At 45.1% G+C, this 115343-nt stretch carries 92 protein-coding genes and 2 other annotated features (1 of these 94 running past the window's edge); of the genes, 38 read left to right on the forward strand and 54 right to left on the reverse strand.

Features of this window, described 5'->3' with window-relative positions:
* Positions 1 to 322 precede the first annotated feature (322 nt).
* The 3 genes from clpB to rluD all read right to left on the reverse strand — a co-directional run bounded on the left by clpB (position 323) and on the right by rluD (position 4756).
* Positions 323 to 2896 carry an ATP-dependent chaperone ClpB gene (clpB, locus tag OH460_RS09265; RefSeq protein WP_269996902.1) on the reverse strand — a complete coding sequence of 858 codons (2574 nt, stop codon included), beginning with the start codon at positions 2894 to 2896 and terminating at the stop codon, positions 323 to 325.
* Between the two features lie 142 nt (positions 2897 to 3038).
* Positions 3039 to 3779 (reverse strand): peptidoglycan editing factor PgeF, encoded by a 741-nt coding sequence (gene pgeF, locus OH460_RS09270; protein ID WP_269996905.1) that lies wholly within the window; start codon positions 3777 to 3779, stop codon positions 3039 to 3041.
* A gap of 2 nt (positions 3780 to 3781) precedes the next feature.
* On the reverse strand, positions 3782 to 4756 hold the full coding sequence (gene rluD / locus OH460_RS09275) for a 23S rRNA pseudouridine(1911/1915/1917) synthase RluD (protein ID WP_004739484.1): 975 nt from the start codon (positions 4754 to 4756) through the stop codon (positions 3782 to 3784).
* Positions 4757 to 4893: 137 nt separating this feature from the next.
* Here rluD and OH460_RS09280 point away from each other — a divergent pair, with 137 nt between their 5' ends.
* The 6 genes from OH460_RS09280 to yjjX all read left to right on the forward strand — a co-directional run bounded on the left by OH460_RS09280 (position 4894) and on the right by yjjX (position 12532).
* Positions 4894 to 5622 carry an outer membrane protein assembly factor BamD gene (locus tag OH460_RS09280; protein ID WP_269996911.1) on the forward strand — a complete coding sequence of 243 codons (729 nt, stop codon included), beginning with the start codon at positions 4894 to 4896 and terminating at the stop codon, positions 5620 to 5622.
* A gap of 137 nt (positions 5623 to 5759) precedes the next feature.
* Positions 5760 to 7184, forward strand: a complete 1425-nt coding sequence (locus tag OH460_RS09285; RefSeq protein WP_333482705.1) for a lytic transglycosylase F — start codon at positions 5760 to 5762, stop codon at positions 7182 to 7184.
* Positions 7185 to 7592: 408 nt separating this feature from the next.
* Positions 7593 to 7928 (forward strand): ribosome hibernation-promoting factor, HPF/YfiA family, encoded by a 336-nt coding sequence (gene hpf, locus OH460_RS09290; RefSeq protein WP_004735034.1) that lies wholly within the window; start codon positions 7593 to 7595, stop codon positions 7926 to 7928.
* Positions 7929 to 8038: 110 nt separating this feature from the next.
* Positions 8039 to 8160, forward strand: a sequence feature (Phe leader region).
* Positions 8161 to 8172: 12 nt separating this feature from the next.
* Positions 8173 to 9348 (forward strand): prephenate dehydratase, encoded by a 1176-nt coding sequence (gene pheA, locus OH460_RS09295; RefSeq protein WP_050053130.1) that lies wholly within the window; start codon positions 8173 to 8175, stop codon positions 9346 to 9348.
* A 285-nt stretch (positions 9349 to 9633) separates the two neighbouring features.
* Positions 9634 to 11970, forward strand: a complete 2337-nt coding sequence (locus tag OH460_RS09300) for a putative bifunctional diguanylate cyclase/phosphodiesterase (RefSeq protein WP_269996917.1) — start codon at positions 9634 to 9636, stop codon at positions 11968 to 11970.
* A gap of 40 nt (positions 11971 to 12010) precedes the next feature.
* Positions 12011 to 12532, forward strand: coding sequence for an inosine/xanthosine triphosphatase (yjjX, locus tag OH460_RS09305; RefSeq protein WP_269996918.1), 522 nt, complete (start codon positions 12011 to 12013; stop codon positions 12530 to 12532).
* Between the two features lie 126 nt (positions 12533 to 12658).
* On the opposite strand, the gene trpR is transcribed toward yjjX, so the two are convergent.
* Positions 12659 to 12952, reverse strand: a complete 294-nt coding sequence (gene trpR / locus OH460_RS09310) for a trp operon repressor (protein ID WP_004739494.1) — start codon at positions 12950 to 12952, stop codon at positions 12659 to 12661.
* 170 nt (positions 12953 to 13122) lie between these two features.
* On the reverse strand, positions 13123 to 15072 hold the full coding sequence (gene sltY / locus OH460_RS09315; protein WP_269996919.1) for a murein transglycosylase: 1950 nt from the start codon (positions 15070 to 15072) through the stop codon (positions 13123 to 13125).
* A 263-nt stretch (positions 15073 to 15335) separates the two neighbouring features.
* Between sltY and ettA the strand changes: the two genes are divergently transcribed.
* The 3 genes from ettA to OH460_RS09330 all read left to right on the forward strand — a co-directional run bounded on the left by ettA (position 15336) and on the right by OH460_RS09330 (position 18543).
* Entirely contained in the window at positions 15336 to 17003 is a 1668-nt protein-coding gene (ettA, locus tag OH460_RS09320; RefSeq protein WP_008221630.1) for an energy-dependent translational throttle protein EttA, read from the forward strand.
* A 90-nt stretch (positions 17004 to 17093) separates the two neighbouring features.
* Positions 17094 to 17462, forward strand: coding sequence for a PilZ domain-containing protein (locus tag OH460_RS09325; RefSeq protein ID WP_137408521.1), 369 nt, complete (start codon positions 17094 to 17096; stop codon positions 17460 to 17462).
* Between the two features lie 49 nt (positions 17463 to 17511).
* A complete protein-coding gene (locus OH460_RS09330) occupies positions 17512 to 18543 on the forward strand; it encodes a M23 family metallopeptidase (protein WP_065584727.1) in 1032 nt (343 codons plus the stop codon).
* A 130-nt stretch (positions 18544 to 18673) separates the two neighbouring features.
* On the opposite strand, the gene tyrA is transcribed toward OH460_RS09330, so the two are convergent.
* The 4 genes from tyrA to OH460_RS09350 all read right to left on the reverse strand — a co-directional run bounded on the left by tyrA (position 18674) and on the right by OH460_RS09350 (position 23072).
* Positions 18674 to 19801 (reverse strand): bifunctional chorismate mutase/prephenate dehydrogenase, encoded by a 1128-nt coding sequence (tyrA, locus tag OH460_RS09335; RefSeq protein WP_102425996.1) that lies wholly within the window; start codon positions 19799 to 19801, stop codon positions 18674 to 18676.
* A 101-nt stretch (positions 19802 to 19902) separates the two neighbouring features.
* Positions 19903 to 20976 (reverse strand): 3-deoxy-7-phosphoheptulonate synthase, encoded by a 1074-nt coding sequence (locus tag OH460_RS09340; protein ID WP_061033329.1) that lies wholly within the window; start codon positions 20974 to 20976, stop codon positions 19903 to 19905.
* A gap of 246 nt (positions 20977 to 21222) precedes the next feature.
* Positions 21223 to 22212 (reverse strand): beta-N-acetylhexosaminidase, encoded by a 990-nt coding sequence (nagZ, locus tag OH460_RS09345; protein ID WP_269996920.1) that lies wholly within the window; start codon positions 22210 to 22212, stop codon positions 21223 to 21225.
* Positions 22213 to 22223: 11 nt separating this feature from the next.
* Entirely contained in the window at positions 22224 to 23072 is an 849-nt protein-coding gene (locus tag OH460_RS09350; protein ID WP_269996921.1) for a MurR/RpiR family transcriptional regulator, read from the reverse strand.
* A 239-nt stretch (positions 23073 to 23311) separates the two neighbouring features.
* Here OH460_RS09350 and OH460_RS09355 point away from each other — a divergent pair, with 239 nt between their 5' ends.
* Genes OH460_RS09355 through murQ form a run of 4 tightly spaced genes read left to right on the forward strand, consistent with a single transcriptional unit; the run spans position 23312 to position 27863 of the window.
* The gene (locus tag OH460_RS09355; RefSeq protein WP_269996922.1) at positions 23312 to 24910 is read left to right on the forward strand and encodes a sodium:solute symporter; all 1599 of its coding nucleotides are present in this window, start codon (positions 23312 to 23314) and stop codon (positions 24908 to 24910) included.
* Complete coding sequence (locus OH460_RS09360) at positions 24907 to 25776, forward strand: BadF/BadG/BcrA/BcrD ATPase family protein (RefSeq protein WP_269996923.1); 870 nt, start codon at positions 24907 to 24909, stop codon at positions 25774 to 25776. The genes OH460_RS09355 and OH460_RS09360 overlap by 4 nt, the downstream gene beginning before the upstream one ends.
* Before the next feature lie 10 nt (positions 25777 to 25786).
* Complete coding sequence (locus tag OH460_RS09365) at positions 25787 to 26899, forward strand: anhydro-N-acetylmuramic acid kinase (RefSeq protein ID WP_269996924.1); 1113 nt, start codon at positions 25787 to 25789, stop codon at positions 26897 to 26899.
* A 31-nt stretch (positions 26900 to 26930) separates the two neighbouring features.
* Positions 26931 to 27863, forward strand: coding sequence for an N-acetylmuramic acid 6-phosphate etherase (gene murQ / locus OH460_RS09370; RefSeq protein ID WP_269996925.1), 933 nt, complete (start codon positions 26931 to 26933; stop codon positions 27861 to 27863).
* Between the two features lie 114 nt (positions 27864 to 27977).
* Here the strand turns inward: murQ and OH460_RS09375 are convergent, their stop codons facing one another.
* Positions 27978 to 28328, reverse strand: a complete 351-nt coding sequence (locus tag OH460_RS09375) for a DUF2799 domain-containing protein (protein ID WP_269996926.1) — start codon at positions 28326 to 28328, stop codon at positions 27978 to 27980.
* Between the two features lie 333 nt (positions 28329 to 28661).
* On the opposite strand from OH460_RS09375, the gene OH460_RS09380 reads away from it, so the two are divergent.
* From OH460_RS09380 to btsR, 3 genes are all read left to right on the forward strand, one after another.
* Positions 28662 to 30149: a carbon starvation CstA family protein gene (locus tag OH460_RS09380; RefSeq protein ID WP_061033335.1), complete on the forward strand. Its 1488-nt coding sequence runs from the start codon at positions 28662 to 28664 to the stop codon at positions 30147 to 30149.
* Between the two features lie 263 nt (positions 30150 to 30412).
* Positions 30413 to 32083 (forward strand): sensor histidine kinase, encoded by a 1671-nt coding sequence (locus OH460_RS09385; protein WP_105058967.1) that lies wholly within the window; start codon positions 30413 to 30415, stop codon positions 32081 to 32083.
* Positions 32084 to 32185: 102 nt separating this feature from the next.
* Positions 32186 to 32917 (forward strand): two-component system response regulator BtsR, encoded by a 732-nt coding sequence (btsR, locus tag OH460_RS09390; protein ID WP_269996927.1) that lies wholly within the window; start codon positions 32186 to 32188, stop codon positions 32915 to 32917.
* A 104-nt stretch (positions 32918 to 33021) separates the two neighbouring features.
* Here the strand turns inward: btsR and ispH are convergent, their stop codons facing one another.
* The 6 genes from ispH to murJ form a co-directional block, all read right to left on the reverse strand.
* Complete coding sequence (gene ispH, locus OH460_RS09395; RefSeq protein ID WP_081090359.1) at positions 33022 to 33978, reverse strand: 4-hydroxy-3-methylbut-2-enyl diphosphate reductase; 957 nt, start codon at positions 33976 to 33978, stop codon at positions 33022 to 33024.
* 138 nt (positions 33979 to 34116) lie between these two features.
* Positions 34117 to 34548: an FKBP-type peptidyl-prolyl cis-trans isomerase gene (gene fkpB, locus OH460_RS09400; protein WP_269996928.1), complete on the reverse strand. Its 432-nt coding sequence runs from the start codon at positions 34546 to 34548 to the stop codon at positions 34117 to 34119.
* Positions 34549 to 34707: 159 nt separating this feature from the next.
* Positions 34708 to 35208, reverse strand: coding sequence for a signal peptidase II (lspA, locus tag OH460_RS09405; protein WP_269996929.1), 501 nt, complete (start codon positions 35206 to 35208; stop codon positions 34708 to 34710).
* A gap of 160 nt (positions 35209 to 35368) precedes the next feature.
* Positions 35369 to 38209, reverse strand: coding sequence for an isoleucine--tRNA ligase (gene ileS, locus OH460_RS09410; protein ID WP_008221594.1), 2841 nt, complete (start codon positions 38207 to 38209; stop codon positions 35369 to 35371).
* A 63-nt stretch (positions 38210 to 38272) separates the two neighbouring features.
* Complete coding sequence (ribF, locus tag OH460_RS09415; RefSeq protein WP_128161938.1) at positions 38273 to 39208, reverse strand: bifunctional riboflavin kinase/FAD synthetase; 936 nt, start codon at positions 39206 to 39208, stop codon at positions 38273 to 38275.
* 70 nt (positions 39209 to 39278) lie between these two features.
* The gene (gene murJ, locus OH460_RS09420; protein ID WP_333482706.1) at positions 39279 to 40841 is read right to left on the reverse strand and encodes a murein biosynthesis integral membrane protein MurJ; all 1563 of its coding nucleotides are present in this window, start codon (positions 40839 to 40841) and stop codon (positions 39279 to 39281) included.
* A 251-nt stretch (positions 40842 to 41092) separates the two neighbouring features.
* Between murJ and rpsT the strand changes: the two genes are divergently transcribed.
* Positions 41093 to 41353: a 30S ribosomal protein S20 gene (gene rpsT / locus OH460_RS09425; RefSeq protein ID WP_004739529.1), complete on the forward strand. Its 261-nt coding sequence runs from the start codon at positions 41093 to 41095 to the stop codon at positions 41351 to 41353.
* A gap of 307 nt (positions 41354 to 41660) precedes the next feature.
* Here rpsT and OH460_RS09430 read toward each other — a convergent pair whose 3' ends face one another.
* Both OH460_RS09430 and nhaR read right to left on the reverse strand, forming a co-directional pair.
* Positions 41661 to 41954, reverse strand: coding sequence for an ArsR/SmtB family transcription factor (locus tag OH460_RS09430; RefSeq protein ID WP_004739532.1), 294 nt, complete (start codon positions 41952 to 41954; stop codon positions 41661 to 41663).
* A 100-nt stretch (positions 41955 to 42054) separates the two neighbouring features.
* Positions 42055 to 42945 (reverse strand): transcriptional activator NhaR, encoded by an 891-nt coding sequence (gene nhaR / locus OH460_RS09435; protein WP_004739533.1) that lies wholly within the window; start codon positions 42943 to 42945, stop codon positions 42055 to 42057.
* Positions 42946 to 43335: 390 nt separating this feature from the next.
* Between nhaR and OH460_RS09440 the strand changes: the two genes are divergently transcribed.
* Positions 43336 to 44481 carry a Na/Pi symporter gene (locus tag OH460_RS09440; protein ID WP_061033341.1) on the forward strand — a complete coding sequence of 382 codons (1146 nt, stop codon included), beginning with the start codon at positions 43336 to 43338 and terminating at the stop codon, positions 44479 to 44481.
* A gap of 413 nt (positions 44482 to 44894) precedes the next feature.
* On the opposite strand, the gene OH460_RS09445 is transcribed toward OH460_RS09440, so the two are convergent.
* The 7 genes from OH460_RS09445 to rppH all read right to left on the reverse strand — a co-directional run bounded on the left by OH460_RS09445 (position 44895) and on the right by rppH (position 52413).
* Positions 44895 to 45371: a hypothetical protein gene (locus OH460_RS09445; RefSeq protein ID WP_269996931.1), complete on the reverse strand. Its 477-nt coding sequence runs from the start codon at positions 45369 to 45371 to the stop codon at positions 44895 to 44897.
* 215 nt (positions 45372 to 45586) lie between these two features.
* Positions 45587 to 46981: a winged helix-turn-helix domain-containing protein gene (locus tag OH460_RS09450; RefSeq protein ID WP_269996932.1), complete on the reverse strand. Its 1395-nt coding sequence runs from the start codon at positions 46979 to 46981 to the stop codon at positions 45587 to 45589.
* A 123-nt stretch (positions 46982 to 47104) separates the two neighbouring features.
* On the reverse strand, positions 47105 to 47956 hold the full coding sequence (locus OH460_RS09455; protein ID WP_102425317.1) for a thymidylate synthase: 852 nt from the start codon (positions 47954 to 47956) through the stop codon (positions 47105 to 47107).
* A gap of 9 nt (positions 47957 to 47965) precedes the next feature.
* The gene (gene lgt, locus OH460_RS09460) at positions 47966 to 48787 is read right to left on the reverse strand and encodes a prolipoprotein diacylglyceryl transferase (RefSeq protein ID WP_008221585.1); all 822 of its coding nucleotides are present in this window, start codon (positions 48785 to 48787) and stop codon (positions 47966 to 47968) included.
* A 55-nt stretch (positions 48788 to 48842) separates the two neighbouring features.
* A complete protein-coding gene (locus tag OH460_RS09465) occupies positions 48843 to 49634 on the reverse strand; it encodes a sulfite exporter TauE/SafE family protein (RefSeq protein ID WP_269996933.1) in 792 nt (263 codons plus the stop codon).
* An 8-nt stretch (positions 49635 to 49642) separates the two neighbouring features.
* Positions 49643 to 51892, reverse strand: coding sequence for a phosphoenolpyruvate--protein phosphotransferase (gene ptsP / locus OH460_RS09470; protein ID WP_269996934.1), 2250 nt, complete (start codon positions 51890 to 51892; stop codon positions 49643 to 49645).
* Positions 51893 to 51894: 2 nt separating this feature from the next.
* Positions 51895 to 52413 carry an RNA pyrophosphohydrolase gene (rppH, locus tag OH460_RS09475; protein ID WP_004739545.1) on the reverse strand — a complete coding sequence of 173 codons (519 nt, stop codon included), beginning with the start codon at positions 52411 to 52413 and terminating at the stop codon, positions 51895 to 51897.
* 616 nt (positions 52414 to 53029) lie between these two features.
* Between rppH and mutH the strand changes: the two genes are divergently transcribed.
* The gene (gene mutH, locus OH460_RS09480) at positions 53030 to 53695 is read left to right on the forward strand and encodes a DNA mismatch repair endonuclease MutH (RefSeq protein ID WP_105059059.1); all 666 of its coding nucleotides are present in this window, start codon (positions 53030 to 53032) and stop codon (positions 53693 to 53695) included.
* A 48-nt stretch (positions 53696 to 53743) separates the two neighbouring features.
* On the opposite strand, the gene OH460_RS09485 is transcribed toward mutH, so the two are convergent.
* The 8 genes from OH460_RS09485 to xerD form a co-directional block, all read right to left on the reverse strand.
* The gene (locus OH460_RS09485) at positions 53744 to 54055 is read right to left on the reverse strand and encodes a DUF6482 family protein (protein WP_061033347.1); all 312 of its coding nucleotides are present in this window, start codon (positions 54053 to 54055) and stop codon (positions 53744 to 53746) included.
* A 204-nt stretch (positions 54056 to 54259) separates the two neighbouring features.
* Positions 54260 to 54511 (reverse strand): hypothetical protein, encoded by a 252-nt coding sequence (locus OH460_RS09490; RefSeq protein WP_008224444.1) that lies wholly within the window; start codon positions 54509 to 54511, stop codon positions 54260 to 54262.
* 586 nt (positions 54512 to 55097) lie between these two features.
* Positions 55098 to 56432 (reverse strand): cyclic-di-GMP-binding transcriptional regulator VpsR, encoded by a 1335-nt coding sequence (gene vpsR, locus OH460_RS09495; RefSeq protein WP_269996935.1) that lies wholly within the window; start codon positions 56430 to 56432, stop codon positions 55098 to 55100.
* A 270-nt stretch (positions 56433 to 56702) separates the two neighbouring features.
* The gene (lysS, locus tag OH460_RS09500; RefSeq protein WP_061033349.1) at positions 56703 to 58220 is read right to left on the reverse strand and encodes a lysine--tRNA ligase; all 1518 of its coding nucleotides are present in this window, start codon (positions 58218 to 58220) and stop codon (positions 56703 to 56705) included.
* 64 nt (positions 58221 to 58284) lie between these two features.
* Positions 58285 to 59383, reverse strand: a protein-coding gene (gene prfB, locus OH460_RS09505; RefSeq protein ID WP_100205982.1) for a peptide chain release factor 2 whose coding sequence is annotated in 2 segments (ribosomal slippage) — positions 58285 to 59307 and positions 59309 to 59383 — 1098 coding nt in all. Because the reading frame shifts where the segments join, the coding sequence is not laid out codon by codon here.
* 236 nt (positions 59384 to 59619) lie between these two features.
* The gene (gene recJ, locus OH460_RS09510) at positions 59620 to 61356 is read right to left on the reverse strand and encodes a single-stranded-DNA-specific exonuclease RecJ (RefSeq protein ID WP_061033350.1); all 1737 of its coding nucleotides are present in this window, start codon (positions 61354 to 61356) and stop codon (positions 59620 to 59622) included.
* Positions 61357 to 61475: 119 nt separating this feature from the next.
* On the reverse strand, positions 61476 to 62255 hold the full coding sequence (locus OH460_RS09515; RefSeq protein ID WP_269996936.1) for a thioredoxin fold domain-containing protein: 780 nt from the start codon (positions 62253 to 62255) through the stop codon (positions 61476 to 61478).
* A 26-nt stretch (positions 62256 to 62281) separates the two neighbouring features.
* Positions 62282 to 63196, reverse strand: coding sequence for a site-specific tyrosine recombinase XerD (gene xerD, locus OH460_RS09520; RefSeq protein ID WP_128161962.1), 915 nt, complete (start codon positions 63194 to 63196; stop codon positions 62282 to 62284).
* Positions 63197 to 63346: 150 nt separating this feature from the next.
* Here xerD and fldB point away from each other — a divergent pair, with 150 nt between their 5' ends.
* Positions 63347 to 63868 carry a flavodoxin FldB gene (fldB, locus tag OH460_RS09525; protein WP_004739559.1) on the forward strand — a complete coding sequence of 174 codons (522 nt, stop codon included), beginning with the start codon at positions 63347 to 63349 and terminating at the stop codon, positions 63866 to 63868.
* 123 nt (positions 63869 to 63991) lie between these two features.
* Here fldB and brnQ read toward each other — a convergent pair whose 3' ends face one another.
* Positions 63992 to 65305: a branched-chain amino acid transport system II carrier protein gene (gene brnQ, locus OH460_RS09530; RefSeq protein WP_105058976.1), complete on the reverse strand. Its 1314-nt coding sequence runs from the start codon at positions 65303 to 65305 to the stop codon at positions 63992 to 63994.
* 314 nt (positions 65306 to 65619) lie between these two features.
* On the opposite strand from brnQ, the gene OH460_RS09535 reads away from it, so the two are divergent.
* The gene (locus OH460_RS09535) at positions 65620 to 66348 is read left to right on the forward strand and encodes a tRNA1(Val) (adenine(37)-N6)-methyltransferase (protein ID WP_269996937.1); all 729 of its coding nucleotides are present in this window, start codon (positions 65620 to 65622) and stop codon (positions 66346 to 66348) included.
* Positions 66349 to 66455: 107 nt separating this feature from the next.
* Complete coding sequence (gene srmB, locus OH460_RS09540; protein ID WP_061033355.1) at positions 66456 to 67721, forward strand: ATP-dependent RNA helicase SrmB; 1266 nt, start codon at positions 66456 to 66458, stop codon at positions 67719 to 67721.
* A gap of 113 nt (positions 67722 to 67834) precedes the next feature.
* Here the strand turns inward: srmB and yaaA are convergent, their stop codons facing one another.
* Both yaaA and OH460_RS09550 read right to left on the reverse strand, forming a co-directional pair.
* Positions 67835 to 68611 carry a peroxide stress protein YaaA gene (gene yaaA / locus OH460_RS09545; protein WP_105058978.1) on the reverse strand — a complete coding sequence of 259 codons (777 nt, stop codon included), beginning with the start codon at positions 68609 to 68611 and terminating at the stop codon, positions 67835 to 67837.
* A gap of 222 nt (positions 68612 to 68833) precedes the next feature.
* Positions 68834 to 70261: an alanine/glycine:cation symporter family protein gene (locus OH460_RS09550; protein WP_061033405.1), complete on the reverse strand. Its 1428-nt coding sequence runs from the start codon at positions 70259 to 70261 to the stop codon at positions 68834 to 68836.
* A 712-nt stretch (positions 70262 to 70973) separates the two neighbouring features.
* Between OH460_RS09550 and OH460_RS09555 the strand changes: the two genes are divergently transcribed.
* On the forward strand, positions 70974 to 71162 hold the full coding sequence (locus OH460_RS09555) for a DUF3545 family protein (protein ID WP_004739567.1): 189 nt from the start codon (positions 70974 to 70976) through the stop codon (positions 71160 to 71162).
* 145 nt (positions 71163 to 71307) lie between these two features.
* On the opposite strand, the gene OH460_RS09560 is transcribed toward OH460_RS09555, so the two are convergent.
* From OH460_RS09560 to nfo, 3 genes are all read right to left on the reverse strand, one after another.
* Positions 71308 to 71859, reverse strand: a complete 552-nt coding sequence (locus OH460_RS09560; protein ID WP_032498816.1) for a hemerythrin domain-containing protein — start codon at positions 71857 to 71859, stop codon at positions 71308 to 71310.
* A gap of 86 nt (positions 71860 to 71945) precedes the next feature.
* Entirely contained in the window at positions 71946 to 72626 is a 681-nt protein-coding gene (gene ung / locus OH460_RS09565) for a uracil-DNA glycosylase (protein ID WP_269996938.1), read from the reverse strand.
* 659 nt (positions 72627 to 73285) lie between these two features.
* Positions 73286 to 74194: a deoxyribonuclease IV gene (nfo, locus tag OH460_RS09570; RefSeq protein WP_269996939.1), complete on the reverse strand. Its 909-nt coding sequence runs from the start codon at positions 74192 to 74194 to the stop codon at positions 73286 to 73288.
* Positions 74195 to 74520: 326 nt separating this feature from the next.
* Between nfo and grcA the strand changes: the two genes are divergently transcribed.
* A complete protein-coding gene (grcA, locus tag OH460_RS09575) occupies positions 74521 to 74898 on the forward strand; it encodes an autonomous glycyl radical cofactor GrcA (RefSeq protein ID WP_004739575.1) in 378 nt (125 codons plus the stop codon).
* A gap of 95 nt (positions 74899 to 74993) precedes the next feature.
* Here the strand turns inward: grcA and OH460_RS09580 are convergent, their stop codons facing one another.
* The 4 genes from OH460_RS09580 to thrA form a co-directional block, all read right to left on the reverse strand.
* A complete protein-coding gene (locus OH460_RS09580; protein WP_269996940.1) occupies positions 74994 to 75653 on the reverse strand; it encodes an NADPH-dependent FMN reductase in 660 nt (219 codons plus the stop codon).
* Between the two features lie 169 nt (positions 75654 to 75822).
* Positions 75823 to 77109, reverse strand: coding sequence for a threonine synthase (gene thrC, locus OH460_RS09585; protein ID WP_061033358.1), 1287 nt, complete (start codon positions 77107 to 77109; stop codon positions 75823 to 75825).
* Positions 77106 to 78062, reverse strand: a complete 957-nt coding sequence (gene thrB / locus OH460_RS09590) for a homoserine kinase (RefSeq protein ID WP_008224344.1) — start codon at positions 78060 to 78062, stop codon at positions 77106 to 77108. The genes thrC and thrB overlap by 4 nt, the downstream gene beginning before the upstream one ends.
* Positions 78063 to 78079: 17 nt before the next feature.
* Entirely contained in the window at positions 78080 to 80539 is a 2460-nt protein-coding gene (gene thrA / locus OH460_RS09595) for a bifunctional aspartate kinase/homoserine dehydrogenase I (RefSeq protein WP_008224342.1), read from the reverse strand.
* A gap of 29 nt (positions 80540 to 80568) precedes the next feature.
* Positions 80569 to 80687 (reverse strand) — a sequence feature (Thr leader region).
* Between the two features lie 319 nt (positions 80688 to 81006).
* Between thrA and OH460_RS09600 the strand changes: the two genes are divergently transcribed.
* On the forward strand, positions 81007 to 81465 hold the full coding sequence (locus OH460_RS09600; protein ID WP_032498815.1) for a ribonuclease regulator: 459 nt from the start codon (positions 81007 to 81009) through the stop codon (positions 81463 to 81465).
* Positions 81466 to 81528: 63 nt separating this feature from the next.
* On the opposite strand, the gene OH460_RS09605 is transcribed toward OH460_RS09600, so the two are convergent.
* Entirely contained in the window at positions 81529 to 82014 is a 486-nt protein-coding gene (locus OH460_RS09605) for a putative 4-hydroxy-4-methyl-2-oxoglutarate aldolase (RefSeq protein ID WP_061033359.1), read from the reverse strand.
* A 53-nt stretch (positions 82015 to 82067) separates the two neighbouring features.
* On the opposite strand from OH460_RS09605, the gene OH460_RS27440 reads away from it, so the two are divergent.
* Entirely contained in the window at positions 82068 to 82220 is a 153-nt protein-coding gene (locus OH460_RS27440) for a ribonuclease activity regulator protein RraA (protein WP_081090356.1), read from the forward strand.
* A gap of 372 nt (positions 82221 to 82592) precedes the next feature.
* The gene (gene arcA / locus OH460_RS09610; protein WP_004741534.1) at positions 82593 to 83309 is read left to right on the forward strand and encodes a two-component system response regulator ArcA; all 717 of its coding nucleotides are present in this window, start codon (positions 82593 to 82595) and stop codon (positions 83307 to 83309) included.
* Positions 83310 to 83433: 124 nt separating this feature from the next.
* On the opposite strand, the gene OH460_RS09615 is transcribed toward arcA, so the two are convergent.
* From OH460_RS09615 to OH460_RS09630, 4 genes are all read right to left on the reverse strand, one after another.
* Positions 83434 to 83877 (reverse strand): hypothetical protein, encoded by a 444-nt coding sequence (locus OH460_RS09615; RefSeq protein ID WP_008222882.1) that lies wholly within the window; start codon positions 83875 to 83877, stop codon positions 83434 to 83436.
* A 7-nt stretch (positions 83878 to 83884) separates the two neighbouring features.
* A complete protein-coding gene (gene arcB / locus OH460_RS09620; protein ID WP_239930589.1) occupies positions 83885 to 86236 on the reverse strand; it encodes an aerobic respiration two-component sensor histidine kinase ArcB in 2352 nt (783 codons plus the stop codon).
* Between the two features lie 150 nt (positions 86237 to 86386).
* Positions 86387 to 88138 (reverse strand): sensor domain-containing diguanylate cyclase, encoded by a 1752-nt coding sequence (locus OH460_RS09625; RefSeq protein WP_269996941.1) that lies wholly within the window; start codon positions 88136 to 88138, stop codon positions 86387 to 86389.
* A 91-nt stretch (positions 88139 to 88229) separates the two neighbouring features.
* On the reverse strand, positions 88230 to 89183 hold the full coding sequence (locus tag OH460_RS09630; protein ID WP_008222878.1) for a TIGR01212 family radical SAM protein: 954 nt from the start codon (positions 89181 to 89183) through the stop codon (positions 88230 to 88232).
* A 530-nt stretch (positions 89184 to 89713) separates the two neighbouring features.
* Between OH460_RS09630 and gltB (OH460_RS09635) the strand changes: the two genes are divergently transcribed.
* The 11 genes from gltB (OH460_RS09635) (at position 89714) to OH460_RS09685 (ending at position 107671) form a co-directional block, all read left to right on the forward strand.
* Positions 89714 to 94261, forward strand: coding sequence for a glutamate synthase large subunit (gene gltB / locus OH460_RS09635; protein WP_269996942.1), 4548 nt, complete (start codon positions 89714 to 89716; stop codon positions 94259 to 94261).
* Positions 94261 to 95730, forward strand: coding sequence for a glutamate synthase subunit beta (locus OH460_RS09640; RefSeq protein WP_061033364.1), 1470 nt, complete (start codon positions 94261 to 94263; stop codon positions 95728 to 95730). The genes gltB (OH460_RS09635) and OH460_RS09640 overlap by 1 nt, the downstream gene beginning before the upstream one ends.
* A 426-nt stretch (positions 95731 to 96156) precedes the next feature.
* Positions 96157 to 100620: a glutamate synthase large subunit gene (gene gltB / locus OH460_RS09645; RefSeq protein ID WP_269996943.1), complete on the forward strand. Its 4464-nt coding sequence runs from the start codon at positions 96157 to 96159 to the stop codon at positions 100618 to 100620.
* Positions 100621 to 100636: 16 nt separating this feature from the next.
* Positions 100637 to 102049 carry an FAD-dependent oxidoreductase gene (locus tag OH460_RS09650; RefSeq protein WP_269996944.1) on the forward strand — a complete coding sequence of 471 codons (1413 nt, stop codon included), beginning with the start codon at positions 100637 to 100639 and terminating at the stop codon, positions 102047 to 102049.
* Between the two features lie 168 nt (positions 102050 to 102217).
* Positions 102218 to 102646: a DUF1499 domain-containing protein gene (locus OH460_RS09655; RefSeq protein ID WP_269996945.1), complete on the forward strand. Its 429-nt coding sequence runs from the start codon at positions 102218 to 102220 to the stop codon at positions 102644 to 102646.
* 127 nt (positions 102647 to 102773) lie between these two features.
* On the forward strand, positions 102774 to 103469 hold the full coding sequence (gene mtnN, locus OH460_RS09660; RefSeq protein WP_004741524.1) for a 5'-methylthioadenosine/S-adenosylhomocysteine nucleosidase: 696 nt from the start codon (positions 102774 to 102776) through the stop codon (positions 103467 to 103469).
* 10 nt (positions 103470 to 103479) lie between these two features.
* Entirely contained in the window at positions 103480 to 104433 is a 954-nt protein-coding gene (locus tag OH460_RS09665; RefSeq protein WP_269996946.1) for a cobalamin biosynthesis family protein, read from the forward strand.
* Between the two features lies 1 nt (position 104434).
* Complete coding sequence (btuF, locus tag OH460_RS09670) at positions 104435 to 105289, forward strand: vitamin B12 ABC transporter substrate-binding protein BtuF (RefSeq protein WP_269996947.1); 855 nt, start codon at positions 104435 to 104437, stop codon at positions 105287 to 105289.
* Between the two features lie 74 nt (positions 105290 to 105363).
* Positions 105364 to 105981: a TRIC cation channel family protein gene (locus OH460_RS09675; protein WP_061033370.1), complete on the forward strand. Its 618-nt coding sequence runs from the start codon at positions 105364 to 105366 to the stop codon at positions 105979 to 105981.
* A gap of 200 nt (positions 105982 to 106181) precedes the next feature.
* Positions 106182 to 106763, forward strand: coding sequence for a flavodoxin family protein (locus OH460_RS09680; RefSeq protein WP_269996948.1), 582 nt, complete (start codon positions 106182 to 106184; stop codon positions 106761 to 106763).
* 62 nt (positions 106764 to 106825) lie between these two features.
* Positions 106826 to 107671: a LysR family transcriptional regulator gene (locus OH460_RS09685; RefSeq protein WP_269996949.1), complete on the forward strand. Its 846-nt coding sequence runs from the start codon at positions 106826 to 106828 to the stop codon at positions 107669 to 107671.
* Here the strand turns inward: OH460_RS09685 and OH460_RS09690 are convergent.
* The 6 genes from OH460_RS09690 to secA form a co-directional block, all read right to left on the reverse strand.
* On the reverse strand, positions 107622 to 108401 hold the full coding sequence (locus OH460_RS09690) for a TSUP family transporter (protein ID WP_269996950.1): 780 nt from the start codon (positions 108399 to 108401) through the stop codon (positions 107622 to 107624). The genes OH460_RS09685 and OH460_RS09690 overlap by 50 nt on opposite strands.
* 204 nt (positions 108402 to 108605) lie before the next feature.
* Positions 108606 to 111836: a carbamoyl-phosphate synthase large subunit gene (gene carB, locus OH460_RS09695; protein WP_128162012.1), complete on the reverse strand. Its 3231-nt coding sequence runs from the start codon at positions 111834 to 111836 to the stop codon at positions 108606 to 108608.
* A 16-nt stretch (positions 111837 to 111852) separates the two neighbouring features.
* Positions 111853 to 112992 carry a glutamine-hydrolyzing carbamoyl-phosphate synthase small subunit gene (carA, locus tag OH460_RS09700; protein WP_004740731.1) on the reverse strand — a complete coding sequence of 380 codons (1140 nt, stop codon included), beginning with the start codon at positions 112990 to 112992 and terminating at the stop codon, positions 111853 to 111855.
* Between the two features lie 502 nt (positions 112993 to 113494).
* Entirely contained in the window at positions 113495 to 114319 is an 825-nt protein-coding gene (gene dapB, locus OH460_RS09705; RefSeq protein ID WP_081090357.1) for a 4-hydroxy-tetrahydrodipicolinate reductase, read from the reverse strand.
* Between the two features lie 92 nt (positions 114320 to 114411).
* Positions 114412 to 114810 (reverse strand): 8-oxo-dGTP diphosphatase MutT, encoded by a 399-nt coding sequence (gene mutT / locus OH460_RS09710; RefSeq protein ID WP_008222857.1) that lies wholly within the window; start codon positions 114808 to 114810, stop codon positions 114412 to 114414.
* A 335-nt stretch (positions 114811 to 115145) separates the two neighbouring features.
* A protein-coding gene (secA, locus tag OH460_RS09715; RefSeq protein WP_239940428.1) for a preprotein translocase subunit SecA crosses the window boundary here: on the reverse strand, positions 115146 to 115343 show its 3' portion. Its footprint extends 2529 nt past the window's final position; only the last 198 of its 2727 coding nucleotides appear in the window; its start codon lies off the right edge, out of view; its stop codon occupies positions 115146 to 115148.

Raw genomic sequence — 115343 nt, forward strand, 5'->3', positions numbered from 1 at the left:
AACTTCTTAAGCGTTCCTTTTAACAAGGAGCCTCTCGAAGTGGACGGCTATTCTAGCGAATTGGGATTCAGTGTCAAACACTTTTTCCTGCTAATTTTTTGAAGCATCTTAAATGCTTATTTGCCGTTTCGCTGCTTAGTTCAAACCGCTTGGTTATCCCTGACAACGGAGGCGCATTATAGAGATAATAATCTTGCGCACAAGGCCAAAAACAAAAAAAAGCCGCCACTAGCGACTGTTCGAATAGTATTTATACAAAGCGTTCGAAATAGGTACGATTTAGACTAAATTTAGTGAATCGTACCTATTGTTTCTGCCCCAATTACTGGTGAGCTATAATTCTGTCGTTATTAACTAATAGCTGTACTTTTTTATCTGGGTTGATTTTTCCAGCAAGTATCGCTTTCGCCAATGGGTTCTCTACACTCTGTTGAATCGCTCTTTTCAACGGTCGAGCCCCATATACAGGGTCGAAGCCAACTTGAGAAATTAGCTTCAGCGCTTTTTCTGATACCTCAAGTTCATAACCATTATCTTCCATACGCTTTTTCAGATGCTCAAGCTGAATAGAAGCAATAGATTGAATGTGCTCTTGTCCTAATGGGTGGAACACAACGCTTTCATCCACTCGGTTCAAAAACTCAGGACGGAAATGTTTACCTACCACTTCCATCACCTCATTCTTTATTCCTTGGTAATCGAGCGTATTGAAGTTTTCTTGAATTCTCGAAGAGCCAAGGTTAGATGTCATGATCACGACCGTATTTCTGAAGTCGACTGTGCGGCCTTGTCCGTCGGTAAGGCGCCCGTCATCAAGAACCTGAAGTAAAATATTGAAAACATCTGGGTGTGCTTTCTCGATTTCATCTAACAAGATTACTGAATATGGTTTGCGACGCACTGCTTCAGTTAAATACCCCCCCTCTTCGTAACCGACATAGCCCGGAGGCGCGCCAACTAAACGAGCAACAGAGTGTTTCTCCATAAACTCAGACATGTCGATACGTACCATTGCATCGTCACTATCAAACATGAAGTTAGCAAGCGTTTTACAAAGCTCCGTTTTACCTACCCCTGTAGGACCAAGGAATAGAAAAGAACCAATTGGCTTATTCGGATCAGATAAACCAGCACGGCTACGACGAATCGCATTCGAAACCACTTCGACTGCTTCGCCTTGGCCGATAACGCGCTTATGCAGAACACCCTCCATCTTTAGAAGCTTCTCTTTTTCCGCTTCTAACATTTTGAAAACCGGAATCCCCGTTTGCTTAGATAGGACATCGGCAATTTCTGCGTCAGTAACCTTATTGCGCAGTAAGGTCATCTCTTGCATTTCAGCTTGAGTCGCAAGGTCTAGTTGTTTCTCCAACTCTGGGATACGACCATATTGCAGTTCAGACATACGGTTTAAATCGCCTGCACGACGTGCAAAGTCCATATCCATACGAGCTTGTTCTAGCTCTGATTTGATATGTTGCGTGCCAGACAGTGCTGCTTTCTCAGCGTTCCACACTTCTTCTAGTTCAGCAAAGTCACGCTCTTTATCTGAGAGCTCGGCTTGTAAGGTGCGAAGACGCTTTTCACTGGCTTCATCGTTTTCGTTAGTTAGCGCTTGCTGTTCGATCTTAAGCTGAATGATCTTACGCTCTAGTTTATCCAGAGATTCAGGTTTTGAATCAATCTGCATACGGATACTCGATGCGGCTTCATCGATAAGATCAATTGCTTTATCTGGCAGTTGACGGTCAGAAACGTATCGATGAGATAGTGTTGCTGCAGCCACGATCGCTGGGTCGGTAATTTCTACATGATGGTGAAGTTCATAACGCTCTTTCAAACCACGAAGAATCGCCACCGTGTCTTCAACCGTTGGTTCATCGACAAGCACTTTTTGGAAGCGGCGCTCTAACGCTGGATCTTTCTCTATGTACTGACGGTATTCATCAAGAGTCGTTGCGCCAACACAGTGGAGTTCACCACGAGCCAACGCTGGTTTTAGCATGTTACCCGCATCCATAGAGCCTTCACCTTTACCAGCGCCGACCATAGTATGAATTTCATCGATGAAGAGAATGATATTACCCTCTTCTTTAGACAATTCATTGAGGACTGACTTCAAACGCTCTTCAAACTCACCACGATATTTAGCGCCAGCTACCAAAGCACCCATGTCTAATGAAAGTACGCGTCGGCCTCTTAAACCTTCTGGCACTTCATTGTTAATAATGCGCTGAGCCAAACCTTCAACGATAGCTGTCTTACCAACACCAGGTTCACCGATAATGACTGGGTTGTTCTTAGTACGACGCTGAAGTACTTGGATAGTACGGCGGATTTCGTCATCTCGACCGATAACAGGGTCGAGCTTACCTTGCTCCGCTCTTTCAGTCAGATCGATGGTGAACTTCTCTAATGCTTGACGTCGGTCTTCGGCATTTGGGTCATCAACTTTTTGACCGCCACGAACCTGCTCGATAGCTTGAGATAATTTTTGCTCAGTTAGACCTAGCTCTTTAAGCAGGTTACCTAAAGGACCTTTATCTTCAATTGCGGCAAGTAGGAAGACTTCCGAAGAAATGTATGTGTCTTGGCGCTTTTGTGCGACCTTGTCACATAGGTTAAATAAAGTACCCATTGCATTCGACAGTTGAACATCACCACCGATACCACTTACTTTCGGTACACGGTCTAATATTTCGCTTAGCTTTGAACGCAGCTGAACCACATCAATATTCAACATGGTAAGCAATGGACGAATCGCACTACCATCTTGATTTAATAGCGACACCATTAGGTGTACAGGCTCTATATATTGGTGATCACGACCTAATGCGAGCGACTGAGCATCAGATATCGCAATTTGAAATTTACTAGTGAATCGATCGAGACGCATGCCAACCTTCCTACTCTTAGATATGTTTATCTTATGGTTAGAAGATGGATACGGTAACGCGGATTTTCAAGGGATAGGAATGAAGAATAGAGTTTATATAAAAATATAATTGTGCTGGATAAAAGCGGACACTTACTAAACGTTACTCTAGCCAAATAAAGGTAGCCTGACGGCCAGTAACGCCATCTCGACGATAAGAATAGAAAGCATCAGAATCGGCAAAAGTACAAAGGTTCGAATCCGTCACTTGCGAAACACCCACTTTAGTAAGTCGCTGTGTTGCAAGTTGAGACATATTCGCTAACCATTTGCCCGGTTCAGTTTTCGCTTTGAATGCAAGCTTGGCTTGAGGGTCAAAACCAACGAAAGCTTCCAACACATCATCACCAACCTCAAAGGCTTGTTTGCCAATCGCAGGGCCTAGCCAAGCAATGATCTGGTTGTCAGAGCTGAGATTGGTAAACTTTGCTACTGCATTTTCAAGAATACCACCAGCAAGACCACGCCATCCGGCATGAACCGCAGCAACTTGAGTACCTTTGGTATCGGTGAGGATCACTGGTAAACAATCCGCCGTCATCGCTGAGCAAACCACCCCACTAGCAGTAGTGAAAGCTCCATCCGCGTCGAGAACATTGGATGTTGGCTCAAGAACCGTTGCCACATCAGTTGAATGTGTCTGGTTTAGCCATACCGGTGCAGTTGGCATGATAGCGTGTTGCGTAAGCCATATGCGGTTACGTTCAACCAATGAAGCATCATCCCCAACATGCATACCGAGGTTTAGCCCTTGATATGCATCAGCAGAAAAACCACCAACACGTGTCGAAGCAAAAGCCTTCACATTACTTGGTGCGTTCCAGTTAGGGATGATCATCGACATAATTAAATGTCTTCTTCTAGGTTATCGCGAGCATCAACGCGCAGAGCTTCAGCCATCACAACCATGTCATTTGGCACAGGTGCGTGGAATTCAACTTCTTCGCCCGTGATTGGGTGAACAAATTTAAGCATAACCGCGTGTAGTGCTTGACGATCAAAAGCACGAATCATCTTCGTTAGTTCTTCTGATGCACCTTTTGGAATACGTGCACGACCACCGTATGCAATATCACCTAGCAGTGGATGCTGAAGGTAAGACATATGTACACGGATTTGGTGAGTACGACCCGTTTCTAAACGTAGGCGAATACGTGTATGTTCACGGAAGTGCTCTGCAACACGGTAGTGAGTTACCGCTGGTTTGCCCGTTTCATTCACAGCCATCAAAGTACGCTTGGTTGCGTGGCGGCTAATGCCTTTTTCTACCATGCCACCAGCGGTCATTTTACCAATAGCAATCGCTTCGTATTCACGAGTAATACGACGCTTAGCCAATGCACGTACAAGACGAGTCTGTGCTGGTACTGTTTTAGCAACAACCATAAGACCTGTCGTGTCTTTATCGAGACGGTGAACAATACCTGCACGAGGTACTTCAGCGATTTGTGGGTAGTGGTGCAGTAACGCGTTTAGCACGGTTCCATCCGGCGTACCTGCTCCTGGGTGAACAACAAAATCACGTGGCTTGTTAATAACCAATAGATGTTCATCTTCAAAGACAATGTCTAGAGGAATGTCTTGTGCTTCCCAGCGCTCTTCATCTTCAAGTTCAGCTTGTAAGATGATCTCTTCTCCGCCCATAACCTTAACGCGTGGCTTGGTAATAACTTCGCCATCCACTTGGACTTTGCCGTCAAGAAGCCACTCTTTAATACGAGAGCGAGAAAAATCGGTAAATAGTTCAGCGACAGCTTGGTCTAAACGTTGACCTAACTGGCTGCTTTTTACTGTGTCTGTTAATGTGATCTGCTGAGCCATATCGAACTTTTTTAAAAACCGTGAGACTAATACCCATTAGTATGGATAAAATAGAATAATTGCATCATTGTATCTGTTACTGGTTAGAAAGTAACGGAAGCTTACGAAATATTTAATTCAAGGAATCGACGCCTGACATGAAACACCTTACTTTAGCGGGTCTATTAGCCGTATCACTCTTGGCTGGTTGTTCAAGTACCGAAGAGATAGTGCCAGATGTACCGCCATCGGTTCTCTACTCTGAGGCGCAAGAATCGCTGCAAAGTGGTAGCTGGCTTTCTGCCATTGAAAAGCTAGAAGCCCTAGACTCTCGTTACCCTTTCGGCGCCTATTCTGAACAAGTACAGCTAGACCTGATTTACGCTTACTACAAAAATGATGACCTAGCGCTTGGTCTAGCGACCATCTCACGTTTCTTGCGTTTAAACCCAACTCACGAAAAACAAGATTGGGTTCTTTACATGCGCGGCCTAACGCACATGGCACAAGACAGAAACTTTATGCACGATATTTTTAATATCGATCGTAGCGACCGAGATCCTGAGCCAGTAAAACTCGCTTTTTCTGATTTCAAACGACTACTAGAGCGCTTCCCTGCAAGCCCTTACGCAGAAGATGCACAAAAACGCATGTTCGCACTTAAAAACCGTTTGGCAGATTACGACCTAGCAACGGCAGATTTCTATCTGCGTCGTGAAGCTTGGATCGCTGCAATCAATAGAACGCAAGAACTGCAAAAGACTTACCCTGATACTATCGCTGCGCGTAAGTCTCTAAAAATTCAGCTAGAGGCCTACAAACAGCTTGGCCTTGAGGATGCGGTTCAAAGAACAGAAGCCTTGATTGAGCTAAATCCACTACCTTAACCAACCATTCGTTCATGACTTGAAAAGCGCGCTAATTCATTAGCGCGCTTTTTTTAAACCCATTCCACGAACTTGATGAATCGCACAATACACGGTATCTTCAATAAATAACTTTTAACAAAACATCAACATGGAGTGTGGATGTGAGTAGGTTGTTATTATTTATTGGGGTCGTGCTATTTAGCCAATTTTCCCACGCGTTAGAACTCTCGCCATTAAGCAATAAGCCTTACATGGGCGATTTAGATGTGCTCAAAACCAAAGGAACGGTGAGGGTGCTCGTGTCTGCTGACCTTGGCTTCTACTACATAGAAGACGGCAAGCCAAAAGGCATCGTTGCTGAGATGCTTTACCATTTTGAAAAAAGCCTTCGTAAGAAACACCCTTACCTGAACGTTCAAATTATTCCTGTGCAGCGAGATGACCTGCTCCCTTCTTTACAGTCAGGCTATGGCGATGTTGCTGTTGCAAACCTGACCGTAACCGATAAGCGATTAAAGGTGATCGACTTTTCAGACCCTATGATTAAAGACGGTAAAGAGCTCATTATCACAGGCAAGAACTTAGAGCCGATCACCGAGATCAAGCAACTCAGCGGTAAGGAAGTATGGATTCGAGCAAGCTCCAGTTACTTCGAAAGCGTGCAAAGGGTCAATAAAGAACTCAATGAGCTGGGTCTACCGCCAATGCATGTCCACTTCATCGAAGAGTCGCTGCAAGACTACGAACTGATCGAGCTCGTCAACCAAGGTTATATACAAGGTACGATTCTAGACAGCCACAAAGCGAAACTGTGGATCGATGTGATGGAAAACATTCAAGTCCATCACGACTTACCTTTGCGCGAAAATGGTCAAATAGCGTGGGCGTTAAGAAAAGACAGCCCTCAACTAAAGAAAGAGATAAATAAATACGTCAAGACCGCTCGAACAGGCACCCTACTTGGAAACGTTATCTATAAGAAATACATCGATAACACTCGTTGGTTAGGTCGCGCACTCAACCCGAACAAAGTTGACCGTGTTGCTAAACTGGCGGATGTTTTTGAAAAGTATTCGAGTAAGTATGAATTCGATCCTTTGATGATGTCAGCACAAGGCTTCCAAGAGTCGGGCCTTGATCAAAGCAGAGTCTCCCACCGAGGTGCTATTGGAGTAATGCAGGTTCTACCTAGCACTGCGAGAGACAAAAACGTCAACATCAAGAATATCCACATCGTCGATAACAACATCCATGCTGGCGTAAAGTACATGCGCTTCATTAAAGATAGATATTTTGATGACCCAGCCATTACTCCAGATAACCAGCTTTACTTTACTCTAGCCTCCTATAACGCAGGCCCGGCTAAGATCAGAAAGATGAGAAACCTTGCGAAGAAAAAAGGCTACAACCCAAACGTTTGGTTCAAGAACGTAGAGATAATTACACGTAAATACGTCAGTAAAGAACCCGTCACCTATGTCGCCAACATCAACCGCTATTTCGTTATCTATAAACAGTTAGAAGCCATCAATACAATTCGAGAGAACGGCACAGCTAGATTACTGCAAACCAACGATTAATTGGTCATAACCTGAAAAACGACGGGGAAGACTAAAAACACAAAAGCCGCATAAGCAAAGTTATGCGGCTTTTGTTTATCGAATTCTGAAGAAGCTAACCTGATGCTTCATATCGTGTGCTCTATGTCACAAAGTACAATTGGATAAATATCCATCAAGCACTTTCTATAAGCTGTAAGACGCCCCTAAAAACTGATTTAATTTTTAGCGAAGCCTTGCCTCCAACTTATCGTTTTTCATAAGGATAACAAGCATTTTTCGCCAAAAAGATATCAAGACTTGCGTAAGATCACATTTGATTTTAATGCTCATTCCACCCAGTCAAAAGAAGATCTAGATCACATTATCAATTCCCAAAAGTCGTAATCTGAAGTTAACCCATGAGGGATACAACAGAGGAAAACTTCTATGAAAATGAACATCACTGGTAAAAACATCGACATTACCTCTGCAATCCGTGATCACATAGAAAGCAAATTTAAAAAGCTGGATAAATGGCAAGTAGACATCATTGGTTGCCAAGCGAGCTTTAGTGAAGAACCAAACAAGAAGAAGAAATTTGAAGCGGTACTAACCGTACCAAAAGGGCAACTTGTAGCTTCATCAATCCATGACGACCTCTACGTTGCTATCAACGAAGTAGAACAAAAACTAGAGCGTCAACTCAACAAGCTACGCCATAAACCAGAAGCGCGCCGCGCTGAAAAGCCTGAAATCGAAGAGCTAGAAGCTGAAGTAGAATAAGGAAAGATAACAGATTAAAAAATAGCGCCTCAGGGCGCTATTTTTTTGCTTGACGCTCGTAGCTCGCTTGCTTATTGTGTTTAAACATTCATAAAACAATCACTTTTTATGCAAACTCAATCTTTGTTTATTTTTGACTTCTTTTTTCTTCCGTAAATCGGAGGCTAAGTCGTTTTAGAAAAACAAGTCAAAAACGAACAAGAAGCCTCCCACACTAGGGAGGCTTTTTTATAAGGACACATTTATGACTGACCGCTCAATTTCACTGGATGATATCCGCCTTCGTCTCAATGATTTAGATGACGAACTACTGAAGCTACTTTCAGAACGTCGCAAGCTAAGCATCGAAGTTGCTAAAAGCAAGGTAGAAACATCAAAGCCAGTTCGTGACGCAGTAAGAGAACAACAACTGTTGGTTAAACTGATCAACAACGGTAAAGACAAATACGAATTAGATGCTCAGTACATTACCAAGTTGTTCCACACCATCATTGAAGATTCAGTCCTACTGCAACAGTCATACCTACAAAACCTTGCGAATCCGCAAAGCCGTAAACCATTGGCTCGCGTTGCATTCTTAGGCTCTAAAGGGTCCTACTCCCATCTTGCGAGCCGTGAGTATTTCAGCCGTAAGAATATGGAATTGATTGAGTTAAACTGCAATCACTTCAAAGAAGTAGCATCGACGGTAGAATCGGGACATGCGGATTACGGTGTATTACCAATTGAAAACACCAGTTCAGGTTCGATTAACGAAGTGTACGACCTACTTCAGCACACCACGCTTTATATCGTTGGTGAGCTATCTCAACCGATTGAACACTGCCTAGTCGCGAAAAGTGATATCCGTTTAGAAGACATCAAAACACTTTACTCGCATCCACAACCACACCAGCAGTGCAGTGAGTTCTTGAGCCGCCTGAAAGATGTAACTCTTGAATCATGTGCTAGCACAGCTGACGCCATGAAGAAGGTCAAAGATCTGGATGGTGATGATGTTGCTGCGATTGGTAATGCATCGAGCGGCAAGCTTTACGGACTTCAGCCTATCCAAGGCAACATTGCGAACCAAACAGAAAACCACACACGTTTCATCGTAGTTGCTCGTAAACCTGTTGAAGTCTCGACTCAGATCCCTGCGAAGACGACACTGATTATGTCAACTTCACAAGAGGCAGGTTCATTGGTAGAGACGCTACTGATTCTGCAGCGCTTAGGTATAAACATGACTAAGCTAGAGTCTCGTCCTATTATGGGTAACCCTTGGGAAGAGATGTTCTATGTGGACTTAGAAGCACACCTAGATTCGGATAATATGCAGCAAGCGATCACAGAGTTGACGGCCATTACTCGCCACTTAAAAGTCCTTGGTTGCTACCCAAGTGAAAACATCAAAGCGACTCAAGTTAAGTTGTCATAAGCTAGAATAAGCAACCGCTTTTTACTAACAGAAGTATTTGGTCTACAGTAGGCCAAATACTTAAGTCCCTCATCTTTACAATACTCTTAGAGCCCCTAAGCCCTCCCTATCTACTACTGCTTTATACCTTCCTAATAGAAAACTCATTAGTAGCCTTTTTATCAATAAAGACAAAACCTTACCGCCTTCACAGGAAAGCACCGTACAACGTGTAATTAATAGCGAGCTCACCGCAAGTGACATAAACTTACGCGCTCAAATTTATAAACCATGTTGTGAATAGCCATGAAGCTAAGTACGAAAATATTACTTCTGATTGCCCCCGTAATACTGATCAGTACTGCGGCTTCCAGCTATATCATTTACTCGACTCAAAAAAACAGTTTCATCAAACGCGAAGATAATGCTCTGCAATTGAGTATGGAAAAGCTCGCCGGACACTTTCGTCAATCGCGATCTTTTTTGAACAGCTATTCTTATGCGCTGACTAAAAGTGACATGATTAAACGCTTCTTCTTGGCCGAAGAGAACCCTAGCCAAGAGCTCGCACTCATCGATGATCTACACGAGACGATAAAGTTATTACAAGATGGCGACGATAGCTTTACTGGCCTTGCTCTTCTCGACGGCGATGGTACCGTGAGCTACTACGCCGAAAATAGCAGTGACCCCTTTGCAGAGATGGACCCGAAGGTCTTAGAGTTTGTTGATCGTCAGTATCAAGAAAAACACGTAACCTCACGTACTGACTACATCCAAAACTCGCAGGGCGAAGGGATGCTTGTTCACTATGAAGTACTTGATAAAAAGAGCGTTTCGGCCCCGATAAGCGAACAGATCAATGATGTATTTTTTCTAGTCGTTTCGGTCTCTCTAGATAAGTTTAATTCACTGCGAAAACAGATAGAGTTTGACTACCAAACCAGTCTTTTCTTTACCGATGAACAGATAACTCTTGGGCATGGTTTGACTCAGTCTGTGAAGCTGGGACCTGAACTTTACGCTACCCTCGACCCGGCTCAATTTTTGTTGGACAACAAGCTAAAATCAATCTGGAATGAGCTCAGCTTGTCATTTGCTCTGTCTGCCTTTGTCAGTGTGGGCTTATTGCTCATACTTTTATCCCGCTGTGTGATTAATCCAATCACGCGCTTGGATAAGCAGCTGCAACAGGTCGAAAAAAAACAAAGGAAGAACATTGAGCGCTTAGGTACCAATGATGAATTAGGCCGCTTGTCACAACGTTTTTATGACATGTACCAAGAGCTCGATAATACCTACCAACAGACCAAAGTGTTGGCAGAAAATGACCAGCTAACGCAAATCCCCAATCGACTTCAATTTCAGTCGTTTGTGCAACAATCTCTGCCAGCCCCTGACTCGAAAAACAATACCTGGGTACTCTATCTCGATTTAGACAACTTTAAGTTTGTGAACGACAAATACGGACACCAGATTGGGGATTCAATACTGGTTTCTTTTGCAGAGCGCATCACTGCTTTATGTGACTTTTTTCAACAGAGCGACAGCGCTCACTGCATGCCTGCACGCTTGTCGGGCGATGAATTCGTTGTCTACATCAATGCCCCCACGAACGCCGATAATATTGCGCATCAGTTTTCAGAAAAATTACTGACCCCGCTACAAAAAGGCTTTATCACCGAATCAGGAAGCTTTCCGATTACCGTGAGCATTGGGATCGCGACCTACCCAAGTGATGGGCATACCATAGAGAAACTACTCTCAAACGCTGATACTGCGATGTATCAGGCAAAACATGCTGGCAAGAATCAGTTCGCGGATTACTCGTTAGATTTGGATAAAACTATTCAGCGTCAAGCCAATATTGAGCGTGCCCTAAGAGATAAAAACTTCGATGAAGAGTTTAAACTCGTTTATATGCCTTACATGGATGCCGCAGGGAACCACGTGATTGGGGTTGAGGTTCTATTGCGTTGGGAGTCCGAACAACTTGGTACGGTTGCACCCAATGAATTTATTCCTATTGCCGAGCAAACAGGGCTATTTGAGCTTGTCGACCGCTGGGTTATCAAGAATGCCTTCGCTTCTTTCCATCAGCTTCAGGGTCAATTTGATCACTCGATTCAGCTGTCCATCAACCTATCTTCCGCAGGGATAGAGACTACGCACCTAGCGGATTTCATTGAACAACACGCAAAGATTAATGGCATTCCACCAAGCTTAATTGATTTTGAGATCACCGAGACCTTCTATTCAAATTCACACGGTTTTCCGCTACTCAACGAACTCGCTCGAATGGGCTACCGATTAGCTATCGATGATTTTGGTTCGGGCTACACATCCATCACTCAATTGGTTGAGTACCCAACGCAAAAAATTAAATTAGACAAAGGTTTTTTAGAAGCCTTGATCGAAACAAATAATCAGAACATAGTTAAACCCGTGATCGGACTGTGTCACGCGCAAGGTAAAACCGTGACTGCTGAAGGTATTGAAACCAAAGAGATGCACCAATGGCTACAAGACGCGCATTGCGACATGCTGCAAGGCTTCTACTTTGGCAAGCCAATGCCTCTCAATGAACTAAGCGACTGGTATCACGAACACCAACAGCGATTTAAGCACCAGCAGAACGATTAACACGCACCAACTGAATCAACCGACTAGAAGAATCGAACACATGAAATCTGTCATCATCGCCTCACTAAATCCCGCTAAGATCAATGCTGTCAAAAGTGCTTTTGTCTCTGCGTTTCCCAACACCGAGTTTGAGTTCACGGGGGTAAGTGTGCCAAGTGGTGTTGCCGATCAGCCGATGAGTAATGATGAAACCTATCAAGGTGCGGGGAACCGTGTACACAATGCGACACAACAGCAACCTAATGCGGATTTCTATGTTGGGTTAGAAGCGGGAATCGAAGGCGGGGTTACCTTTGCTTGGATGGTGATTGAATCAAATGGCCAACGTGGAGAATCTCGCTCGGCAAGCCTGATGTTGCCACCAGCCATTCTTGAGAAGCTAGAACACGCTAACGAACTCGGGGATGTGATGGATGAAGTATTTGGTACTGACAATATCAAACAAAAAGGTGGAGCGATTGGTTTACTGACACATAACCAGCTTTCACGTAGCTCGGTCTATCACCAAGCGTTAATCTTAGCGCTGATCCCATTTGTGAACCCTGAACATTTCCCAGCTTAACCAATGAATACTTCTCAAGCTCTCTAGCAGCTCGATTGCAAGCTCTAGAAACTAAAAAACGCTAACTATCCGTTAGCGTTTTTTCAATTCGCACTCTAGCTATTCATTGATAGCTTAAGCCAATGATTACTTAAGCAGCAGATCGGCAATAACCGCTTTCTCTTGTTCTGATTTTGCCTTGAGCTCATTCGAGCCTCTGGTGATGGTCGCCACGCCGACTCCCAGCATTTGGCTTACTTGTCTTTGAGACATTTCACCTTTCATTAGCTCACAAAAAATATTAATTCGAGCAACCAAAGCATCTCGCTCATCGGGCGTCATCATCATGGTCAACAACAGTTCATGCTGATCTTTCTCAACCGCTGTCTTAACTAAATCCATGAGTTGTTGCCAGTTATCATATTCAGGTTGTGATGCCATATCTCTACACTTACTTTTAAATTCAGACTTTAAAGAGTCGCTTATCGATTGAAAGCGTTTACCACTTTATACCGAAATACTGGATGTGATCCAATGTAAAAAGGCAGTAAGCGGAAATGGTTCGCACTCACTGCCTTCGATTGTCACTCAGTTGCAGGCCTTATCGGCCGCTAGTATTTAGTTTTCACCTCATGGGGAGCCAAAAACTCACCCTGCTCACCCAAGATGTCTCGATAGTAAGTCTCAAACATTAAAATGTTCTGAACGTAACCGCGTGTCTCTTTGAATGGAATCATCTCAATGAAAGCGAAGGCATCAAGCTTTTCATCACTACGAGAACGCCACTGTTTCACACGGCTTGGGCCTGCATTGTAAGCAGCAAAAGCAAAGATACGGTTGTTGTCATATTGAGAGAGCAAGCCATCTAAGTAGTGGCTACCAATTTCGATATTCTTGCCGACATCGTAAAGATCATCGCTACCCTTGTACTTAATCTTGTGCTTGTTCGCTGTGTATTGCGCTGTCTTTGGCATAATTTGCATAACACCACGTGCACCAACAGGAGAACGAGCTTCAGAATCCATCGCACTCTCTTGTCTTGCTAGAGACATCAATGTGATTGGGTCAATATCATGCTTCTCTGCGTAGAAGTTAAACCACCACTTATGAGCGACCGGGAAACGCAACGCAATGTTATCCCACATTTTCGCTGAAATACTGGCAATGACAGTGAAGTGATTCCAACGCTGTGTCGCAGCGTAAGCAGCAAGCATCTCTTTTTGCTCTTTATCTGCATTGGTCAGTAGCCAGCGCCATTCACTTTTGGCTGCGGCAATTTTATCGCGAGTGATAAGTTCATCGATACGAGTCAGTGAAGTACTAAAAGGCTTCACTGTTTCTGGGTTGTATTTCAACGTAGAAGTTGGATATTGAATCGGTTTACCTAACTGCTTTGCCGCCGCAACACTGTAGAAATTACGCTGACCTAAAATATCAGACAAACGTTGGTTGCCCTTTTCAGTATCACCTGTTGCTATCTCGGCCCTGCCTAACCAATATTGCCAGCGCAATGACGCTTGGTGCTTGTCGTCTAAGAGGGCAATCCACTCTTTCAATCCAGCCCAATCGGCATGCTGAATAGCCAAACGGGCACGACGTTCCAATAAGACTTGTTTCGACGAATTCGCCAACATCTCGTCTCGCCACTCCATCAACTCTTCAGAATCGGTATTGATTAAACGGAAAGTCAGGTAATCAGCGAGCTCTTGAGATTTCTCTTCAGAAAACTTCTGGGCCTTGATGACATCATCAAATATTTCCTGGGCACTGCTAGCCGATTTTCTTGCGAGCTTCTTAAAAGCAAACTCCGTTTGAGCTTGATAAAACTCATTGGCTGGATACTTCTTCGCGAATGTGAGCACGTTTTCAGGCTTGTTGTATAACGCCTTCATCTGCTTAGCTTGAGCAATTGATTCATCATGATCCAATTGCTTGATCAGATAGCTCATCAGCTTACCGTTACGCCCATCAAACGCTAACAACATACGCTCTAAAATCAGCTCATCAGTTCTTAAGCCAGCTTGATCCCAACTCTTAAATAGCGGGTCGCAAGCGTCATCAACACCATCGCCGCTCAACCAAAGCTGCTTCGCCCCTTTAAAAGCCAGCTCTTGATTACCTTGCTCATAGTTCGCTCGGTAATAAATGCATTGGTACTTTTCGCCCACTGGCTCTTTAGTTTGAAACTCAAGGATGGTTTGCCACTGTTTTCTAGAAGCCAGCATATCTAAATATGGTGCTCGCATACGATTAGAAAATGGCAGCGCTTTATTCTCTTCAATAAACGCATCCACTTCAGCCGGAGTACGATCACCAAGACCGATAAGAAAAGCACGATAATCGGTGTAAGGCGTGAGAGGGTATGTTTGAATTTTGCTGCGCAGTGTTGAATAAGCTTTTAGATCACGGTTGTCTAAAACCTCTTGCGCTCTATCATAAACATCACGCTGCATTTCTAGCTCTGAGGCATTGCTAGCCATAGCCATTGGGGCTAGTGAAAATGAAGACAAAATTGCCGATGCAGCCACAGCAACCTTCGTATTACCAATTCGGAAAAACATTCGCTCTTTCCTTAGTGCGTGTATGAATACGTGAAATCTATTTACGCCCGACATCACATAAAATGTAAAGGAATTGAGTGTAAATATTATTAATATTTAACACTTCATCTAAGAAGCATATTAAATATAGTTTTAATAACCAATGTGACAATAGTAAGTAAGGATTCGTTCAAGAATGGCTTTTCTTTCCTAGGAGTAACATCTTTAGGGATATTGGTATAAAATAGCTAACAATTTTGAACAATAATTAGGATCGATCGGCAATGGCTGAATACGTATATACCATGTCTCGGGTGAGCAAAACTGTTCCACCTAAGCGTCAAATTCTTAAAGACATTTCTCTTAGCTTTTTTCCTGGCGCTAAAATCGGTGTTTTAGGTCTAAATGGTTCAGGTAAATCTACCCTACTACGTATCATGGCTGGTATTGATACTGATATCGATGGCGAAGCTCGTGCACAACAAGGCCTTAACGTAGGTTACCTACCTCAAGAGCCGGTACTAGACGAATCAAAAACGGTTCGTGAAATCGTAGAAGAAGCGGTTTCTGATGTTGCTGACGCACTGAAACGTATCGACGCAGTTTACGCCGCTTATGCTGAACCAGATGCAGATTTCGATGCACTAGCAAAAGAGCAAGGCGAACTAGAAGCGCTTATCCAAGCAAAAGACGGTCACAACCTAGAAGCTGCTCTAGAGCGCGCTGCAGACGCACTTCGTCTTCCTGAGTGGGACGCTAAAATTGAACACCTTTCTGGTGGTGAGCGTCGTCGTGTTGCTATCTGTCGTCTACTTCTAGAGAAGCCAGACATGCTGCTTCTTGATGAACCAACCAACCACCTGGATGCAGAATCAGTTGCATGGCTTGAGCACTTCCTAGTGGACTACAACGGTACTGTTGTGGCGATTACCCACGACCGTTACTTCCTAGATAACGCTGCTGGTTGGATTCTAGAGCTTGACCGTGGTGAAGGTATCCCATGGCAAGGTAACTACACGTCTTGGCTAGAACAAAAAGATGAGCGTCTAAAGCAAGAGAAAGCTGGCGAAAGCGCACGTCAAAAGACCATCGAGAAAGAACTTGAGTGGGTTCGTCAAAACCCTAAAGGTCGTCAAGCTAAGTCTAAAGCGCGTATGGCTCGTTTTGAAGAACTGACGACTGGCCAATACCAGAAGCGTAACGAAACCAACGAACTGTTCATCCCGCCAGGTGAGCGCCTAGGTGACAAAGTTCTTGAAGTTAAGAACCTAACAAAGTCATACGGTGACCGCGTTCTTATCGATGACCTATCGTTCAGCATGCCTAAAGGTGCAATCGTGGGTATCGTAGGTGCCAACGGTGCGGGTAAATCAACACTATTCAAGATGCTAAGCGGCGCAGAGCAACCAGACTCAGGTACGGTTGAACTAGGCGAAACCGTTAAGCTTGCTTCTGTTGATCAGTTCCGTGACAGCATGGACGACACTAAGACAGTATTCCAAGAGATCTCTGAAGGCGCAGATATCATTAAGATCAACAACTTCGAAATCCCAGCACGTGCATACTGCTCTCGTTTCAACTTCAAAGGCAACGACCAACAGAAGATCATCGGTGAGCTTTCTGGTGGTGAACGTAACCGTGTTCACTTAGCTAAGCTACTTAAAGCGGGCGGTAACGTACTGCTACTCGATGAGCCGACCAACGACCTAGACGTTGAAACGCTACGTGCTCTTGAGGAAGCGCTACTTGAGTTCCCTGGCTGTGCAATGGTTATCTCGCACGACCGTTGGTTCCTAGACCGTATTGCGACCCATATCTTAGACTACCGTGATGAAGGTCAAGTTAACTTCTACGAAGGTAACTATACTGAGTACACTGAGTGGCTGAAGAAGACCCTGGGCGCTCAAGCGGCAGAACCACACCGCATTAAGTACAAACGTATTGCTAAGTAAATAAGCTTGTATTTTGAACAAAGGCCGCGATAATAGCGGCCTTTGATATATCTGGCTTACGCATTCCGCACCGATATAGAGAGAATACTTATGATTGAAAGACGTCAATTTTCACGAGTTATTTATCAAGTTCCGACTGAAATCTCACAAGGACAAGTAAATGTATCAGGCTCAGTGCAAGACTTATCTCTTCATGGTTTACTCATTCAGTGCGAAGAGTTACAGCAACTTAACCAGGAGAACCCTGTTCACGTTAGCTTTAAGCTGACCAACAGCGATATCAACATTCAGTTAGAAGCAACGATAGTCTCTACCATCAATACCTCAATGCGTTTACGCATAGAGCATTTAGATATTGATAGTATCAGCCACCTTAAGCGCCTTGTTGAGCTTAACGTTGGTGACGATGACCTGCTTTATAGAGAGATTGAACACCTTACCGACTTAGGCAAGGAATAATATCTCCATTACCCTTTTTCTATTAGAAGCATTTAGTTAATACAGAACCATGTCTAAAAAAGTGTCCATTACTATTCCCTCTAGTCAGGGGGAACAGACGTTTTACTTCGGTCGAAAAGCCGTACTCTTATGCATGACAACCCTGCTCTCAGTACCGATGCTGATTGGTGGTGCAACCTACATGCACCTTGAGAGTAAAAACAAGCTAGCTGCACAAGCCGGTGATGCACAACAGTTAATTGAAACTCTGATTGTTGAAAAAGAACAGACCGAGTTCTTATACGCGGAACAAGTTGAAACCAACCATAACCTATCTCAAGCCTTAACTGAGAAAGAAGGTACGATTCAATTACTGGGTAAGCGTGTATTCGATGTGGAGTCCGTTCTTGGCCTGGCTGATGAAGAGTTACACACCGATGAGGTTTCACTAGAAGACCGCATTGATGCTGCAGCCGTCGATTCCGCGGTAAGAGCTACCATGTTCCGCTTAATTCCTAATGATAGTCCGATGGCTTATCAACGCATCTCGTCTTCATACGGTCGCCGTACTAACCCAATTACAGGCAAACGCCACAACCATACTGGTATCGACCTTACTTGTAAGCGTGGTGAAGATATTTTAGCACCAGCAGATGGTGTGATTGAAACCGTACGCCCAAGCAAGAAAGGCTTTGGTAACTTTATCACCATGCGCCATTCGTTTGGCTTCATGAGCTCTTACGCGCATCTGCAAAAATTCAAAGTTCGCAGCGGTCAGTTTGTCAGTAAAGGTGATGTGATTGCGAGCTGTGGTAACTCAGGTAACTCAACTGGGCCACACCTGCATTATGAAGTACGCTTCCTTGGTCGCTCATTGAACCCTCAATACTTGATGGATTGGACACCAGAAAACTTCAATTACGTGTTTGAGAAAGAGAAAAAGGTGAAATGGGGCCCACTCGTTCAGCTGATTGATAACGTGGTTCGCTTGCAGATCAACCTGACTAACGTGCCTTATATCAGTTCAACTATCGACACAGTATCCAGCGATGATAACCGAGTATCGAACGAGAATAACAAAGAGCCTATCGTGACTAACTAGGTTTGTTCGTTTGGCCCATGATGATCCAAATGCATTTTGCCTACTATAGGCCAGATGCAATATCGGCATTCAACACAAACAAAAAGAGCGACCAAATGGTCGCTCTTTTTTTATTTTTCAAACCACAGTATTAACCGCGATGAATCGAGTCATGTGCTTGTTTTAACAGGCTTTGACTCTCTTGCAAGAATTGCTGTGAGTAGTCACCAAACCAATCACTCACCTGGTTAAAACTCTCAACGAACTTGGCTTTGTCTTTTCCGTCTAAGATCTCGAGTGCTTCACCAAAACAACGGTGGAAGCGTCGAATCATCTCAATATTCTCATCCGAAGATAGGATGATGTCACCGTACAAGTTCGGGTCTTGAGCAAATAGACGACCAACCATCGCAATCTCTAGACGGTAGATTGGAGAGCTAAGCTTCAGAAGTTGGTCGATGTTCGGGTTCTCTTTGCTTAGGTGTAGACCGTAAGCAAAAGAGGTAAAGTGGCGAAGCGCTTGAATCAGAGTCATGCCGTGGTCGTGCTCAGCAGCATCCATCTGACATAGGCTCGCACCCCAGATACTAAATTGCTCCAGTAGCCATTGGTAGCTTTCAGAACCGCGCCCATCACTGTAAACAATCACCTGCTTAGCTAGGCTTGGTACATCAGGGCCAAACATAGGGTGAAGACCAACAACAGGGCCTTGGTGCATGTTCATCATTGCTTGCAGCGGCTTTGATTTAATCGATGTTAAATCACAAAGAATACAATCGCTTGGCAGGTTACCAAGTTTCGCAATCACACCTTCCGTTAAGTGAATTGGAACGGTAACAACCACAAGACCAGCGTTATCTAGGATTTCATCGGCTTTATCCCAATCTTGACTACCAAGGACTTTCACTTCGTAGCCAGAAAGCTTAAACATACGGCCAAATAAGCCACCCAGCTGACCATTACCACCAACGATAACCACTGAACGTAATTCTGGGTTAAGACACTTAAAACCAGAGTCTTTTTCGCTGGCATAAGATTCACGCATAGTTCGACGCAAAATATCTTCGATGAGCTGTGGTGGAACCCCTATTTTTTCTGCTTCTTGACGACGAGACGCCAACATTGCCGCTTCACGCTCCGGCACATAAATAGGTAATCCATGTTCACTTTTCACTTCACCAACTTTCTCAACAAGAGCAAGTCGCTGAGCCAGTAAATCCAGCATCTGTTTATCGACAGCATCAATTTGGTCGCGTAATTCGTTCAGTTCAACGGCCATTTTATTCCTTACTAATCTATAAGCCCGTACCAACGCCGATTTCGTTAGCAACAGATCTTAAAATGCCCCATTAGATGAGGCACTTAACTTTTAAACTCTGACTAACCTTTCAAACGGTTCTCTAAGAACGGGACTAGTTCCGTATGTGCATGTTTCAATAGTGCCTCAGTTGTGTCCCAATTGATACACGCGTCGGTAATTGAAACACCGTATTTCATCTCATTGAGAGGTATATCAGAAGATTGATTTCCTTCGTTGATATGGCTTTCAATCATAAGGCCGATGATCGACTTGTTACCTTCACGGATTTGGTGAATCGCATCTTCGGCAACCAGAGGCTGGCGACGGAAATCTTTGCGAGAGTTAGCATGGCTACAGTCAATCATCAGTGCTGCTTCTAAACCTGATTTACCAAGCTCTTGCTCACATTCGTGTACGGATACTGAATCGTAGTTTGTTTGCTTACCGCCACGTAAAATAACATGACCGTTTGGGTTACCTTGAGTAGTTAATAGTGCAACTTGACCTTCACGGCTGATACCCATGAAACGGTGACTAGAAGAAGCTGCCTGCATCGCATTGATTGCTGTGCCTAGGTTGCCATCTGTACCGTTTTTGAAACCAATAGGCATTGAAAGACCACTTGCCATTTCACGGTGCGTTTGTGATTCCGTTGTACGTGCGCCGATCGCCGCCCAGCTGAATGTATCAGCTAGGTATTGCGGGCTGATTGGGTCTAGTGCTTCTGTTGCCAGTGGAATTTCCATCTCAGCAAGTTCAACCAGTAATTCACGACCTACATGCAAACCATGCTCAATATCGAAAGTACCATCTAGATGAGGGTCGTTGATTAAACCTTTCCAGCCCACCGTAGTACGAGGCTTTTCAAAGTAAACACGCATAACAATATACAGTTGATCGCTAAGTTGCTCAGATAAAGCTTTTAGGCGTTTCGCGTACTCTTTTGCCGCTTCAACATCATGGATAGAACACGGGCCACATACAACCAGCATGCGGTGATCTTTCTTATGGATGATGTTTGCGATAGTTTGACGAGACTCTTGAATGAAACGACGAGCATTATCACTCAAAGGCAGTTTTGCTTTTAACTCCTCAGGAGTAATCAGTACCTGTTCGTCGATAATATTGACATTGCTTAATTCACTTTTCTGCATAACTCAACCTGTATATTTATTTTTACACCCAACATTTCCATTTGGGTTAACAATCTTTAAAAACACAATAACAGCTACAAAAACGATTGCAAGCGTAAACAATAAAAAACATTTGGTGTAAATTAAAATTTACACGCGGTTTTTAAATCGTTTTAATAAGAATACTGGCTTAAACCACAATCACTACATACAAAAAAGGCGATATTTCTCATATCGCCTTCTTTAAATTTGTAGAGTGTTTATTTATCACTCATCGTTTAGCATTCGCTTAATCTGCTCTGAAGCCTCTTTCCATCGGGTATCAGAGTGAAGAGTCGGCAAATCAAAGCTGTGTTTTTTAAGCAATGAGTTGGCTAAAGGCACCTCTTGAATCGCTAAGTTATCAAGAGCCTCAATTTGTGCATCTCGTTTATTACACATCAACACCATGTCACAGCCCGCACTCAAGGCTGCTTTTGCTCTGTCGGCTGGTCCGCCCATGATCGCAGCACCTTCCATCGTTAAATCATCAGAGAAGATCAGGCCTTTAAAGCCCAGTTTTTGTCTCAATACTTTCTGTAACCAATATTTAGAGCCACTTGCTGGTTGGTCATCATAATGAGAGAAAACCACGTGTGCAGGCATCATCGCATCTAATATTCCCGCTTCAATTTGCGCCTTAAAGATCGCCATATCGGTTTCAAAGATATCGTCTCGAGGGTCGTAAGGGGTTTCAAGGTGCGAATCGGCTATCACACCACCATGACCAGGGAAGTGCTTTCCAGTTGTCGCCATACCAACCGACTTCATGCCTTTGATGAATGCACTACTGTGACGAACGATGGTATCGATATCTTCACCAAATGCTCGGTTACCAATCGCCTTACATTGATGACCTTTATCTAATACTGGTGCAAAACTTAGATCGATATCGTGAGCAATCAGCTCCGCCGCCATCAACCAACCAGCTTGTTCTGCTAATTGTTCACCATTCTTTTGAGTCGCGAACTCTTGAGCAGCAGGGATAATAGAAAAACCATCGCGAAAACGCTGTACTCGTCCTCCTTCTTGGTCAACACCAATTAAAATAGGACGCTTAGTCGCTTTGCGAATCTCTTTATTTAAAGCCGATAGTTGCTTGCTATCGTGGTAGTTTCTAGCAAATAAAATGAGACCACCAACAGTTGGGTGCTCTAAAATTTCTTTGTCTTCCGCAGTCAGTTCGTAGCCTGCAACATCAACCCACAACGGTCCCATAATATGTCCTTCTATTGCTTAAATTCCGCTACCGCAGATTTACTTTGTTCGATTAATTGGTCGGCTTGCTCTTCTTGCTGAGTTAACGCAATGAACAACAAGTCAGTAATATAAAGTTGGCTATCACGCGCTGTGATAGAGGAACTACGAATATGGTTCTCGTCAGCCGCCGAAATGAGTTTGATATCAGCATACTTGTCCAGAGCCGAAGGAGATAACTGGCTAATCACAATGACCTTGGCCTTTTTCGATCTCGCTAACTGAGCCACTTTTACGACTTCTCTGGTTTTTCCTGAATAGGAAATCGCTACCAACACATCATTTTCAGTAAGCGATGCCGCGTTGGCAATCTGAATATGAGCATCTGGCTCAGCATGAACCGCATGACCGATTTTCATCAGCTTATAAGCGAAATCTTTCGCAACTAGAGATGATGCTCCGACACCTGAAATTTGGATTCTATTAGCAAGGTGCAGTAAGTCAGCGGCATTACTCAGCTGTTCGCCCTCATTTAATAACACGGTACGTTCAAGCGATTGTGTTTTGCTTGCAAGAAGTTTTTCCATCACGGTATCTGGCGAATCTTTTCTAGTGATGGTGCCGTGTATCCCTCGCAGGGAAACGGGCTGATAACTCATATCACTCTGATAGAGTTTCACCTTCATTTCAGAAAAGCCTTTATAACCGATCTTCTGACTAAACTTGACGATCGTTGACTGGCTCACACCTACCGCTTTCGCTAATTCAGGGGAAGAGAGCTGCTTGACCTGCTGCGGGTGATCCAATACATATCGTGCCACCAGCGAATCCGATGGAGAGAGCTTTGGTAATAACGCTTTTACTTTAGCAATGCCTTTCACTCTAATCCTCTCCTCTTTCAACTGTCATCATCATAACGAGTTTTGCCTTTCCATTGGAATAATTATTCCTTTCCACCTTCTCATTTGGAATAGCTCACACCACCTTATGGGAGCATCATCAAAGAAAACCTCTGGTCACTATTCCACCAAGGAATAGGTTTTGAAACTCATTATTCAAACTGTCATTCTGAAAAAATAATAATAAACACCTTCTTATCTATTCATGCTATGGAGCTGCTATGAATTCACTATTTACTTCGCTGGATTGGGCGGTATTTGCGATTTACTTCGTTGTTATCGCCTTCACCGGTTGGCATTTCAGCCGAACAAAAATCACGAGTACCAAGGACTACTTTTTAGGTGGTAATTCGATGCCAATGTGGGTGGTCGCTATTTCAGTGCTGGCGACATCACAATCAGCAGCAACGTTTTTAGGTGGACCAGAATCGAGCTACCGTGGAGACCTCACTTACCTAGCCACCAATATTGGCGGTATTCTGGGTGCCATTTTTGTCGCACTTGTTCTGATCCCTCGCTTCTATCAAAACAAAGTGTCTACAGTATATGAGTTGCTGAAAGTGCGTTTTGGCGAGAAGACCAAGCAGCGTGCCGGTGTAATGTATTTGGTGGGTCGTGTGTTTGCTTCTGGTGCTCGTCTGTATATGGCGGCTATCGCAGTATCCATGATTCTGTTTACCAATATTGACCCTAGCAGCGTTGTCACTTCCGTGGTGATTCTGGTCACCGTTGGCCTCGCTTACACCTACATGGGCGGTATCCGCTCGGTTATCTGGAGTGATCTTATCCAACTCGTGGTGTACGTCGGTGCAGCCATTGCGGTCATTATCTACTTATTAGGCCAGATCCCGGCAGATTTCAGCCAAATCGCACAAGTGCTTGCAAACCCTGGCGAAGGTCAATCTTCTAAGCTGACCTTACTCGATTTCACACTGGATTTAACACCTGCTGGTACTTTCAGCTTCTGGGCATGTATTACTGGTTTTGTACTACTGAACATTGGTGCGTTTGGTCTTGATCAAGACATGACCCAGCGAGTTCTAACCTGTAAAGATGCCAAGCAAGGTTCTAAGGCGATGATCAACTCAATCATCTTCTCTATCCCTGTTGTGTTGGTCTTCATGTCGATTGGTCTGCTTCTGTATGTTTTCTATCAACGACCGGACCTGATGGGTGTCGAAGGAAAAGATGTCGTGCAGAGCTTTAATGGTGAGAACGTGACGATTTTCATGTACTACGTGCTCAATGAAATGCCAGCTGGCCTTCGAGGCTTAGTGACCGTTGGCGTGGTTGCGGCAGCGCTTTCAACACTAAACTCAGGTTTGAATTCAATGTCTTCTGTTGCGATTCAAGATATCTACAAACCATGGTTAGAAGCTCGTAAAGGCGAACAAGATGATTTCCATTATGTAAAAGCGGGTCGCTTTGGTATGGCCGCAGCTGCGCTAGCCTTAGGTAGCATGGGTATCTTGTGTTACTACTGGCAGCAATACACCGACATGCCATTATTGTCGTTCGCTTTGAGTGTAATGGTGTTTGCTTACACTGGGTTATTGGGTGTTTACTTCACAGCGATTTTCACCGAACGTGGCAATGAAACATCAGTAGCTTTAGCGCTTGTCGCCGGCTTCTTAACTACGTTACTGATGCAAGCTTATGTTTGGGATAGCGTAATGGGGATGATTAATACGGATTGGGTGGGTGTTCGATTGGCCTTCCCGTATCAACTGTGTGTAGGTACCTTTGTGTCATTGCTCGTCTGTCTATCAGGCAAGAAGCAGCCTCAAGAAGCAAACAAACTACAAACAGTTAGCCAATGATTACTCATACTCTAGCCGTCGATGGTGGCGGCACAAAAACCGCAATGAGACTCAAGCGAATTTCGCCAACACCGAGCGTAATTAAAGAGCGTACTTTGGCCGCAACGTCATTGACCTTATACGGTGAAACAGCCATCACTCAACTCACTCATTACATTGAAGAAATGCTGAGTGTGAATCAGATAAGTCCGAAACAGTGTTATATTGTGGTCGGTGTTGCTGGCGCAGGTAATGCTCAACTAAAAGCAAAATTACAACTTGCACTGTCTCATTTCCCAAACCTGTATGTGACGAGCGATGCTGAAGCCTCGGTCGTTGGTGCAAATAGAGGGGAAGGCGTAAACTGTATTGCCATTGGCACTGGTTCGGTTGCGATTCAATTAGACAACCAATACGTGACCCATCAATTTGGCGGTTGGGGTTTCCCCATTGGCGATCAGGGTGGTGGCGCTTGGCTTGGTTTTAAAGCGGTTCAGCAAACACTTGTCGAGTTTGACGCTCAACGTTGCTCGTTAACGAGTCAACTAGTCATGAAGAAAACAGGCAATGTCCGCAGTGCGATTCTAAAATGGACTCGCTCAGCCAACGCAACCGATTATGCTCAACTTGCAAAAGAGCTTGTCGAGTTAGAACCATGTTGTCCGACGGCAAAAAACATCGTTGAGCAAGGTATTCAAGAAATTGAGCTGCTTGCACGAACATGCTCAGACAACAACTCACTACCGATCATGTTCTTAGGCAGCTTAGGCTCTTTCTATCGTGACAAACTGCCACAAGCGCTACAAGATCGCAGCTTAGAGGTTCAAGGTAATGCTTTAGATGGCGCAGAAATCATCGCACATCAAAAGCTTCGCCCGCTTAATTAAGGAAATGACCATGAAGTCAGAGTTATACATTGGCGTGATGTCAGGCACCAGCATGGACGGTGTTGATACGGCACTGGTGTCGATAGAAGACAACCGGATCACACTGCTTGCTCATGATGAGTTTCCAATGCCAAAGGAACTCAAAACACGCCTGCTTAATGTATGTATCGGTCAGCAAACTGACTTGATTGCCATTGGTGAGCTCGACCACCAGCTTGGCCACCTATTTGCTGATGCCGTTCTACAGCTTCTCGCCAAGTCAGAGACTCCAGCATCAACTGTCACCGCAATTGGCAATCATGGTCAAACGGTATTCCACCAACCAACAGGCGACTCTCCCTTTACCATGCAGTTAGGCGATGCCAACATTATTGCTGCTAAAACCGAGATTCAAACCGTCGCAGATTTCAGACGTAAAGACATGGCGCTTGGTGGACAAGGTGCACCACTGGTCCCCGCTTTTCACCATACTATTTTTCAACCGCAAGAAAGCTCAGTTGTTGTGCTGAACATTGGTGGCATATCGAATATTTCAGTACTGCGCCCGAATCAACCAACACTTGGTTATGATACTGGCCCAGGCAATATGTTAATGGACGCTTGGGTAGATAAACACACGGGTGAAAAATTTGACCGCGACGCTCAGTTCGCACTTCAAGGTCAAGTTAATCAAGCCTTATTAAAACAACTGCTGGAAGCGTCTTATTTATCTCAAACACCGCCGAAAAGTACCGGTAGAGAGCTATTCAATCTGCCTTGGTTAGAGCAACAATTAACAGAATTTAATGACATCTCAGCACAAGATGTCCAACGCACACTTTGCGAATACACGGCTTTGACGATAGCCAATGAAGTCGAGGCTTACCGCTTAGGTAACGAACCAGCATTATATGTATGTGGTGGTGGGGTTAGAAACCCACTATTGATGAAGAGGCTGTCTGAGCTTCTACCAAGCTGGGAGGTTGCCTCAACCACCAGCAAAGGTGTAGACGCTGACTATATGGAAGCGATGGCTTTTGCTTGGCTTGCTCAACGTCATGTTCATCAACTACCGAGCAATTTACCAGAAGTGACTGGTGCAAGTAGATCTGCCTCTCTAGGCGTTCTATATAGTGCTAACTAAACCATTTTAGAATCATCATTTAAGGATCATTATGAGTAACGACGCTCTCATATCAGCGCTCTCGCACCTCGTTTCGGAGGGGAGAAACCCTGACACTATGGATATTGATCTACTCACTTCTCTTGAAGTGGTCGAAAAGATTAACCAACAAGACAAACAAGTCCCACTGGCGATCGAAGCTGAACTACCGCAAATAGCTAAGGCCGTTGATAAAATCGCTCAGGCCTTTCAAAACGGAGGGCGACTGATTTACATGGGTGCTGGCACTAGTGGTCGATTGGGCGTATTAGATGCCTCAGAGTGCCCGCCCACATTTGGCGTTTCAGACAAAATGGTTATCGGCCTTATCGCCGGCGGACCAGAAGCCATTTTGAAAGCCAAAGAAGGGGCTGAAGATTCGCTGACGTTAGGTATTGATGATCTGAAAGCGATTCAATTTTCAGAAAAGGATGTTGTGGTTGGCATTGCGGCAAGCGGGCGTACGCCTTACGTGATTGGCGCACTCAACTACGCCAATCAAATCGGTGCGGTGACGGTTGCTCTGTCTTGTAATCCAGATTCGCCAATTGCTGATATTGCTCAGATCGCGATAAGCCCAGTGGTTGGCCCAGAGGCACTAACGGGGTCAACAAGGCTGAAATCCGGTACAGCGCAAAAACTGGTTCTTAATATGCTGACCACAGCGAGCATGATTCGTATTGGTAAGAGCTACCAGAACCTGATGGTCGACGTAAAAGCGACTAACGAAAAGCTAGTAGCCCGCGCCGCTCGTATCGTTATTCAAGCAACCGAATGTGATAAAGCGTTGGCAGTGTCGACACTTAAAACTACCGATTATGACGTAAAACTTGCGATTTTAATGATTCTGACCGGGCTTGATTTGCAGGCGGCGAAGGCTCAGCTTGACCAGCAGAACGGCTTTTTAAGAAAAGCGGTCGAGAATAATCAGTCAATGTCGGATTAATCTTCAATACTGACGAAAGCGTGATACAAAAAACCAGTACACATAAGGTACTGGTTTTTTTTCAATTTAAGCTTAATGATTCCGCTTAAGAGGTGTGATTAATCACGAGCGAAGTTAGTGGTCGTTTGAAAACTCATCCCAGCCACGTTGCCACTCCATACGGAAACGCTGGGCATCTTCGGTACCAGAACAAACACCTTCATACACCTGACCAGATAGGCCAATCTGGTATGCGTGGTTAGGGTTACAATATTCAGCCACACCAATTTGGTAACCTTCGTTGTAACTTGCTTGGTCAACCGCGCCCAATTCTGCCATCTCTGAATACGAACGTTGAGTGTTGCCTTTAATACCATCGCGGTAGCCAATCTCTTGCCAGTTGCCTTCTGCCGCTAAATCTTGAACATTGGCGCTGCATCCTGCAAGGCTAAATGCTACGGCGAATAGTGCTATTATCTTTTTCATTTCAATCCTTTATATTTCCCTAGCCACTTCTAAATGAAGCTTTGCCTCTGTTGGTGATTCTCCGCTGAACGGGAGCTGATGTCCACTCATCTCTGTTATCTGCCGTTGATCTTTATTACGCGCCGTTTAATGCTCACTATCGACCACTTAACAGAAGCACGATACTTCTCAACACTTCTACCCCACCACTCAACAAAGGTCACAAACCACTAAACCGGTTATAACACCACTTAATTAGCTATTCGACCACTCACTCCAGTAGCGGAAGTTTCTTTCCATACACTCCTCTAATATACACCCTGACTTAATTAATACATTCAGGGATAACAAATTATGATGTGGTTTCTTACCTGTGTCGCAGCACTCATTGGTGGCTACTTTATTTACGGTACCTTTATCGAGAAGATTTTTGGTATCAATGAAAAGCGTCAAACACCTGCTCACACTAAGCAAGACGGCGTGGACTACGTTCCAATGTCGACTCCAAAGGTTTACCTAGTTCAACTGCTAAACATTGCAGGTGTAGGTCCAATCTTCGGCCCTATAATGGGTGCCCTATACGGCCCAGCAGCAATGCTATGGATCGTACTAGGTTGTATCTTCGCAGGTGCAGTACACGACTACTTCTCAGGTATGTTATCTATCCGTAATGGCGGTGCTTCGGTTCCTACCATCACTGGACGTTACCTAGGCAATGGCGCAAAACACTTTATGAATATCTTTGCCATTGTTCTACTGCTTCTAGTTGGTGTGGTATTCGTTTCCGCTCCAGCAGGCATGATCACTAACCTAGTGAACGACCAAACTGATTTCGCGATGTCTGCAACAACTATGGTTGTTGTTATCTTTGCTTACTACATCATCGCAACGATTGTCCCTGTCGATAAAATCATTGGTCGCTTCTACCCACTGTTCGGTGCTCTGCTTATCTTCATGTCAGTTGGCCTTATCACTGCGATTGGCTTCTCTGATGAACACCAAATCATGGGTGGTTTTGAAATCAGCGACATGTTCACCAACATGAACCCGAACGACCTACCACTATGGCCTGCTCTATTCATCACTATCGCTTGTGGTGCAATCTCTGGCTTCCACGCAACTCAGTCACCTCTGATGGCGCGTTGTATGGAAAACGAGAAGAACGGTCGCTTCGTATTCTACGGTGCAATGATTGGTGAAGGCATCATCGCTCTTATCTGGTGTGCACTTGCACTATCGTTCTTTGGTTCAGTTGAGTCTCTATCGGAAGCGGTAGCAAACGGCGGTCCAGGTAACGTTGTATACAGCGCTTCATTTGGCCTACTAGGTGTATTCGGCGGTATCCTTGCTTTCCTAGGCGTGGTTATCCTACCAATCACATCTGGTGACACTGCATTCCGCTCAAGCCGTCTTATCCTGGCTGAATACTTCAACATGGAACAGAAGACACTGCGTAACCGCCTACTGATGGCTCTACCACTGTTCGTTATCGGTGGTATCCTGACTCAAGTAGACTTCGGTATCATCTGGCGCTACTTCGGTTTCGCTAACCAATCAACAGCAGTAATGATGTTGTGGACAGCTTCAGCTTACCTACTACGTCACAACAAACTGCACTGGGTAACGACGGTTCCAGCTATCTTCATGACGTCTGTGTGTATCACATTCATCCTGAACAACAGCCAACTTGGTTTCGGCCTACCAATGCAAATCTCAACTATCGTTGGTGTGATTAGTGCGCTGGGTGTTGCGGCTTACGTAATCAAGATTTCTAAAGGCAAAGGCGAAACCGACCTTGCTGATGAAGAAAAAGAAGCAAAAGGTGAAACTAAAACAGCCTAGTTCTTTAAACTCTTTGTAAAAGACCAGTCTTCATAGAAAGACAAGAACAGCCAAACACAACTTCGCTTGTTCCGGTAATCACTCAGTGATTCATGGATATTAAGACTAAAGCCCATCCCCTGTGATGGGCTTTATTGTCTGTACTGGTTAAGCAAGAAAGTGAGAAGCGCTAATCGCTCGAGAAAAACCTTACAAACAAAAGCAAAACTACCCTTACCACACAATGAGCTTTACACTTAACAAGCGTCTCAATAGGTGAAAATATGGAACTCATTCTCTCTCTGCTTCAACAAACCTGTGTCTACTTAGTGATCGCTTACATGCTAAGTAAAACCCCACTGATTCTTCCTTTGTTGAGCATCTCTTCACGCTTAAGCCATAAGATCAGCTGTTACGTTCTATTCTCTCTGTTCTGTATTATGGGCACCTACTTCGGCCTACAGATAAATGACGCCATCGCCAACACACGTGCAATGGGCGCGGTGATGGGTGGCCTGTTTGGTGGCCCTGTGGTTGGCTTTGCAGTGGGTTTTACTGGCGGGATTCATCGTTACTCATTAGGTGGCTTCACCGACTTGGCATGTGCGATTTCAACCACTGCTGAGGGCCTGATTGGTGGTTTACTGCATGTGTACTTAGTCAGAAAGAACAAAGCCAGCCAGCTATTTAATCCGATGGTGGTGTTCTCTGTGACGCTATTTGCAGAGATCATTCAGATGTTGATTCTGCTTGCAGTCGCCAAACCATTTGAACAGTCTTACGCGCTGGTTTCCGACATTGCAGCGCCGATGATCATTGCCAACTCTGTGGGTGCAGCACTGTTCATGAGTATCATCCAAGACCGTAAAACCATCTTTGAGAAATACTCAGCAACCTTCTCGCGCCGCGCACTGACCATTGCTGAACGTTCGGTGGGTATTCTTCACGGTGGTTTCACGTCTGATAACGCGCAGAAGATCGTGCGCATCATCTACGAAGAGACCAACGTAGGTGCTGTAGCAATCACTGACCGAGAAAAAATTCTCGCTTTCGTTGGCATCGGCGATGAGCACCATATCCCTAACACCCCTATTTCATCGCAAAGCACACTGACTTCGATGGAACAGAACGACATCATCTACCTCGATGGTAAAGAGAACCCATACCAATGCTCTCTCTCACAGGATTGTAAGCTGGGGTCAGCGTTGATTATCCCACTGCGTGCCGGTAACGAAGTCGTCGGCACCATTAAACTGTATGAGCCCAAACTGAAGCTGTTTTCAACCATCAACATGTCGATGGCTGAAGGTATTGCTCAGCTGTTATCGAGTCAAATCCTGTTCAGCAACTATCAGCAACAGCAAACCCTGCTCACTCAAGCTGAAATCAAACTGCTGCACGCACAGGTCAACCCGCACTTCTTGTTTAATGCACTCAATACCATCAGTGCCGTAACACGTCGTGATCCAGATAAAGCGCGTGAGCTCATTCAGCATCTGTCTCACTTCTTCAGAAGCAACCTCAAACAGAATATTAATACCGTTAAGCTTAAAGACGAGCTCGCGCACGTTAATGCGTACCTGACGATCGAAAAGGCGCGCTTTACTGACCGCTTAGAAATTGAATGGGATATAGACCCACAATTGTTTGAATCACAATTGCCAAGCTTTACCCTGCAACCTCTGGTTGAAAATGCCATTAAACATGGGATTTCAAATATGCTGGAAGGCGGCAAAGTGAAGATCTATAGCGAAGCTTTCCAAGGTGGATTTAGACTGATCGTCGAAGACAATGCTGGTACCTACCAGAAACCATCTCAAGATCATGTAGGATTAGGGATGGAAATTGTTGATAAACGACTCACTAATTTCTTTGGACAAGACTCAGCACTAAAAATAGAATCTCAACCACAGCAATTTACTCGAATGAGCTTTATCATACCTATACTAAAATAATGGTGTTTCGTAGGTAATCGCTTCTCATTAGCGACATTTAGAAGCAGGCATAAAAAAGATAAGCGGAATAAGCAGGGACAGAACAAAAATGAAGATTGCAGGATGTTAAAAGCACTCGTTATCGATGATGAGCTTTTTGCTCGCGAAGAGCTGATTGAGTTACTGACTGAAACGGGAGAAGTGGAAGTCATCGGTCAAGCAAGCAACGCGATCGAAGGACTTAAGCAGATCAACCTTCTTAAACCCGACGTGGTGTATCTGGATATTCAGATGCCTCAAGTTACAGGTATTGAGCTGTTGAGTATGCTTGACCCAGAGACAATGCCTTACGTAGTGTTTGTGACCGCTTACGATCAATATGCGATTCAAGCCTTTGAAGACAACGCCTTTGATTACCTGCTTAAGCCTGTTGAGCCCTGCCGACTCAATAAAAGTGTTTCTCGACTGAATAAAGTCGTCAAGCAAAACCAAAAAGCACCAGAGCAAGATGTCACTTCAATTGCTCCTTCACGCTTAGAACAGATTCCGTGTATTGGTCACAACCGTATTGTGATCATGGCGAGCCAAAGTGTCGAGTGTGCCTATTCTGATATCAGCGGCGTGCATGTTCGCTGTTCATCGCAAACGGCCACTTCACAGCTGACGCTAAAGATCTTGGAAGAGAAAACCGATTTGATCCGCTGTCACCGACAATACTTGATCAACATAAAATCGATCCAAGAGATCAAATTGCTAGAGAATGGATTAGCGGAGATCGTCACGCTTACCGGCTTTGAAGTGCCTGTGAGTCGTCGCTATCTCAAGACACTAAAAGAACAACTCGGTATCCAATAGCTTATCAAAGCGCACGATCAAAAAAGCCAACGTATCAACGTTGGCTTTTTACTGCTTGCGAATCGACGGTATGACGAATCGTTAATGTCACAAATCGATAGAGATTAATCGACTTGTTTAATCTGTAGCTCTTTTGGTACTTCGAAGAACATATTCTCTTCACGACCTTGAATCTCTTCAACGTCAGTAGCACCAAGCTCGCGAATTCGATCTAGGATTTGATTTACTAGCTCTTCAGGAGCAGATGCACCAGCTGTTACACCGATTTTCTTCTTACCTTCAACCCATTCTGTTTGAATGTCTTCAGGGCAATCCGTTAAGTAACCAGGTGTGCCTAGTTTCTCAGCCAGCTCTTTCAAACGTGTTGAGTTCGATGAGTTCTTAGAACCCACGACAATCACAACGTCAACGTCGTTTGCCATCTCACGAACAGCGTCTTGACGGTTTTGAGTCGCATAACAGATGTCGTCTTTACGAGGGCCTTGAATCTCAGGGAATACACGACGTAGCTCTTCGATTACATCAGCGGTTTCATCAACAGATAGCGTCGTTTGACTCACGTAGTGCAGGTTAGTTGGATCGTTCACCACTAGGTTTTGCACGTCTTCTGGCTTCTCAACCAAGTACATACCACCCGTTTGGCTCGCGTATTGACCCATAGTACCTTCAACTTCAGGGTGACCTGCGTGACCAATCAGTACTACTTCCATATGTTTTCGGCTCGCACGAGCCACTTCCATATGTACTTTAGTTACTAAAGGACACGTTGCATCAAATACCGTTAGCTCACGCTCTTTCGCTTCTTTACGAACCGCTTGAGACACGCCGTGAGCAGAGAAGATCACGATGTTATCGTCTGGCACTTCGCTAAGTTCTTCGACAAAAATAGCACCGCGTTGTTTTAGCCCCTCAACAACAAAGCGGTTGTGTACCACTTCATGACGAACGTAGATCGGTGGCTGGTACATTTCGAGTGCGCGCTCGACAATGCTGATCGCACGATCAACACCGGCACAAAAGCCACGAGGGTTAGCTAACATTATTTTCATTTCATTGCTCATCATTTACCGCGGTACTAAGGTTGTTTCTATAGAGTTCGCCGTCGGCGAGGCTCGCATTCTACAGTGAAGCGCCTAGACAGTGAAGCGCTGGGTAACATCACAGCGCTGTAAGACGGTGCTATTCTAAGGTTCAGAGAATTATTCTACAGCTAAGATATTGACGTCAAACGTAACATCTTGGCCTGCAAGTGGATGATTAAAATCAACCGTCACAGAATCGCCAGCGATCTCAGTGATAATACCTGGGATTTCCATACCGTCAGGGCCAGAAAATGCCATGATAGTGCCCACTTCAACCTCAGAGTCACCAACAAATTTAGCACGGTCCATGTGGTGGACATGATCTGGATTCGGCATACCAAATGCATCTTCCGCTTTCAGGTCAATAGACTTTTCAGTACCGGCTTCAAGCCCAAGTAAGCACGCTTCAAAGTTCTCGCTTAGGCTACCATCGCCCATCACGAACTTCGCCGGTTTGCCCATATTTTCGGTGCTATCGGCAACTGAACCATCCTTCATCTTAATCGTAAAATGTAGGGTTACTGCTGAATCATTTTTAATTGCTGCCACGTTACTTTCCTTAGACTTCTTTATTATTTGAGGATGCATTTTTCTTTGCTTCCTTGTTGACTGAAGCATAAAAAAAAGCGCCACCGGAATCAACCGACAGCGCTTAGGGCTATTCTATTCTGTGAGTCATAGACTGACTTTAGAGCATCTATTGAAAAGCTATTTGCTGTCATCTTTCTTACGGAAACCATCTAGGATGATCATCGCGGCACCAATACAAATACCCATATCGGCTAAGTTGAATGCTGGCCAGTGGTAAGTGCCCCAGTAGAAATCTAAGTAATCGACAACAAAGCCATGTACGACACGGTCAAATACATTACCTACCGCACCACCAATGATGATGGCATAAGCGATGTTGTTCCACTTTTCTGTCGCTGGTAGCTTGCTCATCCAGTACGTCAGCATGCCCGTTACAGCAAAAGCAATACCTGTAAATAACCAACGCTGCCAACCACTTTGATCACTCAAGAAGCTGAATGCAGCACCGTAGTTATGAACGTACAAAAAGTTAAAGAACGGCAACACTTCAATACGGTTTGCCCAGCCATAACCCATGTTGTCCATGACAAAGAGTTTGATGCCGATGTCTGCAAGAAAAACCAGCAGAGCTAACCATAACCAACGTACACCAGATTGTTTTAACGAAACTTCACTCATTTCTATTCCTAGTATTTACGAAGCGATTCCTCATTCGCACACTCGGTTTGAGTCGCCATGAAGAATCAGCTTGGTTAAACACATTTCCTATAACTAAAAATAACCCCAGTTGATACTGGGGCTATGATTTTTACAAAAAGTTCAGTCTTTCTCTGAGTCGTTATGCGAACTTACGCACTTCGCCTTCACCATCAACGTTTGATACACAACGGCCACAGATCTTCTCGTGTCCTTCAATTGTGCCTACGTCTGGTGTGTGGTGCCAACAACGGTCACACTTCTCAGCTTCTGTTGCTGCAACTTCAACGAATAGACCTTCAACGTCTGTCGCTTGAGCCGCATCAGATTTCTCGCTCAGTGGCTTAACAACCGCAGCAGAAGTGATAAGTACGAAACGTAGCTCATCTTCTAGCTTGTTGATCTTAGCCGCTAGTGCGTCATCAGCGTATAGAGTCACTTCAGCTTGCAGTGCACCACCGATTGTTTTCTCTTTACGAGCGTCTTCAAGAAGCTTGTTCACAGCGCCACGAACCGTTTGGATTTCAGCCCAGAATTCGTTGCTTAGCTCTTCGCCTTCAGCAAGACCGAATAGGCCTTCGAACCATTCGCCAGTAAACACGAATTTGTCACGTTGACCAGGCATCTCGTTCCAGATTTCATCTGCAGTGAACGACATGATAGGTGCCATCCAACGAACTAGAGCTTCTACGATGTAGTAAAGCGCAGTCTGACAGCTACGTTGAGCATGGCTGCCCTGTTTTGCTGTGTACTGACGGTCTTTGATTACGTCTAGGTAGAAAGAACCCATTTCGATAGAACAGAACTGCATTAGACGCTGAGTTACACCATGAGTGTTGTACTCACCGTATGCTTTTACGATCTCTTCTTGTGCAGCTTGAGCACGGCCAACAGCCCAGCGATCAAGTGCAACCATCTCTTCAGCAGGCACTAGGTCAGTTTCAGGGTTGAAACCGCTTAGGTTCGCTAGGAAGAAACGAGCAGTGTTACGAATACGACGGTAAGCATCAGCAGAACGCTTAAGGATTTCATCAGAAACCGCTACTTCACCCGTGTAGTCCGTAGAAGCAACCCATAGACGTAGAATGTCTGCGCCTAGTTTGTTGGTTACATCTTTAGGAGCAACAACGTTACCGATAGATTTAGACATCTTACGGCCGTTACCATCTACTACGAAGCCGTGTGTTAGCACTTGCTTGTATGGTGCTTCGTCTTTCATCGCGATAGATGAAATTAGAGAAGACTGGAACCAACCACGGTGTTGGTCAGAACCTTCAAGGTAAAGATCAGCACTGTTGCCGTTGTACTCTTCACGAGAATCAACAACAGAGAAGTGTGTAACGCCTGAATCGAACCATACGTCTAGCGTATCTAGCACTTTTTCGTACTTGTCTGCGTCTTCAGCGCCCATTAGGTCAGCTGCGTCTACATCCCACCAAGCTTGAATACCTTTCTCTTCAACTAGCTTCGCTACTTTTTCGATTAGCTCAGAGCTATCTGGGTGAAGTTCTGACGTTTCTTTATGAACGAACAGAGCAATTGGCACACCCCAAGTACGTTGACGAGAGATACACCACTCAGGACGACCTTCGATCATACCTTCGATACGGCTTTGACCCCACTCAGGCATCCACTCAACATTCTTCGTTGACTCTAGTGCTTTTGCACGTAGGCCAGCTTGATCCATAGAGATGAACCACTGTGGTGTTGCACGGAAGATGATTGGAGTTTTGTGTCTCCAACAGTGTGGGTAGCTGTGCTCGTAAGCGTGGTGATGCAGAAGTGCACCTTTCTCTTTTAGAACTTCTAAAACAGAGTCGTTCGCTTTGAATACATGCTGACCAGCAAATAGCTCAGTATCAGGCAGGTAAACGCCGTTAGAGCCTACTGGGTTAGCGATTTCTAGGTTGTACTTCTTACCAACCACGAAATCCTCTTGACCGTGACCAGGAGCAGTGTGAACCACACCAGTACCAGAATCAGTCGTAACGTGATCACCAAGGATCGCAGGAACTGTGAAGTCGTAGAACGGGTGGTTGAACTGAGAAAGCTCAAGATCAGCACCAGTTGCAAAGCCTAGGTTATGGAAATGCTCGATGCCTGCACGATCCATTACGTCTTTTGCTAGTTCAGAAGCAACAACGATACGTTGAGCTGGCTGGTCGCCATTCGCTTCTACTTGGATAAGCACGTATTCAAGATCATCACGTAGACATACCGCTCGGTTAGCAGGCAGAGTCCATGGTGTTGTTGTCCAGATAACGATAGAGATTTCGCCCTGACCAGCGTGGCCGTCAGCTAGAGAGAATTTCTCTAGAAGCGCCGCTTCGTCAGCTGCAGTAAATTTCACATCGATAGATGGAGATACTTTATCTTTGTATTCAACTTCAGCTTCAGCCAGAGCAGAACCACAGTCAGTACACCAGTGAACAGGTTTGAAACCTTTCAGTAAGTGGCCTTTGTCTGCGATTTTGCCTAGAGAACGAATGATGTTCGCTTCTGTGCCGAAATCCATAGTGCGGTATGGTTTGTCCCACTCGCCCATGATACCAAGACGTTTGAAGCTCTCTTTTTGACCTTCAACCTGGCCCGCAGCGTACTTACGACACTCTTCGCGGAATTCAGCAGCCGAAATCTTCTGACCTGGCTTACCTTTCTTCTTCTCAACCATTAATTCGATTGGAAGACCGTGACAGTCCCAACCAGGGATGTACGGTGCATCAAAACCAGAAAGGGTCTTAGATTTAATAATAATGTCTTTAAGAATCTTATTCAGCGCGTGGCCAATGTGAATGTCGCCGTTCGCGTATGGAGGGCCATCATGCAGTACGAAAGATTTTTTACCTTTCTTTGCCTTACGGATTTCGCCGTAAAGATCTTCTTTGTACCAACGCTTAAGCATTTCTGGCTCACGATTTGCCAGATTGCCGCGCATTGGGAACCCTGTTTCTGGTAAGTTCAGGGTATCTTTATAATCACTCATCGATTCTTAATTCCGTTATATTGGGCGAAGTTAGACATTATGTTAATCGGTGGAATCATCCGATTAATTCTTTAGCTGAAGCAGCCACACCCTTGCGGCTTCAGCATCCAATTCTATTTGATTCTTTAATGCGTCGAACGATTCAAATTTTATCTCGTCGCGCAGTTTGTGCAAAAGTCGTACTTCTAACTGTTTACCATACAAATTGGCTTTAAAGTCAAAAAAGTGCACTTCTAATTGCTGCCTTACACCATTCACCGTTGGTCGTTGTCCAATATTAGCAACGCCACCGACAGGAACCCCATCGATATCCAATGCTTCGACAACGTACACTCCCGACACAGGAGATACACAACGCTTTAATGGAATGTTAGCGGTAGGGAAACCTATGGTTCTCCCCAGTTTTCGACCATGGGACACACGGCCACTAATGCTGTAATCACGTCCTAACATGGTAGCACTTGCAGCCAAGTCATCGACCGCTAATGCATTTCGTATCTCAGTACTGCTGACTCGTAATTGGTTTAAGCAATAACTTTGGGTGCTTACCACCTCAAAGCCATACTTTTCACCCGCTTCTTTAAGCATAGCGAAATTGCCAGTGCGGCCTTTGCCAAAACAAAAGTCATCACCAACCACCAAAAACTTCACGCCAAGCTTATCAACCAAAAGATCTTTAATGAATGCTTCCGCCGATAAACTTGCAAAGTACTGATTAAAATTGACACACAATAAACGACTGATATCTAGCTTGCTCAGTTGTACGTACTTATCGCGTAAGCGAGTCAAACGTGCTGGCGCTCTATCTCGGGCAAACAGCTCCATAGGCTGCGGTTCAAACGTCATAACAACAGAAGGTAAACCTAATGCTGCCGCTTGTTCAGAAACCTGGCTAAGAACCTCTTGATGTCCTAGATGAACACCATCGAAGTTACCTATGGTCAATACACAGCCGTGATGCTGCGCTTTAATATTGTGTATACCTCGGATCAGTTCCATTATGATCAGCTAAAACCTGTTATTTGCATCATTCATTGTGTGAAACCGACGGATTATATACTAATCAGTATTAATCTGTCGCTGCTTTTAAATGTTTTACTCGGATACCTAAAACCAGTACCGAAACAATATAAACAAAGCCACCAAGTCCAATCAAGCCTGTTAGCATCAGCGCTCTCTGACTAAAGCTCCATTCAAGCCATTGTTGCATATTATCTAACTGCCACAGAATTGCCGCGACCATCACGCCGCCAGAGACAATTAACTTCGCGCAGAACAGCAAAGTGGTCTTTGTCAGCTTATAGACACCAGCAAGGTGTAAACCGCGATATAACAAGGCCATATTTACAAAGGCTGACAGAGCGGTTGCAATTGCCAAACCTATATAGCCATAGAAATAAGCAAAGATAGCGTTAAATACCATGTTCGTGACCATCGCGATAATGCCGTACTTCACTGGGGTTTTCGTATCTTGACGAGAGTAATAACCCGGAGCTAACACTTTAATCAGCATGAAGTTAAGCAAGCCAGAGGCGTACGCTACTAAAGACATTGATGCTTGTTGCACGTCGTGTGGAGAGAACTCACCACGCATGAATAGCACCATCAGCATTGGTTTCGCTAAAACAATAAGCCCCAGCATGGCAGGAATGCCAAGCAGTAGCACCATACGCACGCCCCAGTCCATAGTGTGTGCAAAGCCCTCCCCTTGAGCATCAACGTGCTTACGAGATAACGCAGGAAGAATCACAGTCGCAATTGCAATACCGAATAGGCCCAGTGGGAACTCAAGCAATCGATCTGAGTAGTACAACCAACTAATAGAGCCTGTCGCTAGGAAACTGGCAATAAAGGTATCAAACAGTAGGTTAATTTGGCTGACTGACACACCAAACAGAGCTGGGATCATTAATGTGCGAATCTTAACGACGCCCGGATCTCTCCAGCCCCACTTCGGCTTAACCAACACACCTGCTTTAATAAGGAAAGGCATCTGGAAAAGGAACTGAACTAAGCCACCAAGAAACACACCGATCGCCAAGCCGATTTCTGGCTGTTCTAAATTCGGAGAGATAAACCACGCTGCACCGATGATCATGACATTCAAAAACACAGGGGTAAAAGAGGAGACCGCAAACTTACCCAGCGTATTGAGAATGGCACCAGATAACGCAACAAAAGTGATGAACCATAAATAAGGGAAGGTAATCTTGAGCATAAAGCTCGCGAGCTCGAACTTAGGAGCCGCTGGCCCATCATTTAACCAGTCGATAAACCAACCCGCACCAAACAGCGCTGTGATGGCACCAGAGCCCAGAACACCGATAACGGTAACAATAGAGACTAACACCCCGAGCGTACCTGACACCTTAGCGATTAAGTCTCGGGTTTTCTCTTTATCACCAGCCGCGTGATATTCCGTTAATACTGGGACAAACGCTTGAGAAAACGCACCTTCTGCAAACAGTCGACGTAAGAAGTTCGGGATTTTATTAGCGAAGAAAAATACGTCGGCACTCGCTCCTGCTCCCATCAAATTTGCTACTACTACATCACGTACTAGCCCCAATACACGGGAAACAAAAGTCATTGCACTGACAATCAGGCCTGACTTTAATAGTCGTTTACTCACAGAAACCTCTGACACTGGTTGATTACTTTCAAGGGAGGATAAATACTATCCTGTCCTAAGAAGCATATTTATTAGCATTGGTCTAAAAATGCTGTTAGAATCCCCGCCATCTTAACCGCGATGACCTTTCCATTCCAAAGTTTGTTTGGCTACGATTGGTTTTTGCACAAATCATTTGACAATTAAGCGCTAATGAGGGATAGTCCTCGCCCTTAAATTGTCACCGAACTAAGTTTTTGGGAGTTAGACCCTTGGCAAACAGTAAATCTGCTAAGAAGCGCGCTATCCAAGCTGAGAAACGTCGCCAGCACAACGCTAGCCGTCGTTCTATGATGCGCACTTACATGAAAAAGACTATCGCAGCTATCGCAGCTGGTGATAAAGAAGCTGCAACTGCTGCTCTTGTAGAAGTTACACCACTTCTTGACCGTATGGCGACTAAAGGCCTTATTCATAAGAATAAAGCTGCACGTCATAAGTCTCGTTTCGCTGCTGCAATCAAAGCTCTTTAATAGAAATTTGATTACAACGCAAAACGAAAAAAACCGGCTTAGGCCGGTTTTTTTATATCTGAATTTTGAGTAACACAATTAAACGACTGACCGACAGTAGTTAAAAATAACCAACAGACTCAGATATCGACAGGGAATAAAACAGAGAAGAGTCAAATAGATAGGTAATGGCTAAATAGGTAGAAAGTAGATAAGTAGCTAAAATAGAGGGTGAACAGACAGCTTTTAACGTTCGACGCGAAATACTGACACTTCCTTGTGTCGACCTTATTCCTGATAAGAAACCACTTTTCTTACCAACAATAAACTACTTGCAATATAGACCATGCAGTAGATTAATCATTGCTTTTACTTCTTCACTGCTCAATGTGTAATACACGGTTTGAGCTTCTTTACGAGTATCGACCAAGCCATCTCTTCTCAACCAAGCAAGGTGTTGAGATAAAGCCGATTGACTCAGTTCCAACTTGCCACACAACTCCCCAACCGACAGCTCAGTACCATGTAAAAGGCACAAAATCTGTAAGCGACGTTCGTTGGCCATGGCTTTGAGTAGAATCACAGCTTGTGCTGAATTCTTCTCCATCTCTTTTAAGTTCATAGTTTGGCTCCCTACAACCTTTACGCCAACTACGGGCTATCAGTATTTACGGCATATTGCGGGGTTATCATAGTCGATATCAATTCATTAACAAACTACCTCATTCGAACAATTTGCTAAAATCTGCGTCACATACATTTTTTACGGCTGGATGCTGGATCATCCTCTCAGCAAAAATGACATAGTACTCTTCTTTTAACTCTTCAATGCCGCCCAATAATTGCAAGGAAGTGTCTTGTTCCACTTCTGACATGTACAAGGTTGGGGCTAAGAAAATAGCGTCATGGTGGTAACGAGCGAACGCTTTCATCAATGCTGCGTCATCAAACTCGCCCAAAATATCTGGTTTAAGACCTTGGCGGTCAAACCATTGCAGTATCTTGCGCCCCATTGAGGTTCGACTTCCCGGGATCAACAGCTTTCTTTGCTCTAATACGGCTGGGAAATTAACCCCTTTCACTTCACCGGAGCTGAAAAAGCTCATACCACTCTCCCCCAACTTCTTGCTAAATAAGCCTGGGCTTTGGCTAGAGTCCACTGGGCAGTCAGACAAGATCATATCGAGCTTATGTTGAGAGAGCTGTTCAAGCAGCATTTCGTGAGTCGATTCAAAACAGCGAAGGTGGATACTGTTATCTTCTGGAATCGTCGACATCAAGATCTTACTAACCAGCCGTTTCGAAAGTGCGTCTGCCACACCGACATCAAACAAGATGTTTGAGTGCTGACTGTAGTTCACGATATCCAGCATTTCGTAGCTCAGACCAAACATACGATCCGCGTATTTGAAAACCAACTGCCCAAGCTCTGTTGGTTCAACACTGCGACCATTGCGCTTGGTCAGCTTGCCGTCCATTCGCTCTTCTAATGCTTTTATCTGGCCAGTGACCGTTTGAGGTGTAAGAAATAGAGCTTCTGCTGCTTTAGTCACAGAGCCTTGCTTGCAGACCATCCAGAAGTAATAAAGATGGTTATAGTTGAGGTGCGACATAGGTGTGCCGTAAATAAGAGAGTCGATTCCTTTTTATATCAAATATGACACCTCCGCTCAACAAACTCGGAAAAACCAATCACAAAACCATTTAACCACTAATTTTTTCGAAGTGTTTGATTTCATAATGTAATATTAGGACGAATTTTCTCAATTTTTTTCTAACTTTTAAGATCTATATCACCCATCAAAACCAGCAAGAAAAACATTCAAAAACAACAACTTAAAATAACCACATTTACTGTCAGAATATTTAAACAGTAAATCATCACAAAAAAGTCTCGCCTCAATCAAAATGTAATATTACTGAAATATTTCACCTCTAACATCACGCTCAGATTAAACAAACAGACCAAACACAGACTTAAACGGTCCTATGGAGAAAACATTATGAACCAAGCTACTACTGCAGCAGCGCCTATTTCGAGCACAACTCGTTGGCTACGCTGGGCTAACTTGGCATTCATGCTTTACCTACTATTACTTTCAGTTTCAATGGTTGGTACAGGCTTCAAATGGGCAACAGGCGAACAAGCAAAAGTTCTTTTTGAATTTGCTTCACACCCAGTTGCAGGCTTAATGATTGGTTTAGTTGCAACCGCACTTATTCAATCATCAAGTACAGTTACTTCAATTATCGTTGGCCTTGTGGCAGGTGGTTTACCTGTTGAGCTAGCCATCCCTATGATCATGGGTGCAAACATTGGTACTACGGTAACCAATACGCTAGTTAGCCTTGGTCACGTTCGTTGTAAAGAAGAGTTCAAACGCGCATTCGCAAGTGCGACGATTCACGACTTCTTTAACCTATTGGCTGTAGCTATCTTCCTACCGCTAGAGATGGCGTTTGGTATTCTAGAGAAGATTTCTCACTGGTTGGTATCTCCGATGCTAGCAACAGGTGATATGAGCATGAAGGGTCTTAACTTCATCAAACCAATCACTAAACCAGTAGTGAGCGCAATTAAAGAGCCTCTATCAACATTTGGCGACACGGTTGGCGGCATCATGCTTATCGCTCTAGGTATCGCAACTATCTTCGTAGCTATCACAGTTATGGGTAAGCTGATGAAGAGCCTAATGGTTGGTCGTGCTCGTGAGATTCTGAAGAACGCAATCGGTCGTGGTCCAATCCACGGTATCGCTTCTGGCTCTATCGTTACTATCCTTGTTCAGTCTTCTTCAACGACGACAAGCTTGATGGTTCCACTAGTAGGCTCAGGTGTTCTTAAAGTACGTGATGTTTACCCATTCACTCTAGGCGCAAACATCGGTACATGTATTACCGCTCTGCTAGCAGCAACAGCAGTATCTGGTGAGTTCGCAGTATTCGCACTACAGATTGCTCTAGTACACTTGGTGTTCAACATCATGGCAACGGTATTCATCTTCGGTATCCCGTTCCTACGTGAGCTACCAGTTAAAGCAGCAGACATGATTTCAGACATGGCTGTGAAGAACAAAGCTGTTGTTGCCGGTTACCTTGTTGCGGTATTCCTTGTACTGCCAGGCACAATCTTGTCTCTGACTGCTTAATAGCAAAATACACATCGCTTATAGCAAAGCCCGCAACCTAGGTTGCGGGCTTTTTCTTTTTAGGAACAGATGCGGGAAACAAAAAAAGATGCGGGATTCGAGTAAACGAGTAACGAAGAGCTAAAAGCAGATACAGAAACAATTGTGGTAAGCAATCAACCGGATTGCATCAAGAGATTCCCTACTCCCTCCTTCGTCGGTCTAGGGAATGACGAGGGATTTGAGCTTCGTATCTCGCATCTCGTTTACTCGCATCTAAAAAAATCCGCCATTCCCTACTGCGAGGTACGGGCGTGATAGGATATCTGCCTAACACATAACATCCAGAGATTCCCTACTACTTCCTTCGTCAGTCTAGGGAATGACGGACGCTTTTGATCTTCGCATCCCGTTTACTCGCATCTAAAAAACGCTTACTTACCCTGCTCATTGCGCAGGTACATGATCGCAACCATGCCAAAGCCGATAAATTGCCATAAATACTGTCCGTCACTCGCGCCAGTGATGGTTTGAGTAAACGCCATACAAGCAGTCACAAACAGGGAAGAGAAAGCAGCATAAAGTAACCACGGACGTTCTTTACCAACCATGAACTCACCACCAAATACCGAGCGAATAACCAGTAAAAATGGAACGCATTGCAACGCAATTAGAATCGGAAACATAAAGTCGAACGTTGGGCTAAGTAAAACATGACCGACTTGGCTCTTATCCCAAGTGCCAACAATATAACCTTTCCACCCAGCCCAGGTATCACCTGCATAAGCGGTATCAGGTGTAACAAAGCCAAGTAACACGCCCATCACTTTATCGATAAAGCCATTTTTGAACCAAAAGACGAATAAAAAGATCTGAATCGGTATGATCTGAAAAGCAAATTTCTTCAACATGTGTGTACCCAAAATAATGAATGATTTGAGGACCAGTATGTGGAAGTCGGCGTGTTTACACTTGATGCAAGGCAATCAAGGCTGACTACAAACAATAAACAAACATGTTAAGAAGCCCATTAGGACTGGGAAAAGCAACCTAACTCCCATACCACCAGCGCTCCCTCACACCTTCACATAAGTGGGAGTTTAGGCATTTAGAAAAGGTTTGTTTTTTATAAAGATTCAATAAGATCAAACAGTTGACCGTTATGCTCTTTTTTCACTTCGGTGTAGCGTTGATAGTTGTATTGCGAACCTTTGGGGTTGTCCGACAGCTTGTCAGCGACACTTAGTAGATAAAAACTGATTGGGCTCGGTGTGCTTTCGGCCGCATAAAAAAGGTAAGGGAAAGCTTGGTTGGCATGTTGGTTGATTAACAGTGCAAGACCCAGAGTTAGATTCGCGATATCACAACGCGGGTTCATCTCGAAGGCTTGCTTTGCCAGTTGTAGCGCATGTTCGCGATCTTCTTGCTCATGCCTTTGCAAATAGGCCAAAGATTCCGAATACGACAGCAAGGCATTAACCAGATAATTATCTCGCCCTTGTTGTTGAATCGTATCCAACTGAAGTGCTATTTCCTCAAATGGCTGACCACCTTTACCTTGGTAGAACAACGATATCCCCTCAGAGATAACACTCCAATCATCGTAGTTATCAATAGAGGTCACGCGATGACTCGCTACGCCGTATTCTGAGCTCATAGGAGCAATAATGGCTTTGATCTCGAGAATCACATCCCCAATGGCATCGAAGAAGTTATCTTGGCTAAAGGTCTTTTCCACCTTCTGACTTTGATTCGGTTGGCGATTGTTTTGTACAAGCACGCTCAACACATAGTCACCACTTTCTTGCTTAAGCCAACCTTTGAGCTCGACACCATTATTAGCCAGTGATTGCTTCCCCTGTTTCGATAGCTGAGAAAAGTGGTAACCCGATAGGTTTTTAGCTGAGTTCAGCCCATAGAAAAGATAGTTATAGACGCTTTCTGACATCTCATAATCGTTCGAAGAATCTAGGGTTATGTCATGGATATAAACAGGAATCACATCACTTTGGTGAGCAGAAACAACAGCAGTGCCACTGGTTGGGACACCAGTTTGCCACGCCCAAGTTGCTATTAAGCCAACAGAGAATACTGCGGTTGTAATCAGGGCGATGGTTTTCTTTTTCGACTTAGCAACAAAAGGGGTAGATTCAGGTTGAGAGACGCCCTCAACGGGAGTTGGTTCGACGCTCGACTGAGTCACCTCAACATCGAACAGGTAACCTTGCTTAGGAATGGTCTGAATAATCCGATACGGACGTGATTTATCCTGAAGCTGACTGCGCAGCAAGCTGATGACCTGTCTGACCAAGTTGTCAGACACTTGAGTTCTTTGCCAAACATCCGCGGCTATCTGCTGAGTGCTAACCACTTGCCCGCGATTTTCGATGAAATAACTCAGCAATTTAGCTTGCAAAGGCTCTAGATGAATCGCCTCATCATCAATCACCAATTGATTCTTATCAGGGTAGAAAGCAATAGGAAAATCGTGTTGCAATACAAAGCAATGCGAGCGAGTCATAGTAGTTCTGTGGTAAGAAAAGACCCCACAAGATTATTGGTTTTATAAATGGTAAGCAAGCCAAGTATCACAAATAAAAAAGGCTGCACAGTGGCAGCCTTTCAATCAAACAAACGGATACGATTAAACCGAGAATGGATACTTAATCGCTTCGTGGCACTCGTAACCTTCAACCCAGAAGTCATCCATTGTTACCCAAGTTTCTAAATCCTCTAGAGACTTAATCTCTGGGTTGATGTGGAATGTAGGGCCAGCTAGAGGCTCACGCTTTAGCTGAATATCACGCATTGGCGCCAGTTGATCTTCATAGATATGAGCGTTAACTAGCTTGTGGTAAGCCACACCCGCTTTTTTACCCGTGATTTGCGCCATGATAGCTAGGAACACGTACACTTGAACCATATTGAAGTTCAGGCCTAGTGGTACATCACAAGAGCGCTGAGTACTGTTTAGGTACAGCGTGTCACCAAGTAGTGAGAAGTGATGGCTGTACATACACGGACGCAAACATCCCATGTGGAACTCACCTGGGTTGTAGAAGTTTAAGATCTCACCACGGTCATCGATACCGTTCGTCAGGTCATCAACAATCTTCTTCAGCTGGTCGATATGACCACCATCAGGCTTTGCCCATGCTCGGCCTTGAACACCATAAACACGGCCCATGTCATCTTCACCCTTGCGGTAAGGGTTATTCAGCCACGCTTCATTCAGGTTCGAATTCGCATCCCAAGTTTTCGTTCCTAGCTTACGAAAATCTTCAGCGTTGTCGTAACCGCGAATGTAGCCAAGCAGTTCAGCAACTGCCGCTTTCCAAAAGCTCTTACGTGTAGTGACAAGTGGGAACTGGTTGTTACCAACATCATATTCAAGGTCAGCATTGATCACAGTTAGGCAGCGCTTGCCCGTGCGTTCATTTTCAATCCAAGTACCGTTATCAACGATACGCTGACAGAGATCTAAATACTGTTTCACACCAATTCCTTACTTCGTTTGTTGTGGTAATTCGTCTTTGTAGTGACCGCGCTTGTATGCCCAAACCATCATCAGCGCACCGATGATAACCATTGGCAGTGATAGGATTTGTCCCATAGAGATAAACCCGCCGAACAAGCCTAAATGAGCATCTGGTTCACGTACGTATTCTACTAAGAAGCGGAATGTACCATATCCTGCTAGGAATAACCCTGATACAGAGCCTAGAGGACGCGGCTTTTTGATAAACCAGTTCAAGATGAAGAACAGCACAATCCCTTCAAGCGCCATTTCATAAAGCTGAGATGGGTGACGAGGAAGTGGACCGCCATTCGGGAATACAATTGCCCATGGCACATCCGTAACACGGCCCCATAGTTCACTGTTCATGAAGTTACCTAGACGGCCCATACCTAAACCAAATGGAACCAATGGTGCAATCATGTCTGCAACGCCGAAGAAGGTGCGACCATTCTTTTTCGCATACCAGAACATTGCAGTGATAACACCCAGCAAGCCACCGTGGAAAGACATACCGCCAGTCCATACTTTAAATAGATACAGTGGATCCGCTAAGAAAAGGTCAAAGTTGTAGAACAACACGTAGCCAATACGACCACCAAGTACCACACCTAGAAAGCCAGCGAACAATAAGTCTGATACTTGCTCTCGAGTCCAACCGCTACCCGGCTGATCAGCTCGGCGATTTGCTAGCCAAAGAGCAAACATAAAACCGACAAGGTACATTAGGCCGTACCAACGAACTGAGATTGGTCCTAGTTCAATAAGAACAGGATCGATATTTGGGAATTCAATAAAACCCTGAGACATACTTGGCTCTCTATCTAAATTGAATAACGGTTAGCTCAATCGCTAACGAAAGACACTACAGCAGCATGGTCGCTGCTATAAACATTAAAAATACCGCAAAGAACTTCTTAAGTACTGGTGTTGGTAATTGCGTAGCCAGCTTCGCCCCCACTCGTGTGGTTAGTACTGATGTGCACGATATCGCAACCAAGGCAGGCAGGTAGACATAGCCGAGGCTAAACGCAGGCAGCCCCTCGACAGACGAGCCATGCCAAATAAAGCCTAGCATTCCAGAGATAGCGATAACGAAACCACACACCGAAGACGAGCCCACCGCCTTGCGCATTTCCACACCATGATGGTTAAGGAAAGGTACAGACAACGACCCACCACCAATACCCGCTAAGCTTGAAATCAAACCAATGCCACCACCACATAACATGGTTGTCGCTGAGCCCGGCATCGCTTTTTGGCTCTTAGAGCGAATCGACAACAGCATCTGCAGTGCTAGCACTAACACAATCACACCAAAAACTTTAGGCAAGTATTGAGAAGGAATAACGTCAGCTACAAAAGAACCGAGAAAACCGCCACTCACAACCCCTGGCATTAACCATTTAACGACAAATATCTCGACGTTACCCAACTTTAAGTGGTTAATCGCAGACGATCCTGACGTAACAATAATGGTAGATAGCGAGGTCGCTAATGCCATTTGCATTGCAAACTCTTGAGGGATACCCGCTTTAGGGAGCAAGAACAGTAAGGCCGGAACCACCAGCAACCCACCGCCAATACCCAGCAAGCCAGCTAAAACACCAACAACAGCACCAAGGCCTGCCAGCAAGCCTATCAGTTCATATGACACGTTAATTCCTATTTTTTACCTGCTCGAATGAAGCCTGTAAATTCACGCTCTTCGAAATAGTTCAGCATCATACTATAGATGTCACTGCCATACGGCTTTGAAAGTGCCTTATTTGCCAAATCCTGTAATTCGCTCAAGTTAGATTGGCGAATCAAATACTTGGTTCTAGCCACATTCGAGGTGTTCATACTTAACGTCTGATACCCCAACCCAAGCAGTAACAATGCGCCCATTGGATCACCGGCTAGCTCTCCACAAATACACACAGGTAATTGATATTGCTTACAAGTATCATGAATCTGTTTCAATGCCATGATCACTGCCGGGTGCATAGATTCATAGACATCAGAGACTCGAGAATTGTTCCGATCAACGGCCAATAAATATTGGGTTAAGTCATTGGTACCGACAGAGACAAAATCGACCTTGTCAGCAATCAGCGGTAACAGATAGAGCATCGAAGGCACTTCAATCATGATACCGATACGAGGCATTCGCACTCGGTTATCAAGTTCATGCACTTCATCATACGCTTGCTCAATCAACTGTAGTGCGTCATCCAACTCCTGAGCGCCCGAAATCATCGGTAGCAGAATGCTCAAGTTATGGCTTTCACAACTCGCACGTAGCATGGCACGCAGTTGGATAATGAAGATATCAGGATGATCCAGCGTAAAGCGGATACCACGCCAGCCAAGGAAGGGGTTGTCCTCTTCGATTGGGAAGTAAGGTAATGCCTTATCACCACCAATATCGAGTGTACGCATCACCACCTGCTTATTTGGGTAGCTTGAAAGCACAGAACGATACTGCTTGAACTGTTCATCCTCTGATGGGAAACGTTGTTGCAATAAGAACGAGATTTCCGTTCGGTACAAACCAACGCCATCAACACCTTGGTTGATAGCAATATTGGTATCAGCGCTCAAGCCTGCATTAAGTAGGATTTCGACCTGTTGGTCATCTTGGGTTTTCGCAGGTAAATACAGCTCGCGATTGACCATTGAGGAGAGCTCACTCTCTTCAAGAATCAGCCCGCGATACTCTTTGAGCAGGTTCTTGGTCGGCTCGATAAAGATCTCGCCACTATAACCATCGACGATGGCTTGCTTACCATTCGCTTGCTCGAGGTTAATGCTAACCCCCATCACCGAAGGAATACCAAGCGCGCGAGATAAAATAGCAGCGTGCGAGTTCGCCGCCCCTTCCAAAGAGATCACTGCCAACAGCTTCTCTTTTGGAATCGACGCTAATACAGAAGCCGTTAACTCACGGACTACCAGAATAATCGGCTTCTCTAAGGTACGTAGCTCATACTCAGAGTTGTGAAGGAAGTACAACAGCCTTTGACCGAGCTCTCGGATATCCTGTGCTCTTTCACGCAGATACACATCCGACATACGAGCAAAGCGGTTGGAATAGCTCTCAACCACCTGCCTTAGTGCCCAGTCCGCTTTATCGCCTTTCTGAATCTGGCTTTTTAGATCCTTACGCAACATAGGATCGTTGAGTAAGTGCGTAAACAGGTCAAAGATCGCCAATGCGTCTTTATTGATTTCACTGTCTAAGCGCTTTCGCATGCGCTTGAAGTCATTGAGGGCATTCTCAACCGCCACTGCCAATAACTCTTGCTCGCGCTCGATATTGAGCGTCGAAGCAGGATACACATCCGTTAATTCAGGTTGGGTGTTGTCCCACCACAGATCACCAATCGCTACCCCAGATGAAGCAGCAATACCTTTGATGCCTGGCAGCTTTTGTTGTTCCAACAGCCAATGACCTTGGGTTTGAGCGTGCGCGACAATAACCGCAAGTTGAGCTGAGAGCGTAACGAGGAATGACTCTTCCATCTCGCTGAATAAACGAGGTGTTTTTTGTTGAATAACCAATACGCCAAGCACTTGCTTGCGATGGATAATAGGAGTACCAAGAAAAGAGTGGTAAATGTTTTCTCCAAGTTCTGGAAAAAACTTATAAGCAGGGTGAGCAGACGCTTGTGCAAGGTTAATAGGTTCAGCACTTCGTTTCACGAGGCCAACTAAGCCTTCGTCGAAACCAATGTGAATACTATTACCTTCAAAGATCAGGCCTTGAGTTGCCATCAACTCAAGGCGCTGCATATCATTATTGGCTAAATACACGGTGCAACATTCCGTCTGCATCGCACTGCATGTCTCTTTAACTAGAATATCAAGTGCCGTCGATACATCTTCAACTCTTGATACGTGTTCAACTATTTCCCTTAGTTGACTGAGCATGCTTAACCTCTACGCAATTTGCGTTTTCCTTTTGTTTTTCGCTCTTTAAACGGCATTGCTAAAGATGCGAACTCTTTCATCGCTCGACGGTAAACATCTCGCTTAAAAGAAACTACTTGTCGAACTGGGTACCAGTAACTCACCCAACGCCAACCATCAAACTCAGGTGTACTCCCACGCTGCATATTGATACGCGATTCATCGCAATCTAAGCGTAAAAGGAACCACTTCTGTTTTTGTCCAATACAGACAGGTTTAGAATCCCACCGAACCAGTCGTTTGGGTAGCTTGTAGCGTAACCAATGACGACTTGTCGCGACGATCTTTACATCCTTTTTAGTAAGGCCAACCTCTTCATACAACTCACGGTACATTGCCTGTTCCGGAGTTTCACCTTCATCGATTCCCCCTTGAGGGAATTGCCATGAATGTTGCCCGTATCGTTTAGCCCAGAAGACCTGACCATGGTTGTTACAGATTACAATACCAACATTTAATCGGTAACCATCGCCATCTATCACTGGCCAACCTCTATCTAAATTTTTAATTACACTGATTTTTCCACATATCCCCAATTGGAGCAAACTTACTGACGTGATAAGCGCTATATTTATGAATATTATCTGTAAATATGGATAAGTTTTGCTCAAATTCGAGTTACCCACACAATAGTGAGACCTAGACCACATTTATTCACCTTTTCTGTGAATAACTATGTGAAGAATTAGCCGCAATCGTTTTTTTTAATCCATAGATTCATCAACACTAAAAACTGACCACTAGAAAAACAAAAACTTATACATTAAAAATCAACATCTTAAAATAAAAACAAGAAATCAAAGCACAGTCAAAACACAAAAGATCTTTTAAAAACACAAGCTGTTCAAAGATCAACCACCCCGGTGTTTATCCACACTACCAAGTGAAAGATTCATTTTACATCCCATTTGGCAAGCATTTTATCCACCAAAAACTCCTGTTTATTTATCCACTAAATTAATATTTCAATTAATTACCTTTATGTCCTGTGGATAACCCTAAGTTTGATCCCTTCTTCGACTAGGAGATCATTTCTTAACCAGTCGTCATTTGGTGATAACTTCTGATAAAATCATTTTTTTGATCATGCCTTTTATTATGAAACCAGAACCACAAACACAACAAGAGTTGTTAGACAGAGCTTACGCGATTGCCGGGATGACCTTCAAAGAGCTCGCTGATGAAGCAGAGATGGACATGCCAAACGATCTTAAGCGAGACAAAGGCTGGGTTGGGCAACTGTTAGAATGGCACTTAGGAGCACCTGCTGGCAGTAAACCAGAACAGGATTTCGCGAAGCTAGGCATCGAGCTAAAGAGTATTCCGATTGGCTATTCTGGTAAGCCACTTGAAACCACCTTTGTTTGTGTGGCGCCATTAATGGGAGTGCAAGGACTGACATGGGAAACCAGCCATGTTCGCAATAAACTGTCTAAAGTGTTGTGGATCCCTGTAGAAGGGGAAAGAGAAATCCCGCTGGCAGAACGTCACGTTGGATCACCACTACTATGGACACCAAGTGAAGCTGAGAACGAACTCCTAAAGAGAGACTGGGAAGAGTTGATGGAGTTGATCGTTTTAGGGAACGTTGAACAGATCACGGCAAGGCATGGAGAAGCCCTACACTTACGTCCAAAGGCCGCAAACAGTCGTGTGTTAACTGAAGCTTATGGAGCCAGTGGCAAGCCCATCAAGACCAAGCCTCGTGGGTTTTATTTGCGAACTCAATTTACTCACAACTTGCTTACGACGCATTACGCATAGCCCAATAAACATTAGTACGAAACAATATCAGTGAGTTACGTTCTTTGATCAATGAGGTTTCAACGCTAATTCGATATCACAGTAGCTTTGACTTGGCTCACTGCCAAATTCGTCATAAGCATTGTGCAAGCGAAGATAGGCCTTTTCAAACCCTAGCCGGAGTAACTCCTCTTTCACTTGATCCAAAGATCCAAAGTGAAGTGGCTCACCATCTTGTTTTACCGGCTCGAGCTTATGTTTGTACTCCACAGCCAGCAGATATTCCGAGATATCGGAACAGCCAATAACGTACACTTTGGGGATTTGATACGAGTCTTTGTGCTCTCCATGTAGCCACATGTCTAACTGATGCTTTTGCATAACCGGCCTCCCTTGCTCTCTATAGCTTAGTAGAACTCTATTTCTTTACTAGGGCACGTTGATTTTTATCGATTAAAAAAACAAAAAAGAGAAGCCAATGCTTCTCTTTTTTGTCCAGTTCTAGTTCAAAAGCGCTCACTTTTGACACCTAACTATCACCGTCAATGATTTAAGGGGTTGAAAGGTGCGATCAACCCCGAAAGATTACGTCGGTATTCGCGCGCTAAGAACACGACGAAGATGACGAACGCGACGTTCAATGGTGACAACTTCAGGCTCAGAGAAACCAATTGGACGACCATCGGCTTCAAGGCCAATATCTCTTAGCAAATGAGTGTTGTGCCAAGGTAGGTCTAGTGAACTACGACGTACTTTTCGCTGCCATTCCCGCTCTTCACGACGAAGATCGGCACGGATAAGGACTGTTGCTAATTTTAAATATACTGAGTGACGCATAATAACTCTCCAGTTGTTGAGTCAACTGAGGAAAAATAGCGTGTTAGATAGTATGAGGGCTTCTCACTTAGCTGCTATTTTTCCGCAGCCAAATAAGGGTACGGATCTATTAGTTAGGTTTATCTTGGGTGTTTCGATCGGCCATGGCTGAGATGTGTGACATAACAGTCACCATGTCAGTACACGGATCAAACGACGCGCAAATGTGCTGTATAAAATCGAAATGTTTCATTTGCGCCTCCAAGCTAACTAAAAAATCCAAAAAGAAATGGGGAAGTAAAAGCAGACAACTCTTTGTTAAATCGTTGCTTTCACGGTTAAAGTCTAACCAAGTGAGTATATTATTCAACCGCTAATTGGTTAACATTTTTAAAACAATGCAATCGCCTGAAATATCAGTTGCATATTCATTTACATATAACATATTCACTATGATTATATAAAATCACAGCATATCTCTCTTAACGACTTAGAGTTCATCTCTCAGTTGTTCGAACATAAACGCAACGACTAGCAACAAAAAAGCCACGCATGATGCGTGGCTCTTAAATTTACACGAACAGATTGAATGACTTAGAAGAAAGTTCTACACAACTCCCTCAGAAATAAGGCTGTGTTTATTCAACAAACGGTACATGGTTGCCCGTGATACACCAAGTTCTTTAGCTGCCAGCGAAACCTGACCACCGTATGATTCCAAAACAATTAACAACGCATCGCGCTCTGAACGTTCACGAATACTCTTCAAGCTACGTCGTTCATCATTCTGTTTTGGTAAATCGAGTTGGTGATCTTCGATGATCACTGCATCCGACATCAACACAACACGCTTTATCTGATTCATCAATTCGCGAACATTGCCTGGCCAGTGGTAGCGATTCATCGAACGAATGGCATCGTCTGAAAAACTCTTAGCCTGAGCATTAAACTCTTTCGAATACTCTCGTAGGAAGTGATCAGCTAGTACGGAGATATCGCTTACACGCTCTTTCAGACTCGGAACATGAATGCGCAGCACATTGATATAGTGATAAAGCTCTTCATTGAAGTCCCCTTCTATCAGTGCTTTCTCGATATCAGAGGAGTTCGCAGCCAGAATTCTCACATCAACAGACTTAGGTCCTTCTGCGGTCTCAATCTTGCCTTCTTGTAGAAAACGCAGCAGATTCAACTGTTGATTACGTGGCATCGCCAAAACATCATTGAGCAAGATGGTGCCACCATCGGCCTCTTCCAGCATACAAGGAGAAGACGTTGGTTGTGCTGATATTCCAAATACCTCAGCTTCTATTCTCATTTCAGACAAGGCACGGCAGTTCACCGTTAGAAATGGCTTTTTAGATCGTGATGAGTTTTGATGAATAGAGCGTGCAATCGTCTCTTTGCCTGAGCCGCTCTCTCCATAAATCAGGATGCTGACATCGGTTGGACCAATACGCTTTACTTGATCTCTCAAGCGCTTCACAGCCACTGAGTCACCCAGTAAGCCCATATTGTTATTGATACCGTAATTTGGCCATACTTTCTGTTCTAACTTGAGCATTCCCAGCTGATGTCCAATCGTACTCAATAGCTGAGCATCAGGGATAGGTGCCGTGAAAAAGTCGATACAGAAGTTAACGATAAATTGGCAGATCGTATCAGAGCTTAATTGCGATTCACGGATAAAAGCGAGCCATCGTACTTGCTTATTGTTACTCACAAGGTTAGCAATACCATTAAGACTGAATTCATCATGGCTGAGATCGACAATACCAATACATGGGCCAATATCAGCAATCAAGGCATCCGCTTTTCGCAAGTCAGCACACTGGGTACACTGCCAACCCACTTGTTCTAATACAGATAACCAGGGTTCGTACGCACCACCAACGACGATAAGAGAACCTGGTAAGGAATCCATCTTAAATTGAGTTCCCATCCTTCTTCCTTATTCTATTTTTATTTAAATCAGACTAATACGACTCATCGCTTTTCGTTCGACTAGATGCCACGAGATCGTATTCAGCGCAGAGACGTATAGTAGTGAGACTATCTTAGATTTTATGTCTCAATAGTAAGACTATGTCAGAAATAGTGATTTTTCGAATCAAGAGTGCGGTACAGACTAGGTTTTGAGCTCTAAAAACAGAAAAAGCCACCCGAAGGTGGCTTTTAAATTTTATTGGGTGTTACGACCCGTAAGCGAGAGTTACGCTTGTGGACGCATTGCCGGGAACAAGATCACGTCACGGATTGTGTGCGTGTTTGTAAATAGCATAGCTAGACGGTCTATACCGATACCTTGACCCGCTGTTGGTGGTAGGCCGTGCTCTAGTGCTGTGATGTAGTCTGCATCGTAGTACATTGCTTCATCATCACCCGCGTCTTTCGCGTTAACTTGCGCTTTGAAACGCTCGTCTTGGTCTTGTGCATCGTTAAGCTCAGAGAAGCCGTTCGCTACTTCACGACCACCGATGAAGAACTCAAAACGGTCTGTGAAGAACGGGTTGTCATCGCTACGACGAGCTAGAGGAGAGATATCCGCTGGGTAGCCTGTGATGAACGTTGGTTGAATTAGCTGAGGCTCAGCCGTTTCACCAAAGATCTCTTCAAGAAGCTGACCACATGTCCAGAACGTTTCTACTTCAACGTGTACAGATTTCGCGATTGCTACCATCTTCTCACGGTCTTGTAGGTCTGCTTCTGTTAGTGCTTGAATCTCAGCATGCTCAGGGTTGTAGTGCTTAATCGCATCGAACATGCTCATACGCGCGTACTTACCACCGAACTCAACGGTTTCGTCACCGTAAGGCATAGAAGTAGAACCAAGAACGTCCATAGCCGCTGTGCTTAGCATCTCTTCAGTTAGATCCATAAGGTCTTTGTAATCAGAGTACGCTTGGTAGAATTCCATCATTGTGAATTCTGGGTTATGACGTGGAGACAGACCTTCGTTACGGAAGTTACGGTTGATCTCGAATACACGATCAAAACCACCCACAACTAGACGCTTAAGGTAAAGCTCAGGAGCAACACGTAGGTACATGTCGATGTCTAATGCGTTGTGGTGAGTGATGAATGGACGTGCAGTCGCACCACCAGGGATCACGTGCATCATTGGCGTTTCAACTTCTAGGTAGCCTTTTGAGCTCATGAAGTTACGGATTGAAGAAACAAGCTTAGAACGCACGATGAATGCGTTGCGAGAATCTTCGTTCACGATTAGGTCAACGTAACGCTGACGGTAACGCATCTCTTGGTCAGTTAGACCGTGGAACTTCTCTGGTAGAGGACGAAGAGCTTTAGTCAGCAGTTCAAACTCTTCCATGTTCACGTAAAGATCGCCTTTACCTGACTTGTGAAGTGCACCTTTAACACCGATGATGTCACCGATATCTAGGCCTTGGTACTTCTCTTTCAGTACTTTTTGTACGTCTTTCGCTGCGTATGCTTGGATACGACCAGAAGTTTCTTGAATCGCAAGGAATGGACCACGCTTCGCCATTACACGACCAGCGATCGCAACGATGTGGTTAAGCTCTTCTAGCTCTTCCTTAGTCTTCTCACCGAATTCCGCTTGAAGATCGCCAGCTAGGTGCTCACGGCGGAAATCATTTGGGTGACCATTTGCTTTGCAGCTTTGGCGGATGTGATCCAGCTTGCTACGGCGCTCAGCAATTAGTTTGTTTTCTTCTTGTACGTTTTCGTTTTGAACAGCATCAGTCATTGAGATGTACCCTGCTTGTATAATTTGAACAGCTATATTTTCGCAAATATAGTCGGTAAAAAGCTTACAGACCTGATTTCAGGCTAGCTTCAATAAATTTGTCTAAGTCACCGTCAAGAACCGCTTGAGTATTACGGTTTTCAATGCCGGTGCGTAAATCTTTGATACGTGAATCATCCAGAACGTAAGAGCGGATTTGGCTGCCCCAACCGATGTCTGATTTAGTATCTTCATTCGCTTGTTTTTCAGCATTTTGTTTTTGAATCTCAAGTTCAAAAAGCTTAGCACGTAGCTGCTTCATCGCTTGATCTTTGTTCTTATGCTGCGAACGGTCATTCTGACATTGAACCACGGTGTTGGTAGGAACGTGAGTAATACGTACCGCCGATTCCGTGGTGTTTACGTGCTGACCACCAGCGCCCGAAGCACGGTATACGTCAATACGTAAGTCAGAAGGGTTAATGTCGATCGTAATGTTGTCATCAATCTCTGGGTAGATAAACGCAGATGCAAATGAAGTATGACGACGGCCACTTGAATCAAATGGTGATTTACGAACTAGACGGTGAACACCTGTCTCTGTACGCAACCAACCGTACGCGTACTCACCAGAGATACGTACTGTTGCACCTTTCAAACCAGCAACTTCACCTTCAGATACCTCGATAACTTCCGTTTTGAAGCCCTTCGCTTCAGCCCAACGCAAGTACATGCGCAGCATCATTGAAGTCCAGTCTTGTGCTTCAGTACCACCTGAACCCGACTGTAGATCGATATAACAATCTGAAGCGTCATGCTCACCAGAGAACATACGACGGAACTCAAGTTTACCTAACTTAGCTTCAAGCTCCGCTAGTTCTGGTTCAATTTCGTCGAACGTTTCTTGATCTTCTTCTTCAACCGCTAGCTCTAGTAGGCCATCAACATCCTCAACACCTTGGTCAAGTTGGTCAATCGTTTCTACTACCGCTTCCAGTGCAGAACGCTCTTTACCTAGCGCTTGAGCACGCTCAGGTTCGTTCCATACATCCGGTTGTTCTAACTCTGCGTTTACTTCTTCTAGACGCTCTTTCTTAGCGTCATAGTCAAAGGTACCCCCTCAGGATATTTGTGCGCTCAGACACATCCTGCAGACGGTTTTTTATAGGATTGATTTCAAACATTTTAGCTCATCATTTATGAGTAGAATTTAACCGGAGAATTGTACTCAAAAGTGTGACGGAGATACAGAAATTTTTAGAGGGCAAACCAATATTCAGTCACTTACAACAATATAAAGTTTTAAGCTCAGAAATTGGTGCCATTGCGGGCGATTTAGGAAAGAAAACAAGCCCGAATTTCACATCCGAGCTTGTTGTTTTGATAAGGCGAATGAAGCCGTAATCTTATTGAAGTTAGGCTATTTTGCTTCGATGTGGTCAACCATTAACTGCAATGACTGGTTACCACGAAACTCGTTAATATCCAGCTTATAGGCAAGATGTACCGTCTTCACTGAGGCATCTGGCCAGCGGCGCAAATCAACATTGAAAGCGATGCCATCAATCATCACATTGGTTGGGTGGCCTTTGTAAAGCGGCTCTAACATTAGCTTAAGGTGTTTTTCACCCACCAGCTTTTGGTGCAACACTTTAAACTCGCCATCGAAGATAGGCTCTGGGAATGCTTGCCCCCAAGGACCACCCGCGCGTAGCGTTTCAGCGGTGTGCATAGAGAACTCTTCAGGCAGCAACTCTCCGTCAGACAAGATAATGCCCTTAAGTGCCGTTTCTCCGAGTTCTTGTTTCACTACATCGTTGAACAATTTGCTAAAGCGTTCAAAGTCCTTCTCCATGATCGTTAAGCCAGCCGCCATTGCGTGACCACCAAACTTAAGAATCAAACCAGGGTTTTGAGTGTCGATACGGTCTAGCGCATCGCGCATGTGCAAACCCGGAATCGAGCGGCACGAGCCTTTAATGCTCCCCTCTCCACCATCGGCGAACGCAATCACAGGGCGATGGTATTTGTCTTTGATACGCGAAGCCAAAATACCAATCACACCTTGGTGCCAATCACGTTGGAATAGTGCCAAGCCGGAAGGCAAGTCGTCTTTACCAAACTCAAGTCGTTCACAGAAAGCCATCGCTTCTTGTTTCATGCCCTCTTCGATCTCTTTGCGAGTCTGGTTCAAACCATCAAGTTCACTCGCCATGCGACGTGCAGCGTGGATGTTGTTGCTCATCAGTAGCTCAACACCAAATGACATATCGTCAAGTCGGCCAGCGGCATTGATACGAGGACCCAGTGCAAAACCAAAATCCGAAGCGACCAAACGTTTCGCATCTCGTTTTGCAATCTCAATCAAGGCTTGAATACCCGGACGAGCTTTACCCGCTCGAATACGTTGCAAGCCTTGGTGCACCAAGATTCGGTTGTTTTCATCAAGTGGCACCACGTCCGCAACGGTGCCTAGAGCTACAAGGTCAATCAGCTCCATTAGCTTAGGTTCTGTCATGCCACGTTCAGCAAACCAATTCAGTTTGCGCATGTGAACACACAGTGCCATCATCAGATAGAAAGCCACGCCAACACCAGCGAGGGCTTTAGACGGAAATGCACAGCTCTCTAGGTTCGGGTTCACCATCGCATCAACCATAGGCAATTCACTGCCCGGTAAGTGATGATCAGTGACCAGAACTTCTAGCCCTTTCTCTTTGGCAAAACGCACCCCTTCAATCGAAGAGACACCGTTATCAACCGTCATGATCACTTCCGCACCAATCTCGATTGCTTGCTCTACCACTTCAGGGCTAAGACCGTAACCATCTTCAAAACGGTTAGGAACTAGGTAATCAACATTTGAACTGCCTAGCATGCGCAGCGCAAGTACCGACAACGCAGAGCTAGTTGCACCATCGGCATCAAAGTCGCCAACAACAATAATGCGTTTTTGATGCTGAATCGCCTTAAACAACAATTCGACAGCGGCATCAATACCCCCTAGCTTTTGATAGGAGTGTAGACCTTTCGCTGCAGTCTCAAGTTGGTCTGCACTGTTAACTCCGCGGCTCACGTAGATGCGTTTTAACAAATCTGGTAAATGAGCAGGTAAAACGGAAATGTCGACCTCAGGACGGCGTTGAATCTCTATCATATAAAAATGGGCCTGATATCAATCAGGCCACTCCTTAAATCAAAAACGTGGGATATAAATAAGTCATACAGTCGCCATATTAACTGATGACGACTGTGACAGCTCTGCTAAAGACGAAACTACTGCTCTAGACGCTGAAGCAGCTGTGCTGGCGGTAAGTAACCACTCACCAACTCACCACTTGCCAATACGATTGCAGGAGTGCCATTGATGCCAAGCTCACGACCCAGTTGGTACTGCTTAGCGATGATCTGTTTATTCTCTTCAAGGTCTTTACTTGAAGCTGGCATCTTACGCTCTACCTTAGCATTGTGCATTGCGGCTTTTGGATCGTCAGAAGCCCAGATAGCCGCCATTTGATCGGCCACTTGACCCGTAGCACCCTGACGTGGGTATGCCATGTAACGTACTGTGATACCTAAGTCGTTGTAGCCTTGCATTTGGCTGTGAAGACGAACACAGTAACCGCAAGTAATGTCAGTAAACACGGTCACAACGTATTTTTCGTTATCTGCTTTATATTCGATAACCGTATCAGACAATGCCGCTACTTTCTCAGCATTGATTGGCGCTTGACGCTCTGCCAATACGTCGCTGAATTTGCCGTTTTCATCCAGAGAGTAAAGTGTGCCTGCTAGAAAATGATCGCCCGCTGGAGAAGAGAAAATAATGCCACTGTTGGTTTGAATCTCTAAAAGACCATCAATATACGAAGGAACAATCTTATTGACCTTGATGCCGATTTTTTCAAAACGCTTGGTTAGCGCTGCGGTATCAATATCTTGAGCTGAAGCAACCTCTGCAGCTGTTGTGGTTTGTTCTACTTTCGCTTCTGATGCATTACATGCAGTGATCATCAGCGGTAGCGCTAATAGAGGAAGACGGCGTAATACGCTCATTAAGTTCACCTTAAAAATAAATGGATTTAAGCACGTGGGTGATGCTGAGTATGAATTTGCTTCAGCCTTTCGGTCGCCACGTGAGTATAAATTTGGGTTGTCGATAAGTCACTATGCCCAAGCAACATCTGTACGACCCTAAGATCGGCACCATAGTTCAGTAAATGAGTAGCAAAAGCGTGTCTTAAAACGTGCGGGGACAGCAATTCTGTGTCAATTCCCGCGACAACTGCGTAATGCTTAATACGATACCAGAACGTCTGACGGGTCATTTGCTTAGCTCGCTTACTTGGAAAAACCACATCTGAGCTGTTTTCACCAAGCAGTTGCGGACGCCCTTGTTCGATAAAACTCTCAATCCAATCCACAGCGTTTTCGCCCATCGGCACCAAGCGCTCTTTACCGCCTTTACCAATAACACGCACCACGCCCTGTCTTAAGCTGATGTTTTCCATCGTTAGGCTAACCAGCTCCGTCACACGCAAACCGGTTGCATATAGTAACTCAAGCATCGCCTTATCGCGAAGTTCAATCGGGTCATTCGGGTCGGGAGCATCGAGCAAAGCATCCACTTGCTCTTCACTCAAATCTTTTGGCAGACGTTGTGGCAGCTTAGGGCTAATCAACAACGCACTCGGATCATCCGCTCTGACTTTCTCACGATGTAAGTATTGGAACAAACGACGAATTGCCGACAACATACGTGCACGGGAAGTCTGCTTAAAATCCGCGTCAACCAACCAGCTTTGGTAGTCCTGTAATCCCGACAGACTAATAAAGTCGAGGCGATAATTATTCTGTTCCATCCACGTTAATAGTTTGGATAAATCAGTACGATACGAGACAAGAGTATTCTCTGATAACCCTCGCTCCATCCACATAGCATCTAAAAACTGTTCAACGAGACCGTGGTCTGCGCTCTGCCCTTGAGGCGACTGCATAGTGTTACTCACAATATTGGAAACTGTTTTGAGAGTATGCCAGAGCAAATATGAATGCCATAAAAATTACAGCTTGAGCGGATAATCGCTGCAATCGAAGTCGATTTATGGTTAGAATTCGCCATCTGAAATTAAAATCGAACGTTTGCTATGAAAATTGGATTATTTTACGGCTCAACCACCTGCTACACAGAAATGGCAGCAGAAAAGATTCGCGGCATTATTGGTGAAGACCTAGTTGATATCCATAACGTGAAAGAGACTCCGCTTTCATTGATGGCAGATTACGACCTGTTACTGCTAGGTATCTCTACGTGGGACTTTGGCGAAATCCAAGAAGATTGGAATGAGCTTTGGGACGATATCGCGACGACACCAGTAAAAGGTAAGGTTGTGGCACTATTTGGCTTAGGTGACCAAGAGGGTTACGGCGAGTGGTTCTTGGATGCAATGGGTCTACTGCATGACGAACTAAAAACTGCCGGGGCTCAATTTGTTGGCTTCTGGCCAAACGACGACAGCTACGAATTCGAGGCGTCTAAAGCGCTCACCGAAGACCAATCACAGTTCGTCGGCTTGGCGCTTGATGAAGACTCACAATACGAACTGAGCGACGAGCGTATCGCGAGCTGGGTTGAACAAGTTCTGGTTGAGTACAGCGAGAAGCTGTAAGTACATAAGCTCTCCACAAGCTGTTCAGTTCAAAACAGACAGAATACAAAAAGGCCTCACTACTGCGAAGTAATGAGGCCTTTGCTGTGTCATCCAGAATGACTATCTAATCTCAATCAGAGATTAAACCGTCTCTTCTGCCATCTCTTGCTCTGCTGACTTACCAACAAAGAACATACAGATGATTGCAGCCGCCGTTGGAAGTAACCAACCCATGCCGATCTCAAACAGAGGAAGCATCTTCAATGCAGATACATCAACACCCGCTACTTTTGCACCATCGATAAGAGCGAACAGTAGTGACACTAATACCACAACGCGGTACGCCGCTTTTGGATTAGGGAAACGGCTACGCAAGAACGTCAGTGCTACCAATGCGATCGCTACTGGGTAAAGCGCAAACAATACAGGAACAGACAGAGAAATAAGCTGAGAAAGACCAACGTTCGCTACCGTAGCACACGCAACACCGTTGATGATTACCCAAGTCTTGTAAGACAGCGGCGTTAATGAGCTGAAGTAGTCAGAACACGCAGACACAAGGCCAATCGCTGTTGTTAGACACGCTAGTAGTACGATAACAGAAAGTACTAGCTGGCCTGAGGGACCAAACAGTGATTGAACGTATAGGCTTAAGATCGCACCGCCATTGTCAGCGCCTGCAGCAACCGTTGAGCTTGTCGCGCCAAGGAAGAACAGAGAGATATAAACAAACGCTAGACCAGCCGCTGCAATACAACCTGCACTGATCAGGTACTTAGTTGTCGCCGCACGGTCAGTGATGCCTTTGCTGCGGATAGAATCCACAATCAGCATACCAAACATCAGTGAAGCAAAAGTATCCATGGTGTTGTAACCTTCAAGGAAACCTTTTGTCAGCGGTTGAGTAATGTATTCACCGTGAGCAGCAAGAATGTCACCTTGAGGGTTAACGAATACAGCGATAGCCAGTACAACCAAACCCACAAATAGGGCTGGTGTCAGTACCTTACCGATGACGTCAATAAGCTTACCTTGAGACCATGAGAAGAACATGGCAACCACAAAAAACGCGATAGAAAAGAAAGTTAGGTGAGCTTGAGAGGCATCGATGAAGAACGGTTTCACCGCCATCTCATAAGCAACAAGGCCGGTACGTGGTGCAGCAAATGCAGGACCAATGATAATGAAGATCAACACAGCCATGATGGTTGCTGCTTTCTTAGGAAGGTCTTTAGTCAGGTGACCCCAAGAACCACCCGCAAGTGCAACAGCCACGATAGTGATTAACGGCAGACCAACGGCAGTCAGCAGGAAACCAGACATCGCTGGAAGGAAATGATCACCAGCCAATTGACCAGCTAGAGGTGGGAAGATGATGTTACCCGCACCCAAGAAAAACGCAAAAAGCATAAAGCCCAATGCCATTATATCTGTTAGTTTTAGACTCTGTTTCACAGATAATCCTTAATTATATTTATGAATTTATGTTGTGCTTACGTGAATGTTACAGCGAAAAGCTGCCATTCAATCTATAAAATAGTCGCGCATAATGACGAAACAACTGGCTAGCTGCAAGTCACCACACAAAAACACCATATAAATTTGCATATACAAACAAAAAGCAGTGGATTCCACTGGATATGAAAAAATAGCCACAATTATAAACTAACCATAATTCACAACAATAGTTTCTCAAGCAGAACATTGATCCATACAAGTGGTTAACATTAGAGCTAATCACTTAAAATATCTCGATACTCAGAACATTCATGAAAGACAAAATCGTGCAGACTAAAAGCTTCAATTTTAAGCAATTCTCAATTTACGGTGGGCAAAGCGGTATGCCAGTCAGCACCGATGGTGTACTCCTTGGAGCATGGGTAAGCATTACACCCAAGTCCTCGGCACTCGATATTGGAACTGGCACCGGGCTTTTGGCCTTGATGACCGCGCAGCGTTTTGCAGACGTCTCGATCTCCGCGATCGATATTGATCCACATGCGATTGAAGCTGCGACCATTAATATTGAGCAGTCGCCATGGCAAGATCGCATTACTCTGCATGATGGCAGTGTACTCACCACCGACTTTCCGAAAAAGTTTGACGCGATAATCTGCAACCCACCCTACTTCAACTCTGGAGAACAGGCACAGCAGAGCCAAAGAGCCACCGCAAGACATACCGACAGCTTGGATCACCTGCAACTTGCTAAACGATGTTTCGAGATAACAACCGAAACTGCAACCGCCAGTTTTATACTGCCAACGCCTGAGGGAGAAGGTTTTATCAAGCTTGCCAAACAGTGCGGTTGGCACCTAGCTAAGCGTCTCGATGTCAAAACCACAGACAAGAAGCCTGCGAGTCGAATTCTTTTTGAGTTATCGAAAGATCCTGCGTGTGAGGCCGATTTGCAGCGTGAATCGCTTACCATTCATCATCAAAATGGTTATAGCGAGGCATTTATAGCGCTCACCAAAGATTTTTATCTCAAGATGTAGCAAATACCATGTGATCCTAATCACTAATGCTTCTATAATGTCCGACTACTCTTTTTTATCGTCTGCTTTTTGAGGCAGAAACATTTATTGCTTGTGGAGAAACAATAGTGATCAGAACCTTTGCAGAACTCGATCTAAACCAAGAGCTGCTTAAAGCAATTGACGAAATGGGCTACGAACGCCCAACACAGATACAAGCTGAAGCAATCCCACAAGCGTTAGATGGAAGAGACGTTTTGGCTTCTGCGCCAACAGGTACTGGTAAAACAGCCTCATTCGTACTGCCAGCACTGCAGTACCTTCAGGATTTCCCACGTAAGAAAGCGGGCCCTGCTCGTATGCTTATCCTGACGCCGACCCGTGAACTAGCAATGCAGATCACTGACCAAGCTCGTGAGCTTGCGAAATACACTGCGCTAAACATCTTCACCATCACAGGTGGTGTGATGTACCAAGAGCACGCTGATATTCTTGGCACCACCCAAGACATCGTTGTTGCAACTCCAGGTCGTCTTATGGAATACATCGAAGCTGAACGCTTTGATTGCCGCGCGATCGAATGGCTGATCCTAGACGAAGCAGACCGCATGTTAGACATGGGCTTTGGTCCTGTTGTTGATCGCCTATCTGCAGAGTGTCGCTGGCGTAAGCAAACTTTACTTTTCTCAGCAACGCTAGAAGGTAAAGGTGTTGAAGGTTTCACTGAAGACCTACTGAACAACCCAGCAGAGATCGACGCAAAGTCATCACTACGTGAGCGTAAAAAGATCACTCAGTGGTACCACCGTGCAGACACAGCAGAGCACAAACTTGAGCTGCTAAAACACATCATTACTAAAGAAGCTGAGCGTAGCATCGTCTTCTTGAAAACTCGTGAGCGTTTAGGTGACCTGCGTGCACTGCTAGAGAGCGCTCAGATTCCATGTGCTTGGATTCAAGGCGAAATGCCTCAAGATCGTCGTAACAATGCAATTGCTCGTTTCCGTGATGGCACAGTAAACGTACTGCTAGCAACTGACGTAGCGGCTCGTGGTATCGACCTTCCAGACGTAAGCCACGTAATCAACTACGACATGCCACGCACGGCTGATGTTTACCTACACCGAATCGGCCGTACCGCTCGTGCAGGTAAAAAAGGCAACGCGGTTTCTCTAATCGAAGCGCACGATCAACTGATGATTGAACGTGTTGCTCGTTACACCAAAGAAGCGATCAAAGAGCGCTTTGTTGAAGGTATGCGCCCAACACACAAGAAAGCGGCTGTAACCAAGAAAAAGAAACCAAAGAAAGAAGATAAGAAAGCAGTAGAGAAACAAAAAATCGCGAAGAAGAAAAAAATCGCGAAGAAAAAGAAAGCGGCTAAGAAGAAGTAATTAGGCTGCTTCAACGATTCAATAAAAAAGCCCCATGCAGTTCGCTGCACGGGGCTTTTCTCTATCTGGCTGGTGTCTCGCCATAGAGCGTGACTACCTTGAACCGATAACGTCTAGTTTTGCTCTTCACGCTTGAAGACCAACTCTTTCGCATTCGACTCTTCTTCTACGAAGTAATAACCCGCAGTATCAAACTGAGTTAGCGCTTCAATTGAGTCCACTTTATTCTCAATGATGTAGCGAGCCATCATGCCACGCGCCTTTTTCGCGTAGAAACTGATCACCTTGTATTGACCATTCTTACAGTCTTTAAATACCGGTGTAATCACTTGGCCATCCAAGTTCTTTGGTTTTACCGCTTTGAAGTACTCGTTAGATGCTAGGTTGATCAGCACATTGTCGCCTTGAGCGTTCAGCGCTTCATTCAGCTTGTCTGTGATGATGTTACCCCAGAACTGGTACAAGTTAGTACCACGAGCATTCGCTAAACGCGTGCCCATTTCTAAACGGTAAGGTTGCATCAAATCAAGTGGCTTTAGTAAGCCGTAAAGACCAGAAAGCATACGCAGATGATTCTGTGCATAGTCAAAATCTTCATCCGACAGTGTTTCAGCGTCTAGGCCTGTGTATACATCACCTTTGAAGGCAAGGATGGCTTGACGTGCATTCTCTTGGGTAAAAGTTTCGCTCCACTGCTCAAAGCGCGCTACGTTCAGCCCAGCGATCTTATCGCTCACTTTCATCAATGCAGAAACATCTGCAGGTGTCAGCTTGCGGCACTCTTCAATCAGTTCAGCAGAGTGTTCAACAAACTCCGGCTGACTAAAGCGTTCTGTCGCTAATGGTGATTCGTAATCAAGTGTTTTGGCTGGAGAGACGACAACTAACATAACTTTACCCTAATCGGTTATCTAACTGGATGCTGCTAGAGTATAGAAAAAACATCAACTTGTCTTTATGACTCTTCCTATTACTTTGATAGATGATTCTAACCACCCACTTTCAATCACCAAAACCGCAAAATAACAAACGGTAGACAAAGAAAAAGGCTAAGGTCGAAACCTTAGCCTTTCTAATCGTTTTAGGATGAGCGGTTTATCGCTCCAACAAAATTACTTCTTGTTGTTGTCCCAAATACCGTCTTCCAGTTGAGACTTAAGCTCTGGGAAGTCATTTGAATCAAATGTCGGTACTTTACCTGCGTCTAGTTGACGGTTGTAATCTTTCGCTAGCTTAATCACGATGCCTGATAGCAGGATAATCGCCACCAAGTTAACAATCGCCATTAGACCCATCGATACATCAGCCAGTGCCCATACCGTTGGTAGCGTTGCTAGAGAACCAAACATAACCATACCCAGCACAATAATACGGAACAGCACTAAGCCTTTCTTGTTGTTGTGCTCTAGGAAGATAAGGTTCGTTTCAGCGTACGAGTAGTTTGCAATGATTGAAGTGAAAGCGAAGAAGAAAATCGCTACCGCTACAAAGATGCCACCCCATGAACCCACTTGTGCTGTTAGCGCACGTTGAGTCAATTCGATACCCGTTACTTCACCGTGTGGTACATACTCGCCCGACATCAGGATGATTGCTACTGTCGCAGAACAGATAACGATTGTATCCATGAACACACCTAGCATTTGCACATAACCTTGTGATGCTGGATGCGGTGGGTAAGGCGTAGCAGAAGCTGCTGCGTTTGGCGCAGAACCCATACCCGCTTCGTTCGAGAACAGACCACGTTTAATACCGTTAATCATCGCTTGTGCGATTGCGTAACCTAGGCCACCCGCAGCCGCTTCTTGCAGACCGAATGCACTCTTGAAGATAAGAGCGATCACTTCAGGCACTTTCTCGATGTTCGCAAACATGATGAACAATGCGATAGCAAGGTAAGCCAACGCCATGATTGGAACGATGATTTCTGCAGTACGAGCGATCTTACGGATACCACCGAAGATAACGAATGCAGAGATAATTACGATTGCTACACCTGTGTAGCTACGCTCAAAGTCAAACGCAGTATTCATCGCGCTTGCGATTGCGTTCGCTTGAACCGCGTTGAATACAAGACCAAATGCGATGATTAGGAAGATAGAGAATAGAACCCCCATCCAACGCATGCCTAGGCCTTTCTCCATGTAGTATGCAGGGCCACCACGGTAGTTACCGTCGTTGTCGCGTGTTTTGTATAGCTGTGCCAGTGTGCTCTCTGCAAACGATGTTGCCATACCTAGCATTGCAATTAGCCACATCCAGAAGATAGCACCAGGGCCACCAGCAGTAAGTGCAACAGCAACACCTGCCATGTTACCCGTACCTACACGAGCAGCAAGACTAGTACAAAGAGCTTGGAAAGAAGAGATACCAGCACTGTCTGCTTTACGGCTGTTCTTTAGAACCGAGAACATGTGGCCGAAATGGCGGAATTGAATGAAGCCTAGTCGTACGGTGAAGTAGATACCCACACCAACCAGTAAATAAACTAAGATAGATCCCCAAAGGAGATCGTTCATCAAATTGATTAAGTCTGTCACGTGAACCTCGTAATTGAGTTTAAGCACCGATCATGCTTCCAAGCCTTCCCCTAGATCACCTATGCCAGTGTCAATAGTTGTGTCGGCATTAGTTTTATATTTATTTGTTGCGATCTAGATTGTAAATGTCGCTTCATGCATCCATTTTACGTATCGGTGTATTTTTTGACGGGCGGATAATGCAGCGAGATGACCTAAAAATCAATATGCAAATGAATTTATATTAAAATGACATTTCACTAATAACACACCTTTTGTTAACACATTTTTCAACAATCCAGCCCAATAAAAGTCACATTATCGGGACATAATCTCAACATCAACAACCGACCCCACCGAATAAGAACGACACACTGTAAAAGTAACGTCAGCCTAGGTTTTACAAGGTATAGTGAAGATCTGTGTTTTTTTCTAGAGTAATAAGATCCCCGTCTCGTACAGTACAATACGCACTTAAATGCATTATCACTAAAATACTATTCCTTTCGCACAATGAATTAACATTCAATAACCTTTAATTTAATCGTTTACTTCGGTTTGTTTGCTCGTTTTTTGCACATAAAAATCACCACAATGTGTGAGCATGCATAAAAAACGAGAACAAAAGCTTCATGGTTTTGAAACAAATGAGAAACAAATCAAGGTTATGGTGAACCTAAATATGATATTTAATAGTTCGTAAGAACTAGTCCCACGGAAGGAGATATGGCTTATGGATAACTTTCAATTCGATGAAATATCAGAACTAGAAATGCCACGTGCAACTCAGAAAACACGATCTAAACCACTCAAGCGTAAGTGGCGTGAAATTGAGGCAATCAATGACCGTAGACAGCTTGAGAAAGAGCTGCGAGAGATGAACCTAGGACTTGATTTCAGCCTTGACGATATAAAGCTTTAATCAGCACGATAAGAAAACAGATAGCAAAAGGCACCTATGAAGGTGCCTTTTTTATTTCATTTGGTGATATCGTACGCTGCGAGTCATTTTGAAATTTCCGTTGTGAGGGAAAGTCCCCTTTAATATAGAGGGGAATACTGACTCGCTAAACACACTCTTGTTCATTTTGTCGCACGCGCGCCGCGAGTTGACGATACTGATCAGCAATCGTATCCCCAAACACGGGGTCATCTTCAGGTTGAAGCCATTGCGATTCAACCTCTTGCCAATCCTTCACTGTAAATGCTTGCACGATCATAGGTAACACATGCTTCTCTTCATACTCCATATGCTTTCGCTGCGCTTTAACAAAGCTTTCGAGTTGATCGATGAACACCTGCTGTGGCACCACGGCATCTTGGAGGATCATGTCTACCACACCTAAAAAGTCAGCCGTTTTCTCAGATAGCAATTGATGCTCGAGTTCCAAGTCCTCAATTGCTTGGTCACTGCCATATTGCTTAAGGTAATAGCGATAAATGACGTCTTCTTTAGGGTGATGCACTTTGTCTGAATGGTTCATCAAGTAGTGAACCACCTCAGCGATCAGGCTATAGTTTATTTCTCGCTCCTGCTTTAGCAGCTCTAACTTATTGTTGAGTATCGCGAGTAATCGAGCCATATAGCCATGCTCTCGTCTTATCCTTTCAATCATCATAGTATTGCACTCCATTACACCTACTATTTATAAGTGTATACGAAGATGCCGAGTTATGATTTGACCCTGCTCAGAAAACAACCAACCTACACTTCTGCAGGTAGGCGCCAGTCGATAGGTTGCTGATCCATAGAAGAAAGCAGTTTGTTAGCCGTTGAGAAATGCTGGCAACCAAAGAAACCACGACGTGCCGACAGCGGTGAAGGATGAGGTGCAGCTAACACATGATGTTTCTGTGTATCAATCGCTTGGCCTTTCTTCTGGGCATGCGCGCCCCACAACAAGAAAATAATCGGCTCAGAACGCTGGCTCAGCTTTGCAATAATGGCATCGGTAAAGGTTTCCCAGCCACATTTGGCATGTGAGTGTGCTTGTGCCTCTTCTACTGTTAAAACAGTATTCAACATCAACACCCCTTGTGATGCCCAAGCTTCAAGGTAACCATGGTTAGGCGCTTCAAAACCTTCGATATCTTGTGCCAGTTCTTTGTACATGTTGCGTAGAGAAGGTGGGATTTTAACGCCGGGCAATACAGAGAAAGCCAAGCCGTGTGCTTGATTAGCACCGTGATAAGGGTCTTGTCCTAGAATAACCACTCGCACAGACTCAAAGGGCGTCATATCGAAAGCGCTGAATACCTGCTCTTGAGGTGGGTAGATGGTTTTCCCACTATTACGTTGCTGTTCGACGAAAGCGAGAACACTTTGGAAGTACTCTCTCTCACGTTCGTCATTAATAATGGATTCCCAAGTCTTTGGTGTGCTCATCGTTTTACTTCCCAATCATCATGGTTTCTAGGTTTCGCCAGTCAAAAAATAGCTGTATAGGCTAACTGTCCTAAATAAGGCGCTAGGGCGTGTTGACCTTTCGTGGTTAAATTTTGTTCGAGATAAAAGCGTTTTAATCGCGGCGAGGGAGAATTAGCCTAGTCATTCTAAGCAAATCTCCCTCAACAAAGAGTAAAACGCTTTTAGCCGAACCCTTCGGGCAGCGTTTGCTGGTCATTTCTACTGCGTTAGCGGCTTCTCATGTAGGCTAGCTACACGTCAAAGCCTCTGCCTTGTATAAATACCCAGCAACTCGCTGCAAAAATCAGCTCGAAAGATCAACACGCCCTAGTTATACCTCATACAGCTATCAATAAACATGATGTGTAGGGTTCACTTGTTAATGAATCATAATAATCAGTTCAAGTTGTGTTGATCTCGATTAACCGCTTTTCTGCTGAGTACGATGGTGACCATGGCTATGCACGTGACGATTTGGAGTCGGTAAACGACGAGCGGCAGAAACAGTTGAAGTTTGGGCTTTTGAATACATAAAGGCACCTCCTATAAGACATCGTGAACTACATATTCACTTAGTAGCTATGAAAGAAAGGTGCCAATTCTTATAAAAAGAAGAAAATTAATTTTCCCCTCTATTATTACGCCTCTTCCGTCGCTAGCGTTGCTGAGCGATGAAACATTCTAAGCTGTTGAATTTCCTCTTTCCAAATCGTCGAATCAATCGTTTCTAAGATAAGAGGGATTCCGTTAAAGCGGGAATCTGAGGCAATATACTCAAAACAATCCCAGCCAATTTCGCCTTTTCCTAAAGAATGGTGTCTATCAACTCGGCTCGCGAACTCAGCTTTTGAATCATTGATGTGCATTGCTCTTAGATAGTGCATACCCACGATGCGGTCAAATTCAGCGAAAGTGTGTTCGCACGCTTCTTTTGTTCTTAGGTCATAACCCGCTGTAAAGGTGTGGCAGGTATCTAAACACACGCCAACACGCGATTTATCTTCTACTTGCTCGATAATCTCTGCTAGGTGCTCAAACTTCCAACCCAAGTTAGTGCCTTGGCCTGAGGTATTCTCGATCACCGCAATCACATCTGGAACCGCTTGATGGGCGAGGTTAATCGACTCTGCGATTTTAGCTAGACACTCAGTCTCAGAGATCTTTTTAAGATGGCTGCCAGGATGGAAGTTCAAAAGCGTTAACCCGAGCTGGTTACAACGTTCCATCTCATCAATAAAGGCAGCGCGTGATTTCTCTAGTTTCTCTTCTTCTGGTGCGCCGAGGTTAATCAAGTAGGAGTCGTGAGGAAGAATGTGCTCCGCTGAAAAGCCCAACATTTTGCAGTTGGCTTTAAAGGCGCTAATAGTTTTCGCCTCTAACGGCTTTGTAGCCCATTGCCTCTGGTTTTTAGTAAACAGTGCAAACGCATTAGCACCTATCTCTCGAGCTCTCATTGGAGCCTGATCAACACCACCGGCTGCCGACACATGAGCGCCAATAAACTTAATATTTGTTTCAGGTTTTGACGATGAAATTTTGTTTGTCATTAAATCACTTCACACTTTCAGAATGCATAATAAATAAAGGGCCGTATCGGTTATCGCTCAATAAAAGCGCAACAAATGTAGTAAAATTACAACAAATACAACCGTTAAATATTTTTTATAGTTTAAAATATTTTGTAATTAGTTTGTTTTCAAAGGTTTTATTGATTTACCTCAAAATAATCACCTTTGTAAAAATATGGTTTTTGGTTGTTTTTTGACTTAAATCAATGTTAACCTCACAAATATTAGGTATATATTACCCAGCTCAATAAAAATCGAAAGTTAACACCATAATCAAACCACATTCAGTGGACTAGGAGATAGTTATGATCCAAGGTATTCAAATTACTAAAGCAGCAAACGACGACCTACTAAACTCAATCTGGCTACTAGACAGCGAAAAGAATGAAGCTCGTTGTGTTGCAGCTACTGCTGGTTTCGAAGCTGACCAAGTTATCCCAGCTGCAGACCTAGGTGAATACGAGAGCCGTGAAGTTGCTATCGAAGCAGCACCACGTATCGAAGGTGGTCAACACCTAAACGTTAACGTTCTTAAGCGTGAAACACTAGAAGACGCAGTTGCTCACCCAGAGAACTACCCACAGCTAACTATTCGTGTATCGGGTTACGCTGTACGTTTCAACTCTCTAACAACTGAACAGCAACGTGACGTTATCGCACGTACGTTCACTGAGTCTCTATAATCTCAGAAACTAGAGTGTTAAAGATTTAAAAAGCTTGGTCAGAGATGACCAAGCTTTTTTCGTTTTTATGCTGCTCACATTTGCCTATACACCGGCTACGGCGCATTTCGCTGAGAAGGATCTTTAGTAAAGGCCTTAGCTAACGTTGTAGGATCCACTTTGTCTCTCTGTAACGCTGCACCTTGTGCCCACCACATCAATTGATGGAAGGTTCGGTTCATGTATTCATCCCATTGATCTTGCTCTGACTCTTGGGCAACACAACCCTCTTCATCAAAGACTTCTTGTGCTTTAGGCAGATGAATCATCGCAGAAACCGGTAAACAACCGAGTTCAGATAAGAAGGTTCGCATCGAAACCGACGCTCTTGCCCCGCCCCACTGCCCTGCAGAATACGTCACAATCGCACTCGGTTTATATGAGAATAACGAGCTACCAAAATGGTTGAGAATATTGGCCAGTGCTGGGCTCATTGAATGATTATATTCCGGGCTTACCATCACGTAGCCATCAGCTTTGGCAATCTTATCGGCTAACTCCGCTAGATGTGCAGGTACTTTGGAGCGATGGTAAGAAAACTCAGGCTTAAATACGTCACCAAAGTCGTAATCCAGTGGGTCGATAATCTCAACCGTATGACCTGAGTGTTTATTCGTTAGTAGTTTTGCACACGCCTTGCTGACTCTCATTCCTAATCGAGCAGGTCTTGGCGGTGTACTCTCACGTACAGAGCCAAGGAAAATCAAAAAATTCATACTATCCCTTTCCGTTGAGCTTGGGTTAAAACTATTAACCAGATAAACTATTTAACCCTAGGAAATGACCTAAATAAAGTTAACTATATAAGCTATCGGGCAATAAAAAAGGTGAATGACTGCTCATTCACCTTTCTCTTAACCATCAGGTTCTACACGCAAATAAAAATTACGCTGGTTGAACTCGACGAAGTACTGCTTTTAGTGCTTCAAAATCATTATCTAAATCTTCAGATAACAACTCCATTGCAGCGTGTTTAGCTAGCGGACCTGGCAGTTCAATGTCTGAACCTAGGATATCATCAACCACTTCTTTGAACTTCGCTGGGTGCGCTGTACATAGGAACAAGCCAGTTTCATTCTCTTGAAGCTGCTCTTCAAGCAGGCGGTAAGCAATCGCACCATGCGGTTCACATAGGTAACCTTGTGCTTTTAGGTCACGTACTGATTCAGCGCTCTGCTCGTCAGATACTTTACCTTTGCCCAGTGTATCCAAGCCCCAGCCTTTCAGTTGGCAAAGCTCTTCGATACGTGGCCAGTTGTTTGGTTGGCTCACATCCATTGCGTTCGATGTTGTCGCAACTGTCGGTTTTGGAGCCCACTCGCCAGTTTCTAAGTAACGAGGAACCGTGTCATTTTCATTGGTAGCGGCGATAAAACGCTTCACTGGTAGGCCAAGCGCTTTCGCTAATAGACCCGCAGTTAGATTGCCGAAGTTACCACTTGGTACCGAGATAACCAGGTTTTCACGTTGCTCTTTGGTTAGCTGAGAAGCCGCTTCAAAGTAGTAACAGATCTGAGCCATCAAGCGGCTGATGTTAATAGAGTTCGCTGAGTTAAGACCAATCTCTTCACGCAGTGCTGCGTCATCAAATGCATCTTTTACTAGCGCCTGACATGCGTCAAAGTCGCCATCAATCGCTACCGTGTGGATGTTCTTACCCAGCGTACAGAATAGTTTTTCTTGTAGCGGGCTGATCTTGCCTTTCGGGTAAAGAATCACAACGTTGATGTCTTCCATGCCGTAGAAAGCATGCGCAACCGCTGCACCAGTATCACCTGATGTTGCTGTCAGGATAGTGATTTGACCACCATTCGAAACTGCCGCTAGAGATTGAGCCATAAAGCGGCCACCGAAATCTTTAAACGCCAGTGTTGGACCATGGAAAAGCTCAAGCGCGTAGACGCCATCTTTCACTTGATTGATAGGTGCAGGGAATTGGAATGCCGCATCCACCATTTGATCGATCTGCTCTTTTGGTAGCTCATCACCAATCAATGCCGATAAGATCTTTGAACTACGAGGGACAAAATCCTCTGCTAGCAGCGCATCGATATCATCAAACTTAGGCAGTTCAGATGGGAAAAATAGACCTTGATTGCGACCTAAGCCTTGACGAACGGCTTGGCCAAAAGAGACTTGTTCATCATTTTCTTTGATGTTGTACAGTTTCATAACTCACTTCCTGTAACGATCGAACCTTGCTTATCTAGGCGACAAACGTGAACGAATCCTTCTTCATTTTGTACGTAATTTTGTTCTAACCAGCGTGCAACACGCTCGGCGACATCTTGTTCTTTGCAAATGCTAAATAGAGTTGGGCCACTACCAGAAATACCAGTAGCTAATGCACCTGCCGACAGCGCGTATTTACGTGCGTCAGCAAACCCTGGAAGCAGTTTCTCACGATATGGTTCAGCGATCACGTCTTTGATCATCTTCGCTGCCAGTTCAGGTTGGCCTGAGTGACACGCGTGGATAAAGCCCGCTAAGTGGCGACCATGAGCAATGATATCCTGACGACGGTACTGAGATGGTAGGATCTCTCTCGCTTCAGCCGTAGATACTTTAATGCCCGGATAAGCCATCACCCAGTACCAGTCATCAAAGCACGGCACTTCTTGGCTAATGATGCCTAGCTCTTCAAGCATTAGTTGCACACCACCAAGGTAGCAAGGTGCTACGTTGTCGTAATGCACACCACCTGAAATTTTACCTTCCATCTCACCCATTAGGGCAAGCAGTTCAGTTTCATTCAGTGGCTGACCATGAAAACGGTTTAGCGCATCAAGCGCCGCGACGATTGAACATGCACTTGAACCTAAACCAGAACCGATAGGCATGTTCTTTTCTAGCGTCATTTCCAGTGGCTTAAGCGCAACGCCTTTTTTATCTAGCTCTCTAGAGAACACCACCCAGCAGTCGTAGACGATGTTTTCTTTCGCTTCAGTTGGCAGCTTAGAAACAAAGCTGCCAGCTGTTTTAAGTGAGAATGGTTCATCACCTGCTTTAACCATAACTCGGTCACCCAGCAGTGTGCCATCCACTGGAGACACAGCGGCCCCCAGCACATCAAACCCTACACTGACATTACCGATTGATGCAGGAGCATAAACGACAACATCCATATCACTTGAACTCATTCCTAAACTCCTAATTTCCAACCAAGAGTACGCATCACATCAGAGAATACGCCTGCTGCTGTTACTTCAGTACCAGCGCCGTAGCCACGAAGTACTAGCGGGATTGGTTGGTAGTAACGACTGTAGAATGCTAGAGCGTTCTCGCCATCTTTAATCTTGAACATTGGGTCGTCGCCATCAACAGCTGCGATACGAACCTTACATTTACCATCGGCGATCTCACCAACATAACGAAGTACTTTGCCTTCTTCTGCTGCGATAGCTGATTGCTCTTGGAAGTAAGCGTCCGCTTCAGGCAAGCGAGCCATGAACTCTTCAACCGTACCTGAATCATCAAAACCTGGTGGTAGAGCTTGGTCAACTTCAACGTCTTCAAGCTCAAGCGCCATGCCGGCTTCACGAGCAAGAATAAGTAGCTTACGCGCCACATCCATACCAGATAGATCATCACGTGGGTCAGGTTCTGTGAAGCCGTTGTCTTTCGCAATGTTGGTTGCTTGGCTTAACGTCATACCTTCATCAAGCTTACCGAAGATGTAAGAAAGAGAACCAGACAGAATGCCGTTGAATTTCTCAAGCTCATCACCTGCAGAGATTAGGTTCTGTAGGTTTTCGATTACAGGTAGACCTGCGCCAACCGTTGTCTCGTACATCAGTTTACGACGTGAGTTACGTGCGACTTCACGCAGCTGATGGTAGTAAGCCATACTAGCTGTATTTGCTTTCTTGTTTGGTGTTACTACGTGGAAACCTGCTGCTAGGAAATCAGCATACTGCGCCGCAATATCTTCGCTAGACGTACAGTCAACCAATACAGGGTTGATGATATGGTTACGTTGAACAAGAGCGGCTAAGCGAGCGAGGCTGAACTCTTCTGTCGCACTCGACATGCGATCACGCCACTGTTCTAGTGGTAAGCCTTCACTGTCTAGCAATAAACCTTTGCTGTTGGCTAAACCACATACGCGAATCACGATGCCCTTTTCAGCCAGTTTGCCTTGCTGACGTTGGATCTGGTCAACAAGTTCGCCACCAACACCGCCAACACCAACAACGAATACGTCAAGGAAGTGCTTAGAGTTAAATAGGTTCTCGTGACACGCTTTGATTGCTTCTGAAATTTTATCTTCAGGGATAACCGCAGAGATAGCGCGCTCAGATGAGCCTTGTGCAATCGCAACAATGTTCACGTTCACTTCAGCTAAAGAAGAGAAGAACTGAGAAGCAACACCTCGTGAAGTACGCATGCCATCGCCCACCAAGGTCACGATAGCAACGTCATCCATGAACTCAACTGGCTCTAGCAGGCCATCTTTAAGCTCAAGTTCAAACGCTTCTGATAGCACTTGCTTAGCTTTTAACTTATCAGCCGACTCGATACAGAAGCTGATGCTGTACTCAGAAGACGATTGAGTAATAAGAACAATAGATACGCCAGCCGAAGACATCGCACCGAATACGCGGCTCGCCATACCAACCATCCCCTTCATACCTGGGCCCGATACGTTAACCATCGTTAGGTCACTTAGTGTCGTGATGCCTTTGATTGCTAGGTTATCTTCGCCAGTGTCTTGACCAATCAAAGTACCAGCACCTTGTGGGTTAAAGCTGTTTTTGATCAGACAAGGAATGTGGAATTGTGCGATAGGAGCAATAGTTTTCGGGTGTAGAACCGAAGCACCAAAGTAAGAAAGCTCCATTGCTTCTTGGTAGCTCAATGATTTAAGCAGACGAGCATCATCAACTAAGCGCGGGTCACAGTTGTAAACGCCATCGACATCAGTCCAGATTTCACAGCAATCCGCACGTAGACACGCCGCTAGCACAGCTGCTGAGTAGTCAGAGCCATTACGACCAAGCGTGACTAGCTCACCTTTTTCATTACCAGCAGTAAAGCCCGGCATGATGTTAACGTGGCCTTTCGGAAGTGGTGATTGTTGGAAGTTCTGTGTAGAGACATCCACATCAACCATAGCTTCAAGGTGATCGCCTTTAGCATATAGGTATTGAACAGGGTCAATCAGGCTTGCTGGTTGGCCTTTCGCTTCCAACACTGCTTTCATTAACTGGATAGAGATTCGCTCACCTTTACTGATGATGCGAGCGTTGACGTGGTTTGGGCACATACCAAGTAGGTTGATGCCATTCACGAACTGCTTTAGCTGAGCAAGAGAAGTATCCACCTGCTCTTGGAACGCAGAACCATCAATTGAAGGTACGACCGCTTTGATCTCTGCAAATAGTGCATTAAATGAAGATTCGATCTCTGTAATCTGTGCGTCAGCTTCACCATTTTTTAGTGCAGCTTCAATAACAGCGACCAACTTATTGGTTGTTTTTCCTGGAGCCGATAGTACAACGGCTAGCTCTTCTTGCTGGGCATTATTAGCGATGATATCAGCCGCTCGTAAAAAACGATCTGCATCAGCTAATGATGAACCTCCAAACTTTAAAACGCGCATCCCTTTCTCCATAAGTCATAAAAATGGTACAAAAAAAGGCCTGTATCTTGTTGGATACAGGCCTTTTTTTTAAAATCCGTTACTTAGCAGCCTGCCCCAACAATGTTAATGTCGGTAATAATAATGGTTGTGGTCATTACTAGGTGGCTTACGTGCTGCATATCAAATTCTCTGCTTGTGCTTTACTCTACGTGTATCAATTTTTACCACTAGACGTCAATGAAAAGTTGCGTTTTTTTTACATTCAGACCGTTTTTCAGAGCAAACCGTCATTTCAGTGATAAAACATCCAGTGCGCACCGACAATTCAGAGGTACGGTTTGATAAACGAACAGATATTAGAAAATCAATTTCATATAAGGTCATAACAAAATGCTATATCGATTGTTCAGCAAGCATACAAGAACTGTGCTTTAATTGAACGATAACGTTCGCAGAACAATAATAAATGACATCAGGAGTGGGAAGTGAAGAGATTACTTATTCTTTTAGCCTTTGCTATGCCTGTTGTATGTTCAGCGAATAGCTTGCCTTTATTGCCGAGTCAAATTGATCGTTCGGCCCACAAGTTCTTTATTTCATCTCAAAACGCATCCAACGAAAGTTTCGATACTTGGAAAGTCGACAGCGGTTACGCGTACAGCTTATTCGATGACGTGGATGTTTACGTCGGTACACGAATCAACAATGCGTCATTGAAGCATGAAAGTGGATTCTTGAGCGGTGTCAGTTACCAGTTCTCAGAAAGGGTCTCGTTCAACAGTTCTTTGCACACCTATAAAGATGAAACAGAAGACAGTGACAAATCTGTTGCGGCTGAGGTGTCAAGCCGAGTGCAACTGACCGACAACTTGGATTTGCATGCCACCCTTGATTATGAAGAGTGGCAGCAAGGTGTCGAAGTAGGACTAGGGTTTCGCTTCTAATCCATAAGCTTAATATCGATGGACAAGTTATGATCCAAACCTCATCTGAGGATCACTCACCACTTATGATTCAAGCAGCAACTCAGATGAAATTAGCACGCCATTCCAATCAGCATAAATGTAATCTCCGGGCTGAATCAATTGGTTATGCACCGTCAGTGTCACATTCACTTGACCTACGCCACGCTTCTCTGTTTTGAATGGTGATGCACCTAGCGCCTGAACACCCAAGTCCATTTGTGACATCATTCCAACATCACGTACAGCACCGTTTACAATCACGCCTTCCCAACCATTCTCTATGGCAAGAATCGCGAGTTGGTCACCAAGCAGTGCTTTTTGACACGAGCCATTTCCGTCAACAACCAATACTTTGCCACTGCCGTCAGTCTCTAAAACTTCGCGAACCTTCGAATTATCGTGATAACAACGAACTGTTACAATTTTTCCCCAGAACGCACCACGTTGGCCGAAGTTCTGTAATGGAAGGTTAAGTAGGGTGACTTTGCTTTCAAACTCATCACACAAGTCGGGTGTTATATCGTGCATATATCCTCCGTGAGTAAGGCGTACCTGAAAATCAGGCGAGCCCCTATGCTTTTATATTGTTATTAAAAATTATTCCTTTATTTTCATTGTTCTATGCTCAATTTAATACTGAATCAAGGTTGATTGAACATATTTATCTACTAGACTCTAAGGACAGCGTTCAGCTTCCTTGGTTCATAATCAGGTCTTTAGCGGGCGAGATGTGATCACTATCTCGAATAATCATTCTGGTTTTCCTGCTAAATAGTCACCATAACACTGGTTAAGTTGTAGCCATACTATTAAAGTTTGTTGCGATACGGCAATTGATGTAAATCAACAAAGTGAATGGAATTAACATTCTCGCGTTGTTAGCATGCTGTTAACATTATAGAATCCGTTGCAATCACTAAAAGAATGATTGAAAGGCGTACTGGATCTACGTTATTGGGCAATACTTCAAGGAAGGCAGATAGCTGGAAGTAAGTGTTTTTTTGAAAACTTTAAGTTATCATCAAAAATACATTACCTGTATGTTATGTTTTTGCCTAGAATTTATTCTATTAGCACAGTTTCGTCACAAATTTAGGTACCGCCAAATGCAAACCCCGCAGATTCTTATCGTTGAAGATGAGCAAGTAACTCGTAACACTCTAAAGAGTATTTTTGAAGCAGAGGGATATGCTGTTTTTGAGGCTAGCGACGGTGAAGAGATGCACCAAGTGCTATCTGACAACCAAGTTAACCTTGTAATTATGGACATCAACCTTCCAGGTAAGAATGGCCTACTACTTGCGCGTGAACTACGTGAGCAAGCAAATGTAGCGCTTATGTTCTTAACTGGTCGTGATAATGAAGTTGATAAGATCCTTGGCCTAGAGATCGGCGCTGATGATTACATCACTAAGCCTTTCAACCCTCGTGAACTGACTATCCGTGCACGCAACCTTCTTAACCGTTCAATGAGCACAAGCTCTGTTCAAGAAGAGAAGCGCAGCGTTGAGAAGTACGAGTTCAACGGTTGGGTACTAGATATCAACAGTCGTTCTCTGGTTAGCCCAGATGGCGAAGGCTACAAGCTACCTCGTTCAGAGTTCCGCGCTCTACTTCACTTCTGTGAGAACCCAGGTAAGATCCAAACACGTGCAGACCTTCTTAAGAAAATGACTGGCCGTGAGCTTAAGCCACACGATCGTACTGTAGACGTAACAATCCGTCGTATTCGTAAGCACTTTGAATCTGTTTCTGGTACTCCAGAAATCATCGCAACGATTCACGGTGAAGGCTACCGCTTTTGTGGTGACCTAGAAGACTAATTCGATTCGCGTTTCTAGTCGTTTAGCACATAGTGTTTAAACAGTTGAAGCGCAATCAATGGTTATTAAAAAGGGAGAATGCCAACGCATTCTCCCTTTTTTGTTGTTCTGAGTTGAATAAGGGTTAGTAAACCGTATCAACCTTAACGTCTTTCTCCACCAGCCACTTCACCGTCTCACCGTCTTTCAGTTCAACCGCAACATCAACCGGCTTTTCGCTGTCGATCTCTAGCTGCCATACAAACGCAACTTCCCACTGAGTCTCGCTGTGCGTTCTTAGATCAAGATCGTCAGCAGTTACTAACAAGGTATCTGCGCCTTGCTTAACGGTCACGCTTTCCACCGCCAGTGTTGCTGGTAATTCTGAATCTGACTCTAGGTAGATAGCGCCATGCAGAGTCTTGTCTTGAGTCTCTCCGATCGTTGGCATCTTGTTGTGCCAAAGGTTGCTTTTCATTGTGACTGTCGCTGCAGATACTTCAACTTGGTTGTCCTGCTGCCACTCAACTTGTGGTGCAGCACAGCCCGCTAATGCCACTACGCATGCGGCGAATGCTAATTTTTTCATTATTCTTCTACCTTTGGTTTAACCAACTCTTTAAGACTTCAATGTCATTCTGGTATTCGTTATTAATCTCATCGACCCAATCTGAAATATTTTCCCACCAAGCTGGTAGGTCTGGAGATTGGGCTTTTTGAGCTACTTGCTGGATGCGCTTCAAACCAATTGAACCTGCAGCGCCTTTAATCTTGTGCGCCTCAGAAACGATACTGGCTTGGTCTTTCGCGACCATATTGGAGTTCAATATTTCCATATACTCCGGCATCATATCTTCAAACATCACGATGCTATCTAAAACCGGCTTCGGTCCAACAATGTCAACATAAGACTCTAGCATATCAATATCAAGCAAACTGGTGTCAATCGAAGAAATCGTCGGCTTACTCTCCTCTACCTTTTCGGTCGCTCCGGCTTCTTTCACAGCCTCTGGTGCATCCTCGATAAGTTCGCTGATCACGTCTTGAATCGCTCTCACGGATAGCGGTTTACTGATCGCTTCATCCATACCTTTCTGGAAGTACTCTTGCTTGTTACTTAGTACATTCGCAGTCAATGCCACTAACGGCGGTAATTGGGTGTATTTCTCACGGTAGTACTGGGCAATATCGAAGCCTGTCATATCTGGTAGCTGGATATCCAACAGTACCAAGTCATAGTCTTCTGGGTTGAAGGCAATTTGCGCCTCTTTACCAGTCATCACCACCGTCACTTCATGACCTAGGCTCTCCAACAGAGAGCGCGCAACCGTGATATTGAGTTCGATATCTTCAACCATGAAGATCTTAAGGTTCGACTGTTTTCGAGGTGTCTTAATCAAGGCCTGAGTATCATGATTAACAGGCACACGAATCGAAACCGTGAAGGTACTACCAAAACCCTCTTCACTGGTTACCTCAATGTCGCCATCCATCATGTTGATCAACTGTTTAGAGACAGCAAGGCCAATACCGGTTCCCACTGCATGCAAGTTATCGGTGCCTGATTTCACCTGATAGTACATCGCGAAGATTTTCTCGAGCTCACTTTCAGGGATACCAATACCCGTATCTTCGACTTCCATGGTGATGTTGGCAAAGTCACCATCAATATCGGCGCTAACAGTCATCACCACGCCACCATCTTTGGTGAACTTCATCGCGTTACTAACAAGGTTCCACAGCACCTGTCTCAAACGAGTGCCATCAACTTCAACAGCCACTGGAAGATCAGACAATCGTTCTAAGTCGAACCTCAAACCTTTCTGTTCAGCCATCAGTGCCGAGATACTTTCGATCTCCACAACAAAGTCTTCAAAGTTGATCGGGGTTGGGAATAGCTCAAGCTTGCGACGGTCGAACTTATCCATATCGATAATATCGTTGAAGATGTTACCCAGTGTTACCGCGCTCACCTTGATAGTTTGCATCTGTTTGCGCTGCTCACTGGTCAGTTGGCTATCAAGCAACATGCGGCTTAAGCCAATAATGCCGTTAAGCGGTGTTCTTAACTCGTGGCTGATAGTAGAAATAAAGGTGGTCTTATCACGGCTGGCTTTCTCAATGGACTCTTGATGCTCTTTACGCTCGGTAATATCACGACCGAAGCCCACCAAACCAAGATGACGACCATCTTTGCTGTAGAAAGGCACTTTACGCAGTTCGAAGTAGCTCTTACGTCCATCTGGGTACTCAAGCCATTGATCGTAGGTGAGAGCCTGGTTGTCAGCAAAAACTTTCTTATCTGTTTCAACAACTTGCTGAGCGATTTCTTTGCTGTAGACATCCCACGGCGTCAAACCCACCAAGTCTTTTTCTGTCTTGCCAGTGAGCTCCTCAACTGCTCGGTTACAACCCGAGAAAACACCATCTTCATTACGGTAGTAAATAAGGTCAGGCGAGGCGTCGATAAACGAGCGCAGCAGTGCCGTTCGCTCTGCAAGTTCAAGCTGAGTGCGCTCACGCTGAAATACTTCATTCTCGAGGTCATGCATCGCTTCAGCACGCGCCTCTTCGGCCTTTTCACGCTCTTCAATTTCTTGATTGAGCTTCTCGATATTGAGCTGCAACTTATTATTCAGCTCTTGGTCGCGCTCTCGCATGTCGCCAAGTTTAGAGACTAACTTAGCTAAACGCTGACGAGACTCTTCCAGCTGATCAACAACCACTGACAGAAAGTAAACGGCCCAAGGTGTGATCACTAAACCGAAGAATACTGAGCGGACAATGTCGATGTCATCAACATTACCTTTAAGTGCGAGAGTGATGCCGACTTGCACGACAACAGCGAGGGCAACAAGCGCTAAGGCGAGTAAGATAGAAAAGCGGACAATCCCCAGCTTTACGAGTAGATCCACGTAATACTGGGCGAGATTTTTCATGGGTTTCATTTAGCGCTCCATGCGATAAGACTAGCAACATTCTACCCTGTTTGAAGATAGGAGGTAAGCTAGCTACATCACATGCAGCAAGAGAGCTGGGTTATATTGTTTAAAACAGATAACCCAAGTAAATAAAGGTTAAGTCAGTGATAAATTTATTTAGCGAATCGACGATGGATGCACGCTAGAACGATTTCGACCATCAGATTTCGCTTGATAAAGCGCACTGTCGGCTAACGCTACCGCAGACTCCATCTCATCTTCAGGAGTCGGTACATAAGAGATAACACCAATACTGACGGTAATAAACTCAGAAACGGTCGATTTTTCATGGATCAGCCCCAGCTTTAGCACTTCATCATGAATTCGCTGTGCGACCATCAATGCTCCGTCCGCGGTTGTGTTTGGCAGAATAAAACCAAACTCTTCACCACCATAACGAGCCACACAATCTGACGAACGGTTAAGTACCTTCTTAAACGCCTGAGAGACTTGAATCAGCGCATCATCACCTTGTTGGTGACCGTAGTAGTCGTTGTAGCCTTTAAAGAAGTCGATATCGCACAACATAATAGTAAGTGGTAACTTCTCACGTACATGGTAATGCCACAGGGTCGACAATTGTTCATCAAAGCGGCGTCGGTTAGAAACCTGAGTCAGGCTGTCCATAAAGCTGAGACGCTCAAGCTCAAGGTTCGCCTCTTCCAATTTCTGCTCAGCAAGGTAACGCTCGGTGATATCGCGAGCCATGATCAACACACCATTCGTGCTAGACGCTGGATCTCTAAATGGCGACTTCACCACGTCATACCAAGTGTATTCACCATCACTAGAGATCACCTTGTCGATATAACGCAGTGATTTTCCTTGATGAAGCACCTGATGATCGGACTCTGAGATACGCATATACATGCTATTTGGCACCACATCCTGAAGACGCTTACCGACCAAATCACTGACCTCAGAAATACCAAGCGCTGCCACAAACGGCTTATTACAGGCTTGGTAAACCATGTTTTCATTAAAGATACCGATCGAGTCAGGGCTGGCTTCTAAGATGTTTTGTAAGATGGTGTCACGCTGAGCAAGGGCGACTTCGGTATCTTTACGTTTTTCCATCTCACCACGCAGTTTCTGCTGCATATCGTGCCAGTCGGTTACATCATGGCTAATAGAAAGCGTGCCGATGTTTTCCCCATCCTGAGATAACAACACACTTTGGTAGGTTTCAAGTAGGCAGCTTTTACCATCTTGGTCAGTCGTCCATGAACGTTCACTGACGCGGCCTTTTAAGGCTCCACCCGAAACGCTTAAAGTGCCCTCTTCCGGGCGACCATGCCAAAACTTCTTGAAGGAGCGATTGCTTGCTAGCAATTCACCTTTTTGGTCCTTTACATAAATCAACTCAGACAGGGAGTCCAAAGCGGTACGGGCGACATTCAGTTCACGCAGCTCTTGGGATTGCTCTTCATTCGTGTTTTTGTAAGGTGATGCGTGAATCATCCACGCTTTTTTGTTTCTAAAGTGGATCTTACGCCCCACAAGATTGATCTTGAAGGACTCAAATTCAGACAGTGCCCAAAGCGAGTTCTGAGCAAATGATCGAGAGTTGATGTGATTGGTTAAGTATTGACGGAAACTATTTTCGCTTTCCACGGTAGGAAAACGAAAGTTTACGCCAATCTGGCGGATACCAAGCAACTGCATTGCCTGACGGTTGGAATACAAGATCTCGCCGGTCCGGACATCAACGAAAAATAGAGGGGATGGCGTCGAGAGAAGTAACTTTTCAATATGAGACTGATAACGTGAATAAAGATGCCAGCAGATCAGAGCAATCAGCAACATGAAAACGATATAAACACCGTAGCCATACGCTCTGTCCCACAACCAATTCATTACCAGTTCCATCTACTCTCAATCTATACCATAAAATCTGTGAGGGAAATGTTACCACTATTTACTGGTTTTATCTGCTGTTACCTACTTTCACCCATTTCTATCAATTCGTTATGTTTAAAACAGGTAATGTGTACTCGAATGCAGAGCCTGTTTTAATGCCTTGAGCACCGGTTTTATCCAATGATCGACCTATCTCTGTCATCGCCAACCAACGGTTCTCACACCATAACGGAGATAGTAACGTAGGACGTCTTGCCGCAGATGAAACACGATGGTAAACCACGTCCGCTGGCGTACGCTGAATAATATCGGTAGCAATGTCGATGTATTCTTCAAGGCTTGGAGCTTCTAGCTTGCCTGCCTTCCATGCCTTGGCCATGGTACTTCCCTCTACGATATGAAGGCCATGAAGTTTTATGCCATCCGTTCCTACCGCTAATACCTTATCTAGTGTTTCCAGGTTATCCGCTTTAGTTTCTTTTGGCAGGCCAACAATCAGGTGAGTACACACCTTAATTCCGAGAGCGCGTGCACGTTGGGTGATCGTTTCATACACCGCAAAATCATGACCACGATTAATGCGTTTGAGCGTGCTGTTATTGGCCGTTTGCAAACCGAGTTCCAACCAGATCTCATACCCCTTTTCTACGTATCCAGCCAATAATTCTAAAACAGAATCAGGTACGCAGTCGGGTCTTGTGCCCACGCAAAGACCTACGATATCGGCACCAGGTGCTTTTAGCGCCTCTTCATACATATTCTTGAGCACTTGCACCTCAGCATAAGTGCTGGTGTACGCCTGAAAATAAGCCAGATACTTCTTAGCACGAGCAATTTCACCCGCACGATCTTTTAGTTGTTCTGCAATACTCTGAACCTGAGTTTGTTCATCGGCAAAAGACGCCACATTACAAAAAGTGCAGCCTCCACGGCCAATGGTTCCATCTCGGTTTGGACAACTGAAACCACCATGCAGTGTTAGTTTGTGAACCTTTTCGCCATAACGACGTTGAAGATCTTGGCCGATAGTATTGACCAACTCATGTAATTGCATATTTTCAAAGCGCTCAAGTAAATAAGAATGAATATCAGTCTTTTTTTGAAAAAAAATTACATCCCTGCAAAATTCGACCAATTAGTTTACTCAAGGCTTTTTGCGAGCAACCTATCAAATATCAATAAACATGCAAAAAATCGGCTCTATTTGCCTAATGTTGCACATTTGTTAGACAAAAAATTCAAAATAAAACGAAAAAAATGGTCTACATGGTTCAACTTTCATTGCAATTCGCCTAAACAAAATTGTAGGATACTTACACATATTGGCTATTTTTGAGTATTTACTTACAACAAAAACTTGCTAATAAGTCGGTGATATCTAACTCCCACCTATATAAACCACTAGTTTGTGGCTAAAAATAAACGGATATCACCAAGGATTGTTTTTCTCGCAATACTTTTCCTGCGAGATACGGAAAGGATTCAAACCGCCAACATAGGCAGGTTTAGACTCATAAATATAAAAGGACAAGGCTGACTTTATACAAAGAAGTTGCGCCTAGATTTAACTGGAAGGATGTATCTATGGTAGATCAAGAGCAGAACTCACAGGGTCTGTATACTCCTGAACTGGAGCATGACGCTTGTGGTATCGGTTTTGTTGCGCATCTCAAGAATCGCAAATCTCATGATGTAGTAACTCAAGCACTCGATATGCTTGCACGTATGGAACACCGTGGTGGCCAAGGCTGCGATCCGTGTTCTGGTGATGGTGCAGGTATCCTGCTACAGAAGCCGCACGAATTCTTACTAGAAGAAGCCGTAAAGCTTGGAATTAAACTGCCATCTTTTGAAAAATATGGTGTTGGTGTTGTACTTTTCCCTAAAGATGAACACAAACGTGCACAGTGTCGTGACATTCTAGAACGCAATGCACAACGCCTAGAGTTAGAAGTGATCGGCTACCGTGAACTTCCAACTGACAACTCAATGATTGGTGCTGACCCACTAAGCACTGAACCTCAATTTGAACACGTATTTGTATCTGGCGGCCCTGGTATTACTCCAGAAGAGCTTGAGCGCAAACTGTACGTTCTACGTAACTACACCGTTCGCGTGTGTCTAGAAAGCGTTTCAAATATCGGTGATGACTTCTACATTAACTCTATGTCTTACAAGACATTGGTGTACAAAGGTCAGCTAACAACAGAACAAGTTCCTCAGTACTTCCTAGATCTGCAAAACCCAACTATGGTGACAGCTCTAGCACTTGTACACTCTCGCTTCTCTACCAATACATTCCCACGTTGGCGTCTAGCTCAGCCTTTCCGTTACATCGCGCACAATGGCGAAATCAATACGGTTCGCGGTAACCTAAACTGGATGAAAGCGCGTGAAGCGATCCTTGAATCGGATCTATTCACACAAGCTGAAATCGACATGCTACTGCCTATCTGTCAGGAAGGTAGCTCGGATTCATCAAACTTCGATATGGCACTGGAACTACTTGTTCTTTCAGGTCGTACTCTGCCACACGCATTGATGATGATGATCCCAGAAGCATGGCAAGAAAACAAAAACATGGACCCAACTCGTCGTGCGTTCTACCAGTACCACGCGAACGTAATGGAACCATGGGATGGCCCAGCTTCGGTATGTTTCACTGATGGTGTTCAAGTAGGTGCAACCCTTGACCGTAACGGTCTGCGCCCTTCTCGCTACACAGTGACCAAAGACGATTTCCTAGTGATGGCGTCTGAATCAGGTGTTGTTGAAATTGCACCAGAAAACGTTGAATACCGTGGTCGTCTACAACCAGGTCGTATCTTCGTTGCTGACTTAGAGCAAGGCCGCATCATTTCTGATGAAGAAGTGAAAGATGGCATCGCGAAATCTCAACCATACGAAAAGTGGGTTGAAGAGAACCTTCTGAGCTTGAAAAAGCTACCAGATGCGAGCAACGAATTTAGCCAACCTTCTCCAGAGAAACTTCTCCACAAACAACAATCGTTTGGTGTGAGCTCTGAAGAAGTAAACGAAATCATTCTACCTCTTGCGAAGACTGGCTATGAGCCGCTTTCTGCAATGGGTGCTGACTGGCCGCTAGCGATTCTTTCTCACCAATCGCAGCACCTTTCAAACTACTTCAAACAGCTGTTTGCGCAAGTAACTAACCCGCCAATCGACCCGATTCGTGAGCGTATGGTTATGTCTCTGAACACTTACCTAGGTAAAGATCAGAACCTACTTGCTGAAACACCTGAGCACTGTCAAAAGGTAGAGCTTGAGTCTCCAGTACTGTCTAACTCTGAGTTAGAAAAGCTGCGCGCTATCGATAACGAGCACCTTCAAGCGAAGACGTTGGATATCGTATTCCAAGCAAACGGAGACCAAGGTAAGTTAGAGCGTGCTCTGAAACGTATTTGCCAATACGCAGAAGATGCCGTGATTGATGGTTACTCAATTATCCTACTAACTGACCGTGCGGTTAACTCTAACCACGCTGCAATTCCAGCAATGCTTGCTGTTGGCGCGGTACACCACCACCTAATCCGAAAAGGCCTACGTGCTAAGTGTGACATCGTGGTTGAAACGGGTGATGCACGTGAAACACACCACTTCGCAACGCTTCTTGGCTATGGTGCAAACGCAGTTAACCCATACCTAGTAATTGAAACGATTGTTGAACTACAACGTACTAAAAAACTAGACCCGAACGTTCACCCACGTGAGTTCTTCGATAACTACCGTAAAGGTGTTAACGGCGGTCTACTGAAGATCTTCTCTAAGATGGGGATCTCGACACTGCAGTCTTACCACGGTGCACAAATCTTTGAAGCACTTGGTATCAGCAAGTCAGTGGTTGAAAAATACTTCACTGGTACGGTTTCTCGTATTCAAGGTCTGACGATCGACGATATCGCACGTGAAGTACTTGTTCGTCACCGTGTTGGTTACCCAGCTCGTGAAATCCCAGCTCAAATCCTTGATGTTGGCGGTGTTTACCAGTGGAAACAACGTGGTGAGAAGCACTTATTCAACCCAGAAACCATCTCTCTACTTCAAGAGTCGACGCGTAACAAAGATTACGGTCAGTTCAAGAAGTACGCAAAAGCAGTCGATGACCAAGGCGACAACGCAGCAACGCTACGTAGCCAACTTGATTTCATCAAAAACCCAGCAGGCTCTATTCCTCTAGCGGAAGTAGAACCAATCGAGAATATCCTTAAGCGTTTCGCTACTGGCGCAATGAGCTTTGGTTCTATCTCGCATGAGGCTCACTCAACACTGGCTGTTGCAATGAACCGCATTGGCGCGAAGTCAAACTCAGGTGAAGGTGGTGAAGATCCAGCACGTTTCGAACGCAAAGAAAACGGTGACTGGGAACGTTCAGCAATCAAACAAGTAGCTTCTGGTCGCTTTGGTGTAACGTCTTACTACCTATCGAACGCTGATGAGCTGCAAATCAAGATGGCTCAAGGTGCGAAACCTGGTGAAGGTGGTCAACTACCTGGTGATAAGGTTGATGACTGGATCGGCGCGACGCGTCACTCGACTCCAGGCGTAGGTCTAATCTCACCACCGCCACACCACGATATCTACTCAATCGAAGATTTGGCTCAGCTAATCTACGATCTGAAAAACGCGAACCGTAACGGCCGTGTCAACGTGAAGCTAGTATCGGAAGCAGGCGTAGGTACGATTGCATCTGGTGTAGCGAAAGCGAAAGCTGACGTGGTACTTATCGCAGGTTTTGATGGTGGTACGGGTGCATCTCCGATGTCTTCTATCCGTCACACTGGTCTGCCTTGGGAACTGGGTCTAGCAGAAACGCACCAAACACTACTGAAAAACGGCCTACGTAACCGTATCGTTGTTCAGTCTGATGGTCAGATGAAAACACCACGTGACCTTGCAGTAGCAACGTTACTTGGCGCGGAAGAATGGGGCGTAGCAACAGCGGCATTGGTTGTTGAAGGCTGTATCATGATGCGTAAGTGTCACAAGAATACCTGTCCTGTTGGTATCGCAACACAAAACAAAACTCTGCGTGAGCGTTTCGACGGCCGCGTAGAAGACGTAGTGACTTTCTTCCAATACATGGCTGAAGGTCTGCGTGAAGTAATGGCTGAACTTGGCTTCCGCTCTATCGATGAGATGGTAGGTCAATCGCACAAACTTAAAGTTCGTGACGACATCGGCCACTGGAAGTACAAGAACCTAGATCTAACACCTGTACTGCACATTGAGCAGGCTCGTGAAGAAGATGGTATCTACAACCAGACACAACAAAACCACAACCTAGAAGACGTTCTAGACCGCAAGTTGATTCAAGCGGCAATTCCTGCACTTGAGAAAGGTGAAGCTGTAAATGCGACCTTCCCTATCATCAACACAGACCGCTCTGCGGGTACCATGCTGTCGAACGAAATCTCGAAGGTTTACAAAGACCAAGGTTTACCACAACCAATGAACGTTAAGTTCCACGGTAGTGCTGGCCAATCTTTCGGTGCGTTCCTTGCGAAAGGCGTTAAGTTCGAAGTAGAAGGCGACGCGAACGATTACTGGGGTAAAGGCCTGTCTGGCGGTACTTTGGTACTGTACCCAGATGCGAAGTCTTCTATCGTTGCTGAAGATAATATCGTGGTTGGTAACGTATGTTTCTACGGTGCAACCTCAGGTGAATCTTTCATTCGCGGTATGGCTGGTGAACGTTTCTGTGTTCGTAACTCAGGTGCGAAGGTTGTTGTTGAGGGCGTTGGTGACCACGGTTGTGAATACATGACTGGTGGTGTTGCCGTTATCCTTGGCTCAACAGGTCGTAACTTTGCTGCGGGTATGAGTGGCGGTGTCGCTTATGTTTGGGACAAAGCTGGTGACTTCGAAACTAAGCTTAACCCAGAACTTGTAGACCTAGATCCAATTGAACAAGAAGATAAAGATCTTCTACTAGATATGCTAACCAAGCACGTTGAATTAACAGGAAGTGAAGTTGCTCAGTCTTTCCTAGACAACTTTGAAGCAAGTATTGCATCACTGATTAAAGTTATGCCACGCGACTACAAAGCAGTTCTTGAGAAGCGTAAAGCTGAAGCACAACAGGCACAAACGGAAGAAGTGGAGGCAGTATAATGGGTAAGCCTACTGGATTTTTAGAACACGGTCGCGAGCTTCCAAAGAAGCTCGACCCATCGGTTCGTATCGAAGACAACAAAGAGTTCGTACTTAACGAAGAGTTTGGTGACAAGATCAATACTCAAGCATCTCGTTGTATGGACTGTGGTGTACCTTTCTGTCACAGCGGTTGTCCGATTGGTAACATCATCCCAGAATTCAATGACGCGGTTTACCGTGACAGCTGGGAAGAGGCTTGGAACATCCTAAGCTCTACCAACAACTTCCCTGAGTTTACGGGTCGTGTGTGTCCTTCTCCTTGTGAGAGTGCTTGTGTACTAGGTATTAACCAAGACCCAATCACTATCTGTAATATCGAGAAAACAATTGTAGAAACTGCGTACCGTGAAGGGTACGCAAAACCAAAAACACCTCGCTCTCGCACTGGTAAAACTGTAGCGATTGTTGGCTCTGGCCCTGCAGGTCTAGCCGCAGCCGAGCAGCTAAACAGCGCTGGTCACTCAGTGACGGTATTTGAACGTGACGAAAAAGTTGGCGGTCTACTGCGTTTTGGTATCCCAGATTTCAAACTGGGTATGGACGTGATTGATCGTAAGATCAACCTAATGGCTGAAGCAGGCGTAGAGTTTAAAGTTAACCAACACATAGGTGTGGATGTTAATGCTCAACAACTACGTCAAGAGTTTGATGTGGTATTGCTAACTGGTGGTTCTACGGTTCCACGTGACTTACCAATCCCAGGTCGTGAGTTGAAAGGCGTTCACTTTGCCATGGAGTTCCTTGGTCAAAACAACCGCCGAGCTAACAACCTAGATCTTAAAACAGAAGAGATTCACGCTAAAGATAAGCACGTTGTGGTTATCGGTGGTGGTGATACTGGCTCTGACTGTGTGGGTACATCAAACCGTCACAAAGCAGCGAGCATTACTCAGGTTGAGATCATGCCGATCCCACCAGAGAAGCGCCCAGCAAACATGCCATGGCCTCAATACCCAATGATCATGAAGACCACGACTTCTCACGAAGAAGGTTGTGAGCGTCACTGGAACATCTTAACCAAAGAGTTCATCGGTAACGATCAAGGTCAAGTGACGGGTCTACGTATCGCAGACATCGTATGGAAAGACGCAGCTCCTGGTGAGCGCCCTACTTTTGATGAAGTAGCAAACTCAGAGCGTGTTATTCCTTGTGACCAAGCATTCCTAGCGATGGGTTTCTTACACCCAGAGCCAACAGGTGTGCTTGCTCAGCTTGATATCAAACTGGATGAGCGCGGTAACGTTGCTTCTGAAGGTTACGCAACCAACCAGAAAGGTGTTTTCGCTGCTGGTGATATGCGTACCGGTCAATCTCTAGTAGTACGTTGTATTAATGAAGGTCGTGAATGTGCGATTGCCATTGATGACTTCTTAATGGGTAACTCAAACTTAGAAGCGAAAGCTGATTCACTCATGCTTTCCGCATAATATTTCTCGGGCTAACGTCAATGACGTTAGCCTAGAGGAAAAGCAACACCCTTCCTAACTTTTATATTTGGCTAGCACTCGATGCTGGCCTTTTTTCTATCTAGCCTTTCCCTCTCACAACTCCTCCGCCACTATAAATGTTAAATATCATTAACATTTACCACTTATATCTAACTGATATCAATCGACTATTTTAGATTATTACGTGGTTAATCGCGTTTACGCATGATAATTAACCATGAACTTGACCTTAAACACAATTAGCTATACGTTGTAAAACTGGTGAAAATAAAACCACTGAGTTTTGTTAACACAAGGGATAACGTTGAACTAGCTAAAAGACTATAAGTTCATAAAAAATAACAAGTACATGAATAGTTAGTCATTTACTGTCTGGATGACAGAGAAGCAAAAGGGAGAATTGCAATGGCTCTATATGATCCTAGTCTTGAAAAAGACAACTGTGGATTTGGTTTAATAGCGCAAATGGAAGGCCAACCTAGTCATAAGTTGGTAAGAACTGCTATTTCAGCCCTAGATCGCATGACACACCGTGGTGGTATCGCCGCGGATGGTAAAACCGGAGATGGCTGTGGCTTACTACTACAGAAGCCTGACTCCTATTTAAGAATTATTGCAGAAGAGAATAATTTTAACCTCGGCAAGCAATACGCTGTCGGCATGATTTTCTTCAGCCAAGACCCAGTTAAAGCACAATCCGCACAAGAGATCGTCAATAAAGAACTCGCTCAAGAGACATTGACTATTGCAGGTTGGCGCGAAGTTCCGACTAATACCGAGGTATTAGGTCCTATCGCAAAAGATTCTGTTCCAAACATTCAGCAAGTGTTTATCTCTGCTCCTGCCGGTTGGCGTGAGCGCGATATCGAACGCCGCTTATACATCGCGCGTCGCAGAATTGAAAAACAGATCACCGAAGACAAAGATTTCTATATCTGCAGCCTTTCAACACAAGTGATGGTCTACAAAGGCTTATGTATGCCTGCCGATCTTCCGCGATTTTACCTCGATCTTGCAGACTTACGCATGGAATCAGCAATATGTCTGTTCCACCAGCGTTTCTCAACCAACACACAACCGCGCTGGCCGCTGGCTCAACCATTCCGCTATTTGGCGCACAATGGTGAGATCAATACCATTGAAGGCAACCGTCAATGGGCTAAGGCTCGCGCCTATAAATTCTCTTCACCACTGCTGCCAGATTTGCAAACTGCAGCCCCTTTCGTGAATGAAACCGGCTCTGACTCCTCAAGCCTAGATAACATGCTCGACCTATTCCTAGCCGGTGGTATGGATGTGTTTCGAGCGATGCGCATGCTTGTGCCGCCCGCTTGGCAGAATCACCCAGACATGGATCCAGACCTACGTGCCTTTTACGACTTCAACTCCAAGCACATGGAACCGTGGGATGGCCCTGCTGGTATCGTTCTATCTGACGGTCGTTACGCGGCATGTAACCTCGATAGAAATGGCCTGCGTCCTGCGCGCTATGTTATTACCAAAGACAACCTAATCACGCTGGCATCAGAAGTTGGTATCTGGAACTACGCGCCAGATGAAGTAGCAGAAAAAGGTCGTGTTGGGCCAGGTGAGCTACTAGTGATAGATACTCGCCGTGGCAAGCTATGGCAATCTAACGAGATCGATAATGACCTCAAAAGTCGCCACCCTTACAAAGAGTGGATGGAAAAGAACGTTCACAAGCTAACACCATTTTCTGAGCTCGATGATGACCAAGTGGGTAAGCGTAGCTTCGACGATGACACGCTCAAAACCTACCAAAAACAGTTTGCAATGAGCAACGAAGAGTCCGATCAGGTATTACGCGTGCTTGGTGACATGGGACAGGAAGCAGTCGGCTCAATGGGCGACGACACACCAATGGCGGTACTCTCTTCGAAAGAGCGTCTGGTCACTGATTATTTCCGTCAGAAGTTTGCCCAAGTCACCAACCCACCGATTGATCCTCTGCGTGAAAAGCATGTGATGTCGCTCGCCACCAGCATTGGCCAAGAGATGAACGTGTTCTGTGAAACAGATGGACACGCCTATCGTGTGACATTTGATTCTCCTGTTCTACTTTACTCAGACATGCAGCAACTTCTGCAACTGAATCAAAAGCACTACCGCCATGCGATCCTAAGCATGCACTACGATCCAGCGCAGCAAGACCTTGAACAAGCGATCAAAGCGGTATGTGATAGTGCAGAACAAGAAGTCCGCGAAGGTGCCGTTTTGGTTGTGTTATCGGACAAAGGTTTAGAGAAAGGCAAACTGCCAATTCCAGCAGCAATGGTGGTTGGTGCAGTACAGACTCGCCTTGCTGATACCAACCTGCGTTGTGATGCCAACATCGTAGTGGAAACAGCAACCGCTCGCGATCCACACCAATTCGCGGTGCTACTTGGCTTTGGTGCGACTGCGGTTTATCCGTACCTTGCTTATGAAGCGTTAGGCAAGATGCTCGATGATGGATCTTTAGATAGAGACTATCGTACCGCGATGCAGAACTACCAAAACGGCATCAACAAAGGTCTGTATAAGATCATGTCGAAGATGGGTATTTCAACCATTGCTTCTTACCGCTGTTCACAGCTTTTCGAAGCCGTTGGCCTACATTCTGATGTCGTTGAGCTCTGTTTCCGCGGAGTAACTACTCGAATTCAAGGCGCAAGCTTTAGCGATTTCCAGCAAGATATTTACAACCTATCACGTAAAGCATGGACTAAGCGTAAGCCAATCGAGCACGGTGGTTTACTGAAATACGTCCATGGTGGTGAATACCACGCCTATAACCCAGATGTAGTTGGTACACTGCAAACCGCAGTAAAAACTGGCGAAACGTCGGATTACCTCTCTTTTGCTAAGCAGGTAAATGCTCGCCCTGCGGCAATGTTACGTGACTTGATGAGCCTAAAAAAAGCTGATAAACCATTAGCCCTTGAGCAAGTAGAACCAAGCAGTGACCTCTTTAAACGCTTTGACTCAGCGGCGATGTCGATTGGTGCCCTGAGTCCAGAAGCGCACGAAGCATTAGCTATGGCGATGAACCGTTTGGGTGGTTACTCAAACTCAGGCGAAGGCGGTGAAGATCCACGACGTTTTGGCACCGACCGTAACTCACGCATCAAACAAATTGCGTCTGGCCGATTTGGCGTAACACCACATTACCTAACCAATGCGGATGTTCTGCAAATCAAGGTCGCACAAGGTGCGAAGCCAGGCGAAGGTGGTCAGCTGCCAGGTCATAAAGTGACGGCAGAAATCGCTAAGCTGAGATACTCGGTTCAGGGTGTTACTCTGATCTCCCCGCCTCCGCATCACGATATTTACTCGATCGAAGATTTGGCTCAGCTGATTTTCGATCTTAAACAAGTAAACCCTAAAGCCTTGGTTTCAGTGAAGTTAGTGTCTGAACCGGGTGTTGGTACTATCGCGACTGGTGTAGCAAAAGCCTACGCCGATCTGATCACCATTTCTGGTTACGATGGCGGTACCGCAGCGAGCCCACTAACCTCGGTGAAATACGCAGGTTGCCCTTGGGAGCTTGGCTTAGCCGAAACTCAGCAAGCACTGGTTGCTAACGGGCTTCGTCATAAGATCCGCCTGCAAGTCGACGGTGGATTGAAAACCGGTCTCGATGTGATTAAAGGCGCGATTCTCGGTGCAGAAAGCTTTGGCTTTGGTACCGCACCAATGGTGGCAATGGGTTGTAAATTCTTACGAATCTGCCACCTCAATAACTGTGCGACAGGCGTTGCAACTCAAGATGAAACACTTCGCCGCGAATATTTCAAAGGCTTGCCTGATATGGTGGTGAACTACTTTACTGGCTTAGCCGATGAAGTTCGCCAACACCTCGCTGACCTTGGTGTAGAAAAACTCACTCACCTAATTGGACGCACAGATTTACTGGAGGCTGTTGAAGGTCTTACTGCGAAACAGAGCAAATTGGATCTCTCCTCGATACTGGAAGCTCCGGTATCACCAGAGGGTCACCCTCTGTATTGGACCGAACCAAACGCGCCATTTGATAAGGCTCAGCTCAACCAGCAGATTCTGGATGATGCTCTCTATGCGATTGAGAAACGACAGTCCACCAGCCTTTACTACAACGTGATTAATACAGACCGTTCGATAGGCGCACGTATCTCTGGCGAAATTGCTAAGCGATACGGCAACCAAGGCATGGCTGGATCGCCAATCAAATTGTACCTAGACGGTACTGCTGGCCAATCTTTCGCAGTTTGGAATGCTGGCGGCGTAGAGCTTTACCTAACGGGTGATGCCAATGACTATGTTGGTAAAGGCATGGCTGGCGGTAAGGTGGTTATCAAACCTCACCAAGGCACCGCATTTACTTGTAACGAAGCAACCATCATAGGTAACACCTGCCTGTATGGCGCAACCGGTGGCAAGTTGTTTGCCGCAGGTACGGCGGGCGAGCGATTTGGCGTACGTAACTCAGGTACGGTTGCCGTGATTGAGGGTGCGGGTGACAACGCTTGTGAATACATGACGGGCGGTATTGTTGCCATTCTTGGCGCAACTGGCGTCAACTTCGGTGCAGGTATGACGGGTGGCTTCGCTTATGTCATGGACAAGAACGAAGACTTCCAAGGCCGAGTGAACAACGAGTCGGTTGAGGCGCTTTCTCTATCTGACTTATATATCCACCAAGAACATCTGCGTGGCTTAATTGCAGAGCACTTAGAAGAAACGGGCTCAGTACACGCTGAAGCTATTCTGGCGAACTTTGATGAATGGATTCCGAAGTTCTACCTAGTGAAACCAAAGACGGCGGATCTCAACACCTTGCTCGGCCACCAAAGCCGCAGCTCAGCTGAACTTCGTGTTCAAGCGCAATAATTGGAAGGAGCCAATAATGAGCCAGAATGTATACCAATTTATTGATGTGAATCGCGTAGACCCAGCGAAGAAACCAATCAAGATACGTAAGATTGAGTTTGTAGAGATCTACGAACCTTTCACTAAACAGCAAGCGAAAGCGCAAGCAGACCGTTGTTTAGACTGTGGTAACCCATACTGTGAATGGAAATGTCCTGTTCACAACTACATCCCTCAGTGGCTTAAGCTTGCCAATGAAGGGCGTATTATCGAAGCCGCTGAACTGTCTCACCAAACCAACAGCCTGCCTGAGGTTTGCGGTCGAGTTTGCCCTCAAGACCGCTTGTGTGAGGGCTCTTGTACCCTCAATGACGATTTCGGTGCAGTAACCATTGGCAATATTGAAAAGTACATTACCGACAAAGCCTTTGAGATGGGTTGGAAGCCTGACATGTCTCACGTTGAATGGACCGATAAAACGGTCGCGATCATCGGTGCAGGGCCGGCAGGTCTAGCGGCGGCTGATATCCTAGTTCGTAATGGCGTAAAAGCAGTTGTGTTTGACCGCTATCCGGAGATCGGCGGTCTACTGACGTTTGGTATTCCATCGTTCAAGCTTGAGAAAGGTATCATGGAGAATCGTCGCCGTATCTTTAGCGAGATGGGCGTTGAATTCCGAATGAATACTGAAGTTGGCAAAGACATTCAACTTCAAGAGCTGGTCGATGATTACGACGCTGTTTTCCTTGGTGTAGGCACTTATAAAAACATGCGCGCAGGTCTAGATAATGAAGATGCTCCGGGCGTTTATGATGCTCTGCCATTCTTGATTTCTAATACCTACAAGGTCATGGAACTGGAAAACCCAACCCCATTTATCGATATGCAAGGTAAGAAAGTCGTCGTGCTTGGTGGTGGTGATACGGCGATGGATTGCGTTCGAACCTCTATTCGTCAGAATGCGGCAGATGTGGTGTGTGCTTACCGTCGAGATGAAGCCAACATGCCGGGCTCTCGCCGTGAGGTGAAGAATGCACGTGAAGAAGGCGTAAAGTTCAAGTTTAACCTCCAGCCTATCGGCTTAGAGCTTGATAGTTCTGGGCATGTTGCTGGCGTTAAAGTCGTGAAAACTGCATTAGGTGAACCTGATGAAGCAGGCCGTCGCCGCCCAGAGCCTGTTGAAGGCAGTGAGCACATTCTTGAAGCCGATGCCGTGATCATGGCATTTGGTTTCCAACCTCACGCTATGGAATGGTTAGAACCTTTCGGTGTCGAGCTTGATCAATGGGGCCGAATTAAAGCACCCGGCCAGCAAGAGTTTCAGTACCAAACCACCAACAGCAAAATCTTTGCCGGTGGCGATGCGGTTCGCGGCTCAGATTTAGTGGTGACCGCTATCGATGAAGGCCGCAAAGCCGCTGAAGGGATATTAGATTACCTAGAAGTGTGATTAGGTTTCCTTTATTACTCAGTTCGTTACTATAAAAAAGGATCCGCATATGGATCCTTTTTTAAGTTCGATACGTTTTACCAACGGCACAACAAAAATACGTAAAACAATCGGAGACAAACCAATGCCGATAACTACAATTAGATCTAAAACGCCATAGGAAACACTATGAAAAAAGCCGCTCTCCTCTCGCTATCACTTTTAACTTTAACCGCTTGCAGCCAAGGGATCACGGACATGAAAGACAGAACATCATCACCTTGTGGTGACAAACCAAATTGCGTATCAACACAAGATGACCGTGAACAACATGCTTTGGCTGCATACGAGCTATCCGATTCAGCAAGCCTTGATGCCATTGAGCAAGTCGCTTTGACTTTGCCGGGCGCGAATACGGCCAACAAAACCGATAATTACCTGCGTGTTGAGTGCACATCACGCATCATGCGCTTTGTCGATGACCTTGAGTTAAAAGTCGATGGAGACAAGCTCATCGTTCGTTCAGAGTCCCGCACTGGCTACTCTGACTTTGGTGTGAACCGTAAACGAGCAGAACAACTTCGTGCTAGCTTGCAAAGCGAAGGTCTAATCAAATAGACAAAGAATACTGGAGTAAATCCACACTATTCGGATGAGAAGTGCTTCAGGGCAGTCGCTCGACGCTTCTTATCCATGCTACAATTTCGCTCTACTGTTTAAATATTTTTTAATTAAGAGACTACACATGAAAATCGGCATCATTGGCGCAATGGAGCAAGAAGTTGCGATCCTAAAAGCAGCTATTTCAGACATTACTGAAGTTAATAAAGGCGGTTGTACCTTTTTCTCTGGTCAGCTAAATGGTGTTGACGTTGTTTTGCTTCAATCAGGCATTGGTAAAGTAGCTGCGGCTGTTGGTACCTCTATCCTACTAAGCGAATACCAACCAGATGTCGTTCTAAACACGGGCTCTGCTGGCGGTTTTGATTCAACTCTAAACCTTGGCGATGTAGTTATCTCTACAGAAGTACGTCACCACGACGCAGACGTAACAGCTTTCGGTTACGAAATCGGCCAGATGGCAGGTCAACCAGCTGCATTCAAAGCTGACGAGAACCTGATGAAAGTAGCTGAGCAAGCGCTAGCTCAAATGGAAGACAAGCACGCGGTTCGTGGCCTTATCTGTACTGGCGACGCATTTGTTTGCACAGCAGAACGCCAAGAGTTCATCCGTAAGCACTTCCCGTCTGTGGTTGCTGTAGAAATGGAAGCTTCTGCGATTGCTCAAGCTTGTCACCAGTTCCAAGTACCATTTGTGGTTGTTCGTGCAATCTCTGACGTTGCAGACAAAGAATCACCAATGAGTTTTGAAGAGTTCTTGCCACTAGCAGCACAAAGCTCTTCTGAAATGGTTATCAAAATGGTTGCCCTACTAAAGTAAGCGACTAAGCATGCAAACACTGTTTGATCAGGTATTTGCAAATGGCGTGCTCCTTGTAATGTGGGGAGCACTGCTTTTTCATTTGATTCTACCTATCCCTCATGTCGCACACCCCACGACCTTATGGCATAAGTTTGCTGAGCTTTTAGCAAGCAAGGTTAATAATAACCAAAACTATTCCCAAAGCTTAATCTCGGGCACATTAGCCTGGGGATTAATGGTACTGCCAACTCTGGTTATTCTGTTGGCCTTGCAGCCTTTGGTTTGGCAATCTCAGCTGTTTGAGTTGGCGCTGTTATTACTCGCGATTGATTGGCGTAATAATGAAAAGCTGGCTAATCAGTTGATCAAAGCACTTGGTCGAGAAGATAAAGCCGCCGCTCGTCAGTTACTGGCTCCAATTGTCAATCGTCAGACCGAATCTCTTTCATCACTTGGCCTAGGCAAAGCCGCCACAGAAACCGTCATCATGGGTTACGCTCGTAACGTGGTTTGTGTGTTGTTCTGGTACGCCATCGGTGGTGGTATCGCGGCGTTGATGTATCGCCTGATTATCGAATTAGCTCGAGCTTGGTCACCAAGTCGCAAGCAGTTCTCTCCTTTTGGCTCAACAGCCATCAAAATCGTCGCGATCCTTGAATTTATCCCAATGCGTTTATTTGCTTTGATGATCGTATGCGGTGATAAAGCGTCTCACACACTTAAGATGATGCTAACTCAAAGTCGCTCTTGGCCTCTACCAGGCCCTGCGTGGTTGATTACAGCAGTAGGCAATAAGCTTGAGCTATCACTCGGTGGTCCGGCTATTTACAACGATACCAAAGCCATTCGCGCAAAATTAGGCGGAAGAATCGCCCCATCCGCACTGCACTTATCACAGGTTCAAAAGCTGCTATTTGGACGCATCGCTATTTGGATATTCTTACAAAGCTTAGCCTTACTCATTATTCACCAAGGGATTTAAAGTGAAACCCTCTCAACTTGTTACATCATGTGCAACTTTCGCGATCAGCTTTAGCTTATGGGTACCAAGCACGCTTGCAACCGAAGTAACCAAGGCAAAACGCGTGGTCAGCTTAGCCCCTCACGCCACAGAGCTCGCATACAGTGCGGGTTTAGGCGATAACTTAGTTGCTGTGAGTGAACGAAGTGATTACCCACCACAAGCCGATAAGCTAGAAAAAGTGGCAAACTATCAAGGTATCAAGGTTGAGAAAATCATCGCGCTTCAGCCAGATCTTATCCTTGCTTGGCCAGCGGGTAACCCACCGAGAGAACTGGCGAAACTGGAGCAGTTTGGCTTTAATATTTATTACTCAAAAACCAAAAGCCTAGACAGCATCGCGACCAATATTGAGCAACTTAGCCAATACGCCAGCGATCCGAGTATCGGTGAGAATAATGCTAAGCAATACAAAGAGCAGCTCAACGCGTTAAGGCTAAAATACAAAGATGCGGAGCCGGTCAGCTACTTCTACCAGCTAAGTGAAAAACCTATTATCACCGTGGCACAAGGACACTGGCCAAGTGAAGTATTTGAGTTTTGTGGCGGCCGAAATATTTTTGAAGACAGCGCTTCACCCTACCCGCAAGTCGGTATTGAGCAAGTTGTGCTGAATAAACCGCAAGTGATCTTCACTTCTCAGCACGCTATTGAGAATGGAACCATGTGGCAATCGTGGGCGGAAGAGATCCCAGCCGTCGCTAAAAATCAGATATGGTCGCTCAATTCAGACTGGATTAACCGACCAACCACAAGAACTTTGCAAGCTATCCAGCAAGTGTGCGATTACTTCGATAGAGTCCGAGAAAATCACTAACTTTTTAGTCTGTTTTTTCGTACAATTCGCCACCGACCTGTCCCTACAATTTTAACAATAAGAGCACCAGTATCATGGACTCCATGCTGCTTTATATTATCGATTTATTTGGCACTGCCATCTTTGCTATTTCAGGCGTATTTGTTGCTGGACGCCTAAAAATGGACCCTTTTGGTGTCGCCGTTCTCGGCAGTGTAACCGCTATTGGCGGAGGTACAATTCGAGACATGGCACTGGGTGCTACTCCTGTTTTTTGGATAACCGATACCACCTATCTTTGGGTCATTATCGTTACCTGTTTATTAACTATGATCATCGTGAGACGCCCCAAGCGTTTGGCATGGTGGATCCTACCCGTCTGTGACGCCATAGGTTTAGCTGTGTTCGTTGGTATTGGTGTTGAAAAAGCATTGGCTTATCAAGACTCAGCATTGGTTGCCATCATCATGGGCGTAATTACAGGCTGTGGCGGCGGCATTATTCGTGACGTACTTGCCCGAGAAGTACCGATGATCCTGCGAAGCGAGGTCTACGCGACCGCTTGTATCATCGGCGGTGCATTCCACACTATGGCTATTCGCATGGGTCACGATTCAGAGACCGCATTCCTAGCCGGCGTATTCTCTACATTGTTGATTAGACTTGGCGCCATTCGTTGGCACTTATCGTTACCAACTTTCGCGATTAAATAAGCTATCGCTAAAAAGAAAAGGGCTCCACTTAGGGGCCTTTTTTAATCTTGCCAACTCAGACTCCTGCTCTGCTTCTCCGCCTCAAGTCACTTCCGCCCCAGCTTAGTAATGTTTTTTATTTACTTAATCAATTGACGAGCTATATTAGTAAACGAATGACTTTATAAACATATTCATTTACTAACAATGAGGGCTCTAGGATGAGCAGTAATAAAATTGGAATTGTTTTCTTCTCTAAATGCGGCGCAACTAAGCAGGTCGCCGAACTGCTCGCAGAGGGCGTAAACACACAGCTATCTGACTCAGCCCTACTCATCGAAGTGCTGCCTTCGGAGATCATTGAAGGCCGATATGACAATGACGAAAAGCTCAAACTCCTAGACAGTTGTGATGCGATCGTTTTTGGCGCTCCAACCTATATGGGTTCACCTGCCGCTCAGTTTAAAAGCTTTATGGATGCGAGCAGTGACAACTACTGCAAGAAGTTATGGCGAAATAAACTCGCTGCTGGCTTCACCACTGGAGGCAGTCTTAACGGAGAGCAACAACAAACCCTGCTTAGCTTTTTCACTCTAGCTTGTCAGCACGGCATGATTTGGGTTGGCTTAGACGCCTCAAGACACACAGATAATTTAGGGTTAAACCGCACTGGTTCAAATATTGGTTTAGTGTCTAGTATCGATGATGGTGAAGATAGCGTTAACCACAATGACTTACTCACTGCTCAATACTACGGTTCAAGAATCGCCAGCTTGGTTCAAGAACTCGTAAACAAAAGCTAGAGCAACGGCCTTGATTGAGATAAGTTGGACGTATCATTCCCAACTTTCATGAATATCATCAAATGCTACTCGAAGGAATCGAAACTCTCTTGGTTTTGAGTAAAGCCAAAACCATGAGCCGCACTGGCAGCCTGCTGTATATCAGCCAATCAGCGGTAAGCAAACGGATTGCTAACTTAGAAAAGAAGTTGGGAAAAAAGCTTATTGAGCCAAGCGGTCGGCAGATAAAACTCACGCCAGAAGCGATAGCACTGATCGAGAGTATTGGTCCTACGTTCAATGAACTTCGTGGTCTTATTTATGAACAGCAAGAGCTGGAGGATACGACTCTCATTACCTTAGACAGCTCTAAGTCTCTGATAGCCGGCTATTTAGGTGAAATGATGGGGCAGTTTATCCAACAAGATAAATACATCACGATAACCACCAACCACACGCCCAGAATCATCGAGCGAGTTCAGTCCGGCAAGGCAACCCTAGGGTTATGCGCAGGCTTGTTGCCGCCGCATCATGGATTGATGACGTTTCATCTGTTCGACGAGCCCTTTTACATTGTAAGTAAATTGCCGTTGAATGGGCTTCCCCCCAAAGTCATCACTAATGACATGACTAACCCAGCCAACTCTTACCAACTCTCAGTATTAGAAAAATTTGGTATCAAACCTTTGATGGAGATGGATGCCTACACTGCCGCAGCGCAGCTTGCACTAGGTGGAACTGGTCCTGCTTTGATTCCGCTCTCTATCGTAAAAACACTCAATATTAAGTCTCAATATCTGTATAGCTTCCAGGAATTAGCGGGCTTAATCCGGCCGATTCATGTCTGTGTAAGACCAAATAGCTACCAGTCTCCACGAGTTAAAACACTGATAGAATCCATTGTTGATGCTGTTCCCAAAGCAGTTTAGACGCCATGAGCATCGACATCACAATCACTAGAGGGCGGATCCACTTCTGCCCTTTTGTCACCACCACTTTAGCGCCCAGCTGAGCCCCCATAAAGCCACCAATTGCCATCACTAAGCCGAGCTCCCAGATTGGCAAGCCTGCCAAAATAAAGAAGAGCAGTGCTGCGATATTAGAGGTGAAGTTCAACACCTTAGTGCGTGCCGTAGCATCGACTAAAGAGAAGTGACCAATTGCGACAAAGCAGACGGTAAAGATAGAGCCCGTACCAGGCCCAAAGAAGCCATCGTAAAAGCCAACACCACCACCAACGCACAAAGCAAACATCGCTTCAGAGATCTTCTGTTTACCTTCAGAGGTCTTGGTTTGTGGCGCTAATAGGAAGTAGAGTGAGATCGCGATCAGCAGCAGTGGGATCACACTGGTCAATAAGCTCGCATCAATGAACTGAACGAGTTCTGCACCAATCGCCGAGCCAATGAAGGTACACAAAATGGCGAGGCGCATCTCCTTGATACTAACGATACCATTACGCACGAAGTACCAACTTGCGGAAAAACTGCCGAAAGAGCTTTGAAGCTTGTTAGTTGCTAGGGCTTGTGTCGGTGGAACTCCCGCTGCGAGTAATGCTGGCAAAGTCAGTAGCCCGCCACCGCCAGCCATCGCATCGATAAAGCCCGCTGCTGTTGCGACAACAAACAAAATAGCCAATATTTCCAGAGTGATTTCCATATACCCAACGCCTCAAAGTCTCGTGTAGCGACAACTTACCATCCTGAGCAGGTGATCAATAACGAAACACAAGATTCTAACCTATTCCAAATATTCATCATTTAACTAACTCTGTATCACGGACATAAAAAAGCCCACTCCGAAGAGTGGGCTTTGAGCATTTATATCCGCTAACTTCAGTTCAGTTAGCTGAGCTAAGACAAATTAAGCTTGAGAAGCTTTCACCTGTGCGTGTAGCTCTTGAACAGAAGTTACTGTCGTCTTCGCGTCTGCAGTGTGCGCCATACATGTTGCAAATGCTGCGTTTAGCGTAGTCGTGTAGTTTACCTTCTCAGCAAGTGCACCACGACGAAGAACTTTAGAGTCTTCAATCGCTTGACGGCCAGCTGCAGTGTTCACGATGTAGGTGTACTCGTTGTTCTTGATACGGTCAAGAATGTGAGGACGGCCTTCGTGTACCTTGTTTACTAGACGTGGGTTGATGCCCGCTTCGCCAAGAATCACTGCTGTACCGTGTGTTGCGTCTAGCTGGTAACCAAGCTTAGATAGCTTAGATGCTAGGTCTACAACGCGTTCTTTGTCGCCTTCGCGAACAGAAAGAAGTGCACGGCCGCCTTCTGGGTAGATGTTGCCACAACCCAATTCCGCTTTAGAGTAAGCTTCTGCGAACGTTGCACCAACACCCATAACTTCACCAGTAGAGCGCATTTCTGGGCCTAATAGTGGGTCAACACCAGGGAACTTGTTGAATGGAAGTACCACTTCCTTCACTGAGTAGTACGGTGGGATGATTTCTTTGGTAAAGCCTTGAGACTCTAGCGATTGACCCGCCATTACACGTGCAGCAATCTTAGCGATTGGTGCCCCCGTTGCTTTAGATACGAACGGTACCGTACGTGCTGCACGAGGGTTAACCTCGATTAGGTACACTTGGTTGTTCTTAACAGCAAACTGCGTATTCATCAGACCACGAACACCCAACTCGAACGCCAGCTTTTCAACTTGCTCACGCATTACGTCTTGGATTTCTTGGCTTAGCGTGTATGCAGGAAGAGAACATGCTGAGTCACCAGAGTGAACACCCGCTTGTTCGATATGCTCCATGATACCGCCGATAACTACGCGCTCACCGTCACAGATAGCATCGATATCCACTTCAACCGCGTCATCTAAGAAGCTATCAAGAAGAACTGGAGATTCGTTCGATACGCTTACTGCTTCGTTGAAGTAGCGACGTAAGTCTTGCTCATCGTATACGATTTCCATCGCACGACCACCAAGTACGTAAGAAGGACGTACAACCAATGGGAAGCCGATTTCGCGAGATTTCTCTACCGCTTGTTCCATTGTTGTTACTGTCGCGTTCTCTGGCTGTAGAAGACCTAGACGGTCAACAGCAACTTGGAAACGCTCACGGTCTTCTGCACGGTCGATTGCGTCAGGGCTAGTACCGATGATTGGCACGCCAGCCGCTTCAAGTGCGCGAGCCAGTTTCAGTGGTGTTTGACCACCGTACTGAACGATAACGCCTTTTGGCTTCTCAACACGAGCGATTGCTAGTACGTCTTCCAGTGTTACTGGTTCGAAGTACAGACGGTCAGATGTGTCGTAATCCGTTGAAACAGTCTCAGGGTTACAGTTAACCATGATAGTTTCGTAGCCATCTTCACGTAGAGCTAGTGATGCGTGTACACAACAGTAGTCAAATTCAATACCTTGGCCGATACGGTTTGGACCGCCACCAAGAATCATGATCTTGTCTTTGTCTGTTGGGTTCGCTTCACACTCATCATCGTAAGATGAGTACATGTAAGCCGTGTCTGAAGAGAACTCAGCCGCACACGTATCAACGCGCTTGTAAACTGGGTGGATATCGTATTGGTCACGTAGACGACGGATTTCGCTTTCCGCTACACCCAGAATCTTAGATAGGCGCGCATCCGCAAAACCTTTACGCTTAAGCTTGTTTAGCTCGTCTTTGTTCAAGCCGGCAAAGCCTTTCGCTTTAAGTTCTTGCTCAAGCTTAACGATGTCTTCGATTTGAACTAGGAACCAACGGTCGATTTGCGTTAGGTTAAATACGCCATCTACAGACATACCCGCACGGAATGCATCCGCGATGTACCAAATACGCTCTGCGCCAGCTTCTTTTAGTTCGTGACGAATTGTTGTTAATGCGTCTGGCGCATCTAGGTCAACCATTTCGTCAAAGCCAGTCGCGCCAACTTCTAGGCCACGAAGTGCTTTTTGTAGAGATTCTTGCTGGTTACGGCCGATAGCCATAACTTCACCAACAGACTTCATTTGCGTCGTTAGACGGTCGTTAGCACCTGCAAATTTCTCGAAGTTGAAACGAGGAATCTTAGTTACTACGTAGTCGATTGTTGGTTCGAATGATGCAGGTGTTGCGCCACCCGTGATGTCATTTTGCAGTTCATCTAATGTGTAACCCACAGCCAGTTTCGCTGCAATCTTAGCGATTGGGAAACCTGTCGCTTTAGACGCTAGAGCAGAAGAACGAGATACACGTGGGTTCATCTCGATGATAACCATACGGCCATCTTTCGGGTTGATACCAAACTGTACGTTAGAACCACCCGTTTCAACACCAATCTCACGCAGTACCGCTAGAGAAGCGTTACGCATTAGTTGGTATTCTTTGTCTGTTAGCGTCTGTGCTGGTGCAACTGTGATTGAGTCACCCGTGTGGATGCCCATTGGGTCAAAGTTTTCAATCGCACATACGATGATACAGTTGTCCGCTTTGTCACGAACCACTTCCATCTCGTACTCTTTCCAACCGATAAGAGATTCATCGATTAGAAGCTCGTTGGTTGGAGATAGGTCCAGACCACGACGACAGATTTCTTCAAATTCTTCTTTGTTGTATGCGATACCACCGCCAGTACCACCCATAGTGAATGATGGACGGATGATACATGGGAAGCCAACCATATCTAGAACGCCGTAAGCTTCTTCCATGGTTTTCGCAGTATCCGCACGTGGACACTCAAGGCCGATAGACTTCATCGCTTTATCGAAACGAGAACGGTCTTCTGCTTTATCGATAGCGTCAGCCGTTGCACCAATCATCTCTACACCGAACTCTTCAAGAACACCGTGTTTCTCTAGGTCTAGTGCACAGTTAAGTGCTGTTTGGCCACCCATTGTAGGTAGAACTGCATCTGGCTTCTCTTTCGCAATGATGTTGCGAACAACTTCCCATTGGATAGGCTCGATGTAAGTTGCATCAGCCATGTCTGGGTCAGTCATGATGGTCGCTGGGTTCGAGTTTACAAGAATAACTCGGTAACCTTCTTCGCGAAGCGCTTTACAAGCTTGAGCACCAGAGTAATCGAACTCACATGCTTGGCCGATAACGATCGGGCCAGCACCTAGAATTAGAATACTTTTAATGTCAGTACGTTTTGGCATTGTCTACTACTCCGAATTACGCTGTGTGCTTTTTAATTAGTTCAATGAAGTGGTCAAATAACGGCGCTGCGTCTTCTGGACCTGGGCTTGCTTCTGGGTGACCTTGGAAGCTAAATGCTGGTTTGTCTGTACGGTGGATACCTTGTAGAGAACCATCAAATAGCGACTTGTGCGTTGCACGTAGGTTTTCAGGTAGTGTGTCTTCGTCAGCAGCAAAGCCGTGGTTTTGTGAAGTAATCATCACAACATCACGATCTAAATCTTTAACTGGATGGTTTGCACCGTGGTGACCAAACTTCATCTTCACTGTCTTAGCGCCTGACGCAAGAGCAAGAATTTGGTGGCCTAGACAGATACCAAAGATTGGTAAGCCTTTTTCTAGGAACACTTTTGTCGCTTCAATTGCGTAAGTACATGGTTCTGGGTCACCAGGGCCATTTGAAAGGAATACACCGTCTGGGTTTAGTGCAAGCACTTCTTCAGCAGAAGTTTCAGCTGGAACAACCGTTAGGCGGCAGCCGCGGTCAACGAGCATTCGTAGGATGTTTCGTTTTGCACCGAAGTCATAAGCAACAACGTGGTATGGCAATTCTGAGTCTGCTTTCGCTTCAGGAAGTCCACCCGTAAGCGTCCACGAACCTTGTTTCCATTGATACGCTTCTTTTGTTGTAACTTCTTTCGCAAGGTCCATACCTTTCAGGCCAGGGAATTCTTTTGCCTTAGCTAGAGCCAAAGCTTCGTCTAAGTTGTTACCCGCTACAATACAACCGTTCTGAGCGCCTTTTTCACGAAGAATACGCGTCAGCTTACGAGTATCGATATCAGCGATACCAACAACGTTTTGCGACTTAAGGTAATCAGAAAGGGATTGTTCATTACGGAAGTTAGAAGCGATAAGAGGGAGATCGCGAATCACAAGGCCTTGAGCGTGGATTGAAGAGGATTCTTCGTCTTCGGAATTGGTTCCGGTATTGCCAATGTGAGGGTAAGTAAGGGTAACGATTTGTTGAGAATAGGAAGGATCAGTGAGGATTTCTTGGTACCCCGTCATCGAGGTATTAAAAACGACTTCACCAACTGCAGAACCTACAGCGCCAATGGCTTCACCGTGAAATACTGTCCCATCTTCTAGGACAAGTAGTGCTGACTTTTTCAAGACAACCTCCAGAAATAAATATGCATTAAAATTGATTTAATTTGCAAATCTACCTTCCTGCAACACTTAAAAGTGAGTGTTTATGGAAATTAGACAAATTGGCGGTATTTTAGTGATGTGCGTGATACGTGTCAACATTTAACGCAAAAGAAATTAAAGATTTGTACGCACTAATTCAATTTACCCTTCCAAAGCTCCAAAAGTTCAACTTTCATGGTCAATTAAGCACGATATTGAGATTTTCCAATTTTATCCCATTACTTTTGTCTGCCTTTAAGTACCAAAAACATCACCAACAAAAAGCAATCGATAAATACAAACAGAAAACATGAAGATTTAAAGATCTAATCCAAAAATAAGACCAAGAGAACAAAACAACAAGAAAAGTGAGGTAAAAACGATGTTAAAAGGTAGGTTTAAGAGAGAGGTGATAAACAAGAATACTGCGTTAAAGGTAGCAAATAAAGAAAGCGCCGGCAATTGCCAGCGCATAATTATCTATTTACAGATCATTCAAACCAAGGACATCTGTCATGGTATAAAAGCCCGCTGGCTTGTCATTGAGCCAAACAGCAGCTTTGATCGCACCGTTTGCAAAGGTCATTCGGTCAGTCGCTTTATGAGTAATTTCCACTCGTTCGCCGATATCTGCAAACATAGCAGTGTGTTCTCCAATGATGTCACCGGCACGAATCGTTGCGAAACCAATCTCATCTTTCGTACGTTCGCCAGTAATGCCTTCACGTGACCATACCGCCACATCGTTCAGCTCATTACCCATAGCACCGGCGATCGCTTCACCCATACCAATTGCAGTACCTGATGGTGCATCCACTTTATGACGGTGGTGGGCCTCAACGATTTCAACATCACAGTAATCGCCCATCACTTTAGCGGCTTTCTCTAGTAGCTTAAATACGAGGTTAACGCCTACGCTGTAGTTTGGTGCCATTACAATAGGCATCTCTTTTGCAGCAGCGTCAATCACCTGCTTCTCCTCTTCTGAGAAGCCTGTCGTACCGATGATAAGTTTTTTGCCGTGACGTTTACAAAGTTCAATATTCGCTAATGTGCTAACAGGTGCGGTAAAGTCGACAATCACATCAAACTCTTCGATGGCTTTAGACAAATCATCCACTAGAGCAACATCAAAGCGACCTTCCCCACATAGCTCGCCAACATCAACGCCAACTAATGATGACTCGGGACGTTCCGAGCCAGCGCCAACACTAGCTTCTGAATTATGATGAGCGGCTTTCACCAAGTTGCGGCCCATACGACCCGCTGCTCCTGCTATTGCAATTCTTACCACTGCGAATATCTCCATTGTTTTGGTTACTGTTGCCGCAGTTCTCTTGCAGCAACGTTCATTCGATTAATCTCTTTAAACTAACAACAATCTCAAACTCAGGCTAGCAATTAAGAAAACTCTTTTACCACTCGCTCTAAAATTGGCACATTTGCTTCAGGGAAAGCGTACTGATTCAATGATTCAAGGCTGACCCATTCACCTTGCTGACCTTCTTTACCATAAGGTTGCTCTTCAAAATCAGTCACGAGAATGAAATCGAACTTAAGTGACTTGTCCGTGTAATCAAATTCAAGATGCTCAAACAGAGACTGCTCGGTCACCTTAATACCGATCTCTTCATCAAGCTCGCGAGTCATCGCTTGCTCAATAGTTTCGCCCTCTTCAACCTTGCCACCAGGAAACTCCCAAAAGCCACCTTTGTGCTTGTCATCTGGGCGCTTAGTGATAAAGACCTGTGACTTATCTTGATTGAAGATAATACCCGCTACGATATGGATTCTTTTCATTGATGGTGTTCCTTAATAAAACGCTGAACTCACAAAGTCCCTAAATACATCATCCTCAAGAAAGAGGAACGACTGAGTTGGGGATCTAAAACTACGCGAGCCTAACTAAACAAGATTCCCTACTACGCTAGCTCCTCGCTATAGGGAATGACGACTTCCTTGAGTAACAAAGTAAGCCATGAAATTTACATACAAAAAGAGCCGCCTAAGCGACTCTTGAACAAATAAAATTATATTTAGGCAAAGCTGTAATGGTTGAGAACAAGGAGGTGACGCGGAGTTTACAAGTGTAAATGAGCATCGCCGACGCAGTTATCAGCCTTTACAGCAAAGCATCAATTAATTTTACCGTGACACTGTTTGTATTTTTTACCGCTACCACATGGGCAAGGCTCGTTACGGCCAACTTTACGCTCATCACGAACTACAGTTTGTGGCGACGCTGCTTCTGCTTCATCATCACCTAGTTGGTTTTCTGCTGTTGCGTGTTGCGCTTGTGCACGACGCGCTGCTTCTTCAGCTTGAGCTTGACG

Source organism: Vibrio sp. Makdt (assembly GCF_027587015.1).
Taxonomy (GTDB): Bacteria; Pseudomonadota; Gammaproteobacteria; order Enterobacterales; family Vibrionaceae; genus Vibrio; species Vibrio chagasii_B.

What these genes read in the sequence shown, in the direction of transcription:
- OH460_RS09580 (WP_269996940.1), bottom strand. Translation starts at nt 75,653, where the DNA reads ATGAATTTTTTGATTTTCCTTGGCTCTGTACGTGAGAGTACACCGCCA.
- fldB (WP_004739559.1), top strand. Translation starts at nt 63,347, where the DNA reads ATGAAAATTGGATTATTTTACGGCTCAACCACCTGCTACACAGAAATG.
- thrB (WP_008224344.1), bottom strand. Translation starts at nt 78,062, where the DNA reads ATGGATGTTGTCGTTTATGCTCCTGCATCAATCGGTAATGTCAGTGTA.
- OH460_RS09440 (WP_061033341.1), top strand. Translation starts at nt 43,336, where the DNA reads ATGAACCAAGCTACTACTGCAGCAGCGCCTATTTCGAGCACAACTCGT.
- gltB (WP_269996943.1), top strand. Translation starts at nt 96,157, where the DNA reads ATGGCTCTATATGATCCTAGTCTTGAAAAAGACAACTGTGGATTTGGT.
- yjjX (WP_269996918.1), top strand. Translation starts at nt 12,011, where the DNA reads ATGAAATCTGTCATCATCGCCTCACTAAATCCCGCTAAGATCAATGCT.
- rluD (WP_004739484.1), bottom strand. Translation starts at nt 4,756, where the DNA reads ATGGCTCAGCAGATCACATTAACAGACACAGTAAAAAGCAGCCAGTTA.
- OH460_RS09625 (WP_269996941.1), bottom strand. Translation starts at nt 88,138, where the DNA reads ATGGAACTGGTAATGAATTGGTTGTGGGACAGAGCGTATGGCTACGGT.
- pgeF (WP_269996905.1), bottom strand. Translation starts at nt 3,779, where the DNA reads ATGTCGATGATCATCCCTAACTGGAACGCACCAAGTAATGTGAAGGCT.
- OH460_RS09380 (WP_061033335.1), top strand. Translation starts at nt 28,662, where the DNA reads ATGATGTGGTTTCTTACCTGTGTCGCAGCACTCATTGGTGGCTACTTT.
- OH460_RS09640 (WP_061033364.1), top strand. Translation starts at nt 94,261, where the DNA reads ATGGGTAAGCCTACTGGATTTTTAGAACACGGTCGCGAGCTTCCAAAG.
- OH460_RS09450 (WP_269996932.1), bottom strand. Translation starts at nt 46,981, where the DNA reads ATGACTCGCTCGCATTGCTTTGTATTGCAACACGATTTTCCTATTGCT.
- ung (WP_269996938.1), bottom strand. Translation starts at nt 72,626, where the DNA reads ATGAGCACACCAAAGACTTGGGAATCCATTATTAATGACGAACGTGAG.
- OH460_RS09560 (WP_032498816.1), bottom strand. Translation starts at nt 71,859, where the DNA reads ATGATGATTGAAAGGATAAGACGAGAGCATGGCTATATGGCTCGATTA.
- OH460_RS09515 (WP_269996936.1), bottom strand. Translation starts at nt 62,255, where the DNA reads ATGAGCGTATTACGCCGTCTTCCTCTATTAGCGCTACCGCTGATGATC.
- ptsP (WP_269996934.1), bottom strand. Translation starts at nt 51,892, where the DNA reads ATGCTCAGTCAACTAAGGGAAATAGTTGAACACGTATCAAGAGTTGAA.
- OH460_RS09615 (WP_008222882.1), bottom strand. Translation starts at nt 83,877, where the DNA reads ATGAAAAAATTAGCATTCGCCGCATGCGTAGTGGCATTAGCGGGCTGT.
- mtnN (WP_004741524.1), top strand. Translation starts at nt 102,774, where the DNA reads ATGAAAATCGGCATCATTGGCGCAATGGAGCAAGAAGTTGCGATCCTA.
- OH460_RS09355 (WP_269996922.1), top strand. Translation starts at nt 23,312, where the DNA reads ATGAATTCACTATTTACTTCGCTGGATTGGGCGGTATTTGCGATTTAC.
- OH460_RS09300 (WP_269996917.1), top strand. Translation starts at nt 9,634, where the DNA reads ATGAAGCTAAGTACGAAAATATTACTTCTGATTGCCCCCGTAATACTG.
- OH460_RS09360 (WP_269996923.1), top strand. Translation starts at nt 24,907, where the DNA reads ATGATTACTCATACTCTAGCCGTCGATGGTGGCGGCACAAAAACCGCA.
- OH460_RS09385 (WP_105058967.1), top strand. Translation starts at nt 30,413, where the DNA reads ATGGAACTCATTCTCTCTCTGCTTCAACAAACCTGTGTCTACTTAGTG.
- xerD (WP_128161962.1), bottom strand. Translation starts at nt 63,196, where the DNA reads ATGCAGTCGCCTCAAGGGCAGAGCGCAGACCACGGTCTCGTTGAACAG.
- OH460_RS09690 (WP_269996950.1), bottom strand. Translation starts at nt 108,401, where the DNA reads ATGGAAATCACTCTGGAAATATTGGCTATTTTGTTTGTTGTCGCAACA.
- recJ (WP_061033350.1), bottom strand. Translation starts at nt 61,356, where the DNA reads ATGATAGAGATTCAACGCCGTCCTGAGGTCGACATTTCCGTTTTACCT.
- OH460_RS09430 (WP_004739532.1), bottom strand. Translation starts at nt 41,954, where the DNA reads ATGAACTTAAAAGAGATGGAGAAGAATTCAGCACAAGCTGTGATTCTA.
- OH460_RS09445 (WP_269996931.1), bottom strand. Translation starts at nt 45,371, where the DNA reads ATGTTGAAGAAATTTGCTTTTCAGATCATACCGATTCAGATCTTTTTA.
- nhaR (WP_004739533.1), bottom strand. Translation starts at nt 42,945, where the DNA reads ATGTCGCACCTCAACTATAACCATCTTTATTACTTCTGGATGGTCTGC.
- thrC (WP_061033358.1), bottom strand. Translation starts at nt 77,109, where the DNA reads ATGAAACTGTACAACATCAAAGAAAATGATGAACAAGTCTCTTTTGGC.
- OH460_RS09630 (WP_008222878.1), bottom strand. Translation starts at nt 89,183, where the DNA reads ATGCAATTACATGAGTTGGTCAATACTATCGGCCAAGATCTTCAACGT.
- OH460_RS09535 (WP_269996937.1), top strand. Translation starts at nt 65,620, where the DNA reads ATGAAAGACAAAATCGTGCAGACTAAAAGCTTCAATTTTAAGCAATTC.
- arcA (WP_004741534.1), top strand. Translation starts at nt 82,593, where the DNA reads ATGCAAACCCCGCAGATTCTTATCGTTGAAGATGAGCAAGTAACTCGT.
- ileS (WP_008221594.1), bottom strand. Translation starts at nt 38,209, where the DNA reads ATGAGTGATTATAAAGATACCCTGAACTTACCAGAAACAGGGTTCCCA.
- arcB (WP_239930589.1), bottom strand. Translation starts at nt 86,236, where the DNA reads ATGAAACCCATGAAAAATCTCGCCCAGTATTACGTGGATCTACTCGTA.
- dapB (WP_081090357.1), bottom strand. Translation starts at nt 114,319, where the DNA reads ATGGAGATATTCGCAGTGGTAAGAATTGCAATAGCAGGAGCAGCGGGT.
- ispH (WP_081090359.1), bottom strand. Translation starts at nt 33,978, where the DNA reads ATGAGCAATGAAATGAAAATAATGTTAGCTAACCCTCGTGGCTTTTGT.
- lgt (WP_008221585.1), bottom strand. Translation starts at nt 48,787, where the DNA reads ATGTCTCAGGGTTTTATTGAATTCCCAAATATCGATCCTGTTCTTATT.
- OH460_RS09375 (WP_269996926.1), bottom strand. Translation starts at nt 28,328, where the DNA reads ATGAAAAAGATAATAGCACTATTCGCCGTAGCATTTAGCCTTGCAGGA.
- OH460_RS09655 (WP_269996945.1), top strand. Translation starts at nt 102,218, where the DNA reads ATGAAAAAAGCCGCTCTCCTCTCGCTATCACTTTTAACTTTAACCGCT.
- OH460_RS09490 (WP_008224444.1), bottom strand. Translation starts at nt 54,511, where the DNA reads ATGCGTCACTCAGTATATTTAAAATTAGCAACAGTCCTTATCCGTGCC.
- vpsR (WP_269996935.1), bottom strand. Translation starts at nt 56,432, where the DNA reads ATGGGAACTCAATTTAAGATGGATTCCTTACCAGGTTCTCTTATCGTC.
- lspA (WP_269996929.1), bottom strand. Translation starts at nt 35,208, where the DNA reads ATGAGTGAAGTTTCGTTAAAACAATCTGGTGTACGTTGGTTATGGTTA.
- gltB (WP_269996942.1), top strand. Translation starts at nt 89,714, where the DNA reads ATGGTAGATCAAGAGCAGAACTCACAGGGTCTGTATACTCCTGAACTG.
- OH460_RS09680 (WP_269996948.1), top strand. Translation starts at nt 106,182, where the DNA reads ATGAGCAGTAATAAAATTGGAATTGTTTTCTTCTCTAAATGCGGCGCA.
- mutT (WP_008222857.1), bottom strand. Translation starts at nt 114,810, where the DNA reads ATGAAAAGAATCCATATCGTAGCGGGTATTATCTTCAATCAAGATAAG.
- grcA (WP_004739575.1), top strand. Translation starts at nt 74,521, where the DNA reads ATGATCCAAGGTATTCAAATTACTAAAGCAGCAAACGACGACCTACTA.
- OH460_RS09675 (WP_061033370.1), top strand. Translation starts at nt 105,364, where the DNA reads ATGGACTCCATGCTGCTTTATATTATCGATTTATTTGGCACTGCCATC.
- OH460_RS09665 (WP_269996946.1), top strand. Translation starts at nt 103,480, where the DNA reads ATGCAAACACTGTTTGATCAGGTATTTGCAAATGGCGTGCTCCTTGTA.
- OH460_RS09340 (WP_061033329.1), bottom strand. Translation starts at nt 20,976, where the DNA reads ATGCAGAAAAGTGAATTAAGCAATGTCAATATTATCGACGAACAGGTA.
- murQ (WP_269996925.1), top strand. Translation starts at nt 26,931, where the DNA reads ATGAGTAACGACGCTCTCATATCAGCGCTCTCGCACCTCGTTTCGGAG.
- OH460_RS09325 (WP_137408521.1), top strand. Translation starts at nt 17,094, where the DNA reads ATGATTGAAAGACGTCAATTTTCACGAGTTATTTATCAAGTTCCGACT.
- thrA (WP_008224342.1), bottom strand. Translation starts at nt 80,539, where the DNA reads ATGCGCGTTTTAAAGTTTGGAGGTTCATCATTAGCTGATGCAGATCGT.
- OH460_RS09650 (WP_269996944.1), top strand. Translation starts at nt 100,637, where the DNA reads ATGAGCCAGAATGTATACCAATTTATTGATGTGAATCGCGTAGACCCA.
- carB (WP_128162012.1), bottom strand. Translation starts at nt 111,836, where the DNA reads ATGCCAAAACGTACTGACATTAAAAGTATTCTAATTCTAGGTGCTGGC.
- OH460_RS09685 (WP_269996949.1), top strand. Translation starts at nt 106,826, where the DNA reads ATGCTACTCGAAGGAATCGAAACTCTCTTGGTTTTGAGTAAAGCCAAA.
- clpB (WP_269996902.1), bottom strand. Translation starts at nt 2,896, where the DNA reads ATGCGTCTCGATCGATTCACTAGTAAATTTCAAATTGCGATATCTGAT.
- ribF (WP_128161938.1), bottom strand. Translation starts at nt 39,208, where the DNA reads ATGGAACTGATCCGAGGTATACACAATATTAAAGCGCAGCATCACGGC.
- OH460_RS09485 (WP_061033347.1), bottom strand. Translation starts at nt 54,055, where the DNA reads ATGCAAAAGCATCAGTTAGACATGTGGCTACATGGAGAGCACAAAGAC.
- trpR (WP_004739494.1), bottom strand. Translation starts at nt 12,952, where the DNA reads ATGGCATCACAACCTGAATATGATAACTGGCAACAACTCATGGATTTA.
- OH460_RS09555 (WP_004739567.1), top strand. Translation starts at nt 70,974, where the DNA reads ATGGATAACTTTCAATTCGATGAAATATCAGAACTAGAAATGCCACGT.
- btsR (WP_269996927.1), top strand. Translation starts at nt 32,186, where the DNA reads ATGTTAAAAGCACTCGTTATCGATGATGAGCTTTTTGCTCGCGAAGAG.
- mutH (WP_105059059.1), top strand. Translation starts at nt 53,030, where the DNA reads ATGAAACCAGAACCACAAACACAACAAGAGTTGTTAGACAGAGCTTAC.
- OH460_RS09605 (WP_061033359.1), bottom strand. Translation starts at nt 82,014, where the DNA reads ATGCACGATATAACACCCGACTTGTGTGATGAGTTTGAAAGCAAAGTC.
- OH460_RS09280 (WP_269996911.1), top strand. Translation starts at nt 4,894, where the DNA reads ATGAAACACCTTACTTTAGCGGGTCTATTAGCCGTATCACTCTTGGCT.
- hpf (WP_004735034.1), top strand. Translation starts at nt 7,593, where the DNA reads ATGAAAATGAACATCACTGGTAAAAACATCGACATTACCTCTGCAATC.
- pheA (WP_050053130.1), top strand. Translation starts at nt 8,173, where the DNA reads ATGACTGACCGCTCAATTTCACTGGATGATATCCGCCTTCGTCTCAAT.
- lysS (WP_061033349.1), bottom strand. Translation starts at nt 58,220, where the DNA reads ATGACTGATGCTGTTCAAAACGAAAACGTACAAGAAGAAAACAAACTA.
- OH460_RS09365 (WP_269996924.1), top strand. Translation starts at nt 25,787, where the DNA reads ATGAAGTCAGAGTTATACATTGGCGTGATGTCAGGCACCAGCATGGAC.
- nfo (WP_269996939.1), bottom strand. Translation starts at nt 74,194, where the DNA reads ATGACAAACAAAATTTCATCGTCAAAACCTGAAACAAATATTAAGTTT.
- OH460_RS09330 (WP_065584727.1), top strand. Translation starts at nt 17,512, where the DNA reads ATGTCTAAAAAAGTGTCCATTACTATTCCCTCTAGTCAGGGGGAACAG.
- yaaA (WP_105058978.1), bottom strand. Translation starts at nt 68,611, where the DNA reads ATGTTAGTTGTCGTCTCTCCAGCCAAAACACTTGATTACGAATCACCA.
- ettA (WP_008221630.1), top strand. Translation starts at nt 15,336, where the DNA reads ATGGCTGAATACGTATATACCATGTCTCGGGTGAGCAAAACTGTTCCA.
- nagZ (WP_269996920.1), bottom strand. Translation starts at nt 22,212, where the DNA reads ATGGGACCGTTGTGGGTTGATGTTGCAGGCTACGAACTGACTGCGGAA.
- sltY (WP_269996919.1), bottom strand. Translation starts at nt 15,072, where the DNA reads ATGTTTTTCCGAATTGGTAATACGAAGGTTGCTGTGGCTGCATCGGCA.
- tyrA (WP_102425996.1), bottom strand. Translation starts at nt 19,801, where the DNA reads ATGGCCGTTGAACTGAACGAATTACGCGACCAAATTGATGCTGTCGAT.